General features: G+C 69.9%; 65 protein-coding genes and 1 pseudogene. 38 read left to right on the top strand and 28 right to left on the bottom strand.

Annotated features, from left to right (window positions below; all coding sequences use genetic code 11):
- Positions 1-148: 148 nt before the first annotated feature.
- Positions 149-2,179, bottom strand: a complete 2,031-nt coding sequence (locus tag AC07NG_RS21265) for a phytase (RefSeq protein WP_494596199.1) — start codon at positions 2,177-2,179, stop codon at positions 149-151.
- Positions 2,180-2,356: 177 nt separating this feature from the next.
- Here AC07NG_RS21265 and AC07NG_RS21270 point away from each other — a divergent pair, with 177 nt between their 5' ends.
- The 6 genes from AC07NG_RS21270 to AC07NG_RS21295 all read left to right on the top strand — a co-directional run bounded on the left by AC07NG_RS21270 (position 2,357) and on the right by AC07NG_RS21295 (position 12,602).
- Entirely contained in the window at positions 2,357-4,357 is a 2,001-nt protein-coding gene (locus AC07NG_RS21270) for a TonB-dependent receptor (RefSeq protein ID WP_494596200.1), read from the top strand.
- Positions 4,358-4,665: 308 nt separating this feature from the next.
- Complete coding sequence (locus AC07NG_RS21275; RefSeq protein WP_494596201.1) at positions 4,666-5,856, top strand: glycoside hydrolase family 27 protein; 1,191 nt, start codon at positions 4,666-4,668, stop codon at positions 5,854-5,856.
- 116 nt (positions 5,857-5,972) lie between these two features.
- Positions 5,973-6,896 carry an ROK family protein gene (locus tag AC07NG_RS21280; RefSeq protein WP_492856849.1) on the top strand — a complete coding sequence of 308 codons (924 nt, stop codon included), beginning with the start codon at positions 5,973-5,975 and terminating at the stop codon, positions 6,894-6,896.
- Positions 6,897-6,921: 25 nt separating this feature from the next.
- On the top strand, positions 6,922-8,403 hold the full coding sequence (locus AC07NG_RS21285; protein WP_494596202.1) for a carboxylesterase/lipase family protein: 1,482 nt from the start codon (positions 6,922-6,924) through the stop codon (positions 8,401-8,403).
- 51 nt (positions 8,404-8,454) lie between these two features.
- Positions 8,455-11,880: a glycosyl hydrolase 2 galactose-binding domain-containing protein gene (locus tag AC07NG_RS21290; RefSeq protein WP_494596203.1), complete on the top strand. Its 3,426-nt coding sequence runs from the start codon at positions 8,455-8,457 to the stop codon at positions 11,878-11,880.
- Complete coding sequence (locus AC07NG_RS21295) at positions 11,877-12,602, top strand: SGNH/GDSL hydrolase family protein (protein ID WP_494596205.1); 726 nt, start codon at positions 11,877-11,879, stop codon at positions 12,600-12,602. Before AC07NG_RS21290 ends, AC07NG_RS21295 begins: the two co-directional genes overlap by 4 nt.
- Here the strand turns inward: AC07NG_RS21295 and AC07NG_RS21300 are convergent.
- Both AC07NG_RS21300 and AC07NG_RS21305 read right to left on the bottom strand, forming a co-directional pair.
- Positions 12,599-12,907 carry a DUF1244 domain-containing protein gene (locus tag AC07NG_RS21300; protein ID WP_494596207.1) on the bottom strand — a complete coding sequence of 103 codons (309 nt, stop codon included), beginning with the start codon at positions 12,905-12,907 and terminating at the stop codon, positions 12,599-12,601. The genes AC07NG_RS21295 and AC07NG_RS21300 overlap by 4 nt on opposite strands.
- Positions 12,908-12,915: 8 nt before the next feature.
- On the bottom strand, positions 12,916-14,127 hold the full coding sequence (locus AC07NG_RS21305; RefSeq protein ID WP_494596208.1) for an ROK family transcriptional regulator: 1,212 nt from the start codon (positions 14,125-14,127) through the stop codon (positions 12,916-12,918).
- Positions 14,128-14,304: 177 nt separating this feature from the next.
- Between AC07NG_RS21305 and AC07NG_RS21310 the strand changes: the two genes are divergently transcribed.
- On the top strand, positions 14,305-15,294 hold the full coding sequence (locus AC07NG_RS21310; RefSeq protein WP_494596210.1) for a glycoside hydrolase family 5 protein: 990 nt from the start codon (positions 14,305-14,307) through the stop codon (positions 15,292-15,294).
- Here the strand turns inward: AC07NG_RS21310 and AC07NG_RS21315 are convergent.
- Complete coding sequence (locus AC07NG_RS21315; RefSeq protein ID WP_494596212.1) at positions 15,291-16,310, bottom strand: cupin-like domain-containing protein; 1,020 nt, start codon at positions 16,308-16,310, stop codon at positions 15,291-15,293. The two genes, AC07NG_RS21310 and AC07NG_RS21315, sit on opposite strands and share 4 nt — an antisense overlap.
- Positions 16,311-16,650: 340 nt before the next feature.
- Between AC07NG_RS21315 and AC07NG_RS21320 the strand changes: the two genes are divergently transcribed.
- From AC07NG_RS21320 to AC07NG_RS21340, 5 genes are all read left to right on the top strand, one after another.
- Positions 16,651-19,983, top strand: a complete 3,333-nt coding sequence (locus tag AC07NG_RS21320; RefSeq protein WP_494596214.1) for a TonB-dependent receptor — start codon at positions 16,651-16,653, stop codon at positions 19,981-19,983.
- A gap of 110 nt (positions 19,984-20,093) precedes the next feature.
- Positions 20,094-21,626 carry a tryptophan halogenase family protein gene (locus AC07NG_RS21325; protein ID WP_494596215.1) on the top strand — a complete coding sequence of 511 codons (1,533 nt, stop codon included), beginning with the start codon at positions 20,094-20,096 and terminating at the stop codon, positions 21,624-21,626.
- Entirely contained in the window at positions 21,623-23,131 is a 1,509-nt protein-coding gene (locus AC07NG_RS21330; protein WP_494596217.1) for a tryptophan 7-halogenase, read from the top strand. Before AC07NG_RS21325 ends, AC07NG_RS21330 begins: the two co-directional genes overlap by 4 nt.
- Positions 23,132-23,181: 50 nt before the next feature.
- Complete coding sequence (locus AC07NG_RS21335; RefSeq protein ID WP_494596283.1) at positions 23,182-24,657, top strand: tryptophan halogenase family protein; 1,476 nt, start codon at positions 23,182-23,184, stop codon at positions 24,655-24,657.
- 110 nt (positions 24,658-24,767) lie between these two features.
- Positions 24,768-26,417, top strand: a complete 1,650-nt coding sequence (locus AC07NG_RS21340; protein ID WP_494596218.1) for a GH35 family beta-galactosidase — start codon at positions 24,768-24,770, stop codon at positions 26,415-26,417.
- Positions 26,418-26,423: 6 nt separating this feature from the next.
- Here the strand turns inward: AC07NG_RS21340 and AC07NG_RS21345 are convergent, their stop codons facing one another.
- From AC07NG_RS21345 to AC07NG_RS21355, 3 genes are read right to left on the bottom strand one after another with little or no spacing between them, the layout of a single operon-like run.
- Positions 26,424-29,462, bottom strand: a complete 3,039-nt coding sequence (locus tag AC07NG_RS21345) for a TonB-dependent receptor (protein ID WP_494596220.1) — start codon at positions 29,460-29,462, stop codon at positions 26,424-26,426.
- Positions 29,459-30,382, bottom strand: a complete 924-nt coding sequence (locus AC07NG_RS21350; RefSeq protein WP_494596222.1) for a FecR family protein — start codon at positions 30,380-30,382, stop codon at positions 29,459-29,461. The genes AC07NG_RS21345 and AC07NG_RS21350 overlap by 4 nt, the downstream gene beginning before the upstream one ends.
- A complete protein-coding gene (locus tag AC07NG_RS21355; RefSeq protein ID WP_494596223.1) occupies positions 30,360-30,968 on the bottom strand; it encodes an RNA polymerase sigma factor in 609 nt (202 codons plus the stop codon). The genes AC07NG_RS21350 and AC07NG_RS21355 overlap by 23 nt, the downstream gene beginning before the upstream one ends.
- 298 nt (positions 30,969-31,266) lie before the next feature.
- On the opposite strand from AC07NG_RS21355, the gene AC07NG_RS21360 reads away from it, so the two are divergent.
- The 8 genes from AC07NG_RS21360 (at position 31,267) to AC07NG_RS21395 (ending at position 46,099) form a co-directional block, all read left to right on the top strand.
- Positions 31,267-31,611 (top strand): HU family DNA-binding protein, encoded by a 345-nt coding sequence (locus tag AC07NG_RS21360; protein WP_487291450.1) that lies wholly within the window; start codon positions 31,267-31,269, stop codon positions 31,609-31,611.
- On the top strand, positions 31,611-34,256 hold the full coding sequence (locus AC07NG_RS21365; protein WP_494596224.1) for a glycoside hydrolase family 3 C-terminal domain-containing protein: 2,646 nt from the start codon (positions 31,611-31,613) through the stop codon (positions 34,254-34,256). The genes AC07NG_RS21360 and AC07NG_RS21365 overlap by 1 nt, the downstream gene beginning before the upstream one ends.
- Positions 34,253-37,390, top strand: a complete 3,138-nt coding sequence (locus AC07NG_RS21370) for a sugar-binding domain-containing protein (RefSeq protein ID WP_494596226.1) — start codon at positions 34,253-34,255, stop codon at positions 37,388-37,390. Before AC07NG_RS21365 ends, AC07NG_RS21370 begins: the two co-directional genes overlap by 4 nt.
- 179 nt (positions 37,391-37,569) lie before the next feature.
- Complete coding sequence (locus AC07NG_RS21375; RefSeq protein WP_494596227.1) at positions 37,570-41,031, top strand: TonB-dependent receptor domain-containing protein; 3,462 nt, start codon at positions 37,570-37,572, stop codon at positions 41,029-41,031.
- A gap of 149 nt (positions 41,032-41,180) precedes the next feature.
- Positions 41,181-42,416: a pectate lyase family protein gene (locus AC07NG_RS21380; protein WP_494596228.1), complete on the top strand. Its 1,236-nt coding sequence runs from the start codon at positions 41,181-41,183 to the stop codon at positions 42,414-42,416.
- Between the two features lie 223 nt (positions 42,417-42,639).
- The gene (locus AC07NG_RS21385; protein ID WP_494596230.1) at positions 42,640-44,934 is read left to right on the top strand and encodes an acyl-CoA dehydrogenase; all 2,295 of its coding nucleotides are present in this window, start codon (positions 42,640-42,642) and stop codon (positions 44,932-44,934) included.
- A 99-nt stretch (positions 44,935-45,033) separates the two neighbouring features.
- On the top strand, positions 45,034-45,396 hold the full coding sequence (locus AC07NG_RS21390; protein WP_494596231.1) for a response regulator transcription factor: 363 nt from the start codon (positions 45,034-45,036) through the stop codon (positions 45,394-45,396).
- A gap of 55 nt (positions 45,397-45,451) precedes the next feature.
- Positions 45,452-46,099: a response regulator transcription factor gene (locus AC07NG_RS21395; protein WP_494596232.1), complete on the top strand. Its 648-nt coding sequence runs from the start codon at positions 45,452-45,454 to the stop codon at positions 46,097-46,099.
- 45 nt (positions 46,100-46,144) lie between these two features.
- On the opposite strand, the gene AC07NG_RS21400 is transcribed toward AC07NG_RS21395, so the two are convergent.
- On the bottom strand, positions 46,145-46,780 hold the full coding sequence (locus AC07NG_RS21400) for a hypothetical protein (RefSeq protein ID WP_494596233.1): 636 nt from the start codon (positions 46,778-46,780) through the stop codon (positions 46,145-46,147).
- A 41-nt stretch (positions 46,781-46,821) separates the two neighbouring features.
- Positions 46,822-48,354 (bottom strand): sensor histidine kinase, encoded by a 1,533-nt coding sequence (locus AC07NG_RS21405; protein ID WP_494596235.1) that lies wholly within the window; start codon positions 48,352-48,354, stop codon positions 46,822-46,824.
- 161 nt (positions 48,355-48,515) lie between these two features.
- On the opposite strand from AC07NG_RS21405, the gene AC07NG_RS21410 reads away from it, so the two are divergent.
- The 5 genes and pseudogenes from AC07NG_RS21410 to AC07NG_RS21430 all read left to right on the top strand — a co-directional run.
- Positions 48,516-49,100, top strand: coding sequence for a helix-turn-helix transcriptional regulator (locus AC07NG_RS21410; RefSeq protein WP_494596237.1), 585 nt, complete (start codon positions 48,516-48,518; stop codon positions 49,098-49,100).
- 219 nt (positions 49,101-49,319) lie between these two features.
- Positions 49,320-49,841 (top strand): Dps family protein, encoded by a 522-nt coding sequence (locus AC07NG_RS21415; RefSeq protein ID WP_492856874.1) that lies wholly within the window; start codon positions 49,320-49,322, stop codon positions 49,839-49,841.
- 63 nt (positions 49,842-49,904) lie between these two features.
- On the top strand, positions 49,905-50,051 hold the full coding sequence (locus AC07NG_RS21420; protein WP_492856875.1) for a hypothetical protein: 147 nt from the start codon (positions 49,905-49,907) through the stop codon (positions 50,049-50,051).
- A 23-nt stretch (positions 50,052-50,074) separates the two neighbouring features.
- On the top strand, positions 50,075-51,730 hold the full coding sequence (locus AC07NG_RS21425) for an FAD-dependent oxidoreductase (protein ID WP_494596239.1): 1,656 nt from the start codon (positions 50,075-50,077) through the stop codon (positions 51,728-51,730).
- An 18-nt stretch (positions 51,731-51,748) separates the two neighbouring features.
- Positions 51,749-51,878 (top strand): annotated as a pseudogene (locus tag AC07NG_RS21430) (hypothetical protein); the annotation flags it as partial.
- 25 nt (positions 51,879-51,903) lie between these two features.
- Here AC07NG_RS21430 and AC07NG_RS21435 read toward each other — a convergent pair.
- The 4 genes from AC07NG_RS21435 to AC07NG_RS21450 all read right to left on the bottom strand — a co-directional run bounded on the left by AC07NG_RS21435 (position 51,904) and on the right by AC07NG_RS21450 (position 56,957).
- The gene (locus AC07NG_RS21435) at positions 51,904-52,212 is read right to left on the bottom strand and encodes a UBP-type zinc finger domain-containing protein (RefSeq protein ID WP_494596240.1); all 309 of its coding nucleotides are present in this window, start codon (positions 52,210-52,212) and stop codon (positions 51,904-51,906) included.
- A gap of 143 nt (positions 52,213-52,355) precedes the next feature.
- Entirely contained in the window at positions 52,356-54,797 is a 2,442-nt protein-coding gene (locus AC07NG_RS21440) for a TonB-dependent receptor plug domain-containing protein (protein WP_494596241.1), read from the bottom strand.
- A gap of 100 nt (positions 54,798-54,897) precedes the next feature.
- A complete protein-coding gene (locus AC07NG_RS21445; protein ID WP_494596242.1) occupies positions 54,898-55,374 on the bottom strand; it encodes a Rid family hydrolase in 477 nt (158 codons plus the stop codon).
- Entirely contained in the window at positions 55,371-56,957 is a 1,587-nt protein-coding gene (locus AC07NG_RS21450; protein ID WP_494596243.1) for a flavin monoamine oxidase family protein, read from the bottom strand. Before AC07NG_RS21450 ends, AC07NG_RS21445 begins: the two co-directional genes overlap by 4 nt.
- A gap of 501 nt (positions 56,958-57,458) precedes the next feature.
- Between AC07NG_RS21450 and AC07NG_RS21455 the strand changes: the two genes are divergently transcribed.
- On the top strand, positions 57,459-58,775 hold the full coding sequence (locus tag AC07NG_RS21455; RefSeq protein WP_494596244.1) for an O-acetylhomoserine aminocarboxypropyltransferase/cysteine synthase family protein: 1,317 nt from the start codon (positions 57,459-57,461) through the stop codon (positions 58,773-58,775).
- Positions 58,776-58,858: 83 nt separating this feature from the next.
- Here the strand turns inward: AC07NG_RS21455 and AC07NG_RS21460 are convergent, their stop codons facing one another.
- The 12 genes from AC07NG_RS21460 to AC07NG_RS21515 form a co-directional block, all read right to left on the bottom strand.
- Complete coding sequence (locus AC07NG_RS21460) at positions 58,859-59,377, bottom strand: flavin reductase family protein (RefSeq protein ID WP_494596246.1); 519 nt, start codon at positions 59,375-59,377, stop codon at positions 58,859-58,861.
- Complete coding sequence (locus AC07NG_RS21465) at positions 59,377-60,483, bottom strand: LLM class flavin-dependent oxidoreductase (RefSeq protein ID WP_494596247.1); 1,107 nt, start codon at positions 60,481-60,483, stop codon at positions 59,377-59,379. Before AC07NG_RS21465 ends, AC07NG_RS21460 begins: the two co-directional genes overlap by 1 nt.
- Before the next feature lie 39 nt (positions 60,484-60,522).
- Positions 60,523-61,170, bottom strand: coding sequence for a glutathione S-transferase family protein (locus AC07NG_RS21470; RefSeq protein ID WP_110118923.1), 648 nt, complete (start codon positions 61,168-61,170; stop codon positions 60,523-60,525).
- A gap of 11 nt (positions 61,171-61,181) precedes the next feature.
- Complete coding sequence (locus AC07NG_RS21475; protein ID WP_494596249.1) at positions 61,182-62,762, bottom strand: rhodanese-like domain-containing protein; 1,581 nt, start codon at positions 62,760-62,762, stop codon at positions 61,182-61,184.
- Positions 62,759-63,373 (bottom strand): cysteine dioxygenase family protein, encoded by a 615-nt coding sequence (locus AC07NG_RS21480; RefSeq protein WP_494596250.1) that lies wholly within the window; start codon positions 63,371-63,373, stop codon positions 62,759-62,761. The genes AC07NG_RS21475 and AC07NG_RS21480 overlap by 4 nt, the downstream gene beginning before the upstream one ends.
- A gap of 4 nt (positions 63,374-63,377) precedes the next feature.
- The gene (locus AC07NG_RS21485) at positions 63,378-65,573 is read right to left on the bottom strand and encodes a TonB-dependent receptor (RefSeq protein ID WP_494596252.1); all 2,196 of its coding nucleotides are present in this window, start codon (positions 65,571-65,573) and stop codon (positions 63,378-63,380) included.
- A 132-nt stretch (positions 65,574-65,705) separates the two neighbouring features.
- Positions 65,706-66,719 (bottom strand): ABC transporter substrate-binding protein, encoded by a 1,014-nt coding sequence (locus AC07NG_RS21490; RefSeq protein WP_494596253.1) that lies wholly within the window; start codon positions 66,717-66,719, stop codon positions 65,706-65,708.
- A complete protein-coding gene (locus tag AC07NG_RS21495) occupies positions 66,719-67,561 on the bottom strand; it encodes a class II aldolase/adducin family protein (protein ID WP_494596255.1) in 843 nt (280 codons plus the stop codon). Before AC07NG_RS21495 ends, AC07NG_RS21490 begins: the two co-directional genes overlap by 1 nt.
- Positions 67,562-67,579: 18 nt before the next feature.
- Positions 67,580-68,530, bottom strand: coding sequence for a D-isomer specific 2-hydroxyacid dehydrogenase family protein (locus AC07NG_RS21500; protein ID WP_494596256.1), 951 nt, complete (start codon positions 68,528-68,530; stop codon positions 67,580-67,582).
- Entirely contained in the window at positions 68,527-69,702 is a 1,176-nt protein-coding gene (locus tag AC07NG_RS21505; RefSeq protein ID WP_494596257.1) for an acyl-CoA dehydrogenase family protein, read from the bottom strand. The genes AC07NG_RS21500 and AC07NG_RS21505 overlap by 4 nt, the downstream gene beginning before the upstream one ends.
- Complete coding sequence (locus AC07NG_RS21510; RefSeq protein ID WP_494596259.1) at positions 69,699-70,529, bottom strand: ABC transporter ATP-binding protein; 831 nt, start codon at positions 70,527-70,529, stop codon at positions 69,699-69,701. The genes AC07NG_RS21505 and AC07NG_RS21510 overlap by 4 nt, the downstream gene beginning before the upstream one ends.
- Complete coding sequence (locus tag AC07NG_RS21515) at positions 70,526-71,248, bottom strand: ABC transporter permease subunit (protein ID WP_492856891.1); 723 nt, start codon at positions 71,246-71,248, stop codon at positions 70,526-70,528. Before AC07NG_RS21515 ends, AC07NG_RS21510 begins: the two co-directional genes overlap by 4 nt.
- A gap of 239 nt (positions 71,249-71,487) precedes the next feature.
- Here AC07NG_RS21515 and AC07NG_RS21520 point away from each other — a divergent pair, with 239 nt between their 5' ends.
- Positions 71,488-72,324, top strand: a complete 837-nt coding sequence (locus tag AC07NG_RS21520; RefSeq protein WP_110118932.1) for a LysR substrate-binding domain-containing protein — start codon at positions 71,488-71,490, stop codon at positions 72,322-72,324.
- 130 nt (positions 72,325-72,454) lie between these two features.
- Entirely contained in the window at positions 72,455-72,766 is a 312-nt protein-coding gene (locus tag AC07NG_RS21525) for a hypothetical protein (protein ID WP_487291392.1), read from the top strand.
- A gap of 68 nt (positions 72,767-72,834) precedes the next feature.
- Here the strand turns inward: AC07NG_RS21525 and AC07NG_RS21530 are convergent, their stop codons facing one another.
- The gene (locus tag AC07NG_RS21530; protein ID WP_494596262.1) at positions 72,835-74,184 is read right to left on the bottom strand and encodes an FAD/NAD(P)-binding protein; all 1,350 of its coding nucleotides are present in this window, start codon (positions 74,182-74,184) and stop codon (positions 72,835-72,837) included.
- Between the two features lie 405 nt (positions 74,185-74,589).
- Here AC07NG_RS21530 and AC07NG_RS21535 point away from each other — a divergent pair, with 405 nt between their 5' ends.
- The 5 genes from AC07NG_RS21535 to AC07NG_RS21555 all read left to right on the top strand — a co-directional run bounded on the left by AC07NG_RS21535 (position 74,590) and on the right by AC07NG_RS21555 (position 81,590).
- Positions 74,590-77,229: a TonB-dependent receptor plug domain-containing protein gene (locus tag AC07NG_RS21535; RefSeq protein WP_494596264.1), complete on the top strand. Its 2,640-nt coding sequence runs from the start codon at positions 74,590-74,592 to the stop codon at positions 77,227-77,229.
- A 12-nt stretch (positions 77,230-77,241) separates the two neighbouring features.
- Complete coding sequence (locus tag AC07NG_RS21540) at positions 77,242-78,195, top strand: ABC transporter substrate-binding protein (protein ID WP_494596265.1); 954 nt, start codon at positions 77,242-77,244, stop codon at positions 78,193-78,195.
- A 28-nt stretch (positions 78,196-78,223) separates the two neighbouring features.
- On the top strand, positions 78,224-78,901 hold the full coding sequence (locus AC07NG_RS21545) for a peroxiredoxin-like family protein (protein ID WP_494596267.1): 678 nt from the start codon (positions 78,224-78,226) through the stop codon (positions 78,899-78,901).
- A 371-nt stretch (positions 78,902-79,272) separates the two neighbouring features.
- Entirely contained in the window at positions 79,273-80,169 is an 897-nt protein-coding gene (locus AC07NG_RS21550) for a TauD/TfdA dioxygenase family protein (protein ID WP_494596269.1), read from the top strand.
- 86 nt (positions 80,170-80,255) lie between these two features.
- Entirely contained in the window at positions 80,256-81,590 is a 1,335-nt protein-coding gene (locus AC07NG_RS21555; protein ID WP_494596271.1) for an LLM class flavin-dependent oxidoreductase, read from the top strand.
- A gap of 44 nt (positions 81,591-81,634) precedes the next feature.
- On the opposite strand, the gene AC07NG_RS21560 is transcribed toward AC07NG_RS21555, so the two are convergent.
- Complete coding sequence (locus AC07NG_RS21560) at positions 81,635-83,854, bottom strand: TonB-dependent receptor (protein ID WP_494596272.1); 2,220 nt, start codon at positions 83,852-83,854, stop codon at positions 81,635-81,637.
- Between the two features lie 219 nt (positions 83,855-84,073).
- Positions 84,074-85,609: a hypothetical protein gene (locus tag AC07NG_RS21565; protein ID WP_494596274.1), complete on the bottom strand. Its 1,536-nt coding sequence runs from the start codon at positions 85,607-85,609 to the stop codon at positions 84,074-84,076.
- A 239-nt stretch (positions 85,610-85,848) separates the two neighbouring features.
- On the opposite strand from AC07NG_RS21565, the gene AC07NG_RS21570 reads away from it, so the two are divergent.
- From AC07NG_RS21570 to AC07NG_RS21590, 5 genes are all read left to right on the top strand, one after another.
- Complete coding sequence (locus tag AC07NG_RS21570) at positions 85,849-86,007, top strand: hypothetical protein (RefSeq protein ID WP_158285873.1); 159 nt, start codon at positions 85,849-85,851, stop codon at positions 86,005-86,007.
- Positions 86,007-86,963 (top strand): LysR family transcriptional regulator, encoded by a 957-nt coding sequence (locus tag AC07NG_RS21575; protein WP_494596275.1) that lies wholly within the window; start codon positions 86,007-86,009, stop codon positions 86,961-86,963. Before AC07NG_RS21570 ends, AC07NG_RS21575 begins: the two co-directional genes overlap by 1 nt.
- 107 nt (positions 86,964-87,070) lie before the next feature.
- Positions 87,071-88,087: an SMP-30/gluconolactonase/LRE family protein gene (locus tag AC07NG_RS21580; protein WP_494596277.1), complete on the top strand. Its 1,017-nt coding sequence runs from the start codon at positions 87,071-87,073 to the stop codon at positions 88,085-88,087.
- A 7-nt stretch (positions 88,088-88,094) separates the two neighbouring features.
- Positions 88,095-89,033 carry an NAD-dependent epimerase/dehydratase family protein gene (locus tag AC07NG_RS21585; protein ID WP_494596279.1) on the top strand — a complete coding sequence of 313 codons (939 nt, stop codon included), beginning with the start codon at positions 88,095-88,097 and terminating at the stop codon, positions 89,031-89,033.
- Positions 89,030-89,356: a putative quinol monooxygenase gene (locus AC07NG_RS21590; RefSeq protein WP_494596281.1), complete on the top strand. Its 327-nt coding sequence runs from the start codon at positions 89,030-89,032 to the stop codon at positions 89,354-89,356. Before AC07NG_RS21585 ends, AC07NG_RS21590 begins: the two co-directional genes overlap by 4 nt.
- Positions 89,357-89,603: the final 247 nt, after the last annotated feature.

Below are 89,603 nucleotides of genomic sequence, written 5' to 3' on the forward strand. Positions count from 1 at the left end.
AGCGAAAGCGCGGGGACGAAGCGCCGTGCTTACCCCCTCAGTCGCTCCGCGACAGCTCCCCCAGAGGGGGAGCATCTGAAGCGCCAGGATCCTCCCCCTCTGGGGGAGGTGGCCCGGAGGGCCGGAGGGGGGCGGCCGAAGGCCGTTGCTACTTCAGCCCCAGCGCCCCGGCGATCGCCGACCACGGCACGAGCTTGAAGTTCTGGTGCTCGGGCGGGAAGACGTTGCGGCCGTCCTGGGCGACGAAGGCGCCGCCTTCCAGGCCCGCGCCCAGCGAGGCGCTGGTCACCTCCAGGCCGTCGGTCTCGGAGATCCCGTCGATGCCCTTGGCCCCGTCGGCCACGACCGAGAAGCTGCCGACATAGGCGTTGTCGCCCTCGCGGCGATAGACGGCGTAGCTGTCGTTGCCCTGGCTGGAGACGACGATGAAGCCCTTGCCGCCCGGCTGGGCGTAGATGCCGACGCCTTCCAGGTCGTCCTTCAGGGCCGGGTTGGCGGCCACGCGGTCGACGGCCTTGGGCGCGCGGTTGTCCGAGGGCTCGGCGCCCAGCCGCCACAGGGCGACGTCCTCTTCGGCCACGTAGAGCGCGCCGGTCTCGTCGTCGGCGACGCAGCCTTCGGTCTGGGTGTCGAACTTCACGTCGCGCACCTGAACGGCGCGGACCTTGCCGTTGGCTTGCGCGACCAGCTTCCACTGCCGCACCAGACCGTCGGGATCGCTGATGAAGACGTAGGTCGCACCCTTTTTGCCGCGGTACATGCAAAGCCCGTAGGGGTCCGAAAGCCCCGTGGCCTGCATGCCGTCGGCGACCGAGGTCAGCTGCCGGGTGGCCGGATCCAGCGTGTAGATGGCGATCGACTTGTGGGTGCGGTCGCTGGCCGTGACCAGGATCACATCCTTGCCGGCCAGCTTGAAGCCGGACCGCAGGTCGACATTGTTCATCTTGCCGTCGGCCAGGTACTGCAACGGCTTGCCGGTCAGATCGTAGACCAGCAGGCCGCCCTTTTTGTCGGTGGCGATGATGGCGCTCTTGGCCGGATCGGTCGGGTTGGCCCAGATGGCCGGATCGTCGGCGGCGTCGCCGTCATGGGCGACCGGCGTGGTCTCCATGGTCGGGCGGACCACGGCGAAGTCGGCCTTGGGCCTGGAGCCGGCCGCGTCGCCCGTGGCCAGCTTGAGCCCCGCGGCGACGTCGGCCCAGGACACGACCTTCATGTTCGCGCCCGACTTGCGGTCGTCGGCGACCAGCAGGGCGCCGGCCGGCAGGCGATCGCCCAGGGGGGCGCGCAGGGCGAACAGGCCCGAGGGGTTCTCGACGGCGTTCTGCTGGTCGGCCTGGATGCGGAACAGGCCCGTGAAGGCGTCGTCCTGGGAGCGATCGTAGACGGCGTAGTCGCCGGCCGTGGCGTTGGCTGCGACCAGGAAACGGGCGTTCTGCCCGCCGTCGACCAAGGCCAGGCCCGCCACCTCGCCGGCGATCTGGCCCAGGCGGTTGGCGTCGATCAGGGTGGGGACCGGATCGGATTCCGGATCGGCGGCGTAGCGCCAGATGCCGACCGCCTCCTGGGCGACGTAGAGGGCGCCGGTCACGTCGTCGGCGACGCAGTACTTGGCCTCGGACGACAGGTGCAGGCGGCGCACGATGCGGCCGTCCAGCTTGCCGTCGGCGGTGGGGAACAGCAGCCACTGGTCCATCTGGCCGGCCACGCCCAGGGTGAAGGCGTAGAGCGAGCGATCACGCGATCCGCGCCACAGGCAGACGCCTTCGCCGGCGTAGTCCAGGGTCAGCGGCTTGGCGTCGAGACTGGCGGCCTGGCCGGTGGCGAAGTCGTAGGCCGCTAGGCGCAGGCGGCCGCCCTTGCGGTCGAGCAGGGCGACCAGCGGCTTGCCCTCGTGCTCACGCACGTCGACGCCGTAGACCTCGCCGCCGGCGATCGCGCCGACCCGCTGGCCGTCCAGGCCATAGAGCTCCAGCCCGCCGCCTTCGCCGGTGGCGGCGATCAGGCTCTTCTCGGGCGCGGCCGGATTGCGCAGCAGGGCCACGCCGTTGGCGCCGCCTTCGGTGGTCGGGGCGGTCGAGACGGCCGGCGCAAAGGCCGGGGCCTCGGCGAGGGCGGATCCGGCGCCGAGCAGGAAGGCGAGCACGCCGACGGCGGCGCTGGCGCGAAGATGGGTCATTCCGTGGATCCCCCAGGGTCGTTCAGACGGATTGCGCGGCCAGCCCTGACCGGCGCGTGGCTTATGCGACGATTTCAAAACGGATTGATGACGCCGAAGTCCTTTCGCCGACACGGGCGTTTCTCCGCGCCGAGCGGCTATAGTCCGACCCGAGTCTTTCGCCGCCCTGGAGCCGCCATGTTCGACGCCCCCATCGAGGCGACACCCGTTTCCGAAGTCATCGTGACCGGCGCGCGCCTGCCGCCGTCGGCGGGGGAGGGGGCCTTCGCCATCTCGACCCTGGCCGACCCGGTCTGGGCCCGCTCGACCCGGCTCGACGAGCAACTGGCGCGGGCGCCGGGCGTCTCGCTGTTTCGGCGCACATCCAGCCTGGCGGCCAATCCGACGACCCAGGGGCTGTCGCTGCGGGCCATCGCCCCATCCGGGGCCGGGCGGGCGCTGGTCACCCTCGACGGCGTGCCGCAGAACGACCCGTTCGGCGGCTGGGTGATCTGGGGCGGCCTGCCGTCCGAGACGATCCAGGACGTCCGCATCGTCCGCGGCGCCGGCGCCCAGGCCTATGGCGCGGGCGCTCTGACCGGCGTCGTCGCCCTGACTGGTCGGGACGGCGGCGCCGAGGTGCTGGAGGCCAGCGCCGAGGCTGGCGGGCTCGGCTATCGCCGCGCGGCGCTCACCGCCGGGGCCGGCGGGATCCTGGCCAGCGTCTCGGCCGAGCGCTCCGACGGCTGGACCCCCGTCCGCGAGGGACGCGGCGCGGCCGATGAGCCCCTGGCCATGCAGGCCTGGTCGGCGGCCCTGCGCTACGACACGCGCCTGGCCGCTGGTCCGGCCCTGGCCGCCCGCGTCGCCGTCCATGACGAGAACCGCCGCTCGGGCCTGTTCGGCGCCGACGCCCGCTCGCGCGGCGCCCAGGCCAGCCTGACTCTCGCCCAGGCGCCGTCGCCGGACCGCAAGGGCTGGCGGCTGCAGGCCTGGACCCTGGTCAGCGACCTGCAGAACCGCTCGGTCGCGGTCGCGACCGGCCGCGCCTCGACGACCCCCGCCAACGACCAGTACGAGACGCCCGCCTACGGCTTCGGCTTCAACGCCGCCCTGCGCGGCGTGCGCGGTCCGCTGGAGTGGGAACTGGGCGCCGACGTCCGCGCCGCCGAGGGCGAGACCCACGAGCGCTTCCGCTACATGTCCGGCCAGTTCACCCGTCTGCGCGAGGCCGGCGGCCGCACCACCACGGCCGGCATCTACGCCGACGCCAGCTGGACCTCCGGACCCTGGCTGGCCACCGGCGACCTGCGTCTGGACCACTGGCGCGCCTCCGACGCCCGCCGCCGCGAGTTCGACGCCCAGACCGGCGCGGCCACCCTCGACGAGGCGCCGGCCGGCCGCAGCGCGACCACGCCCACCGGCCGCATCGGCCTGCGCCGCGATCTCGGCCCCGGCTTCCTGCGCGCCGCCGCCTATGCCGGCTTCCGTCCGCCCAGCCTCAACGAGCTGCACCGCCCGTTCCGGGTCGGCAACGACGTCACCGAGGCCAACGCCGCCCTCAAGCCCGAACGGCTCTACGGCGTCGAGGCCGGCGGCGGCGTCGAGGGGCGGGCGGGGAGCCTGACCGCCACCCTGTTCCTCAACCGCCTCGACGATCCTGTGGCCAATGTCACGATCGGGACGGGGCCGGCCACCTTCCCGACGGCCGGCTTCATCCCGGCCGGCGGCGTGCTGCGCCAGCGCCAGAACGTCGGCCGCATCGACGCGGTCGGGCTGGAGCTGGAAGGCCGCGCCAATCTCTCCGAACGCCTCGCCCTGACCGCCGCGCTGATGGCGACCCGGGCCGAGGTCGATGGCGGTTCGGACGCCCCGCAACTGAACGGCAAGCGCCCCGCCCAAGCCCCGCGCCTGGCGGCGTCGGCCGGTCTGGAGTGGAAGGCGGCCGAGCGCCTCGACCTCTTCCTCGCCGCCCGCCACGAGGGCGCGCGGTTCGACGACGACCTCAACACCCGTCGCCTGCAAGCCGCTACGACCCTGAACCTCTCGGCCCGCTACGCCGTCAGCGCCTCGACCCGCCTGGAGGTCGAGCTGCGCAACGCCCTGGACGCCGAGGTCGCCACCGGCCGCACCGGCGATGGGATCACCAGCTACGACGCGCCGCGCAGCCTGCGGGTGGGCGTCGTCTACGTTCGCTGAGAATGGTACCGCTAAAAACAAAAGCAAATTTATTTATTCTATTGACGCGCCCCGGCGGAACGTGATGACTTCGTTCCCAAGCGATCCGGACGCGGCCTCGACGCCGCTCCAGGATCCGGGAGGGAACCATGACTTTCAGGCGCAGCCCTGGCGCGTCCACGCGCAACCGATCTTCCCGCAGTAACGACTGAGGCCTTCGTCGCCTCGCGGTCCGCCGATCCACCCGCGCCTTTCCCATATTTCCTGCACGCGGGAGCCAAGGGATCGGCGGACCGTCTTCCTTCTTCTTTTCCTTTCCGCGTGAGCCCATGAAGCGCCTCGTCTCGACCCTGGCGGCCGCCTCCCTGCTGTTCGCCGCCGCGCCGGCCTTGGCCGACGATCCGCCGCCGCCGCTGCCCGACAACGGCCTGGCCCGCACCCCGCCGATGGGCTGGAACAGCTGGAACAGGTTCGGCTGCAATGTCGACGAGACCCTGATCAAGCGCATGGCCGACGCCATGGTCTCGTCGGGCATGAAGGACGCCGGCTATGACTACGTGGTCATCGACGACTGCTGGCACGGCGAGCGCGACGCGCGCGGCGACATCCAGCCCGATCCCAAGCGTTTCCCGAGCGGCATGAAGGCCCTGGGCGACTACATCCACGCCAAGGGCCTGAAGTTCGGCATCTATTCCGACGCCGGCCTGAAGACCTGCGCCGGCCGGCCCGGCAGCCGTGGCTACGAATACCAGGACGCCCGCCAGTACGCCGCCTGGGGCGTCGACTACCTGAAATACGACTGGTGCATGGCCGGTACGCAGGATGCGCCGTCGTCCTACTACATCATGTCGGCCGCGCTGCAGGCCACGGGCCGCGACATCGTCTTCTCGATCTGCGAGTGGGGAAATTCCAAGCCTTGGACCTGGGGTCCCCAGATCGGCAACCTCTGGCGCACCACCGGCGACATCTACGACGCCTGGGAGGGCGTGAAGGGCTACAGCCTGGGGATGCTCAACATCCTCGACAAGCAGGCCGAGCTTCATCCCTACGCCAAGCCCGGCCACTGGAACGACCCCGACATGCTCGAGGTCGGCAACGGCGGCATGACCACGCAGGAATACCGCGCGCATTTCAGCCTGTGGGCCATGCTGGCCGCGCCGCTGATCGCCGGCAACGACATCGGCCACATGGACGCCGACACCAAGGCGATCCTGACCAACAAGGAAGTCATCGCCGTCGACCAGGATCCGCTCGGCGTCCAGGCGCGGCGGGTGTCCAGGCAGGGCGACCTGGAGGTCTGGGCGCGGCCGCTGAAAGGCGGCGGCCGGGCGGTGGTGCTGCTCAATCGCGGCGCGGCGCCGGCGGAGGTGCGGGTGGACTGGTCGATGCTCGACTATCCTGCTACTCTGTCGGGCAGAGTTCGTGACCTGTGGGCGGGGAAGGACCTGGGCCCGCGCAAGGGCGGCTACGCGGCGCAGGTCGCGCCGCACGGCGTGGTCATGGTCACGGTCTCGCCGTGACCTTATGAATAAATAAAAAGCGTTTTTTAATTCTGGCGCACCCAGCGGACCCAGGGTAAGCCATCGGCGGATATGTGTCGGCGCGCAGTCGCCGAGCGTGCGACAGGGAGTATTGGGTGATCCAGCTCGGGATCGATTTCGGTGGAACCAAGATCGAGGCGACCGCCCTGTCGTCTGACGGTCGCGTGCTTTCGACCCTCCGCACTCCCACGCCCGGCGACTACGACAGCGCCCTGGCCGCCGTGCGCGACCTGGTGGCCCGCACCGAGCAGGCGGCCGGCGGCCGCGGCACGATCGGGGTCGGCGCCCCGGGCTCGGTGTCGCCGCGCACCGGCCTCGTGCGCAACGCCAACACCACCTATCTGAACGGCCGCCGATTCCGTGAGGACCTGGAGGCCGCGCTCGATCGTCAGGTGCGCCTGGCCAACGACGCCAACTGCCTGGCCCTGTCCGAAGCCACCGACGGCGCGGCCGCCGGGGCGCGGGTGACCTTCGCGGTGATCATCGGCACCGGCTGCGGCGGCGGCCTCGTCGTCGACGGCAAGCTGGTCGAGGGCGGCAACGGCGTCGGCGGCGAGTGGGGCCATGTCCCTCTGCCCTGGCCCAAGGCCGAGGAAAACCCCGGCCCGCAGTGCTGGTGCGGCCGTCATGGCTGCCTGGAGACCTGGATCTCGGGCACCGGCTTCCGCCGCGACTTCCGCGAGCACGGCGGCGCCGATCTCAGCGGCGCGGCCATCGTCGAGGCCGCCGCCGGCGGCGACCAGGTCGCCCAGGCCGCCCTCGACCGCTATCTCGATCGCCTGGCCCGCGGCCTGGCGGTGATCGCCGACATCGTCGATCCCGACGTCTTCGTGCTGGGCGGCGGCATGTCCAATGTCGACGTGCTGTACGAGCGTCTTCCGGGCCTGGTGGGACCGCACGTCTTCACCGACCGCTGGGAGAGCCGCATCGTCAAGGCGCGCTGGGGCGACTCCTCGGGCGTGCGCGGCGCGGCCCGGCTGTGGAACCAGGCCGACTGGTCCAGCGATGTCGCCGCCTGACGGCGCCAGGAGGAGGGATCGCCCGATGCGGACGCCCCGCCTCCTTTTCGCGGCGCTCCTGACAGCGCTGGCAACGCAGGCGGCCGCCGAGCCGGCGCGGGTCTCGACCAAATCCGGTGTCCTGGTCGGCGAGCAGCGCGTGGACGGAAGCACGGCCTTCCTCGGCGTTCCCTTCGCCAGCCCGCCGGTCGGCGATCTGCGCTGGAAAGCGCCGAGCCCGCTGCCAGCCTGGACCGGCGAACGCGCCGCCTTGAAGTCCGGTCCCGCCTGCCTCCAGACCTCGCGCGGCTGGAACGCCGTCGACGCCGCGCGGTCCAGCGAGGACTGCCTCTATCTCGACATCCGGATTCCGAAACACGCGGCCGGGGCGAAGCTGCCGGTCATGGTCTGGGTGCACGGCGGGGCCAACCACGCCGGCTCAGGCGCGGGCACGGTGGAGTCGAGCCTCGTCGACCAGGGCGTCATCCTGGTCAGCGTGCAGTACCGCCTGGGCGTCTTCGGCTTCCTGTCGCATCCGGGCCTGACCCGCGAGCAGGGCGGGGCCTCGGGCAACTACGCCCTGATGGACCTGATCGCGGCCCTGCGCTGGGTTCACGACAACGCCGCCGCGTTCGGCGGCGACCCCGGCAACGTCACCCTGTTCGGCCACTCGGCCGGCGGCCAGGACGTCGGCCTCGTCATGCTGGTGCCCCAGGCCCGGGGCCTGTTCGCGCGAGGGATCCTGCAAAGTGGCCCGCCGGGCTTCGGCTTCGCGCCGCGCAGTCTGAAACAGAACGAGGCGATCGGCCTGCAGTTGGCCAGGGGCGTCGGCGCGCGGTCGCTGGTGGATCTGCGCAAGACCTCGGGTTCAGAACTCCTCAAGGCCGCCGAAGACCTGAAGGCGCCGATCGACGACCAGGGCTTCATCTGGACCCAGGCGGTGATCGACGGCGCTGTGCTGTCCAAGGCGCCCGAGGCGCTGCTGGCCGATCCGGCCGTCAAGCCGATGATCGTCGGCTCCAGCGCCCGCGAGATCGCCCTGTTCGGCGGTGATCCTGTCCGCGCCAAGGCCTGGGTGGTCGAGACCTTCGGCGCGCGGGCGCCGCGGGTGCTGGCGGTCTACGGCCTCGACCGAGACCTGCCGCCGGCCGCCGATCCTTTGCGCGGCGACGCCGTGTTGCAATTGGCCACCGACCGCATGTTCCGCTGCCCGGCCGTCTCGGTCGCCGCCCTGCGCGCCAAGGCCGGCGGCAAGGTCTGGCGCTACGAGCTGGCCGTTCCGCCGCCGGGGCAGGCGGCCGTCGGCCATGGCTCGGAGCTGACCAATGTCTTCGACCGGCCCGCGCCGGGCCGCCCGCCGATGCAGGCCTATTGGGCCGCTTTCGCTCGGACGGGAGATCCCAACGCCGCCGGCCTGCGGCCCTGGCCGGCCGAGGACGGCGCGGCCCGCCGCCTCGTCTTCGCCCCCGACGGGCCGAGGGCGGAGCAGGGCGGCGAGCCTGCCTGCCGGTTCCTGACCCGGCCCTAGAACACCCAGCAACAAGCGGCGATCAAGCCGCGCGCGGAGGAGGAAACGGAAATGACGACCCGCTCGAAGTCCGTCTTGAAGCCTGGCCTGCTCGCCGGCTGCGCCCTGGCCCTGATGGCCTCGACCGCGCTCGCCCAATCCTGGGGCCCCTACAACGCCGACTTCCCGACCGGTGGCGACGGGTTGTCGCGTCCGCTGGCCGGCGCCAGCGAAGGCCAGACCCTGCCGGCCGGCGCGCCGTGGTCGCTGTCGGCCTGGGTCAAGGTCTCCGAGCCGCCGGTCGCCCCGGCCCTGGCCGCCGGGATCGGCGATCCGGCCAGCGGCCGCTTCCTGGCGGTCGGCCCGGACGGTTTCGCCGCCGTTGCGGCCGGCGCTCAGACGCGGGGCGGCGAGGCGCCCAGGCCCGGCGACTGGCGCTTCGTCGCCGCCGTCTCGGACGGCGCCAAGGTCACGCTCTATGTCGATGGCAAGCCGGCCGGGCAGGGGACCGCGCCCGCCGCCGCTACGCCTGCTGTCGTCGCCCTCGGTCCGCGCAAGGCGCCGGGCTTCGCGCCCTTCGCCGGCCAGGTGGCGGGCTTCCGCGCCGAGGCCAGGGCGCTGTCGACCGACGAGATCAAGGCGCTGGCCGCCGCCAGGCCCGATCCGTTGACCGTGTTTGAGACCGGCAGCCCGACCTGGCCCGTCCAGGTGCGCCAGATGTACGGCCAGGTCAGTCCGCAGGAGGCTTGGACCCGACCCCAGGGCAAGGGCGCGATCTCGGCCCCCGTCGCCAAGCCGCCCTATGCCGGTCCGGCGCTGGTCGAGGCCGGCCCCGGCGCCTGGACCCTCAAGCGCTGGAGCCTGGTCGAGGCGCCCAAGGTCGCCGAGGGCGGCGAGGCGATCACCTCTCCTGGTTTCGACGCCAAGGCCTGGTACGCCGCCACCGTGCCCGGCACGGTCCTGACCACCCTGGTCGATCGCGGCGTCTATCCCGATCCCGACTACGGCCTCAACAACACCGCCATCCCGGAGAGCCTGAACAAGCAGGCCTACTGGTACCGCACCACCTTCGACGCACCCGCCGCCACGGCCGGCAAGCGTCCGCGCCTGACCTTCAAGGGCGTCAACTACGCCGCCGAGGTGTGGCTTAACGGCGAAAAGCTGGGCGACATGAAGGGCGCCTTCGTGCGTGGCCGCTTCGACGTAACCGGCAAGCTGAAGCCGACCGGCAATGTGCTGGCCGTCAAGGTATCACCGCCGACCCATCCGGGTCTGGCGCACGAGGAGTCGTTGACCGCCGGGGTCGGCGAGAACGGCGGCATGATGGCCCTGGACGGTCCGACCTTCGTCGCCAGCGAGGGCTGGGACTGGATCCCCAGCGTCCGCGACCGCAACACCGGCCTGTGGCAGGACGTGGTGCTGGAAGCCTCCGGCGACGCGCGCCTGGGCGATCCGCAGGTGGTCACGACGCTGCCGAAAGCGGACAACAGCCTGGCCGAGATAGAGATCGTCGCGCCGGTCGAGAACCTGTCCGACCATCCCGTCCAGGCCACGGTCACGGCCGCCTTCGATGGCGTCCGGGTCAGCAAGACCGAGACGGTCGCACCCGGCGTATCCACCGTCCGCCTGACCCCCGCCGAGTTCCCGCAACTGGCCGTCGCCAATCCGAAACTCTGGTGGCCCAACGGTTATGGCGACCAGGCGCTGCACGACCTGACCCTGACCGCCACGGTCGACGGCCAGGCCTCGGACGAGAAGCGCCTGCGGTTCGGCATCCGCCAGATCACCTACGAACTGTCGCTGATGAACCCGTCGGGCCACCTGCGTCGCGTCGAGGTGGACTTCAGCAAGGCCCGGCAGCTCGGCCAGGACGTCACCGACGGCTCCCACGAGGGCATCCGCAAGGTGGTCGACGGCTGGGCGACCTCGCTGACCGCCCAGGGCGACGCCTCCGAAGCCGTCAAGGACGTGCCCGAGACGGGGCTGGCCCCGTACCTCGTGCTCAAGGTCAACGGCGTGAAGATCGCCGCGCGGGGCGGCAACTGGGGCACGGACGACTGGCGCAAGCGCATCGAGCGCGAGCGCCTCGAACCCTATTTCCGCCTGCACAAGGAGGCCGGCCTCAACACCATCCGCAACTGGGTGGGCCAGAACACCGAGGAGCCGTTCTACGACCTGGCCGACGAGTACGGCCTGCTGGTGCTCAACGATTTCTGGGCCTCGACCCAGGATTACCAGCTCGAGCCGCAAGACGTGCCGCTGTTCCTCAACAACGCCGCCGACGTCATCGCGCGCTATCGCAACCACCCCTCGATCGCCCTGTGGTTCGGCCGCAACGAGGGCGTGCCGCAGCCGATCCTCAACGAGGGGCTGGAGGCGCTGGTCCACGATCTGGACGGCACGCGCTGGTACACCGGCAGCTCCAACCGCGTGAACCTGCAGAACAGCGGCCCCTACAACTACCGTGAGCCCGAGACCTATTTCAGCGACCACGCCAAGGGCTTCTCGGTCGAGGTCGGCACGCCGTCGTTCCCGACCCTGGAAGCCTTCCAGGCCGCCGTGCCCGCGCCCGACCGCTGGCCGATCAGCGACACGTGGGCCTATCACGACTGGCACCCCACCGGGAACGGCGCGACCAGGACCTTCATCGACGCCATGGCCCGCAAGCTCGGCGCGCCGACCAGCCTCGAGGACTTCGAGCGCAAGGCCCAGTTGATGAACTACGAGACCCATCGGGCGATGTTCGAGGGCATGAACCAGGAGCTCTGGACCAAGTCGTCGGGCCGCCTGCTGTGGATGACCCAGCCCGCCTGGCCTTCGACGATGTGGCAGATCCTCAGCCACGACTACGACACCCACGGCGCCTTCTACGGAACCAAGGCGGCTTCGGAGCGCGTCCACACCCAGATGAGCCTGGCCGACCACGCCCTGGCGGTGGTCAACAACACGACCGCGCCAGTGGCGGGCGCGAGCTTGCGGACCCGGGTGCTCGACCTGTCGGGCAAGGTGCTGAGCGACCGGACCGACCCCGTCGACGCCGCCGCCAACGCGGTGACGCCCGGCCGCGCGCTCGACCTTGGCCTGAAAGCCGGCGAGGCGGCCGTGGTGCGCCTCGACCTGACCGCCGCCGACGGCGTCTTGCTGTCGCGCAACCTCTACTGGATCGGCCAGGACGACGCGGGTGAGCGGCGCCTCGCCGACATGCCGGCCCAGCCGGTGAGCCTGGCGGCCAAGGCAGGCAAGGCCGCGAACGGGGAGGGGCTGGTCGCCGTCACCCTGTCCAACACCGGCGAGGCTCCGGCCCTGAACGCCAAGCTGACCCTGGTGGACGTCAGGGGCGACCGGATCCTGCCGGCCTACTATTCCGACAACTACGTCTCGCTGCTGCCGGGCGAGACCCGCACGGTCGAGGTCCGCTTCCCGGCGAGCAAGGCCAAGGGAGCCAAGGTCGCCCTGCGCGGCTGGAACGTGAAGCCCCGCGTGGAGACCGTCCGATGAACCGCCGCCTGCTGCTCGCCGCCGGCCTTGCCTTGCCCGGTTTGGCCCTGGCTGGCGCCGCACTGGCCCAGACCCCGCCGAGCGAGGAGGAGGTCCGGCTCCACACCGACTGGCCGTGGCTGGGCCGCTACCGTGACGCCAATACGGCCGACGCGGCCCTGCCGGCCGAGCGGCGGCGCTGTGTGTTCATCGGCGACTCGATCACCCAGGGCTGGAAGGATGCGCGGCCCAGCTTCTTCGAGGCCAACGGCTTCATCGGACGCGGCATCGGCGGCCAGACGACGCCGCAGATGCTGCTGCGCTTCACGCCCGACGTCGTGGCCCTCAAGCCGACGGCGGTGCATATCCTGGCCGGGACCAACGACATCGCCGGCAACACCGGTCCTTTCGACCCCGTCGCGACGAGGAACAACCTCTCGGCCATGGTCGCCCTGGCCAAGGCGGCGGGGATCCGGGTGATCGTCGGCTCGATCACCCCGGCGGCGACCTATCCCTGGAAGCCGGCCCTGCATCCCGACGTCGAGATCCCGCGCCTCAACGCCTGGATCCGCGCCTTCGCCGCCGAGCAGGGCTGCGTGTTCGCCGACTACACGGCGGTGATGGACGACGGCCGCGCGGGCATGAAGCCGGGCCTGGCCTACGATCAGGTCCATCCGACGCAGGACGGCTACGGGGTGATGGAGCCCGTCGCCCTGGCGGCGGTGAAGGCGGCGCTGGGTTAGCCCTCGCCCCGCAGCCGCTTGTTCAGCGCAACGCTGGCTTCCATACGCGCCAGTTGCTCGGGCGTGGCCGGCGCCTGGTGCCTGGCCTTCCACTCCGACTGCGGCATGCCGTAGATCGCCTCGCGGGCCTGATCCTTGTCGAGCGACCCTTCCGAGGCCTCGTGCACCCAGTCGGCCAGGCAGTTGCGGCAGAAGCCGGCCAGGCCCATCAGGTCGACGTTCTGGGCGTCGGTGCGCAGGCGCAGATGCTCGACCAGCCGGCGGAAGGCGGCGGCGGCGAGGCGGTCGTCGATCTCTACGGACATCGGTGCTCTCAGGTCTTCTGCAGGGCCGCGCGCGAGGGCAGCAGGCGCTCGATGATCGGCAGGATGGCCGCGCCCATGGCCGGGGCGTCGGCCGCCAGGGCCGCGCGCTGCACAGGGGCCAACGACGGCACGCCGGGCACGGCGGCAAGCTTGGCGTTCAGGGCCTCGGCCAGGCGATCGACCAGGGTCTCGGGCAGGCGGCCGCCCACATAGACGGCCTGCGGGTTGATCAGGCAGCTGACGGCGACCATCGGTCCGGTCAGTAGGTCGGCGGCCAGGTCGATCCAGGCCTCGATCATCGCCTGGCCGTCGGCCGGCAGGGCCTCCAGCTCGCCCGGGGCGGTGATGACGACGCCGTTGTTTTCGAGGAACTGGGCCAGGGCCGACAGCGACACCGCTTCCTGCAACGTCGCCACGTCGATGCGCGGCGAGGTCACCGGCAGGAAGCCCAGCTCGCCGCTGCGCCCTTGCGCGCCCCGGAAATACTCGCCCTCGACCACCAGGCCGCCGCCCAGGCCCGAGGTCACCAGCACGTAGAAGAAGCTCGGCGCGTTCAGGCCGTGACCGAAGTGCAGCTCGCCCAGGGCCGCGGCGGCGGCGTCGTTCTCGACGGTGACCGGCAGGTCGTGGCGGCGCGACAGCAGCTCGCGCACGTCGGTGCTGTTCCAGGCCCCGTACTCGGCGGGGCGGTGGGGCAGGTCCACGCGGGCCATGTCGTCGGGCATGGCCACGCCCACGCCGATGATCCGCTCGGCCTGCACGCCCTCGGTCTTGAGGAAGGCGTTCCAGTTGGTCTCGAAGAACTCGACCACGGCGTCCGGCCCGGCGAAGGCCACTTCCCAGGTCGAGCGCGCCCGCACCTGGCCGGCGAAGTCCAGCAGCAGGATGGTGACGTGGTCGCGGTCGATGTTGAGGCCGATCGAGAAGCAGCCGTCCGGATTGACCGCCAGGGTCATGGCCGGCTGGCCCCGGCCGCCGTGCAGCTTGCCGGCCTCCAGGATCAGCCCGTCGTCGAGCAGGCGCTTGGTGATGTTGGTGATGGCCGGCACCGTCAGCCCGGTTAGGGCGGCGATCTCGGGCTTGGTCTTGGCCCCGCCGATGCGGATCGACTGCAGGGTGACGCGCTGATTGTAGTCGCCCGCCCGCTCCAGGTTCGTGCCCGACAGGCTGGGGCCGGCTTGCGAGGTCTTGCGGACGGGGCTTTTGGGCGACTGGCTCATCTGAGGTCTGGCTTAGCACCTGCGGGACGAATAACGAAACCGACTTGGCCGACAAGGCGGCGCCTGGGCGACCCTCCGGCGGGTGGCGGCAATAAGCAAAGTCCCTTTCTTTTATCCCTTGCGCCGGCGAAGCGCCATCGTCACGGTCCGGCCCAATCAATTGGGGGAGATGATCGGGTGAGGGCGAGGATCGCGCGATGGGCGGCGGCCGGAGCGGCGCTGGCGGTGATCTCGGCGGCGAGTCCGGCCCTGGCCGGTTTCTCCGTGCGCGACGGCAAGCTGGTCGACGCCTGCGGCGACGTCTTCACAGCGCGCGGCGTCAATCTTCCCCACGCCTGGCGGCCCAAAGCTACGAGCAAAGCGATCCGCGAGTCTGCGGCCCTGGGCTCCAACACGGTGCGGGTGGTGCTGAGCGACGGCACGCGTTGGCGGCGCACCTCGCCTTCGACCGTCCGCCGGATCATCGCCAAGGCCCGTCGCGCCGGTCAGGTCGTCATCCTCGAGGTCCACGACACCACCGGCTACGGCCTGGAGCCCAAGGCCGCCCATATCGGCTCGGCCGTGGCCTATTGGGTGAGCCTGGCCCCCGTGCTGCGCGGCCAGGAGGAATACGTCCTGGTCAATATCGGCAACGAGCCGACGGCCGGAACCACTACCGGGGTCCAGTGGCTGGAGGCCCACCGCACGGCGGTGATCGCCCTGCGCGCGGCTGGCCTGCGCCACGTTCTGGTGATCGACGCCCACGACTACGGCCAGGACCGCTCGGGGACCATGCGCGACAAGGCCGCCGAGCTCTTCGCCGCCGATCCGCTGAAGGCCCTCGTCTTCGACGTCCACATGTACGAGGCCTACGGGACGGGCGAGACCGTGCGGGCCTATCTCCAGGCCTTCGCCGACGCGCGCCTGCCGCTGATCGTCGGTGAGTTCGGCCCCGACCACCGGGGCGAGCCGGTCGACGAGGAGGCGATCTTCCGCCTGTTGAACGCCATGGGCGTCGGCTACCTGGCCTGGTCGTGGTCAGGCAACGCCCCCGAGGTCGCCGACCTCGACCTCGTCGAACGCTTCGACGGCCGCCGGCTGACGCCCTGGGGCGAGCGGTTCTTCCACGGTGCGAGCGGGGTCGGCGAGACGGCGCGCCGGTCGCGGGTGTTCGCGGGCTGCCGCTAACCCTTCTTGGCCGCCGCAGACTCGGCCAGCACGCGCGACAGGATGGTCAGCAGTTCGCGGCCGGCGATCTCGTCGAGGTCGCCCAGTATGCCGCGCGCCTCCACCGGCAGATGGTCGGCCGCGTCGCCTTCGGTGCGGAAGACGTAGTGGTCGAACATCGCCTTCCAGGCCTGGCGGTGGGCCGGGGGCAGGCCGCGCAGGGTCAGCATGGCGTGCATGAAGGCGTCGCGCGGCGCGCCCCGGCCCTGGTTGTGGGCGGGCCACCAGTAGTTCACCAGCATGTTGACCGGATCGAGCGAGCGCACGTGGTGCCACCACAGGTACGGCACGTAGATGGCGTCGCCGGCCTCGAGTTCGACGGTCTGGGCCGCCTCCAGCGCCTGGGCGAAGCGGGGGAAACGCTCCAGGTCCGGATTCTCGAACTCCACCAGGCTGATGGTCGCTCCGGCCGGCGTGCGCTCGAACGGCCCGATATAGAGGTTCTCGACCTGGTCGGGCGGGAACAGGGTGAAGCGGCGGCGGCCGGCGACGACGCAGGCGATGTTCTCGTACGGGTCGTTGTGAGCCGCGACGATGACCCGGTTGCCGATCCAAACCCGGGGTTCGATCTCGGGGCCCAGCAAGGGCAGGGGATTGGCCTCGGCGAAACCGGGCAGGGCGTTCCAGGTCGGCACTGACTGGGCGGCCAGGGCGTCCTGCTCGCCGCTGGCGGCGTACTGGGCCAGGAACGAGAAGGTCTTGCCCAGCCGCGCCCGGCCGCTGCGGAAGTTCATGTCGAACAGGTTGTCGCCGTAGAACAGCCGGCCGCTCGCTTCGGCTGGGGCGAAGACCGTGCCGACCGTCTGGCCGGAATCGAAGCGCGACAGGTAGTCGAACAGGGCGACATGGCCCTGGCGGCCGGCCTCGACCACCGGCCAGTGCGCGGCCAGGCCCCGGATGACCACCGGCTCGGCGGCGGCCGTCAGGGCCGCGAGCGCCTCCGGAGAGGCCGCGTTCGATTCGCGGATCTGTTTCACTGGCGAAGCCTCCCCCTCGAAGGTCGTCACCCTTCGGCGGGGCGTACGGAAGGCGGAATGTGTCTGTCAGGCAACAGCGGTTGGCAAGGCTCGCCGATTAAACAAAATAATTTTATAAAATGCTGGCGCGCGGACATTTGCTGCGGTTATGAAACGATAAGCGCCCGCGTTGAGACGGGCGCGACGGGAGGAAGCGCGACGCCGAGCATGCTTGGCCAAGGCTTCCCATACATCGGCGGCGAACGCCGTCATTGCCAAGGCGAAAGCCCTGGAAACTTGAGGGGACGCGCCCACGGCGCGACCTGGGAGGGGACGAGCTATGAGAACTACGCGAATCCGCATGGCCGGATGGATGGGCGGCGCTTCGGTCGCGGTGCTGCTGAGCGCGGCGCCGGCCCTGGCGCAGGAGACGGTGTCGACCGCTCCGACCGCATCCCAGGCCTCGCCTTCCGACACCGTCGAAGACAACGCTGTCGAGACCGTCATCGTCACCGGCCAGCGCGCGGCGCTGAAGTCGGCCCAGCAGATCAAGCGCGACGCCGACACCATCGTCGACTCCATCACCGCCAACGACATCGGCGCGTTCCCCGACAAGTCGGTCGCCGAGGCGCTGCAGCGCGTGCCCGGCATCACCGTCAACCGCTACGCCTCGACCAGCGACACCACCCACTTCTCGGCCGAGCCCTCGGGCGTCATCGTCCGCGGCCTGTCGCAGGTGCGTTCGGAGTTCAACGGCCGCGACACCTTCAGCGCCAACTCCTCGCGCGGCCTGTCCTGGGGCGACGTCTCGCCCGAACTGATGGGCGGCGTCGACACCTACAAGAACCAGACGGCCGAACTGATCGAAGGCGGCATCGCCGGCAGCATCAATCTGCGTACGCGTCTGCCTTTTGACAGCGCTGGCCGCACGATCGGCCTGACCACCTCGCTGAACTACGGCACCCTGTCCGAACAGCTGACGCCGGAAATCTCGGGCATCTACAGCAACCGCTGGGACACCGAGATCGGTGAGTTCGGCCTGATGGTGAACGGCTCGCATTCGGAGCTGAACACGATTTCCGAAAGCGCCCAGTACGGCCGCATGGGGGTCTTCGAGGACACCGCCGCCTATGGCGCGGGCAAGAAGTACATCCCGTCGTGGTACCGCCTGGCCCACACCGAGTTCGACCGCACCCGCAACGGGATCTCGGCGGCCGGCCAGTGGCAGGACAACGACCACAAGTTCCTGGCCACCGTCCAGTACAACAAGTCCAGCTACGAGAACATCTGGAACGAGCGCTCCGTCCAGGGCAGCGCCTTCAGCCTCTATGCTCAAGACCCGCGGATGGTGATCAGCAACGCCAGCAGCTGGCTGATGCCGGCGTCCGGCTCCAAGTTCACCTTCGACGACGAAGGCAACTTCGAAAGCGGCATCATGACCTCGCCGCTGGGCTGGGTCGGCAACCTCACCTCGGCCAGCCCCGACTGGGCCGGTTACCTGATCGGCCAGACCTCGGGCGGCCAGCCGATCATCAACCCCTGCTACGGCTGGTCCGGCTGTACGCCCGCCGACCAGCGCGGCGCGGAAGTCTCGACCGACACCCGCTACAACTACAACAGGCAGTCCACCCAGGACCTGTCGTTCAATCTGAAGTGGGAGGCCACCGACCGCCTGCGCTTCAACTTCGACGTCCAGAAGGTCGACGCCACCGTCCACAACTACGACGCCGACGTCGGCATGGTGGCCTATGGCAACCTGCAGCTGGACGCCACCGGCGATCATCCGACGATGACCATCCTGCCGGGCACCAACATCAACTACGCCGCCGGCGGCCTGGCCAATCCCAACGCCTGGCGCTTCAACAACGTCAACAACCACCTGGAAGACAGCGAAGGCGAGCAGCTGGCCCTGCGCTTCGACGCCAACTACGACCTCGGCGACGGCTGGCTGAACACGCTGAAGGTCGGCGCCCGCTATGCCGATCGCGAGCAGACCGTGCGCTGGAGCGCCTACAACTGGGGTGGCATCGCCAACGCCTGGGGCTGCGACAACCGCGGCGTCAACAGCACCGACTACCTCTGGTACAACGCCGACCGCACGGCCTCGGCCACCAACGTCAACGGCGACTGCGACGCGGCGACCGCCAACACCACGTTCAGCGGCTGGTCGCCGAACCTCACCGACGTGCGCAGCTTCAACAACATCTTCGACGGCAACGTCCTGAACTCGGGCCTGCTGACCTTCACCAGCATGGACGTGGTCAAGGACCTGGCCGCGCTGCAGAAGGCGTTCGGCTACGCCAACACCGGCGTCGGCTCGTCGAAGTGGAACGCGGTCTGCTACCGCGCCGGCGAGACCAACTGCTACCTCCCCGAGGAAATCGCCGACGTCGAGGAAAAGACCCAGGCCGTCTACGCCATGCTGAAGTTCGGCGGCGGCGACCACACGGTGTTCGGCTTCCCGGTCAGCGGCAATCTCGGCGTCCGCTATGTCGAGACCAAGAACACCAGCAACGGCGCGACGATCTACGCCGACATGTCGACGCTGACCTCGCAGACCTGCGGCACCAACTCGCCGCCGACCGATCCGATCACCGGCCTGCCGCTGAACATTCCCTATCTGCCCAAGACCATGGGCTGCTACGTCTCGGCCGACGACTTCAAGTTCGCCAGCGGCGGCGGCACGACCGGTTCGGCGAACGCCAAGCACCGCAATGTGCTGCCGAGCTTCAACCTGAAGGTCGATCTGAATGACGAATGGCAGGTTCGCCTGGCCATCTCGCGGGCCATGTCGCGTCCCGACATCGGCTACATGAAGAAGTACCTGAAGATCAGCGCGACCCTGCCGAGCACGACCAACCTCAGCGATCCGCTGTGGGTCAAGGACTCGGCCGGCACGATCACCGCCGCCAACGTCCAGTACACGGCCGACGCCTACAATCCGTACCTGAAGCCGATGACGGCCGACCAGATCGACATCAGCCTCGAGCACTACTTCTCGGAAGTCGGCTCGCTGACGGTCGCGCTCTTCTACAAGAAGTTCAACGACTACATCCAGTACGGCGGCTTCTACCAGGACGTCACCAACAACGGCGTGACCCGCTCGGTCTTCACCCGTGGCCCGATGAACGGCGACGGGGCCAAGATCCGCGGCGCGGAAGTGGCCTACCAGCGCTACTTCGACTTCCTGCCCGCGCCCTTCGACGGGCTGGGCATCCAGGCCAACTTCACCTACCTAGAGAACAAGGGCGTCAAGAACCAGAACCTGACCAACGCCTCGGGCAACGGCAGTTCCAACACCAGCGGCGGCGGCATCTCGCAGTCCGCCGGCGCCATCCGGGTGGACAGCCTCGAGGGCCTCTCGAAGTACTCCTACAACGTCGTGGGCATGTACGAGAAAGGCCGCTGGGCCCTGCGCGCCGCCTATAACTGGCGCTCCAAGTACCTGCTGACCGCCATGGACTGCTGCCTGCTCTATCCGATCTGGCAGGACGACGCCGGTTATCTTGACGCCTCGATCCGTTACCGGGCCACCGACAACCTGGAGATCAGCCTGCAGGGCAGCAACCTGCTGAACACCGAGTCGGTGCTCAAGCAGCAGGTCACCGACGCCGACGCCGGCGGCCTGCTGAAGGACAACGCTTGGAACCGTACGGACCAGCGTTACCTGCTGACCTTCCGCTTCAAGTACTAGCGGCGATCAAGGAGGGGCGGGCCTAAGGTCCGCCCCTTCGATTTTGCGAGACAAACGGCCTGGGGGCGGCGAACTTCAGGGCCGGTTCCTGGGGAGGAAGTCCGTCGATCATGGAAGCCAATACGCCTCTTGAGATCGTCATCGTCGGCGGCGGCACGGCCGGCTGGATGGTGGCGACCGCCCTGGTCAGCGGCCTGCGGCCGCATCAGGCCCGAGTTCGCCTGGTCGAGTCCGACGATATCGCCACCGTGGGGGTGGGCGAGGCCACCATCCCCGCCATGCGCGACTACAATCGCTTCGTCGGCATCGACGAGGTCGAGATGCTGCGGGCGACCAACGGCACCTTCAAGCTGGGCATCGAGTTCCTCGACTGGGGCTTCAAGGGCTCGAACTACCATCACCCCTTCGGCGTGCACGGCCAGTCGATCGGCGGCGCGGGCTTCCACCACCAGTGGAACAGGGCGCGGCTGGCTGGCCACGAGTTCGACATCGAGGACTTCTCCTACGCCATCGCCGCTTCGCGCGCCGACCGCTTCGAGTTTCCCAACCCGAACCCCGAGGCCATCGATTCCACCTACAGCTACGCCTACCATTTCGACGCCAGCCTCTATGCGAAGTTCCTGCGCAAGGTGGCCGAGAGCCGGGGCCTCAAGCGCACCGAGGGCAAGGTCGTCGATGTCACCCTGGACGGCGCCAGCGGTGACGTCGCCTCGATCACCCTGGCCTCGGGCGAGGTGATCAAGGGCGACTTCTTCGTCGACTGCACGGGCTTTCGCGGCCTGCTGATCGGCCAGACCCTCAACAGTCCGTTCGAGGACTGGACCCACTGGCTGCCCTGCGACCGGGCCTGGGCCGTGCCCTGCGCCCGCGCCGGCCGCTTCACGCCCTTCACCCGCTCGACCGCCCGCGAGGCCGGCTGGCAGTGGCGCATTCCGCTGCAGCACCGCACCGGCAACGGCTACGTCTATTCCAGCGCCCACATAAGCGACGACGAGGCCGCCGCCGTCCTGCTGGCCAATCTCGACGGCGAGGCGCTGGATGATCCGCGCCCCATCAAGTTCAAGGCCGGCCGCCGCACCGCCTCCTGGACCCGCAACGTCATGGCCGCGGGCCTGTCGAGCGGCTTCCTCGAGCCCCTGGAGTCGACCAGCATCTACCTGATCCAGATCGCGGTCATGAACCTGCTGAAGCTCTTCCCGGGCAAGCGGGTCGAGCCGGCCCTGGTCGAGGACTTCAACCGCCGGGTCGACATGGAATACGACCGGGTGCGCGACTTCCTCATCCTGCACTACCACGCCAACACCCGCACCGACGGGACGCTGTGGAAGCAGTGCCGCGAGATGCCGATCCCCGACAGCCTGCGCGAGAAGCTGGAACTGTTCCGCCATCGCGGCCATGCGCCCAACTATCGTGACGGCCTGTTCGCCATGCCCAGCTGGATCTCGGTGCTGCTGGGGCAGGGGGTGACGCCGCAGGGCTACGATCCGATGGCCGACAACGCGCCCCTGGCCCAGACCCTGGCCGAGCTGGAGCGCCAGCGCGCGGCCATCGCCCGCCGGGTTCCCGCCATGCCCAGCCACGCCGAGTTCATCGACCGCCACTGCGCCATCCCCGCCCGCGCCGCCGCGGAGGCCATGGCGTGAGCGGGCCGGTGAAGACCGCCGTCGTCGTCGGCCGGGGAACCACTCCGTGGCTCACGGCTCTGGCCCTGCGCCGCGCCTTCGGGGCCGGCGGGCTTTCCGTCCGCGTCGTCGAGACCGGACCGCCGACGCCCGGCCTGTCGCACGCCGGCGTGCCGGCCCTGGGCAATTTGCACCAGCTGCTGGGCCTGTCGGAGGCCGAGGTGGCGCGGCGCTGCGGCGCGGTTCCGTCGCTGGGCCAGAGGTTCGCGGGCTTCGCCGGCGACGGGACGGCCTTCCTGCACCCCTACGACACCCACGGCCAGTCGATCGACTATGTCGACTTCACCCACCACTGGGTGCTGGCCCGCCGGCGCGGCCTTCAGGCGGCGCTGGAGGACTTCTCGCTCGGGGCGGCCGCCGCCAAGCAGGGTCGGATCGTCGAGGGCGACGATCCCGGCCGGCTGTCGGTTCCCGGCGTCGGCCTGCACGTCGACGCCACGGCTTATGCGGCCTTGCTGCGCCACCACGCCCTGGCGGCCGGTGTCGCCGTCGAGCAGGGCGCGGTCGCCGAGATCGACCACACGGGCGACCTGATCGCCGCCGTCGTGCTGGAGACCGGGACGCGGGTCGCCGGCGACCTGTTCGTCGATGCCGGCGACGGCGCGCTGATCGGCCAGATGCCGGGGGCTGGGTTCGAGTCCTGGAGGGACTGGCTGCCCTTCGACCGCGTCCTGCCGCTGGCCGGGCGTCGCCTCAGCCCGGCGCCGGCCTTCGCCCATATCGAGGCCGTCGATGGCGGCTGGATCGGGCTTTATCCGCTGCTGGACCGCACGGCGGGTCTCGCCGTCTACGACTCCCGCACGACCGATGGCGAGGCCATGCTGCGCCGGGCCGAGGCCGTCTCTGCTCTGGGCTGGCGTGCCGGCGAGCCGCTGGCCCTGTCGCCCGGCGTCCAGACCCGTCCGTGGATCGGCAACTGCGTGGCCGTGGGCGAGGCGGCGGTCGTGCTCGATCCGTCCGACGCCGGGCCGCTCTACAGCCTGCAGGCGGCGATCTCGCATCTGGTGACGCTGTTCCCGGTCGACGCCGCCGGCGGGCCCGAGGCGGGCGCCTATAACGCCGCCGTGCGCGCTCACGCCGCCAGCCTGCGCGACTTCCAGGCCATGCACTACCGACTTGCCAAGCGCGTCGGCGCGCCGTGGGAGGCCGTCCGCGCGGTCGAACCGCCGGCCGACCTGGCCGCCAAGCTGCGCCTGTTTTCCGCCCGCGGCGTCGTGCCGGCCCGTGAAGACGAGGCCTTCCAGGCCGCCAACTGGGCCGCCTGCATGATCGGCCACGGCCTGATCCCTCAGGCCCACGATCCCCTGGCCGAGGGCGTCGCCGAGGCCGAACAGATCCAGGTCTTCCAGACCATCCTGCGCCGCATCGCTGTTGAGGTGGGCCAGATGCGCCCGCTGGAGGCCAGGCTCGCGGCCCTCGCGCCGCGTTCGGCCCCGGCCGCGCCAACGCCCCTGAGGTTCACGTGACCCAAGCTGTCCGCAACATCGTGGTCGTCGGCGGCGGCACCGCCGGCTGGATGACGGCCGCCGCGTTTTCCCAGGTCGTCGGCACGCAGCGCTATTCGATCACCCTGGTGGAGTCCGAGCAGATCGGCACAGTCGGAGTGGGCGAGGCGACCATCCCGATGATCCTGCTCTTCAACAAGGTGCTGGGTCTCGACGAGGACGTCTTCATCCGCGAGACCAACGCCACCTTCAAGCTGGGCATCGAGTTCGTCGACTGGCGCAAGCGCGGCCACAGCTACTTCCACCCGTTCGGCCTCTACGGCGCCGACATGGACGGCGTCGGCTTCCAGCACTTCTGGCTGCGCTGGGCCCGCGAGAGCGGCCAGACCGATCACAGCCTGTTCAACGCCGAGTCCCTGGCCGCCAAGGCCGGGCGGTTCCTGCGCGCCCCGCCGCAGAGTCTCGCGACCCTGCCCAAGATCAACTACGCCTTCCAGTTCGACGCGGCGCTCTACGCGGCCTTCCTGCGCCGCTACGCCGAGGCCCGGGGCGTGGTCCGCGTCGAGGGCAAGATCTCGGGCGTCGAGCGTGATGGGGAAAGCGGCCATGTCTCGCGTCTGGTGCTCGACGACGGCCGTACGGTCGAGGGCGACTTCTTCGTCGACTGCTCGGGCTTCCGGGGCCTGCTGATCGAGGAGACCCTCGGCGCCGGCTACGACGACTGGAGCCGCTGGCTGCCCTGCAACCGCGCCGCCGCCATGCCCTGCGCGCGGGCCGGCGAACTGACCCCCTATACCCGCGCCACAGCCCGCGAGGCCGGCTGGCAGTGGCGGATTCCGCTGCAGCACCGCACGGGCAACGGCTACGTGTTCAGCGACGCCTTCATCGCCGAAGACGAGGCCGTGCGCCTGCTGGGCGAGCGCCTGGACGGCGCGGCCCTCGCCGACGCCAAGGTGCTGAAGTTCACCGCCGGCCGCCGCCGTAAGAGCTGGATCGGCAACGTCCTGGCCATCGGCCTGTCGAGCGGCTTCCTGGAGCCGCTGGAGTCGACCAGCATCCACCTGGTCCAGGCCGCGATCGCCAAGCTGCTGGCCCTGTTCCCCAAGACCGGTTTCGACCCGTGGGTGGTCGACAAGTTCAATCGCGAGATGTCGCTGGAATACGAGCAGGTCCGCGACTTCATCATCGCCCACTACAAGGTCACCGAGCGCGACGACACCGAGTTCTGGCGCTGGTGCCAGGCCATGGTCCCGCCCGACAGCCTGATCCAGCGGCTGGAGGTGTTCCGCACCCGCGGCGAGGTGCTGGTCGGCCAGCAGGAGTTGTTCAAGGAGACCAACTGGTTCGCCATACTGGCGGGGCAGGGGCTGATCCCGGAAGACTACCACGCCGTCGCCGACACCATCTCGTCGGACGAACTGCGCCGGCGCGTTGGCATGATCCGCTCGGCGATCAACGAGCGGGTGGCCGGCATGCCGCCGCACGACCTCTATCTCGACAAGGCCGGCCTGCTGGGCGCGGCGGCGCGGGCCGCCGTTCCGGCCTAGCTGGATCGATTGGTCGGACCATTCTCGCGATTGGTATGACTTCTCGTTGACAAGCCGGCCTCCGTCGTCCGAATGCTAGCGGTAACAAAGGGCGTTGGCGGGAGGCTTGGGTGAGGGGCTTGAAGACCTGGTTCGGGGCGGGCGCGGCCGTCGTTTCGTTGCTGGCGGCCCAAATCGCCTCCGCCGAGATCCCCCGCCTCGAAAAGCACGGAACCAGCGCCCGTCTGGTCGTCGACGGCAAGCCGATGCTGGTGCTCGGCGGCGAGCTCGGCAACTCCAGCGCTTCCAGCCGCGCCTACATGGCCCGCCACTGGCCGCGCCTGAAGGCGATGAACCTCAACACCGTGCTCGCCCCCGTCTCCTGGGAACTGGTCGAGCCGAAGGAGGGCGCCTACGACTTCTCCAGCGTCAATGACCTGATCGCCGACGCCCGCGCCCAGGACATCAAGCTCGTCCTGCTGTGGTTCGGAGCCTGGAAGAACAGCATGTCGACCTACGTCCCGGCCTGGGTGAAGCGCGACCAGACCCGCTTCCCGCGCGTGCGGGCGCAGGACGGTTCGAGCGTCGAGATCCTGTCGGCCTTCTCCGACGACACCCGCAAGGCCGACGCCCGGGCTTACGCCGCCCTGCTGGCCCACATCAAGGCCGTCGACGCCGATCGAAACACCGTGCTGATGGTCCAGGTCGAGAACGAGATCGGCATGCTGCCCTCGGCCCGCGAACACGGCCCGGCCGCCGACAAGGCCTATGCCGGCGAGGTCCCCGCCGCCCTGATCCAGCGCCTGAAGACCGGCGGCGAGGCGGTCGAGCCTGAGCTGCGCGACCTATGGAAACGCAATGGGTCAAAGGAGAAGGGCGCCTGGGCCGCCGTCTTCGGCGCCGACGAGGCCGGGCAGGAGGTGTTCACCGCCTGGTCCTACGCCCGCTACACCGAGGCCGTCGCGGCCGCCGGCAAGGCGGCCTGGCCGCTGCCGATGTACGTCAACGCCGCCCTGAACCGCACTGGCAAGAAGCCCGGCGAATATCCCAGCGGCGGGCCGCTGCCGCACCTGCTCGACGTCTGGAAGACCGGCGCGCCGAGCCTGGATCTGCTGTCGCCCGACATCTACTTCCCGAACTTCAGCGACCTGGCCGCCCGCTTCGTGCGGGCCGACAACGCGCTCTTCATCCCCGAGGCCAACAACGCCAGCGCCCCGGAGACTCCGGCCAACGCCTTCTACGCCTTCGGAAACCTCGACGCCCTGGGCTTCTCGCCCTTCGCCATCGAGAGCGTCAACGCCGACGAGCAGAAGGCCATAACCGACGCCTACGCCGTCCTGCGCCAGCTGACGCCGGCCCTGCTGGCCGCCCAGGGCAAAGGGACGATGGCCGGCTTCAAGCCGCGCGTGCTGGAGGACGGGACGGTGCAGGATGCGCCCGTCAGCAAGGTGATGGGCGACTACCGCTTCGAGGTCGGCTTCATCGATCCCTGGACGTCCAAGGCCGCACAGAAGCCCGCGACCCACGGCGGGCTGATCATCCAGGTCGGCCCCGAGGACTATCTGATCGCCGGCCGGGGGATCGTCGTCACCTTCGCCGGGGCGGGGAAGGGGCCGCCGCTGGCCGGCATCGACCGCGCCGAGGAGGGCGTGTTCGACGACCAGGGCCGCTGGATCCCCGGCCGCCTGCTCAACGGCGACCAGACCCACCAGGGCCGCCACATCCGCCTGTCGCCCGACCAGTTCCAGATCCAGCGGGTGCGGTTTTACCGGTATCGGTAGGGGGCCTCACATCCGCCACCGCAACCCCACCCGCAGCTCCCGCCCCGTATCGTGCCGATAGGTCGGGATCAGCGTGCGGTCGCTGAACTGCCGCTGCGGCGCGCCGGTCAGGTTCGAGGCCTCGGCCGTCAGGGCCAGGCTCGGCGACAGCTCCAGCCGCGCTGCGGCATCCAGCGTGGTCAGCGGATCCACCCCGTCCACGTCGCCGCCGTTCGGGGCGGGGATGGTGGCGATGTAGCGGCCGCGATGGCTGACGGCGACCCGCGCCTCCAGGCCGGGTCGCTGGTAGGCCAGCGCCAGGTTGGCCGCCAGGCGCGGCGCGCCCAGGGCGTCCTGCATGTCCGCCCAGGCGCCGGTCTGGTCGAGCAGTCGCACCACCGTGCGGGTGTAGGCGCCCGCGCCCTGCAGCGTCCAATGCTCGCCGAGAGCGGCGCGGAACGAGGCCTCGGCCCCGGTCAGGCGCCCCGGTCCGGTGTTGATCGGCCGCGAGAACTGCCAGATCGGCAAGGTCGGCGAGCAGTCCAGCGCCGCCCCGCAGGCCGCCGCCGCCACGCTGTCTGGCAGACCGAACGGATTGGCGGCGAACGGCGCCGGCCGGGTCGTCGTCGACTGCACGGTGGTGGCGATGTTCTTCCGATAGACCGCCGCCGTGACCTGCAGGCCGGGCCTGGGCCGCCAGTCCACCGACAGGTCGAAGGCGTCGGCTCGGGTCGGGCGCAGGTTCGGATTACCTGACGAGGCCGTCTTGGCCCCGGTGGTCGACAGCCCCACGCCCGGCCGCAGGCTGATCAGGTCGGGCCGCACCATGACCCGCGCCGCGCCGAACCGGACCACGACGTCGGGCGCGGCGCTCCAGGCCAGGTTCATCGACGGCAAGGCCGACCAGTAGGCGTTCGACGCCGTCGTCCAGCGCAGGCCGGCGTCGGGCGCGACGTCCAGCCCGCCGGCCTCTATCCCGGTGCGCACCGCCCGCACCCCGGCCTCGCCCCAGACCCTTCGGCCGGCGTCGCGCGGCACGGCCAGTTGCAGATAGAGCGCGTCTGCCCGCTCGGTCACCGCGTAGTTCAGCGCCGCCACCGGGCCGGGGCCGGTCTGGTAGCAGGCCGCCGCCAGCGCCCGCGCCACGTCGAAGGCCAGCCATTGGCTGGGCGCGCCAGCGACGCCGAAGTCCACGCCTTGGCCGACCAGCAGGGCGTAGTCGGCCACCGACAGGCCCGAAAGGCCGCCGGGCAGCACGCTGTTGACGTTGCCGATGCCGCCGTCCGAGCGCATCCGCGCCGCCCCGACGGTGCGATAGGTCTTGGCCAGCACGCCCACGCGCCAGTCGATGGGGCCGGTGCGGTCCTCCAGGTCCATCGCCAGCGACCGGTAGCTGTTGTCCACCCAGTTGGGATCCGACCGGAACTCGCTGGCGGTCCAGGCGCCGGGGTTGGTCAGGGCCGCGTCGCCGAAGCTCAAGGCCGGCCGGTCGCCGTCGGAGAAGTCGTAGGCGAAGCCGTCGACGTCGAACTGCTCCAGATAGAGCGTCTGCTGCACCGGATTGCTGAAGTCCGAGCGGCTGAAGCCCAGCAGCACCCGACCCTCGACGCCCTCCCGGAAACGATGGCTGGCCGCCAGGGTGGTCTGACGAAAAACGGTGCTGAGCGCGTCACGGCGGGCCTCGGAGCGCACGTCCACCCCGTCGAAGCGGCCTGCGATCAGCACCGGCCTGCGGCCGCCATACATGACAATGTCGCCGCTAGTCACCGTCACGGCGTTGAGCCCGCAGCGCGGATCGGCCGGCGCGCCGCAGACCCCCGGTGTGCGGAAGGTGAAGCTCTCCAGCAGGTTCTCGCGCCGGTTCGAGCGCAGCTCGGCGTAGATCACGTCCAGGGCGATGCGCGTCGCGTCGCTGGGCCGCCACTCCAGCGAGCCGGTCAGGCCCAGGCGCTGCTGGTCGATCTCGACCAGCTCCAGGCGAGGGATCCTGGCGTGCAGGGCGGCGTTGACGGCGCCCAGGTCCAGCGGGGGCAGGGCGGCGCCGAAACCCGGTGCGACGGCGTCTCCCGTCTCCCACTGGCCGGCGCTCGCCCCGGCCTCCAGCGTCGAGCGTCCCGAATAGGCGGCCGAGACCAGCACGCCCAACCGGCCCGCGGTGTCGCGCGCCGAAAGCACCGCCGACACCCGTGGCCGCGCCCGGTCCGACAGGGTCTGGTAGCCGGCCTCGGCCGCCAGCATGGCGTGCCGCCTGGGCAGCTCCAGCGGCGAGCGGGTGCGCATGTCGACCGTCGCCCCCAGCGAGCCCTCGTCGAGGTCGGCCAAGGCGGTCTTCTGCAAGCGGACCTGCTTGAAGAGATCGGCGGCGAAGACGTTGTAGTCGAAGGCCCGGCCGCGGTTGGTGCCGCCGATGGCGTTGCTGGCCCCGAAGGTCGCCAGGGTCTCCATGCCGTTGACGCGCACCCGGGTGAAGCGGCCGCCGACCCCGCGCACGGCGATCTGGCGGGCCTCGCCGGCCTCCGGTCCCGCCGCCACGCCCGGAATCTGCCGCAGGGCGTCGGCCAGGCCCAGGGCGCCGGCGCCGCGCAGCTGCTCCTCCAGCAGCACGTCGACCTGGCCCGGCGCGTCGCGGGCTTCGTCCTGCGCCGGTTCGGCCAGCGGCCGGGCGACCACGCTGATCGCCGAGACGGTGATCAACTCTTCCATCTCGATCGACGATGGGGAAGGGCGAGGGACGGCGGGCGCGGTGACCACGACCTCGCTGCGCCGCCTCAGCGCCACGACCCCGCCCGTTGAGATGGTGAAGTCGAGGTCCGAGCCCGCCAGCAGGGTCCGCATCGCCTGATCCAGCGACATCGATCCGGAAAGGCCTGGCGCGCGCCGTCCGGCCGTGAGGGCGGCGGGGGCGGCGATCGGCGCGCCGGTCCTGGCCGACACCGCCAGCAGCGCCGTCGCCAGCGGCTGGGCCGGCTGGTCGAAGGAAAAGCGCCGCTCGGCTGGCGCTGAATAGGCCGGCGCAATCGCCAGTCCCGCGACCGCCAGCGCGCCGATCGCGGGCGCGATCCTCATTTTGTCGCGTCGATCGTGCGGCTTCCGTCGGCCGCGACCCGCACGCCGACCGGCAGGATCTCCGGCAGACTGGCGATGAAGCGGTCGGCCTGGTCGAGCTGGAAGCTGGCGGTGATCCGCAAGGCCGCTGCGCGCGGCGTCGCCCGCACCGCATGGCCACGCGCCGCCAGGTCGGCGACCACGTCGCCCAGCGGCGCGTCGGCATAGGCCAGGCGGCCGCTCCGCCAGGCCGCCGCCTCGGTGGGCGCGGCCAGCTTGCCGGTCTGCGCGCGACCGCCGTCGATCTGAACGTAGTCGCCGGCCCCCAGCCGCGCGACCTGTCGGCGTTCGCGGCCCTGGTAGACCGCGACCCGGCCTTCCTCGACCGCCACCCGCACCTGACCGCCGGCCCCGGCCCGGGTGTCGAAGCGGGTGCCCAGCACCTCGACCTCGGCGCCGCCGACCGCCACCTGGAACCGCCGACCGTCGGCCTTGCGCACCGCGAAGAACGCCTCGCCGCGCTCCAGCACATAGCCGCGATCGTTCCAGCGCGAGGCCTGGGCCAGTCGCGCGCCCGGCGCCAGCACCGCGGTGCTCCCGTCCTTCAGCGCCACCTGCCGAGCGGTGGTCCCGGCCTCGAACGGCGCGGGCGGCGGCGCCAGCACCAGGGCCGTGACCAGGCAGGCCGCCAGGGTCGCGCCGGCGGCGATCCAGCCGACCGGAACGCGGCGAGGGGAGGGCCTCTTCAGCGCCTGCACCTGGCCCAAGGCCAGCAGCAGCGCCTCGGCTTCCTCATAGGCGCGGACATGCTGCGGATCTGCGTCCAGCCAGGCGCGCAACTGCGCCGAGCGCTCCGGCGGGAACGGCTCGCCCAGCACCGCCAGGACCCAGGCCCGGGCCTCCCGCCCGATCGGCGAGTCAGGATCGACGGCTGCGTTCACGGGACAGGCCTCTATAGTCGATGACGCCGCGCGTCAGGGCGCGCTGGCAGACGGCGGCGGCTTCGTCGATGGTCTTGCGCACCAGCGCTTCGGAGACCCCCTCGCGGCGACCGATCTCGGCGAAGCTCAGCCCCTCGATGCGGTTGGCGGCCAGATAGCGGCGATGGCGTTCGGGCAGGCCGGCCACCACCTTTTCCAGCAGCTTCAGGTCGTCGCGGGCGATCAGGGTCCGTTCGACGTCCGGCGGCTCGTCCGGCTCCAGGGCCGCGGCGGAGACGTCGAGCAGGCGCGCCGTCCGCTGACGGCTGCGCCGGCCGTCGAGGGCCAGGTTGATGGCGACGCGGAACACGAAGGCGCGGGGGCTTTCCAGCGCCCGGTCCGACGGCCGCTCGCCCAGCTTCAGGAAGGCCTGCTGGGCAACATCTTCGGGATCGGGCGGACCGCCGCCGAAGCGCGCGCGCAGGAAGGCGCACAGGTCGCTCCAGTCCTGGGCGTAGGCGTGGCGGTAGGCCGACCGGTCTTTCCACAGCTCGGCGCCCCACAGCTCGGATTTGTCGCGAGCCTCTGGCCGCTCCGCCCTCGACACGGGGCCTCCCCAATCACCCGGTTCTGGCCGGTGGGCGGACGATGCTGGCGAATGTCCGCAGGATCAATGCGCGGCAAAAAATATGCACCCGCCGCGATTTTCTTGTGCGGATCGGCAAGGCGGAAACGTCGTTCGTGGTCAGGTGAAAACTTGCTGAAATTTCCCGCAATTATTTAAGTTACCGGTACCTTTTTCGCTTTTCGTCGTGATTGCGACATGCTTATTTCAATCGTGACACCGGTGGCTATCCGGGCGAGACGGCCGACAAAGGCCGCGATTGGGAAGGGGAGGCGGCGCCATGAACAGCTCTGCACGCGACTCGCAAGCGTCGCCGGACGGCCGCGCCGAGGCCGAAGCCCGGCCCGCCGAGGAGCCCGTCTTCGACATCGGCCGCGCGTTCCAGACAGATGTCGGCGACATGCTGACCCGCTCGCTGTGCCGCCAGATCCGCCAGGCCCTGCTCGAGGGCAAGGCCGTCGAACTGCCGGGCCTTGGCCGCTTTGAAATCCGCGACAAGCGCCGCTACGGCCTGGTCAATCCTTCCAGCGGCGCCCGCGCCGACCTGGGCGGCGAGCGCGCCGTCGTCTGGCGTCCCGACCGCAAGCTGCTGCGCGACCTGAATTCCTCCCGAGGCGATGTTTGATGCGTGTTTCCATTCCCGGCCATCGCTTCGGCCTCGTCTCCATGCTCGCCTTGGCGCTGGCCACGGCGCCCGCCGCGTTCGCCGCCGACGCCTTCCATGACGTAAGCCTCTCGCCCGAGACCCGCGCCGCCGACCTCGTCTCGCGCATGACGCTGGAGGAGAAGGCCGGCCAGCTGAAGCACGCCGCCCCGGCCATCCCGCGCCTGGGCGTCCCGGCCTACAACTGGTGGAGCGAGGGCCTGCACGGCGTCGCCCGGGCCGGCGAGGCCACGGTCTTCCCGCAGGCCATCGGCATGGCCGCGACCTGGGACGTCCCCCTGATCCACGACGTGGCCGACACCATCGCCACCGAGTTCCGCGCCAAATACCTCGACAAGCGCGGTCCCGACGGCGCGGTCGCCCAGTATCGCGGCCTGACCGTCTGGTCGCCCAACATCAACATCTTCCGCGATCCGCGCTGGGGCCGGGGCCAGGAGACCTGGGGCGAGGACCCGCACCTGACCGCCGCCTTTGGCGTCGCCTTCGTCCAGGGTCTGCAAGGCGACGATCCCGCCCACTACAAGACCGCCGCCACCGCCAAGCACTTCGCCGTGCACAGCGGTCCCGAGGCCGACCGCCACCACGACGACATCCATCCCAGCAAGCACGATCTGGCCGACACCTACCTGCCGGCCTTCGAGGCCCTGGTGAAGCAGGGCAAGGTCGAGGCCGTGATGTGCGCCTACAACGCCGTCGACGGCGTGCCCGCCTGCGCCAGCGATGTCCTGCTGAAGGACACCCTGCGCGGCAAGTGGGGCTTCAAGGGTCACGTCGTTTCCGACTGCGCCGCCATCGCCGACGTCTTCCTGCCGACCTCGCATTCGTACGTTAAGACCCCGGCGCAGGCCGTGGCCGTCAGCGTCAAGGCCGGCACCGACCTGATCTGCGCCGAGTTCGGGGCCGACAAGAGCGCCGATATCGGCCCGATCGTCGAGGCGGTGAAGACCGGGCTGATGAGCGAGGCCGAGCTCGACCAGGCCGTCCGCCGGCTGTTCATCGCCCGCATCAAGCTGGGGCTCTTCGATCCGCCGGCGACGGGGCCCTACGCCAGGATCACCTCGACGGACAACGACACCCCGGCCAACCGCGCCCTGTCGTTGAAGACGGCCCAGGCCTCGATGGTGCTGCTGAAGAACGACGGTCTGCTGCCGCTGAAGGCGGCGCCGAAGCGGATCGCCGTCATCGGCCCCAACGCCGACAGCCTCGACGCCCTGGTCGGCAACTACAACGGCACGCCGTCCAAGCCGGTGACCGTGCTGGCCGGCGTCCGCGCCCGCTATCCGGACGCCCAGGTCGCCTATGTCGAGGGGACGGGCCTGGTCGGCGCGCCGATGGCGACCCTGCCCAATGACGTCCTCTGCGCCGACGCCGCCTGCGCGGCCAAGGGCGTCAAGGTCGAGACCTTCCAGGGCCTCGCGCTGGCCGGCGAGGCCAAGGCCGACGCCGCCGCCAACGTCCAGGTCGCCTGGGGGCGTCCGCAACGGGAAAAGCGCCAGACCTCAACGCGTTGGAGCGGCTATCTCAAGCCCACCGAGACCGGCGTCCATCGCTTCACCCTGCGCGGCGAGGGAGGCTATCGGGTGATCGTCGACGGCAAGGTCGTGGTCGACGCCTGGAAGCGCCCGGCCGACGCCACGCCGGAGGGCGCCGTCGCCCTGACCGCCGGCCAGGCTCGCGCCATCACCGTCGAGGCCTGGCAGGACGGCGACCGCGGCGACCAGCGCCTGACCTGGAGCCGACCCAGCCAGGGCGCCGAAGCCGCGATCGCCGCGGCCAAGGACGCTGACCTCGTGCTGTTCGTCGGTGGCCTGACCGCCAAGCTGGAAGGCGAGGAGATGTCGGTCCGCGCCCCGGGCTTCGCCGGCGGCGACCGCACGCGCATCGACCTGCCGGCCCCGCAGGAGGCGCTGCTGGAAGGCCTGCAAGCCACCGGCAAGCCGGTCGTGCTGGTGCTGATGAACGGCTCGGCCATGGCCGTAAACTGGGCGGACGGGAAACTGCCGGCCATCGTCGAGGCCTGGTATCCGGGCGGCGAGGGTGGTCACGCCGTGGCGGGCCTCATAGCGGGCGACTTCAATCCCTCTGGCCGTCTGCCACTGACCTTCTACCGTTCGGCCGACCAGCTGCCGCCGTTCAAGGACTACGGCATGGCCGGGCGCACCTACCGCTACTTCGGCGGCGAGGCGCTCTATCCGTTCGGCCATGGCCTGAGCTTCACGACCTTCAAGTACGGCCAGCCGAAACTGGTCAGGACCGTCAAGGCCGGCGAGGGGCTGAAGGTCTCGGTGGACGTCACCAACGCGGGCCAGCGAGACGGCGACGAGGTGGCGCAGCTCTACGTCTCGCGCGGCGGCGCAGGCGCACCGGTGCGGTCGCTGAAGGGCTTCCAGCGCGTGGCCCTCAAGGCCGGCGAGACGAAGACCCTGACCTTCGATCTCGATCCCTCGGCCCTCAGCGTCGTCGATGCGGCGGGCGTGCGTTCGGTCGAGGCCGGCCCCGTCGACCTCTGGATCGGTGGCGGTCAGCCCGTTTCACGGCCAGGTCTCGCCAAGCCCGCCGGTGTCGCCGCCCGCCTCGACGTCTCCGGCCGCAAGGTGCTGCCGTGAGGCTCGACCGCCGTTCCTTCCTGGCCGTCGGCGGCGCGGGTCTCGCCGCGACGGGGATGGCCGCGCCCGCCTCGGCCGCCGACCTCCTGGCCGTGCCCGACGAGGGCTGGAGCCTGTGGATCGACCAGGCCGCGCCGTGGAAGGACGACGTGCTGCACCTGCCCAGCGCCGTCGATCTCGCCGCCCTGCCGGTCAACCCGCCGACCGGCGGCTGGACCGCGCTGAAGGCGCCCGACGCCATCACCGTCAGCCTGCCCACCACGGTCGAGGAGCACTTCTGGGGCAGGTTCGCCTCGCGCCCCTACGGCGCCGACGAATACCGCTACGCCGAGGACGACGACGTGCCCCGCTACGGCGCCTACAAGGGCGTCTCGTGGTGGTCGCGGTCGATCGACATTCCAGCCTCGGCCAAGGGCAAGCGCGTCTTGCTAAACCTACGCGGCGCGCGGCTGCGGGCCGAGGTGTTCCTGAACGAGCGGCTGGTCGGCTATTCGATCATGTCGGAGCTGCCGTTCGCCTGCGACCTGACGGCGGCGATGCAGCCGGGGCAGGCCAACCGCCTCTCCATCCGCATCACCAATCCCGGCGGCCGGTTCGACTGGCGCGACAGCACCACCATGGCCTGGGGCAAGGTCAAGCTCTTCGCCTCCCACGGCTTCGGCGGCCTCGATCGCGGCCTGACGCTGAGCGTCCATCCGCTGACGGCGCGCATCGACGACGCCTGGGTGCTGAACACGCCAGATCCTCGCACCGTCACGGCCTTCATGGACGTCGTGCTGGAAAAGCCCGTCGCGAGCCCGCAGGCCTTGCGCGCCAAGGCCTCGGCGACCCTCGTCGACGATCAGGGCGCGCCGGTCGCCGCCGACATCAAGCTGGAGAGTCTCGAAGCCCTGGAGGACGGCCGCCGCCTGCGCGTCCGCTTCTCAGTGACCGCGCCCAAGGCCGATCTCTGGGACCTCGACACGCCGCGCCTGCATCGCCTGCGCCTGTCCTGGGCCGAGACCAGGCGTGACATCGACACTCGCGAGGTCCGCTTCGGCTTCCGCTGGTTCGGCGTCGAGGGCGTGGGGACCAACGCCCTGCTGCGGCTGAACGGCCGCCGCATCCGGCTCTATTCGGCGATCTCCTGGGGCTATTGGGGCTTCAACGGCCTGTGGCCGACCAAGGACCTGGCCCGTCGCGAGGTCACCTCGGCCCGGACGCTGGGCCTCAACGCGCTGCATTTCCACCGCAACGTCGGCAAGCCCGAGGTCTTCCAGGCCATGGACGAGATGGGCCTGTTGCGGGTGATGGAGCCCGGCGGCGGCCGCCACGCCATCGGCCGCGACCTCAAGCCCGGCGAGGCCCTGTCGCCCGCCGACGCCTTCAGCCGCCAGTTCATGGTCGAGAAGTGCCAGGCCATGGTGCGCGCCTTCCGCTCGCACCCGTCGCTGGCCCACTACACCCTGCAGAACGAGATCGGCGCGAACCTGGCCAATCCCGACGTGCAGTTCGTGCTCAAGGCCATGCACGACCTCGACCCCAGCCGCGCGGTCATCCTCAACGACGGCTTCGTCAAGCGCGGCGCGGCCCAGGCGATGCACCTGCCCTATGACGACCACTACTACCGCTCGGACGTCGAGCAATGGGGCGGCTGGTGGGTCGAGCATCAGGGCGCCGGCGACCAGTGGTACGACCGATTCTACGCGGGCAAGGACGACTACATCCACCGCCAGACCGGCAAGCCGTTCATCGTCGAGTTCGGCGAGATGCAGGGCTGCGCCGTCGCCGACAACCACGTGGCCATGGTGGCCGAGATCCTGGCCAGGGGCGGCAAGAGCTACGACCTGGAGGACCACAAGGCGATCGTCGGGGCGACCAGCGCCTTTCTCGACCGCTGGGGCTTCCGCAAGGCCTTCCCGACCACCGAGGCCCTGTTCCTGTCGGTCGGCGCCAAGGCCTACGAGGCCTGGCGCAACTACCTGGAGAACATCCGCCTTGGCGAAACGGTCGATGTCGCCGCTATCTCCGGCTGGGAAAGCACGGCCATCGAGAACCACTCGGGCATCGTCGATGTGCTGCGCGGCTTCAAGGCCGATCCGGCCCTGATGAGCCAGAGCCTGCGGCCGGTTCTGGCCGTCGCCAAGCCCCGCAAGCTGGCCTATGTGCCGGGCGAGGCGGCAGAGCTGGACCTCTGGCTGTTCAATGACACCGGCAAGTCGGTGAGCGGCGACCTCGTGCTCAGCGTGATCGGTCCTGACGGCGCCGAACGGGCGGCGGGCCGCTGGCCGGTTCCCGCCCACGAGCCCGACCGCCTGTCGTGGCTGGTCGCCGAAAGCGTCCGCACCCCGGCCTTCGAGCGGGAAGGGCGGCATGTGATCCGACTGGTGCTGGCGGGTTCGGGCGAGGTGGTTTCCGACCGCGAGATCTGGGTCGCCGCACCGCACGGCGCGCCGCGCCGCAAGCTGAAGCTCGCCGTCTCCGGCGTCGCCAGGAGCCTGCGCGTCCAACTGGAGAAGCAGCCCGGCGTCGTGGTCGAGGATTTCAAGCCCGGCGTCCGCTACGACGGGATCGTCGCCTCGGGCCTGAAAGCCGAAGAGATCGTCCGTCGTCAGGTCGGCGAGCAGACCGGCCTCGAGGCCCAGCCCAAGAAGGGCGAGAAGGTCGAACTGGTGCTCGGCGAGCTGCCCGCCGACGTGCTGGCCGCCGTCGCCGCCGGAACCCCGCTGCTGGCCATGGTGCAGGAAGACGGCCTTGCCGAAGGCGTCGCGCGGCAGCTCGCCAGCCTTGGCCTCTTCACCTACGCCGGCCAGGTCGGCGGCCTGCGGGCCCCGTGGATGGGCAACTGGAACTATGTCCGGTCCCACCAGACCTTCGCCGGGATCCCCGCCGATCGCGCCATGAGCGTGCTGCACCAGGTCGAGGGCCAGCCGTCGAACGGCCTGATCGTGGACGGGGAGGGCGTCGAGGTGATTGCCGCCTACAGCCGCGACCACGACCGCCGCAATGGCGCGGCCAGCCTGATCGCCCGCAAGGGAGTGATGCGGGCGTTGGTCCACCGGCTTCCCGACATGGCCCCGCCCCTCCAGGCCCGTTGGCTCAGCAACGCCCTGGACTGGCTGGCCGCCGATCCGATCACGAGCCCAGGAGGGTGAGCGACGATGTCTAGTGCGTAGAGCCTGACCTGACGGCCGGTCCGCCGGCCGTCCGAGACCACACCAAGAGATCAGCAACGGCCTTCCCGCCGCCACGCCCCCTGGCGCGGCGAATGGGAGCGCTCGCGCCAAATCCGACGCGTCCAAGGGCGCGATCCATAATGGGAGGGAAAAGGGAAATGACTATTCAGAACAAGGTGATGTCGCGTCCGCGGCTGCTGGCCGGGGCTTCGCTGGCTGTGCTGCTGAGCCCCGCGTTCGCCATGGCCCAGGCGGCCGCGAAGCCGGCAGCCGACCAGCCGATCACCGACAACGCCGTCAGCGAGGTGGTCGTCACCGGCTATCGCGCCGCCCTGCGCAGCGCCATCGACACCAAGAAGAACTCCGACGTCATGCTCGACGCCATCAACGCCGAGGACATCGCTGACTTCCCCGACTCCAACCTCGCGGAGTCCCTCCAGCGCCTGCCGGGCATCTCGATCGACCGCGACAACGGCGAGGGCCGCACGATCAGCGTGCGCGGCCTGTCAGGCGACTTCAGCCGTGTACGGATCAACAACATGGAGGCCCTGTCGACCGGCGCGGCCAACGACTCCGGCGCCAGCCCCAACCGCTCGCGCGCCTTCGACTTCAACGCCTTCGCCTCGGAGCTGTTCAGCTCGGTGCGGGTGCGCAAGTCCTCGTCCGCCGAGGCCGACGAAGGTTCGCTGGGGGCCACGGTCGACCTGATCACCGGCCGGCCCTTCGACTACAAGAAGAGCGCCTTCGCCCTGTCGGCCGAGGACAGCTATTACGAGAACGGCAAGAAGCACAGCCCGCGTATCACGGGCCTGGTGTCCAACCGCTGGCTCGACGGCCGGGTGGGCCTGCTGCTGTCGGCCGCCTACGCCAAGCGCACCTCGGAGGACGACACCTACGCCCGGGGCGGCGGTTCGGCCGACTACACCTATCGCGGCTCGACCTGGACCGGCGACGAACTGCCCGGCCGCGCCGGCTTCGCCGCCCCCACCGGCACGGTGTTCACCGCCCTGATCCCGACCACCCTGACCGGGGCCGCGCTCGACGCCTACAAGGCCAATCCGGCCAACTACTACAATCCGATCGCCAATCCGGCCGCCTATGCGGAACTGACCGGCTCGGACCCCGCCGCCTACGCCAAGCTCTATCCCAACTGCGCCGCCGCGGCAGCCCAGTCGGTGGCGACCCTGACCCCCGTCTCGCCGGGCTGCAACGACAGCTTGATCCGCTTCCCGGCCTTGCCCTCGATCGCCCAGCGCGACGTCGAGACCGAGCGCCTGGGCCTGACCGGCTCGTTCCAGTTCGAGATCGGCCCGCGCACCAAGCTGTCGGTCGACGGCCTCTATTCGCGGTTCGAGAGCGTCAGCACCAACTACCAGCTCTCGCCGGTAGGGCTGAACCGCAACAACACCAACGCCAGCTACCAGTACGGGGCCAACACCCCCACCGCTACGGCCCGCGCCGGCAGCGCCATGACCGACGCCCAGCGCCGCGCCCTCTATCCCGGCGGCTGCACCTTCACGGCCGAGACCGACCTCAACCCCGGCCAGGACTGCGGCCAGCAGCTCTACGGTTCGACCCCGGTCAGCGGCTACGCCTACAGCTACAACCCCTACAATCTCGATCCCTACGAGTACTACACCAACCCGTCCTCGCCCGGTTACGCCGGCTCGGCCACGTCCCTGCCGTTCCGCGGCGACCTGATCGGCCGCCCGTCGGTCAAGCTGCTCGACGCCGAGGTGGTCGGCCAGAACGCCGAATATCTGAAGCTCGGAAACGTCGACTGGCGCTCGGGCGCCGACCGCGGCGCCTACACCACCGACTTCCGCCAGGTCTCGGCCGAGCTGACCCACGAGTTCAGCGACAAGCTCAAGGCCGTGGTCGCCTACGGCGCCTCGCGCTCGGAGAACAAGAACCAGGGCACCCTGGTCGAGTTCAACTACATGGACGCCCAGGAGGCCTTTATCTTCGACGAGCGGGGCGCCAAGGGCATGCCGCGCTTCGACGCCGGCTTCGACGCCGCCGACCCCACCAAGTGGGGCATCGTCAAGGGCTTCTCAGGGATGCGCAACTACACGCGCAACACCCTGAACACCTACAACGGCATCAAGGGCGACGTGACCTACGAGGTCGACGAGCACTGGACCCTGAAGTTCGGTGTCACCGGCCGCAAGTACGAGTTCTCGACCGACCAGTACGAGCGCAACAACGACCTCCTGAACCCCACCGAAAAGGAGGCCGGCGTCAGCGTCGCCTCGCTGGGCCAGGTCATCGAATTCGGCCAGGGCCTCGACGTGCCGGCCGGCTCGACGACCCGCTTCTTCGCCCCCAGCCTGGAAGCCTTCGACAAGGTCTTCGGCTTCACCTGCAACTGCATCAACAAGTACGGCGACTTCCGCATCACCCGGAAGCGCAACCGCTCGGCCTCGTTCGAGGTGGCCGAGAAGAACCTCGCCTACTACGCCCAGTTCGGCTTCAACTACGAGGTCTGGGGCGGCCGGCGCCTTTTCGGCAACATCGGCGTACGCCAGGCCGAGACCGAGGTGGAGTCGGTCGGCGAGACCACGGCCGGCCGCCGCATCACCGGCGAGAACAAGTACAGCGACACTCTGCCGTCCGGGAACCTGACCTGGGAGGCCTGGGACAACCTCTACATCCGCTTCGCCGCCGCCAAGGTCATGGCCCGTCCTCTGCTGGGCAACCTGTCGCCGGCCATCACCGGGGTCAGCATTCCGGGCGACGGCTCGGTCACCGGCGGCACGCTCACCGTCGGCAATCCCAAGCTCTCGCCGTTCCGCGGCAAGGCCTTCGACGTGGCGGCCGAATGGTACTTCGCCAAGGGCGGCCTGATCAGCCTGGGCTACTTCCGCAAGGACATCGACTCCTACCCGCAGACCGTCTTCTACGAGGCCCCGCTGTCGGCCTTCCTCGACGCCGACGCCATCGCCCAACTGCGGGCCCAGTTCCCCGGCGAGACCGGCGGCGATGTCTTCCGCCGGGCCTATATCGACGCCGACAACGTCATGCTGGCCCGCCAGGTCCGCGACGCGCCGGGCGGGGTGCTGCAGGGCTTCGAGTTCAGCTACCAGCAGGACTTCACCTTCCTGCCCTGGTACTTCAAGAACCTCGGCGTCCAGTTCAACGTCACCAAGCTCGACACCGAGCTGAAGTACATCCTGGATCCCGGCGCGGTGAACGCCACGACGGGCGCGGTGACCAAGGCCCCGGTCTACGGCACCGGCCCTTGGCTCGGCGCTTCGCCCAAGGGGGTCAACTTCACGGTCTATTACGAGACCAAGAAGTTCAACGCCCGCGTCTCCATGGCCCAGCGCGACGAGTACTACACCAAGTACCCGGTCGGGGCCGGCAACTGCGACCCGGGCCTGCAGGCCAACGGCTCGGCCTGCGACGGTCCGCTGATCAACGAGTTCGACGGGGCGAAATCGACGATGAACGTCGATTTCTCGATGCGCTACCAGCCGCTCAAGCAGGTCGCCATCACCTTCGAGGCGCTGAACATCACCGACGAGAAGTCCGAGCGCTTCACCTTCACCGACCCGGTGATCCTCTCCTACGGCGGCAGCGGCCCCAACTACCGGATCGGCGTTCGCTACAAGTACTAACGGCGCCTGAACCACTGGCCGTCCGCGCCCCTTCGCGCGGCGGCCGTCCCCTTCGGCTGTCCCCCCAGGGCTCGAAGGCGGCTTGGGCGGAGGACCTTTGCGGTCCTCCGCCGCTTCTTTTTCAGTTCGGGGAGAACGGGGCGATGACCATGCGCGACCTGACATCGATCGACCGCCGGACCCTGCTGGCCGCAGCGGGCGCCGGACTGCTGCTTCCCGCCACAGCCTGGGCCAAGGCGCCCGACCTTGCGTCCGCCGGCTGGGCCAGCGCCAAGGGCGGGGAGGGCGGCCGCGTCATCCGCGTCACCACCCTGGCGCCCGACGGCCCCGGCTCGTTCCGCGCCGCCGTCGAGGCGGCCGGCCCGCGCAAGGTGGTGTTCGACGTCGCCGGGGTCATCGACCTCGCCCGCAAGAGCATCCGCATACGCGAGCCCTTCCTCACCGTCGCCGGCGAGACCGCGCCGTCGCCGGGGATCACCTTCATCCGTGGTGGGATCCAGGTCGAAAGCCACGACGTCGTCCTGCGCCACCTGCGAGTCCGGGCCGGCCGCGACGGCGCCCCCGATCGCAGCGGCTGGGAGGTCGACGGCATCACCTGCTGGAAGGCCCACGACGTGGTCGTCGATCACTGCTCGATCGCCTGGGCCACCGACGAGAACCTCTCGGCCTCCGGCCCGCGCTTCGACGGCGGCGACACGGTGCGGGCCTGGCGGAACGGGACCTCCCGCCGGATCACCTTCAGCAACAACATCGTCGCCGAGGGCCTGTCCCACGCCAGTCATGTGAAGGGTGAGCACTCGAAGGGCACCCTGATCCACGACAACGCCACGGAGGTGCTGATCGTCGGAAACCTCTACGCCCACAATCTGGAGCGCAACCAGCTCTTCAAGGGCGCGGTCCACGCCGTCTCGGCCAACAACCTGGTCTACGACCCGGGGACGCGGGCCATGCACTACGCCCTCAACGCGCCGGAGTGGGAGGGGCGAGCCTGGCAGGTAGGCCAGCTGGCCCTGGTCGGCAATGTCGTCAAGGGCGGCGCCTCGACCCGGCCCGACCTGCCGTTCCTGATCGTCGAAGGCCAGGGCGACCTCGACCTCTACGCCCGCGACAACCATGCGACCTACGCCGACGGCCGCCCGATGCCGGAGCTGCGGGTGCTGCCGACGGCGCCTTTGCCGACGGTCCGCCGGCTGGCGCGACCGCCGCTATGGCCCAAGGGCTTCAAGCCTCTCCCGGCCGCCAAGGTAGAAGCGGCGGTTCTGGCCACGGCCGGCGCCAGGCCCTGGGACCGCGACGCCATCGACCTGCGCATCCTCCGCCAGGTGAAGACCGGAACCGGTCGCGTCATCGACGACGAGAAGGAAGTCGGCGGCTACCCCCACTGATCCCTCTCCCCTTGCGGGAGAGGGTGGCCTCCCGGAGGGAGGTCGGGTGAGGGGTCTCTCAGAACTCAACACCGCGTGCGGCGGTCAGGCCGGGTGAAACGCCCGAAGTCAGCGCGACCCCTCATCCGTCGGCCTTCGGCCGCCACCTTCTCCCGCAAGGGGAGAAGGATCGCTCGGGCTTCGAAACGCGTTTGACCCCCGACCAGTAACCAAGGCGGGCGTCATGACCAGCTTCTCCTCCCTGCGCCGGGATCTCCTCACCCGGCCGATCTTCCAGTGGGCGCAAGGCGTGATGCCGGCCCTGTCGCAGACCGAGCGCGACGCCATCGACGCGGGCGACACCTGGTGGGACGCGGCCCTGTTCACCGGCGATCCGGACTGGAACGAACTGCTGTCGTTCCCCAAGCCCCAGCTGCGCCCCGACGAGCAGGCCTTCATGGACGGGCCGGTCGAGCAGCTTTGCGCCATGCTCGACGACTGGACCATGACCTGGAAGACGCGCGATCTGCCGCCGCAGGTCTGGACCTTCCTGAAGGAGCAGAAGTTCTTCGGGATGATCATCCCCAAAGAATACGGCGGCCTCGGCTTTTCGGCCTTCGGCCACGCCGAGATCGTCCGCCGCATCGCCACCCGCTCGGTCTCGGCGGCGGTGACGACCATGGTGCCCAACTCTCTGGGGCCGGGCGAACTGATCCTGCGCTTCGGGACCAAGGCCCAGCAGGACCACTGGCTGCCCCGCCTGGCCGATGGCCGCGAGGTGCCCGCGTTCGGCCTGACCAGTCCCGAGGCCGGCTCCGACGCCGGGGCGATGATCGACGAGGGTGTGGTCTGCCGGGGAACCTGGGAAGGCCGCGAGGTGCTGGGCATCCGCCTCAACTGGCACAAGCGCTACATCACCCTGGGCCCCGTCTGCACGGTGCTGGGCCTGGCCTTCAAGCTGCGTGACCCCGACGGCTACCTCGGCGGCGACGAGGACGTCGGCATCACCTGCGCGCTCGTACCGACCACCACGCCCGGCGTCGAGATCGGCCGTCGCCACCTGCCGGCCTTCCAGACCTTCCAGAACGGTCCCAACTGGGGCAAGGACGTCTTCATTCCCATGGACCTGGTCATCGGCGGCGCCGAGCGGGCCGGGCAGGGGTGGAAGATGCTGATGACGGCGCTCGCGGCCGGGCGCGGCATCTCACTGCCGGCCCTGTCGGGCGCGGCGGCCGCCTTCAGCGCCCTGACCACCGGCGCCTACGCCCGGGTGCGCAGCCAGTTCAACGTGCCGATCGGCAAGTTCGAGGGCGTGCAGGAGCGCCTGGCCCGCATCGCGGGGAACGCCTACCTCGTCGACGGCGCGCGCCGCCTGACCTGCACGGGCCTGGATCTGGGCCACCATCCGTCGGTGATCTCGGCCCTGCTGAAGTCCGGCGCCACCGAGCGGATGCGGATCGTCGTCAACGACGCCATGGACGTGCATGGCGGCAAGGCGATCATCGAGGGGCCGCGCAACTACATGGGCGCCCAGTACCGCGCCGTGCCGGTCGGCATCACCGTCGAGGGCGCCAACATCCTGACCCGCAGCCTGATGGTGTTTGGCCAGGGCGCGATCCGTGCGCACCCCTACATGCTCGAAGAGATCCTGGCGATCGGCGAGCAGGATCTCGACCGGTTCGACGAGGCCTTCTGGAAGCACGTCGCCCACAGCCTTCGCAACGGCCTGCGCACGGTGGCCCGCAGCTGGAGCGGCGGCGCGCTCTCGCCGGTTCCCGACGCCGGCCGGGCGACCCGTTTCTACCGCCAGATGGGCCGCTACTCGGCCGCTTTCGCCCTGGCCTCCGACATCGCGCTGCTGACTCTGGGCGGCGACCTCAAGCGCCGCGAGATGTTGTCGGCGCGGCTGGGCGATATCCTGTCGGAGCTCTATTTCCTGTCCGGCGCCCTCAAGCGTTGGGAGGACGAGGGCCGCCAGGACGCCGACTTCCCGCTGCTGCACTGGTGCGCCGACACGGCCTTCGCCACCATCGAGCAGCGCTTCGACGAACTGTTCGCCAACCTGCCCAACCGCCTGGCCGGCTGGCTGCTGCGCGCCGCCATCCTGCCGTTCGGCGCCCGTCGTCGCGGGCCGTCGGACAACCTCACCCGCGCCTGCGCCGAGCTGCTGATCCACCCGTCCGAAACCCGCGACCGCCTGGTCGAGAACGTCTATGTCGGCGGCAAGGACGAGGCGGTGGGTCAGCTGATCGACGCCTTCGAGCGCGTGGTCGCCACCCAGCCGATCCACGACCGGCTGAAGGCCGCCAAGGTTCGCGACCGTCACCTCGCCTGGGAGCAGGGTCTGATCACCGCCGACGAAGCAGCCGCCCTCGACGCCGCCGACAAGGCCGTGGCCGAGGTCATCGCCGTCGACGACTTCGCCCACGACGGCCTGGCCGCGCCGGCGCCTGTCCGCAGCGACGCCGTTCCGCGTCCGCCGAGCCCGATCGACCGCGGCGAGCCGCGCAGCTTCGAGGCGCCCCAACCCAACATCTGAGCCCCGCGCCTAAACCACTGTATGGGTGTCGCCGCCAGGACGAGGGGGCTAAGGCTCGTTTGTCAGCGTCCAAGTTCCGGGCGTGCTTAGAGAAACGCCATGTCCCGCCGGCGCGCCATCGCCGTCATCGACGACGACGCCCTCGTCCGTTCCGGCCTGGCGCGGCTGATCCGCTCCTTCGGGCTGGAGGTCGGCGTCTTCGGCTCGGCGGCGAGTTTCCTGGCCTCCGGGCCGGAGAGCTGGGCCGTGGTCGTCACCGACATCCACATGCCCGAGATTTCGGGTCTCGACCTGCTGCGCCGCCTGCGGGGCAGCCATCCTGACCTGCCGGTGGTGGTGGTCACGGCCTTTCCGGACATGCGCGACCAGGCCCTGGCCGCCGGCGCCCGGGACTTTCTCGAAAAGCCCTGTGCGCCCGACCGGATCGAGGCCAGCTTGAAGACGATGCTCGACGAGGCCTGAGGCGGCGCTTGTCGGATAAGGGGGCGGGGGCCCCAGCTTAGCTTGGTGGAGGCGGATGGCCAAGGCGGAACGGCGGGCGGAAGAAGCGGTGCAGACCGTGGTGATCGTCGACGACAACGAGCTGTTCCGCGGCTCGATGGACAAGCTGTTCCGTTCGGTCGGCCTGCAGACGGCGCTCTACGCCTCGGCCCAGGCCCTACTGGACGCGCCGATGCCCGACAGCGCCTGCTGCATCCTCGTCGACGTGCGCATGCCCAAGATGAGCGGCCTGGATCTGCAAGAGGCGCTGGCCGCCCGCCGGGTGCGCGCGCCCGTCATCGTCATGACCGGCCATGCCGACGTGCCGATGACCGTGCGGGCCATGAAGGCCGGGGCGGTCGACTTCCTCGCCAAGCCCTTCCGCGACCAGGACGTCATCGACGCCGTCACCGCCGCCCTGGCCAAGGACGGAAAGCGCCGCGAACTGGCCCGTGACGTCGCCGAGGTGAAGGCCCGCTTTGATGGCCTGACCCCGCGCGAACAGCAGGTCATGACCCTGGTCACCGCCGGTCTGCTCAACAAGCAGGTCGCCGGCGAACTCGGCCTCCAAGAGATCACCGTCAAGCTCCACCGCGGCAGCCTGATGAAGAAGATGCAGGCCGGCTCCTTCGCGGAGCTGGTGCGGATGGCCGAGGCCCTGGAGAGGGATCGGGCGGCGGGGTAGGGGCCAGCGAGCCGCGTGGTTCTCATCTCAAATGGCGAATGTCGATCAACCCTGATCCGCCGCGACGGGATAGTCGATTTCCGCCAGATGGACCCGCAGCGCCCCGAAATCGATCTCCGGATTGAGCGCCGTCGCCAGCCCGGGCGTGATCGGCGTGCGCTGGTGAACCTGGGCGACCAGATCTGCGTCCACCTCGACCTCGTAATAGCTGCGCGCGAAGTCCAGATAGGTCGCCGGATCGCCGTTCAGCATGCCGAGCAGCCAGTAGGATCCGTCGTCACCTCCGAGCGACGGCAGGCTCGCGTAGCCCCAGGCTTCGTCATCGAAGGCGCGCCAGCAGCAGAAGGTCGCGTGATCGGGCGAGAAGGCGGGCTCGGCGACGCCGCTCGCGAAAGCGGGCGGCACGCGGCGGTAGAGGGCGTGCGGATCGTCCTGCGCCTCCCAGAGTTCGTGATCGAGGCCTTTGATGAAGGCCCCCGCCGCGTTGAACAGCACGAAGAGGTCGTCGCCCTGGCCGTTGCGGATCGAGCCCATGGCCTCGTCTGCGCCCCACCGGGAGTCGAAGGAGAAGTAACGATACTCCCACTCCGGGCAGAGGATCGCGTCGAGCGCGGCGAGCGCCTGCATCACCTCGCGCAGGCGAGCGGGCGGCGGCAGGCGGGAAAGGGCGTCGGTCGGCATGACCTCAAGCTATGCCGTGATCCGCGCGGACCACAATGCCTCTAACCCGTCGCCGGCAGCCGGATCTCGATCCGCGCCCCGGCGTCGCTCGGCAGGATCGCGATCCGCCCGTCGTGGGCGGCGACCGCCGAGTGGCAGATGGCCAGGCCCAGCCCCATGCCGCCGGACTTGGTCGTGTAGAAGGCGTCGAAGGCCCGTTCGGCCGCTTCCGGCGAGAAGCCCGGGCCGGTGTCGGCGATCTCGATCACCGCCTCGTCGCCTTCGCGGGCCGAGCGCACCGAAAGCCGCCGCACCGCGCCGCCGGCCATGGCCTGCACGCCGTTGAGCATCAGGTTGACCAGGGCCTGCTGCAGCACCACCCGGTCGCCGTGGACCACCGTCTCGCCGGCCTGAGCCTCAAGGACAAGTTCGACGCCGTGCTCGGCGACCTCGCGGGCCACGAACCGGGCCGAGGCGACCAGCAGGCCGTCCACGGGGAGGGCCTCCCGCTCGGCCGGAGCCTGGGCGATCAGGCCGCGGATGCCGCGCACCACCTCGGCGGCGTGGGCGGCGGCGGTCACCACGTCGGCGACGGCGTCCTTGGCCTCGTCGAGATCGGGCGTGTCGCGGTCGAGCCAGCGCTGGGCGGCGCCGGCGGCGTTGGATATCGCCGCCAGCGGCTGGTTGACCTCGTGGGCGATCGAGGCCGACAGCACCCCCAGGGTCGCCGCCCGCAGGGCGTGCTCCAGTTCGGCGCGGGCGCGGTCCAGCCGTTCCTGCAGTCGCCGGCGTTCGGTCAGGTTGACAATCGAGGCCTGCACCCGATCCAGCCCCCGGGCGTCGGCCGGGAAGTTCAGCGCCACGATCACCGGGATCAGCTCGCCGCTGCGGCTGCGCACCACCGTCTCGGTCTCGAAGCTGCGCCGGCCCTCGCCGAAGGCGACCAGGAACTGGGCGAAGGTCTGGTCGGTCTCGGGCAGCAGCTCGTCCAGCCGGTCGAAGAAGTCGGCCTTGTCGGTCACGCCCATCATGGTCAGGGCCGTGGCGTTGACGTCGGTGATACGGACGCTGGCCTTGATCTGGCGCACGAGCTCGGGATGGCGCGCCAGGTGGTCGGCCAGATCCGTCACGCCCTGGGCGCGGATGGCGTCGAGGGCGGCCTGCACCGGCCGGAAGTCATGCTCCCAGATCGACACCGCCAGGGTGTTGAAGATCGTTCTGTAGCGGGCCTCGCTGAGGCTCAGGGTCCGGCGGGCCTGCTGGTTGCGTCCGGTGAGGAAGGCCGCCACGCCCAGGGCCGCCAGGCTGACCAGCAGCCGCAGGGTGGGGGCGAGGTGCGGCGCACGGCCGTGGGCGACGGCGAAGCTGGTCGTGGCCAGGGCGGCGCAGGCCAGGGTTACGGCCCACAGCCGCCGGCCCGGCAGGTCCTCGCCGACCAGCAGCAGGACCAGGACGTAGAGCACCGCCACCGCGCTCGACAGCGGGGTGAAGGTGTCGACCACGAAGACCGCGGCGGCGATCGCGGCCGCCCCGCCCAGCCGTAGGCGGCGTCCGAACGGCGAGCTATCGGGCGAAGGGAAGGGCTGGGCGAGCATGGCAAACTTCATAGCCCGGCTTCCGCCTTCGCCGGGACCCCATACCAAGGTCTGGGGAGCGCCAACCAAGTCGGTACGCCCGGCCTACGTCCGTTCGGTGTCCCGATGTCATGGGGCGTCTCTAAGGTTGCGGTCATCAGAGGCGGCAGGAGGCCGGACCCATGTTGCGCACCATCGAGACCCAAACCGCCGGCCCGCCCGGCTCCGATGCGCTTCAGGCGATCTGGCTGCTGGAGCAGGCGAGGGCCGCCCTGGAGGGCGACCTCGGCTCGGCGCGGGCGATGCTCGACCGCCTGGCCGCGGTGCTGGCGCCTCCCGGCGAGGCGCGCAGCTTCCTGCCCCATTCCCCGGCCCGGGCCAGCGGTCCGGCCAGGGGCGGGCTCGCCGGCTGGCAGATCCGCGCCGTCGCCGCCCATGTCGAAGCCAATCTCGACGACAGCCTGCATGTCGAGACCCTGGCGGCCCTGGTCGGGCTCAGCGCCAGCTATTTCTGCCGGGCCTTCAAGGTCAGCACTGGCGAGACCCCGCACGCCTGGATCATGCGCTGCCGGCTGGAGCACGCCCAGGGCCTGATGCTGGAGACCGCCGAGAGCCTGGCCCACATCGCCGCCGTCTGCGGCCTGGCCGACCAGGCCCACCTGACGCGGCTCTTCCGCCGTCACACCGGCCAAACGCCCCATGCCTGGCGACGCGAGAACCGCCCGTGGAGCCGCGCCCTGGTCACGGGCTCGCTCAAGCGGGCCTGAGCCGAGGGGCGGAGCGTTCGGAGAGGATGGTTCGTGGCGCATGCGCCCTGCGTGAACAGGCCGCCGCGGGACGTCTTGTCGAAACCCAGCATCGCGGCGCCGTCAGCTCGAACCGTCCGAAAGAGCGCGGCCGTACAAGCCGGCGCCGTGCATCGCCAAGAGATCCTTCCCGTCCGGCGTCAGGATGTCGCCGACGATCCTTCCAGGAGACTGAAGACCATGGACATCGAAACCGCCCGCTCGCGCCGCCTGGCCCCGCTGACCACGCCCACGGGCCTGGGCGAGGCCGCCGCCAAGGACATCTCGGCCGCCCTGACCGCGCTGCTGGCCGACGTCTTCGCACTCTACATCAAGACCAAGAACTTCCATTGGCACGTCTCGGGTCCGCACTTCCGCGACTACCACCTGATGTTCGACGAGCAGGGCGACGAGCTCTACGCCATGACCGACCCGATCGCCGAGCGGGTGCGCAAGCTGGGCGGCACGACCCTGCGCTCGATCGGCCACATCGCCCGCAGCCAGCGCGTGCTCGACAACGACGCCGACTATGTGGAGCCGAACGACATGCTCGCCGAGCTGCGTGACGACAACGGCGCCCTGGCCGCCGCGATGCGCGCGGCCCACAGCGCCTGCGACGAACACGGCGACATCGCCACCGCCAGCCTGCTGGAGAACTGGATCGACGAGACCGAAAAGCGCGTCTGGTTCCTGTTCGAGGCCGGCCGCCGCGACCGCGCCTGATCCTGCCGCGACGCTTCCCGATCGCTCGGGGAGCGTCCTGGCCCTCGTTCGAGAGCTTCCGTCGTGACCGACATCCAGAAACTGGCCGTCAGCACGGCCGTCGCGGCCATGTTCGCCCTTGCGGCCTTCGTCGCGGTGATCCCCCATGGCCATCCGGCCGGTTCCGCCGTTTCCGTTCAAGACGCTGTCCAGGGACGTCCCCCGAACTAGAGCCTCGCCGCCAGGAAGCCCCCATGACCAAGCCGCTCGCCGCTGACGATCCCTACGCCCGCACCGCCCAGATCTTTCCGGTGTTGACGCCGGAGCAGACCGAGCGGCTGGCGGCCTACGGCGTCGAGGAAGTCATCGTCCCCGGCCAGGTGCTGTTCCGCCGCGGCGACCGCCGGGCCGACTTCTTCCTGGTGCTGGAAGGCAAGGTCGGCATCACCCGCACCGGCGAGGTCGGCGACGACGAGATCATCACCGTCCATGGTCCGGGCCAGTTCAGCGGCGAGCTCGACCAGGTCAGCGCCCGCGCCCTGCTGGTCGGGGCGGTGGTGGTGGCGCCCGGCCGGGTGGTGCGCGTCGCTCACAAGGACGTCGCCCACATGATGGCCGCCGAGCCCGACATCGGCGAGATCATCATGCGGGCCTTCATCCTGCGGCGGATGGGCTTCCTGCATCACGGCCAGGTCGGCATCGTGCTGATCGGCCGGCCCGACGATCCCGACACCCTGCGCATCGAGCGCTTCGCCGTGCGCAACGGCTATCCCCTGCGGCTTGTCGACGCCGACAACGATCCGGACGCGTCCAGCTGCCTTGGCCAGCACGGCCTGACCCTGGGCGACCTACCGGCGGTGGTCACGCCCGACCGGGTGGTGATGCTCAATCCCGAGACCACCGTCCTGGCCGACCGCCTGGGCATGACCGAGCGCTTCGACCCCGACCAGGTGTTCGACGTCGCCGTGGTCGGGGCCGGTCCGGCGGGCCTGTCGGCGGCGACCTACGCGGCCTCGGAGGGCCTCTCCACCGTGATCATCGAAGGCTTGGCGCCCGGCGGCCAGGCCGGGGCCAGTTCCAAGATCGAGAACTATCTGGGCTTCCCAACGGGGATCTCCGGCCAGGCCCTGGCCGGCCGCGCCCAGGTCCAGGCCCAGAAGTTCGGCGCCCGGCTGGCGGTGTCGCGCGCCGTGGTCGGCGTCGACTGCGAAAGCCATCCCTACCGGCTGAAGCTCGAGGACGGCCAGACCCTGCAGGCCCTGTCGGTGGTGATCGCCTCGGGCGCGCGCTACCGCAAGCTCGACGTGCCCGACTACGACCGCTTCGACGGCCAGGCGATCCACTATGCGGCCACGGCCATGGAGTCCGACCTCTGTCGCGGCCAGTCAGTCGTCGTGGTCGGCGGCGGCAATTCGGCGGGCCAGGCGGCGATGTTCCTGTCCCGCACGGTCGGCCACGTGCACATGCTGGTGCGCGGCGAGGGTCTGGCGGCGACGATGTCGGACTATCTGGTCCAGCGCATCGAAAGCTCGGCCCGCATCACCCTGCACCCGTTCAGCGAGGTCACCCGCCTGGAGGGCGATCGCACGCTGCGCCGCATCGGCTGGACCGACCGCAAGACGGGCGAAGAGACGGTCATCGACGCCGGCGCCCTGTTCGTGATGATCGGCGCCGAGCCCAACACCGACTGGCTGGCCGGCTGCTTCGACCTCGACCAGCAGGGCTTCGTCCTGACCGGCGAGAGCGGCGTCGCCGGCGCCCGCTCGGCCTATGAGACCGAAAAACTGGGCGTCTACGCCGTCGGAGACGTGCGCTCGGGCTCGATCAAGCGCGTCGCAGCCGGAGTGGGCGAGGGCTCGGTCGTGGTCTCGGCCATCCACCGGCACCTGGAGGAGGTGCGGGCGCGGTAGGGGCTCTACTTTTTCTCCCGTCATTCCCGCCCGTGTGGCGGGAAGCCCTCTATCCACCGCAAGGGCGGAAGAGGCGGACCGCTAAGCGGTCCGCTTGCATCTCACGTGTCAGCGGAACCATGGGTTCCCGCCACAAGGGCGGGAATGACGGGAGGAAAAGGAGACGTTCGTCGTCACCCCTCCACCCACCGCTTGATCGGGCGGGGATGCGGCGTCTTGTACTCGGAAAGATCGAACGACACCTCGTCGACATAGCACCAGCCCCAGCCTTCGGGCGGGTCGTAGCCTTCGATGATCGGGTGGCCGGTCGCCTTGAAGTGGCCGGTGGCGTGCTTGCCGGGCGACTGATCGCAGCAGCCGACGTGTCCGCAGGCGCGGCACAGGCGCAGATGCACCCACCAGCCGCCGGTCTTGAGGCACTCCTCGCAGCCGTCGGCGCTGGGCGTGACGACGACGATGGTCGAAAGGTGCGAGCAGCTCATCGGATCGGCCTTTGCGGCGAAGGGGGCGTGTCCGCCACCATGCACCCAAGGCCGGGCGCGCGCTTGCGCGATGTCGCTGCGTCTTGCTTCAGGCGATCCGGATGCTCTCCCTGGGCGCTTTCACGCCCAGGGAGGCGTCAGCGTCAGAAGTCGTAGGTGACGCGGGCGTAGTAGTAGCCGCCGTTGATCCCGAATGGCGAGAAGCTGGGATATTTCGCCACCCCCGGGTTGCCGGCCGCGACCGAGGCGGCGGTGCCGGCGGCGTTCAGTTCCTCGGGATGGACGTCGAACAGGTTGTTGGCCCCCAGCGCCACCTTCAGCCCGTCGGTGACGCGATAGGACAGTTCCAGGTCGGTGATCAGGTGCGACTTGATCTCGTCCTTGAAGTAGGTCCCGTTGACGTTGGTGTAGGCCCAGGCCTTGCCGTACAGGGTGTTGACCAGGTTCACCGTCCAGCGGTCGTTCGTGTAGACCGCCGAAAGGTTGGCCTTGTAGCGCGGCGAGGCGTGCTCGAGGGACGCGATGGCCGCCTTGTCGTAGAGCACCGATCCGCCCAGGCCCGAGGGCGGGGCCGCGATGCGGGTGACCTTGGTCTGGTTGACGTTGACGCCCAGGGTCCAGTCGATCTTCCCGAACTCGCCCAGGTCGGTCCAGGTGGTGGCCAGGGCCTCGACGCCGCGGGTGCGGGTGTCCAGGCCGTTGGAGAACAGGTTGATGCCGGTGGTGCCGACCAACGGATCCAGCACGTTGCCGTTGGCGGCGATGGCGTTGGTGATGGCCGCGTTGACCACCGTCCCGCTGATCTTGCCGTAGAGCGCGCCGCTGCCGACGATGCGGTCCTCGATCTCGATCTGGTAGGCGTCGATGGTCAGCGACACGCGGGGCAGGGGCTCGGCGACGATGCCGACGCTGAGGTTGGTCGACTTCTCCGGATCCAGGCCATCGACGCCCAGCAGCTTGGCCCCGGCCGATCCCGGCGCCAGCTGCACGAAGGCGGTGGTCGGCGATACGTTGGTGGCCGAGTAGTAGAGCTCGGCCAGGGTCGGCGCCCGGAAACCGGTGCTGACCGTGCCGCGCACCGCAAAGGTCGGGGTGAAGTCGTAGCGGCCGGTCAGCTTGGCGATGTCGGCCGAGCCGAAGTCGCTGAACTTCTCGTGGCGCACGGCGAAGTCGAGCTTCAGGTTCTCGACCGGCGAGACGGCGAGGTCGGCATAGGCCGCCCAGCTGTCGCGATCGTGCTCGCCGGCGTCGGTCAGGGCAAAGCCCGGATAGGACTGCGAGCCGGACTTGTAGCGCGAGGCATAGTCGCCGGCCTTGATCTCGTAGGTCTCGTTGCGCTGCTCCAGCCCCAGGGCCAGCGTCAGCGGCGAGGCCCAGCCGACCTCGAACTCGCGGCTGAGGTCCAGGTTGTTGGTCCACTGGCTGAAGATGAAGTCGCCGGCGTGGAAGTCGGTCGGAGTCGCGCCGGTGTCGGTATAGAGCTGGATGTTGGCCGAGTTGCGCACCCGCACCTCGTGGTCGTCGCGGCCGTAGGTGCTGGACAGGTCATAGCGCCAGCCGCCGAACACCTCGCCCTTGATCCCGCCGGTCAGGGCGCCGTCTTTTTCCAGCGTTTCCAGGCGCGGGCTGAAGCCCTTGGGGTAGACGGCCGGCAGGCGGTTGGGCAGGCGATAGTTCTCGTAGGCCGTGGCCTTCTTCACGCCGTAGGTGCCAAAGGCGTAGACCTCGACCGCCTCGCTGGCTTTCCACCCGGCCGAGGCCGTGCCGACGTTCAGCTGGTAGCGGGCGTCGCCGGCGATCTGGTTCACGTACGGATAGCCCGACAGGGCCGAAGGCCAGGTGGGATTGGCGCTCACCGCCGAGGTCGAGGTCACCCGCGCGTCGGGATTGCCGCTGAAACTGAAGTCGTGGAAGCGGTTCTCCAGCGTCACGTTCACATAGGCGCCCGGCGCCGGCGCGAAGCCGGCGTTGGCCGACAGGCTGTAGGTCTCGCCGTCGTTCTTGTAGTAGGCGCCGCCGGTGGCCGAGGCGCCGCCGCCGTGGTCGGCGTCCTTGAGGATGATGTTGATCACACCGGCGATGGCGTCGGTGCCGTACTGGGCCGCCGCGCCGTCGGTCAGCACCTCGATGCGGGCGATCGAGGCGGTCGGGATGAAGTTCAGGTCGGCCCCCGCCGAGCCCTGATAGGCGCCCGCCAGCACGGCGAGGTTGGCGGTGCCGTGGCGGCGCTTGCCGTTGATCAGCACCAGAGTGTGGTTCGCGCTCAGCCCCCGCAGGCGCGCCGACAGGGTCAGGTTGGCCGCGTCGCCGCCGAAGGCCTGGGCGGTGAACGACGGCACCAGGTTGCTGAGCGCCAGGCGCAGGTCGGGCTGGCCGGTGCGGGCCAGGGCGTCCTCGGCGATCACCTGCACGGGCGCGGGGCTGTCGACCGCGCGGACGCCGGTCTGGCGCGTGCCGGTGACGATCACGCCCTCGACCGAGGCTGCGTCGGGCGCGGGTTCCGGCGCCACGGGATCGGCGAAGGCCGTCCCCCAGACCGCCAGCGATAGGGCGAGCGCCGACGCGCCCAGAATTTGGGTTTTCATCTTATCCCCCGATGAAAGTTTCAGATTGTTGGGAAAGGTGCGCGGTCGGCCGGGAAAGCGGCCCCCGTCGCGCGGCGGGTGCTGTTACGTCGCGGGTCCCTTAGCGGACCTTGGCGGCGACGAATTCGATCTCGACCAGGGCGCCGGGCAGCACTAGTCCCGCCACCTTCACCGTGCTGCGCGCGGGTTTGTTGGGCTGGGCGGTGGTTCCGAAGGCCTCGCTCCAGGCCTTGTTGAGGCCGGGAAAATCGATCTCTCCGCCCTTGGCCGGGTCGCCGACCAGGAAGACGGTGGCCTTGACCACGTCGCCGTGGCCCAGGCCCTCGGCCTTCAGCGCGGCCTCCAGCTTCGAGAGCACCGAGCGGGTCTGGGCCTCGGTGTCGCCGGGCTTGGCCTTGTCGGCGATGGTCGGCAGGGCGCCGCTCAGGAAGACGAGTTCGGTTCCGGCCGGCACTGCCACCGACGGGGTGATGGCGATCGCGCCCGACGACGGCGCGCGGCGGATCTCGGCGGCCCCGGCGGCGCCCGCCGCGAAGGCGGCGGTCAGAACAAGGGCGAAGGCGAGCTTGCGGATCATGGATGGGTCTCCGTTCGGGAAAGGGTGAGCCCGTCGGCGCGGACGCGCTGGGCGATCAGGCCGACCGTGCGGCGAGCGGCGGCGACGCCGCCCTCCTGCCAGCTGGGCAGCTGCGAAAGATGAGCGCCGGACAGGAAGATCCGGCCCTGGGGCTGGTTGAGCAGGCGATAGGCGGCCGGGTCGTTGCCGTCGCCTTCCCAGTGGATCCACGGGCCGAGGTTGAAGGCCTGGCGGTTCCAGTCGATCACCAGCGGCGCGGTCGGCTCGCGGCCCTTGCCGGGGTGCAGCTTGTCGATCGCCGCGCGGGTCAGGGCCACCTGCTCGTCGAAGCTGCGGGCCTGGAAGGCGCGGGCGGGCGCGCCGACCGTATAGGCGCCGACCAACAGGCCGCGCGGCTGGTGGAAGCCGGCGCTGGGATACCAGACCAGGGTGGTCTCGCCGCCGACGAACGACAGCCCGCCATAGATCTGCTCGGCCTCCCAGAAGCGCGGGGAGTCGAAGGCCACCTTGGTGGCGTTGTCGTACCTGGCGCCGGCGATGGCGGCGGTGACATCGGCCGGAAGATCGGTGACGATCCTGGCCAGGATCGGCAGCGGCACGGTGACCACCAGATAGTCGGCGGTCAGCTTGCGGGCCGCGCCGCTCTTGCGGTCGCGGATCGCCACCTCGGCGATCTTCGGCGTCTGGCGGAAGGCCGTGACCTCGGCGCCCAGCAGCACCGGGCCTTTCAGCGCCTTGTGCAAAGCCTTGGGGATGGCGTCCATGCCGCCGGTTGGCTCCAGCATGGTCGCCTGCATGAGGATGTTCTCCTCGAAGAGGGCGTAGGGCAGGGCCTCGTCCGACAGCAGGTCGCGCAGGGGCAGGGGCGGGCGGGCCACGCCCCGCTGGTCGGCCGCGCCGGGCGTGGTGACGTAGCCCGAGCGCTCCGAGCCCTTGTAGGCGCCGCCAGCGTCGAGGTCGCCATAGGTCTTCAGGAAGGCCAGCAGCCGTTCCTTGTCCGGCGCGGTCAGCTCCTGGTCCAGGCCGCCGCCGCGCGTCGCCTTGGCCAGCAGTTCGGACAGCCCGCCGCGCAGGTCGTTGATCGCCTGGCGCTGCTGCACCGGCTTGCCGCCGAACGAGGCGTCCGATTGCAGCAGGCTGCTGCGGCTGGAATTGACCTCCACCTCCAGCGGCACGCCCAGGGTCTTGGCGTAGGACAGCACGCCCTGGTGATGGCTGGGCAGGCGGGCGGGGCCGGCGTTGAAATAGAGGCCTTGCGAGAAGCCGGCGGTCTGGCTGGGACGATCGATGGTCTCGACGCGGTCGCCGCCACGGATCGTCCAGTTGCGGCCGCCGACCCGTTCGCGGGCCTCGACGACGGTCACCGCAAAGCCGGCGCGTTCCAGTTCATAGGCCGCGACCAGGCCCGCGATCCCGGCGCCGAGCACGACGACCGAGCGGCCCTTGCCGAAGTCGCGCGGCAGGTCCGGCGCCTCCTGGGCGAAGGCCGTGGATGTCAGGCCCAGGCCCTGGAGCGCCGCATAGCCGGCGGCGAAACCGCCCAGGGAGAACGCGCGGGTGATGAACGAACGACGACTGACCAAGACCGGAAACGCCCCTGAATGAACCTCCCCTAAAAGCGGCCGCCGCCGAAGCGGCGGCCATGAGTGAACGCGGGGAAGTCGCCAAAGAAGGAAGCGTCGGCTTGCGTCGCTCCCAAGGCCATTGCTGGGCGCCGGCTACCGCTCTCGGTATTCAGAAAAACTACAGCGGCTTGTCGTTGTTCTCCCGGCCAATCCTCACAAGTATCGTTCGCTGTTGATTTTTATGACTTATCGAATTGTCTCGATGATAAGTTTTCGTCGCGTTTCGGCTTATGAGTAATTGCGTTCGTTCTATTGCGATCGGTGATGTTTGGCGGGGCTCATCCGGCGTGTTGAGCCCCGCTTGAGCATCAAGGCGTGTTTGGCGCGGCCGCAACCTTCGGTGAGAGTTTTTCTGCCCGCGCGGCGAGATTATCGGCCGTGCGGACGGCGCGGAGGCGGGCTTAGGTTTTCGTCATCGCCGTTTTCGCCATCGACGTGAAAAAGCTTCAGGAGAAGCCGATGTCCGACCGCAAGCCGCACCCCGAAACCCTGGCCCTGCACGCGGGCTGGCGGGCCGATCCGACCACCGGCGCGGTGGCTCCGCCAATCTACCAGACCACGTCCTACCAGTTTCAGAGCGCTGACCACGCGGCCGACCTGTTCGCCCTGCGCCAGTTGGGCAACATCTATACCCGCATCGGCAACCCGACGATCGACATCCTCGAGCAGCGCCTGGCCGCGCTCGAAGGCGGGGCCGCCGCTCTGGCGGTGTCGTCCGGCCAGGCGGCCTCGGCCTTCGCCATCCAGAACCTGGCCCGGGCCGGCGACAACATCGTCAGCTCGACCGACCTCTACGGCGGCACCTGGAACCTGTTCGCCAACACCCTGCGCGATCAGGGGATCGAGGTCCGTTTCGTCGATCCGGAGGATCCCGAGGCCTTCGCCCGCGCCACCGACGAGCGCACGCGGGCCTACTACGCCGAGACCCTGCCCAATCCGAAGCTGACCGTCTTCCCGATCGCCGAGGTCGCCGCCATCGGCCGCAAGCTGGGCGTGCCGCTGATCGTCGATAATACCGCCGCGCCCTTGTTGGCCCGGCCGCTGGAGCATGGCGCGGCCATCGTCGTCTATTCGACCACCAAGTACATCGGCGGCCACGGCACCTCGATCGGCGGCGTGATCATCGACGGCGGCAATTTCGACTGGCAGGCCCATCCCGAGCGCCAGCCGACGCTCAACACCCCCGACCCCAGCTATCATGGCGCGGTCTGGAGCGAGGCGGCCAAGCCGCTGGGGCCGATCGCCTACATCCTGCGGGCCCGCACCGTGCTGCTGCGCGACCTGGGTTCTGCCCTGTCGCCGTTCAACGCCTTCCAGATCCTGCAGGGGCTGGAGACCCTGCCGCTGCGCATCGCCCGCCATTCGCAGAACGCCCAGGCGGTCGCCGACCATCTGGCCAACCATCCCGACGTCATCCGGGTGATCCACCCCTCGGCCCAGGACGGCCTGCGCCGCCAGCGCGCCGACCGCTATCTCTCCGGCGGTTACGGCGGCCTGGTCGGCTTCGAGCTGGCCGGCGGGCGCGAGGCCGGGCGGCGGTTCATCGACGGTCTGAAGCTGTTCTACCACGTGGCCAATATCGGCGACGCGCGGAGCCTCGCCATCCATCCCGCCTCGACCACCCACTCCCAGCTCAGCGCCGAGGACCAGGCCGCCACCGGCGTCTCCGACGGCTATGTGCGGCTGTCGGTGGGCCTGGAGCACATCGACGACATCCTGGCCGACCTCGACCAGGCCCTGGCTTCGGCCCAGGAGCTGCCCGCCGCGGCGGAGTGATCCATCGCACATTAAGAAGCCCCGCCAGGCGGATCGCCCGGCGGGGCTTTTTTGTATTCAAAACAGTGGATTGGGCGGGAATTCTAACCTGCCTCGGCTCCGCCCAGCGACGCCAGTCCCCGGTTCCACGCCACCAGGGGCGCGGCCGGCGAGAAGGCGAAGCGTTCGGCCTCGACGATGAAGACCGAGTGGCTGCCGGTGTCGATCACCGCATCGACGAAGCAGTCGGCCCTCGCGATGCCGCCCCGGAAGGCGGGCGGCGCGCCCGGTTGCAGCCGCCAGCGCTCCGGCGCGAACCGCTCGGCCGCCCGCGACCCGCTGGCGAAGCGCAGGGCCTCTTCCTTGTCGTCCGCCGCCAGCAGCGACACCGACAGAGCGGGGCGGCGGAGGAGGGCGTCGTGACACCCCGCCTCCTTGCGCACGCAGAACAGGAAGCGCGGCGGCTCGACGGACAGCCCAGTGATCGAGCTGACCAGCAGGCCGCGCGGCGCCTGCCCGTCCCAGCAGGAGACGATGGCGACGCCGCTCGCGAGGTGCGCCAGCACGTCCGTGAAAGTGGCAGGCGGGGCCTCCCCCGCCGCCGCGGCGTCGTAGCGGGCCATCAGCTGGCCGCCGCCGCCGGTTGGGCCTCGAGCTGGGCTTCGCGCTCGGCCACCAGCCTGCGCACCAGCGGCAGCAGGTCGCGGCCGTAGGCGATGGCGTCCTCCACCGGATCGAAGCCGCGGATCAGGAAGGTGGTGACGCCCAAGTCGTAGTAGTCGAGCAGGGCCTCGGCCACCTGCTGCGGCGTGCCCACCAGGCCCGTGGAGTTGCCGGCCGCGCCGGTGACGGCGGCCACGCCCGTCCACAGCCGCTTGTCGAGACGCGACCCTTGCGCGGCCGCGTCCAGCAGGCGCTGCGAGCCGGCGTTGGGCGGGCGGTGGCCGCTGGTCGGCAGGCCGGCGGCCTCGCGGATGGCCTTGGCCTTGGCCACGATCTCGTCGGCGCGGGCCCAGGCGGCCTCTTCGGTGTCGGCGATGATCGGACGCAGCGACAGCGAGAACTTCACCTGGCGGCCGTGCTTGGCGGCGGCGTGGCGCACGCGGGCGATGGTCTCGGCGACCTGGGCCTGGGTCTCGCCCCACAGGGCGAAGATGTCGGCGTGCTTGCCGGCCACCGGAATCGCCGCTTCCGACGAGCCGCCGAAATAGACCGGGATCTGGGGTGCGCGCAGCGGCTTCACCGCGCCGAAGCCTTGGTCGACCTGATAGTACTCGCCCTTGTAGTCGAACGGCTTTTCGCTGGTCCATTCGGCGCGAACGATGTCGAGATACTCGCTGGTGCGGGCGTAGCGCTCGTCCTTGGTCAGGTGGTCGCCGTCCTTGGCCAGTTCCTCGTCCGAGCCGCCGGTGATGATGTGCACCGCCACCCGGCCGCCGGTGAAGTGGTCCAGCGTCGCCAGTTGCCGCGCCGCCAGGGTCGGGGCGGTGAAGCCCGGCCGGTGGGCGATCATGAACTTCAGGGTCTTGGTCACCGAAGCCGCGTGCGCCACCACCAGCTGGCTTTCCGGGCCGGTCGAGTGGAAGGCGACCAGGGCGCGGTCGAAACCGCCCTCGTCATGGGCGCGGGCGATCTTCTCGACATAGTCGACGTCGATGACCGGGCCGGCCGGCGGGTGGATTTCCGAGACGTTCTGGGTGTGGATGATACCGATGAATTCGACGCTCATGGGGGATGCTCCTGAGGGTTCGAGAAAAGCGAAGTGAGGTCAGATGGCGTGGGTGGTCGCCTGGGCCGTCTCCTTGCGCAGCGCGCGGACGACGGACGGGCGGGCGAAGGCGCGGGCGGCCTTGGCGCTCCAGGCGGGATAGGCGGAAAGGTCGATCTGCCGGCGCTCGCCCCAGCGCCAGATCACCAGGGCGTAGGCGTCGACGGCGCTGAAGTGATCGCCCAGCAGCCAGGGACCCGGCGCCTGGGCCAGGCGCTCGATGTCGGCCAGGGTGCGCGCGAAGCGGGCCTCGCCGGGCGTGGCCAGGGCGGCCTTCACCGCCTCGTCGTCGGCGTAGCGCTCGGGCCGGGCGATCTGGGCGAAGGCCACGTGCACCGTGCTGGCGAACCAGCTCATCACCTCGTAGGCGTGGGCCAGCTTCAGCGGCTCCAGCAGCGGCAAGAGCTCGCTGTGCGGGTAGCGGTGGGCCAGGTAGGTCAGGATGGCCAGCACCTCGGTGACCGGCTCGCCGTCTACCGCCAGGGTAGGCACCCGGCCCTTGGGATTGACCTTCAGGTAGTCGGGCTTGCGCTGGTCGCCGGCGGCGAGGTCCAGGCGCTGGACCTCGTAGGCGACGCCGATCTCCTCCAGGGCCACGAGCGGGGCCAGGGATGAGCTGCCAGGAGCGATATAGAGGGTCAGGGGCATGGGGCTGGACCTCAGATCACGAAGAAGCCGTGCGACCCGTCGCGGGCCAGCTGGTCGACCAGGCCGAACTCCCAGTCCAGATAGGCCTGCATGGCTTCGGCGGCGTTGTCGGTGCCCTCGTAGGGGCGCTTGTAGACGTCGGTCGGGTCGCTGGCGGCGCGGGCCAGGCCCGTCTCCAGCGCGCGGCCGGCGGCGACCCAGGCGGCCGTGCCGCCGTCGAGCACCCGCACCGGCTGGTCGGCGATGTCCTCCAGCTCCGGCGCGGCCAGGCGGGCCAGCACGCCGTCGGGCGAGGTCAGGACGATCGGCTTGCCTTCCGGCACGCGCTCCAGGGCCTCGGCCAGCTGGGCGCGGATGGCGAACCAGGCGCCGGGCACGTGGCCCTTGCGGTGGGCGGGACTGGGCGCGAGGTCCAGCACCACGACGGCCTCGTTGGCCAGGGCTTCGGAGAGGGCGCGGGGCAGGATGGTCTCGACTACCGGCAGGTGCGGGGGTTCCGAAGGCTTCCAGGCGCCGGTGGCCAGCTCGCCCTCGAAGCCGTCCTCCAGCACGTAGGTCTCCCAGCCCAGCTGGGCCAGCCACGAGGCGGTCATGTCGGCGCGCGGACCCAGGTCGTCGGCCAGCACGATGCGGCCGCCGCGCACGGGGGCGAAGACGTCGGTCTCCTGCACCAGCTGGCCGCCGGGCGCGCTGCGGAAGCCGGGCAGGTGGCCCTTGGCGTATTCGTCGGGCGTGCGCACGTCGAAGCGATAGAGGGTGCGCTTGCGGTCGGTGGCGAGGTCAGCAAGCCCCTCGGCGTCGATCCTGCGGACCCCGGCGCGATAGGCCACGTCGCGCGCCTTGGCGCGGGCCTCTTCCAGGGTCTGGGTCGAGACGTCGGGGAACTTGCGGCTCTGGCCGTGCTCCAGGCTCTGCTGGGCCAGGGTCCAGCCGATCGTGCCGTTGCGCAGGGCGAAGACGGGGTTGGGCACGCCGGCGTTGACCAGCGACTGGGCGCCGATCAGGCTGCGGGTGCGGCCCGCGCAGTTGACGATGATCGTGGTGGCGGGATCCGGCGCCAGCTCCCTGGCGCGCAGCACCAGCTCGGCCCCCGGCGTGCTCACCCCGCCCGGGATGCTCATCACCGCGTATTCCTCGAACCGGCGGGCGTCGAGGATCACCTGGTCGGCCTTGGCGTCGATGCGGGCCTGCACCTCCTGGGCGGGCAGGGACGGGGTGTGGCGCCGCGCCTCGACCAGTTCGCCGAACGCCTTGCTGTAGGAATTGACGTCCTGGAAGAGCTCGTAACCGGCCTCGGTCCAGCCCTGCAACCCGCCCTTCAGCGCCTGGACGTTGGTGTAGCCCAGCGCCGCCAGCCGCTTGCCGGCCGGCGAGACCAGGCCCTCGCCGTTGTCGTAGAGCACGATCCGCGTCTCCTTGCGGGGCACGCGGTCGAGGATCTCGACCTCCAGCCGGCTGAGCGGCAGCTGCGAGGCGAACAGCGGGTGGGCCTTGGCGAAGGGATCTTCCTCGCGCAGGTCCAGAAGGGCGATCTCGCGGCGGGCGATCAGGTCCTGGCGGACTTCGCGGGGCGTGACGACGGGCAGGGTCATGGCGCGGCCTCGGCGGGGACCGGCTTGGAGCGGTCCCACAGGTTTGGAAGGGTGTCGTTGGAGTAGCCGGAGACGAAGGGCTTGCTCCGTCCGTCGGCGTCGTAGGTCGAGCGGCGCACCGCCCCGATATTGGCCCCGTAGACGTGGATGCTGATCGAGGGCCTGTCGTCGAAGGCGTTGGTGACCCGGTGCACGTCGCCGACCGTCGGAGACACGGCCTCGACCTCGCCGTGCTCCAGCCGGTGGACCGGCCCGTGCGGAACCAGGGCGGCGCCGTCGCGGTGATAGGCTTGCGACAGCTCGGCCCCGCGCAGCACGCCCACCAGGCCCCAGACCGTGTGGTCGTGGACCGGCGTCGCCTGGCCCGGCCCCCAGACGAAGCTGACCACGCTGAACCGCTCGCGGCTGTCGCAATGCAGCAGGTACTGCTGATAGCGGGCCGGGTTCGGCACGGCGTAGGCGTCCGGCAGCCAGTCGTCCGTGGCGATCAGGGCGGCCAGCAGGCCGCCCCCCTCGCGCAGGATCTCCGCCTCCTCGCCCGTGCGGTCGAGCAGGGCGCCGAGGTCTCCGACGAAGCTGGCCAGGCGGGTGAGGTTGGGCGCGCCGGTCATCGGATCACAGCGCGTACTTCAGCGTGACCAGCCAGGTCCGCGGATCGGGATAGTTCTTGTAATAGACCCCGGTGGCCGGCGTGTAGGTCGAGGTCACCGGCTTGTCGCTGTCGAGCAGGTTGCGGCCCGACAGCTGCACGGCCCACTGCGGGTTGGGCGCGGTCCAGGTGATCGTGCCGTTGAGGAAGCCCTGGGCCGGCGCCTCGTCCTGCGGCCGTTGCAGGGCGCTGAAATAGGTCTTGGTCTGCCACTGGGCGTTCAGGTTGGCGCGGATGGAGCCTGGGACTTCGACTGGAACGTCCCAGGTCACGCCGCCCGACACGCTCCAGCGCGGCGAGTTCAGCAGGCGATGGCCGTCGGCGTTCACGCCCACGCCGCCGGCGTTCTTGTAGGTGTCGTAGACCGCGTACAGCCAGCCGACCGAGCCTTGCAGGCTCAGGCGTTCGGTGGCGCGCACGTCGGTCTCCAGTTCGACGCCGTAGGTGTGGGCCTCGCCGGCGTTGCCGCGGATCGAATTGCCCGGATAGGCCGGGTCGCTGTAGCTGACCTGCAGGTTTTCGTAGTCGTTGTAGAAGGCCGCCAGGTTCACCCGCGCCCGGCGGTCGAACAACTCGGTCTTCAGGCCGGTCTCGTAGGTGTTGACGTCTTCCGGCGCGAACGGGCGGGTGGCCAGGTCCAGGCGCGTGGCCCGGTTATCGAAGCCGCCCGACTTGAAGCCCTTGGAATAGGTCGCGTACTGCAGGACGGCCGGCGTCCACTGGTACTGCACCGACAGCTTCGGCGTGATCGCCGAGAAGGTCTTGTCGGCGGTTCCGGCGATCGACTGGCCGGTGACTTGGCCGGCCAGGTTCAGCACCTTGTTGTCGAAGGTGAATTCCTTCTCCTCGTTGGTCCAGCGCAGGCCGCCGGTGACGCTGAGGCGGTCGGTCACCGCATAGGTCGCCTCGCCGAACAGGGCGTAGGCGTCGGTGTTGGTGATGTTGTGGGCGCGGGCGAAGCCGTAGTTGCTGGGCGTCGTAACCGGATCGGTGACCGTGGCGGTCCGGCGGCTGTAGCCGTCGCGCTGCACAAAGAACCGCTCATGCAGGTAGAACAGGCCGCTGGTGAAGGTCAGCTTGCCGAAGTCGCCGTTCAGCTGGATTTCCTGGGTGGCGTACTGGTCGTTGTAGTGGATCAGGTTCTTCTGGATCAGCGCCGCCTGGCCGTCGTTGTCGTAATAGACCGGGTTCAGGTTGAAGCCGCCGTAGGCCGTGATCGACTTCAGCTTCAGATGGTCGCTCAGCGCGTACTGGACGCGGATCGAGCCGCTGATCTGGTCGAGGTCCTGCTTGGGCTCGACCTCGGAATAGGAGCGGCGGTTGTTGAATTCGCCGTTCGGCTGGGTGACCGGCACGTAGCTGCGGCTGTCGCTGCGGTCGCGCAGGGCGTTCAGCGTGAACAGCACGTCCAGCTTCTCGGTCGGCGTCCAGCGCAGCTTGGCGCGGTAGGCGTCGAGATCGATGCGGTTGACGTCGTGGTTCAGCGTCGGGTCGAAGGTCACCCCGTCGCGCTTGTGGTGGATGTAGGAGAAGCTGCCCGAAAGCTTGTCGTCGACGATCGGCCCCTCGACCAGGGCGCGCACGTCGACGGCGCCATAGCTGCCCAGGCCCACCTCGGCCTTGGCGCGGAACGCCTCGCCCGGATCGCGGGTGATGATGCGCAGGGCGCCGGCGCTGGAGTTGCGGCCGTACAGCGTGCCCTGCGGCCCGCGCAGCACCTCGATGCGCTCAAGGTCGTTGAACTCGACCATCGAGCCGATCTGGCGCGGGATGTAGACGTCGTCGACATAGACGGCCAGCACCGGCTCCTGGATCGGATCGGCCTCGCCGACGCCGCGCAGGGCGTAGGTCTGGGTGGTGTGGCTGATGGTGACGCGGCTGATGCTGAAGTTCGGGATCTGGCCCGACAGGTCGCGGATGCTGTCGACCTTGCGGTCGGCCAGCACCTGGGAGCCGAAGGCCGAGATGGCGATCGCGGTCTTCTGCAGGTCGGTGGCGCGGCGCTCGGCGGTGACGATCACCTGCTCGACGGCGGGGGAGGCCGCATCGTCAGCATTGGTGGTCGGCGCCGGCTCGGCGGCCAAGGCTCCGCCGGCCCAGGCTCCGCTAGCGAAGACGAGGCCGGAAGTGAAGGCGAGAAGTTGAAGCTTGAAGGTTCGCACGATTTTATCCCCGACTTGTTCGGTGGGGATTTGCCGTCGCGCCGCCTCTCATCTCAACGAATATAAAATGATCGAGCGGATAGCTCTGCTCATATCGTCCGAGGTCATCGGATATATTTGCAGAACTCGACATTACTTGAGGAGCGATGAGAGCCGGTCATCCCACAGCGGCCGCACGTCGACGGCTCCGGGAATGATCTTGGCGGCGGCGAAGGTGTCGGCCACGGCCTGCTCGGAAGCGATGGCCGCCTCGCTGATCGGCTGCAGGATGTAGGGCGAGGAGCGCTCCTTGAACTCCTGGGCGTAGTAGGCCGCCTTGACCCCCGTCGCCTGTTCCCGCACCCGCGCCCAGCGCTCGCCGTCGGCGTTGATCCAGTCGAAAACCTTCTTGTAGCGGCTGACATAGTCGCCGATGGCCTGCAGCCGCAGCGGATCGTCCAGCGCCTCCTTGGCGGCGGTGATCAGGTAGTTGCCCGACAGGATGCCCAGCGCCGTGCGCAGCACCCGCGCCCCGGCCTCGCGCGCCTGGTAGACGATGACGCCGTAGATCACCCAGGCGTCCAGAGCGCCGCTCTGGAAGGCGGCCAGGCCGTCCTGCGGGCTCAGCGCCACCGGCTGGATGTCGCTCCAGCCAAGGCCCGCCTCCTGCAGCAGGCGCAGCAGGATGTAGTGCGAGGTCGTGGCCTTCACATAGCCGATGCGCTTGCCCTTCAGGTCCTTGAAGTCCCGGGCCGGCGAGCCCTTGGGGACCAGCAGCACCTGGTTGTTCACGTCGCCCTTCAGCACGCCGACGATGCGCACCTGGTTGCCCGGCTGGGCGGCGACGAAGATCGGCGGGATCTCGCTCATGCCGCCGAAGTCCAGCGCCCGGGCGTTGATCGCCTCGGCGATCAGGTTGCCGCCGGCGAACTGGGTGCGGGCCAGCTTGTAGGGCGGGGCGGCGATGCCGGCCTCGCCGAAGAAGCTCTCGGGATTGCCGCGATAGGTGGCGACCCTGAGCGTCAGGTCGGCCAGCGAGCCGGTCTTGTCGCCGCCCTTGGGCGAGCAGGCCGCCAGGTTGACGGTGGTGAGGCCGGCCAGCGACAGGCCCGCGATCGAAAGGCCGCCCGACATCAGGTCGCGGCGGGACAGGGAGATGCCGGTCATCAGTCGAACAGGTCCGGCTCTTCTTCGGTGACGATGTCCCAGTAGGGCTGGAACGACCACAGGCCGCCCAGTTCGGTGCCGACCTGGCCGGCGGTGTGCTTGGCCACCTCCGGCGACATCGGCTTGGTCGGGCCGGCGGCCTCGGCCAGCAACTGGGCCTGGCAGGCGTTTTCGAGCGCGAGGTAGCGCCAGACGGCGGCCTCCACCGACTGGCCGACGGTGAGGATCCCGTGGTTCTGCAGGATCACCGCCTTCTTCGGCCCCAGCGCCTTGGCGATCTTCTGGCCCTCGCTGGTGTCCAGCACCACGCCCGAGAATTCCTCGAACAGGGCGTGGTCGTCATAGAAGGCCGCCGAGTCCTGGGTCAGCGGATCCAGCAGCCGCCCCAGCGCCGACCAGACCTTGCCGTACAGCGAGTGCGAGTGGGCCGCGGCGATTACGTCGGGCCGGGCCTCGTGCAGCTGCGAGTGGATGGCGAAGGCCGCGCGGTTCAGGCGGGCGGGGGCCTTGGCCGGCGGCTGCACGATCTCGCCGGCGTGGCTGACCAGCATCAGGTCCGAAACCTTGATGCGCGAGAAGTGCACGCCCAGCGGATTGACCCAGAAGTGGTCGGTCAGCTCGGGATCGCGGGCGGTGATGTGCCCGGCGCCGCCCATGTCGAAGCCGTAGCGGCCGAACAGCCGATAGCCGGCGGCTAGGCGCTGCTTGCGATAGAGCCGTTCCAGCTCGATCGTCGGCTGCTGCGGGATCTCCCTGGAGCCGAACGGCGGCAGCACGCTCTCGATCTTGGCGGGATGCGGGCCGGAAGCGGTGAAGCTGCGGGCGGCGGGGATCGCGGTCATCGCGAAGGGTCCTTGTTGTCAGTAGCCGCGCGACAGGTCGACGACGTCGGCCAGGGGCGCGCCGGCGCGGAAGCGGGCGAGGTTCTGGGCGAAGCTGGTCGCCAGGTTGATGCGGGTGTCGGGCGTGTGCACCGAGGTGTGCGGCGAGAGCCGAACCTTCGGATGGCCGTAGAACGGGTGGCCGTCGGTCAGGGGCTCGGGGAAGGTCACGTCCAGGCTGGCGCGCGAGACGCGGCCGTCCTCCAGCGCCGCCAGCAGGGCGTCGTCGTCGATCAGCGCCCCGCGGGCGATGTTGATCAGGTGCAGGCCGGGCTTGGCGGCGGCCAGCACCTCGCGGCCGATCAGGCGCTCGGTTTCCGGCGTCGCCGGGGCGGCCAGCACCACGTGATCGCTGCGGGCGAACAGGGTCTTCAGGTCCGCCACGCGCTCGACGCCAGCGACGGGGATCGGCTTGTCCGAGCGGCGGGTGGCGATGACGTTCAGGCCCAGGGCCTGGGCGCGCGGGGCCAGGGCCTCGCCGATAGCGCCGAAGCCCACCAGGCCCAGGGTCGTGCCCGAGATCAGCTTCAGCGGCTGCGGCGCCCAGCGCTCGGCCTTGTCGATCCAGATCTCCGGCAGGCGCTTGGCCTCGGCCAGGATCGCCGTCAGGGCGAACTCGGCCAGGGCGACGGCGGAAGAGCCGCGCGCCGAGGTCACCACGGGGCCGTCGAACAGCCAGTCCGGATAGAAGTCGATGCCCACCGACACCAGCTGCACCCAGCGCACGTCGAACGGCCAGCCGGGCGGCGCCTTGGCCGGCAGCACGCCGCCGGCCTTGCGGAACGGCGCGGCCACCAGGACCTTGGCATCCTGCGGCAGGGGCGTGGTCAGGCCCGGCGGGACCGGCACGATCTCGGCGTCGGCCGCGTGCTGGGCGAAGACGGTATTGAACACCTCGGGCAGCTGGCTGGCGACGACGAGACGGCTCATTGCGCCGCCTCGCGGCCCGCGAAGGCCAGCTTGCCGGCCCCCGTCAGCACCACGTCGGCCTGGGGCGTGTGCACCCGGCCGCACAGCACGTCGCGGTGATGGCGCTCCAGCGGATTGGCGCGGGTCAGGCCGGGGTTGCCGGTCAGCTTCAGGGCCTTCTCGACCACGGTGATGGCGTTCTCGGTGACCAGGTGCTTGACCAGACCGCTCTCACTGGCGGCCGTGTCGCCTCGCGCGGCGCTGTCCAGCAGCACGCGATTGGCGAAGAGCAGGGCGTCGATCTCGCCCAGGGCTTCCTGGAAGCGGGGCAGGGTGGAGAGGCTGGCGCCCAGATTGGCCGGCTTGCGGGCGATCAGGAAGTCGGCCAGCCAGTCGCGAGCGGCGCGCGCCACGGAATCGTAGATCGCCGCCGTCAGCACCGATGACCAGGTTCCGAACACCGGCGAATAGGGCGGCGGGGCGCCCGGGGGCTGCGGATCCAGGGCGTGGTCCAGCGGAACCAGCACGTCCTCGAAGATCACGTCGTGGCTGGCGCTGGCGCGCAGGCCCAGGTGATCCCAGGTCTCCTCGATGATCACGCCGGGGCTGTCGGCGCGCACCAGCCAGCCGCCGACCAGGGGTTCTGCGTCATCGCTGCGGGCCCAGACCACGAACCAGGTCAGGGCCGTCGAGCCGGTGGAGTAGATCTTGCGGCCGCTGATCCGCCAGCCTTCCGGCGTGCGGCGGGCGATGGTGGCCGGCAGGCCGCCGCGGGCCGGCGTGCCGAGATCGGGCTCGACCCGCAGGGCGTTGATCAGGGCGCCGTTGGCGACGGCGTCGCCGATCACCTTCTGCTTCAGGTGCTCGGGCCAGCCGGAGCGACCCTCGACCGAGGCATGGAACAGATACTGCATCACCAGCACGAGAGCCGTGGCCGGCTCGCCTCGGGCGACGGCGGAGATCACCTTCAGGGCGGTCGGCAGGTCGCTTTCGAGGCCGCCCAGACGCGCCGGGGCGGTCAGGGCCAGCAGGCCTGCTTCGTGCAGGGCCTTGAAGTTGGCGAACGGAAAGCTGGCTTCGCGATCGTGCTGACCAGCGGTGGCGGCGAAGGCCTTCGTCAGGCCCGGCAGCACCGCGTCCAGGTCGGGCAGGTGGGGCGAGGGCTCCAGACGGCGAGCGGCGGCTGTGCTCACTGGACCGTCTCGCCGGTCGGGAAGGCGATCAGGGCGCCTTCGTGAGAGGCGGGCGCCTCGACGCCGAGGTGGGCGAGCAGGCGGCGGCGGATGGCCTGGAAGCGCACGTCCGGCGCGCGCGGACGCTCCAGCGTGATCTTTTCCTCGGCGGCGATCCGGCCCTTGTTCAGCACCAGCACGCGGTCGGCCAGCGAGATGGCCTCGTCCACGTCGTGGGTGACCAGCAGGACGGCGGGCTTGTGCTCGTTCCAGAGGTTCAGAACGAGGTCGTGCATCTTCAGCCGGGTCAGGGCGTCGAGGGCCGCGAACGGCTCGTCGAGCAGCAGCAGACCCGGCTCGCGTACGAGGGCGCGGGCCAGGGCCGTGCGCTGGGCCTCGCCGCCGGAGAGGGTGGAGGGCCACGCGTCGAGGCGATGGCCGAGGCCGACCTCCTTCAGCGCCGCCTCGGCGCGGGCCCGGACATCTCTGTCTTTCAAGCCCAGCGCCACGTTGCGCCAGACCTTCTTCCACGGCAGCAGACGGGCGTCCTGGAACACTACGGCGCGCGTGCTCGGCGTCGTGACGTCCTGGTCGCCGACAGGGTCGAGCCCGGCCAGGGTGCGCAGCAGGGTGGTCTTGCCCGAGCCGCTGGCGCCCAGCAGGGCGACGAATTCGCCCGGAGCGATCGAGAGGTCCAGGCCGTCGATGACCCGGTTCTCGCCGAACTGGCGGACGAAGCCGTTCAGTTTCACGGCGGGGGCGATTGACGGAGCCGCCGAGGGGGCGGAGGCCGGGGCGGCGGCGGTGTCGAAAGCGCGGCGGCGGATGCGCGGCTGGACCATGGTCATTGCTCCACGAGGCTGGGGCGCCAGGCCAGAGCGCGGCGCTCCAGCGTGCGAACGAGGGCGTCGGCGCCAAGGCCGAGCAGGGCGTAGACGAGCAGGCAGACGACGATGATGTCGGTGCGCATGAAGTCGCGGGCGTTGTTGATCAGGTGGCCAAGGCCGGCCTGGGCGTTGATCTGCTCGGCCACCACCAGCACCAGCACCGAGACGCCCAGGGCGTAGCGCAGGCCGACGAAGAACGAGGGCAGGGCGCCGGGCAGGATCACCTCGCGCACCAGGCTCCAGCCCGACAGGCCGAAGCTGCGGGCGGCCTCGACCAGCCGCACGTCGATGCCGCGCACCCCGGCGAAGAGGTTCAGGTAGATCGGGAAGGTCGTGGCCACGGCGATCAGGGCGATCTTCGGCGTCTCGCCGATGCCGAACCAGACGATGAACAGCGGGGTCAGGGCCAGGGACGGGATGGTCCGCTTGATCTGCATCAGCGGGTCGACGACGGTCTCGCCCCAGCGCGACAGGCCGGCCAGCAGGCCCAGACTCACGGCGACGGCCAGGGCGATCGCCAGGCCGGCGGCGGCGCGGGCCAGCGACACCAGCAGGTTGGCGGGAAGCTCGCCCGAGACCGTCAGCGCCCAGAAGGTTTCAGCCACCGTCGAGGGCGCGGCCAGCACGCGTTCGGGGATCACGCCGAAGCGCGAACCCAACTCCCACAAGGCCAGAAGCACGACCGGAGATAGCCACCGCGCACGGGAGAGGCGAGGCCATCGCCACCCCTTGGGGAATGGTCTCGCTAGAGAAATTCTATCGGCGATCGCCAAAGACATCGGGTCGCTTCCATCGCTGTGACCGTTGCGGCGTGGGCGCCGTTGCTTCACAGAGATGGACGCTTAATTCCTACTCGATCAATAGACTTATCCTCAGGGGTCTTATTAGAGTTCCTCAACGGGGTCAGACGGGACGCCAGATGCCGACCAACCTTCCGACCGAACTTCTCCGCAGCTTCGTGGCCATCGTCGACAGCGGGTCGATGCTGCGCGCCACCGAGCGTGTCTTCGTCACCCAGTCGGCCCTCAGCCTGCAGATGAAGCGGCTGGAGGAGACCGTGCTGACGCCGCTGTTCCACCGCGAGGGACGGCGCTTGTCGCTGACCCCGGCCGGCCAGACCCTGCTGGGCCACGCCCGCGACATCCTCGCCCTCAACGACCGCGCCGTGGTCGCCCTGACCGGCGACGCCCTGGCCGGGCCCGCGCGGGTGGGGCTGGTGCAGGACTTCGCCGAGACCCTGCTGTCGGGCGTCCTGGCCCGTTTCGCCCAGCTCAATCCCGACACCCAGCTGCAGGTGCGGGTGGCCGGCTCGCCGGAACTGCTGGAACTGCTGCGCAGCGATCGCCTGGACGTCATCCTCTGCATGGGCGCCTACGACGACCCGGCCGCCGCCCGCACCGTGCCGATGGTCTGGCACGGCGAGCCCGACCTCGCCCAGCAGGAGGTGCTGCCGCTGGCGATCCTGGAGGCCCCGTGCCGGTTCCGTGACGCGGCCCTGGCGGCGCTGGAGCGGGAAGGGCGCTCGTATCGCGTGGCCCTGGAGACGCCGAGCCTCTCGGCCCTGCGCGCCGCGGTCCAATCGGGTCTGGCGGTGACCTGCCGCACCAGCCTGTTCCGCCCCGAGGCCCAGCCCATCGCCGAGGGGGCTTTACCGAGCCTGCCGAAAGTGGCCTATGTTCGTCGGACCGGTCCAGCGCCGCACCCGTCGATCGCCAAGCTCTCGGAGCTGATCCACACGGCGGCCCTGGAGCTCTGAGACGCTTTCCGAAAGCCTCGGGCGCACATTAATCATTTTCAGAAAAGATTAACCGCGAACCTTGGTTCTTCGTTAGCGGCCTCCTGCGAAAACCCTCCCATCAAGTTTTCGCCAGGAGGGATGGGCGGCTATGAAATTCTCGATCGCTTTCGCAGCGGCTATGGCCGGCAGCTTCTTCGTCGCTTCGGCTGCTTCGGCCGCCGGTGGTTTCGAAGACCAGATGGGCCGTTGCCTGCAGCAATTCGCCAACACCAAGGACGCCGCTCAGGTGATGCTCGAGTGCACCGCCGACGCCGGCAAGCTCTCGGGCTGCAAGGTCGTCGACAACAGCGCGGCCGGCAAGGGCTTCGACAAGGCGGCCATGTGCATCGCCGAGAAGCTGCCGATGGGCGCCAAGACCGGCACCGTGAAGGTTCCGTTCCGCTTCCCGGGCGGCGCGTAAGCGTCTTACCGCTCGAAGCGTGAAAACACCCCCGTCGGTCCGCCGGCGGGGGTTTTTCGTATTTGGGCTCAGCGCGTCGCCGCCAGCACCGCCGTCGCGACCTGCGCCGCCTGGCTGCGGATGTCGGGCACGGCGTTGATCTCCCACCAGGCGCCGCGCGTCACCGGGCCGACCGCGAACAGGCTGGCCGCCGCCGCGCCCGAAACGTCGAGCAGGCGGTTGTCGGCGTCGACGTCGAGACCCAGCCGCATCGGATCGGGACGCGCCAGGCCCCGACGGATCAGGTCGAGGACCAGCGGATCGCGCGAACGGGTCACGTCGCCGGTCGGGCCGGTGGCGTTGATCACCGCGCTGACGACGAACGGCTGGGCGTCCATCTCGCCGCGCGGCCGCCAGGCGCCTTCGACGCGGCCGTCGGCTCGCTCGGCCAGGCGCACGATCTTGCCGGCGGCGACCTTCAGGCGGCGGGACTGGCGCAGATTGGCCACCCGGGACGCCACCTCGGGCGACAGACGATGGCGGTGCACGTCCCAGAACGGCCGCGCGTGGCGCAGGAAGGCCTGCTTGCGCGCCACGCTCCAGCCGCGCCACAAGTCCTGCGTCGCCGGCCGCAGGGCGTCGACCGCCGTCCGCCAGCCGTGCACGGCCGCCGTCCGCTTCAGCCATTCCAGGGCCGCGTGCGGGCTGAGGTCGGGGGAGGGCGGCAGTGGCGGATGTTCGGGCGGCTCGCCCTCGTGCTCGCGCGGCGTCAGGCCCCGTCGTGACAGGGCGATGATCGAACGGCCGGGCATGGCGTCTTCCAGGCTCAGCGCCACGTCGATCATGGTCAGGCCCGTGCCGAGCAGCAGCACCGGCCCCTGCGGCAGGGCCTTCGGATCCCAGCGCCAGGGATCGGCGACATAGGCGCTCGAGGCGGCCAGGGCCTCGTCGACGCCGGACGGCCGGCAGGGCGGCGGATTGCCCAGGGCCAGGACCACGGCGTTGGCCAGGATCGGCCGGCCCATGGCCGTCGTCAGTCGCCAGCCGTCGCCGCCCGGCTCCAGTCCGACCACCTCGTCGGGCGCGACGATCAGCCGGCCCGCGGCTTCCGGCCCGGCGACCGCGTCGGCCAGCAGGCCCTGCAGATAGCGGCCGTAGTCGCCGCGCGTGGCGAAGTCGCCGGCCCCGACCTCCAGCCCCTGGCCGCGCAGCCAGGCGGTGAAGTCGCCCGGCCGGTCCGGCCAGGCGCTCATGTTGCCGGCCCGCACGTTCAGCCGATGGCTGGGATTATGCGTGGCGTAGGCCGCGCCCAGGCCCACGGGGCTGCGCCGCTCCAGCAGGACGACCCGCGCGCCCGCGCCGTCCCGCAACAGGTGCAGGGCGGTCATGACGCCGCTGAAGCCGGCGCCGACCACGGCGATCACGGGACGCGATGTCATCGGGATAAAACTCTACAAGATTGATGGAGTTTTGTTTCGGCGATCCTCAAGCGTCGCGCAAGGGCGCTGTCGAGCCCCGCTGATGGTTTCGTCCGGCGCCGCTGAAACATCGCGACAACCCCGGCGACTATGTGTTCCGCAAATGCCGATTATTGCGTATCGCGATATATAAATCTCTGAATTCTTTCGGAGAAATACTCGTTCGCCGGGTTTGGGCGCGCTCGCCATGTTCGCCTCCGCCGACCGCCTCGTGTCGGCGAGATGGAGGTTCCCCATGAGCGTCGTCCTCGACCAGCGCCGCCCGTCCGTCGGCCCGGTCCTCGCCTGACGTCCGCCGGACCGCCCACGACCTTCTTCTCTTCAAGACCATGCAACGACGCGGATCACCGCGCGGGGGATAGCTTTTTGACTCGTGTTTCCCAGATCCTGGTTTCCCAGACCCCGGTTTCCAAGACCGTCACACGCTCTGCCTTCGCCGGCCTGCTGCTGGCCTGCGCCTCGGGCGCGGCCCTGGCCGCCGAACCCATTCCTACGGTCGACGCGCCCGACGCCGCGGTCGATTCCGTGGACGGCGTCGTCGTCACCGGCGTGCGCGGCGTGCGCCGCACCGTCGCCGACAGCCCCGCACCGATCGACGTCATCTCGTCCGAGCAGCTCACCGCCACCGGCAAGGTCGGCCTGAAGGAGGTGCTCAACACCCTGATACCGTCGTTCAACCTGCCGGGCGTCAACGGCGGCGGCACCTCGTGGACGGTGCGGGCCATCACCCTGCGCGGCCTCAACGGCGACCAGGCCCTGTTCCTGGTCAACGGCAAGCGCCGCCACACCACCTCGCTGATCAACAACCTGGCCCGCGTTGGTCGCGGCGGCGTGCCGGTCGACCTCGATCTGATCCCCGCCAGCGCCATCGAGCGCATCGAGGTGCTGCGCGACGGCGCCTCGGCCCAGTACGGCTCGGACGCCATCGCCGGGGTCGTCAACATCATCCTCAAGAAGGGGACCGAAGGCGGCGAGTTCTCCTACACCGGCGGCCAGAACTATCTGGGCGACGGCGACACCCGCGCCGCCAGCCTGACCTGGGCCCGCCCGCTGGGCGAGGACGGCGGTTTCCTGCAGCTGGCGATCAACTGGAAGAACAACGAGGCCGCCTCGCGCGCCGTGCCGTCCCGCGCCCAGTACCTCTACCAGCCCACCGTCACCACCACGGGCGGCGTGACCACCGTCACCCCCGACGCCCGCGACGCCACCGCCGACCGCTACTACTGGGGCGCCAGCTACGGCCCGGGCGAGGAAGACATCATCGCCACGGCCTACAACGCCGAACTGCCCTGGCGCGACCTGACGCTCTATTCCAGCGGCACGGTCAGCCACCGCGCGTCGAAGAAGGTCACCGGCAGCTTCCTGCCCAACCTGGCCCCGGTCACCGGCGTCACCGCTGGCCGTCCGCTGAACCGCAACTCGCTGCCCGAGGTCTATCCCAACGGCTTCAACGCCCTGCGGCGGATCTTCGAGCTCGACTGGCAGACCAGCTTCGGCGCGCGCGGCGAAAAGGCCGGCTGGTCGTGGGACGCCTCGACCACCTTCGCCCAGGACCACGCCCAGCTCGACGGCGAGAACACGCTCAACGCCACCCTCGGCCCCGACAGCCCGACCTATTTCCACCTGTCGACCCACCAGTTCCAGCAGTGGACCAACAACCTCGACGTCACGCGGGAGTTCGCGGGGATCCTGCCGCATCCGCTGCAGGTGTCGTGGGGCCTTGAGCACCGCTACGAGCACTTCCTGATCGAGGCCGGCGACGAGGCCTCCTACATCGTCGGCGACTACGTCATCCCCGCCGGCCAGCCCTTCGCCGGCCTGCGCCCTAACCCGGGCCTGTCGTCCTACGCCGGCACCGCGCCGGAAGACGCCGGCTCGACCTCGCGCCACGCCTACGCCGTCTACGCCGACCTCGGGACCGATCTGACGGAAAACTGGTACGTCGGCGCCGCGCTCCGCCACGAGCGCTACACCGGCGATGTCGGCGAGACGACCAGCGGCAAGCTGACCACCCGCTGGGAGTTCCTGCCCGGCTACGCCCTGCGCGCCACGGTCAGCAACGGCTTCCGCGCCCCGTCGCTGGGCCAGAGCATCTTCGCCACCTCGACCATCTCCGGCAGCCTGTGCCCAGCCGCGCCCAACAACACCTTCCGCGGCGGCGTCTGCACGCCCGGCGAATACCTGACCTATCCGACCAAGGTGCTGCGCACCGACAGCGCCGAGGCCAAGGCCCTGGGCGCGACGCCGCTGAAGCCCGAGACCTCGACCAACTACAGCTTCGGGATCACCGCCGAGCCCCTGGCCCGCCTGCGCCTGACGCTGGACGCCTACCAGATCGACATCGACGACCGCATCGTCGACACCAGCAACCTCGACCTGTCGGTGACCCAGCTGCAGTCGCAGTCGGCGCTGGTCGGCCTGCTGGCCCGCTTCCCGCAGGGCCTGACGGCGACCTACTACACCAACGCCGTCTCGACCCGGACGACGGGCGTCGACTTCGTGGCCGAGTACGGCCTCGACCTGGGCTCGGTCGGCAAGCTGAACCTCAACGCCGCCTACGCCTTCAACAAGACCAAGGTCCGCGACGTCATCGAGACCCCGGCCATCCTCAAGGCGGTCAACCCCAGCCTGGTGCTGTTCGACCGCCAGAAGATCTCGGACCTGACCCGCGGCACGCCGCGCGAGAAGATCGTGCTGGGCGCGGTCTGGAGCCGCCAGACGGTGAGCGCCAGCCTGCGGACCACCCGCTACGGCGAGTATACCGAGGCCGGCACCTCGGCGAGCCTCGACCGCACCTACAGCCCCAAATGGGTCGCCGACCTCGACATCGCCTGGGATGTGCGGCCGACCACCAACATCGCCATCGGGGCCAACAATCTGTTCGACCAGCACCCCGACAAGATCGGCATCGTCAACGCCGACCAGGGCACGCTGCAGTTCGGCATCTTCTCGCCCTTCGGCATCACCGGCGGCTACTACTACGTCCGCCTGACCCAGCGTTTCTAAGGGGAGGGCGCGATGCAAAGACGCCAACTCATCATCGGCCTCGGCGCGATCGTCGGTCTCTCGTCGGGGCTGGCGGCCTGCGGCAAGGGCGATGCGGCCGCGCCGCTCAAGGTCGGCAGCCAGCGCGGCGGCACCAAGGCCGTGCTGATCGCCTCGGGCGCGCTCGAAGGCGTGCCGTACAAGATCGAATGGAGCGAGTTCCCCGCCGCCCAGCCCCTGCTCGAGGCCTTGGGCGCGGGGGCAGTGGACCTGGGCGAGGCCGGCGACGCGCCGTTCCTGTTCGCCTACGCCAGCGGGGCCAAGATCAAGGCCGTCCAGGCCGCCCGCAGCGGCGGCGGGGCGACCGCCATCCTGGTCCCCAAGGACTCGCCGATCCGCGCGCCCTCCGACCTGAAGGGTAAGAAGATCGCCACGGGGCGCGGCTCCATCGGCCACTACCTGCTGCTGCGGGTGGTCGAGCAGGCCGGCCTGAAGCCGTCCGACATCTCGCTGGTCTTCCTCAGCCCGGGCGACGCCAAGGCCGCCTTCACCGCCGGCTCGATCGACGCCTGGGTGACCTGGGGCTCCTACGTCGCCCTGGCCCGCCTGCACGACAGCGCCCGGATCCTGGTCGACGGCCAGGGGATCCTGCTCGGCGCGGGCTACGAGGCCGCCAGCCTCAAGGCGATCGAGACCAAGCGGCCGCAGATCGACGACTTCCTGCGCCGCCTGGCCAGGGCGCGACGCTGGGCGATCGACAATCCCGACGCCTTCGCCGCCGTGCTGTCCAAGGAGACGGGCCTGTCGCTGGACGTGGCCCAGTACACCGTCCGCTACTACCGCTTCGCCCCCGTGCCGATCGACGACGGCTCGGTGGCCGAGGCCCGGGCCGTGCTCGACCACTTCCGCGGCGCCGGGGCGATCACCTCGACCCTCGATCCGGCCGCCGCCTTCGACCGCTCGTTCAATGGAACGGTCGCCGGATGAGCCCCACACACCACAAAGGGAGGATTTCATGAGCCATCAGACCCTGCGCGAGCGCCTGGCCGCTCTGCATGCCGAACGCGTCCGCACCTGGGAGCCGGCCGCGCTGAAGATCAACATCGACCAGCGCGCCCGGCTGGTCGAGGCGGCCGACCCCGACGCCTGGGTCAAGGTCGGCGACAAGGTCGCCCCCTTCGTCCTGAAGGACGTCGAGGGCGGCGACCTGACCCTGGAAGGCCTGACCGCCAAGGGACCGGCGGTGCTGATTTTCTTCCGCTTCGCCGGCTGCCCGGCCTGCAACATCGCCTTGCCCTACTATGAAGAGACCCTGGCCCCGGCCCTGAAGGCGATCGGCGCGACCCTGGTCGCCGTCAGCCCGCAGGTTCCCGAGCGCCTCGTCGAAATCCGCACGCGCCATGGCCTCGGCTACAAGGTCGCCGCCGACCTCGGCAACGAACTCGGCCGCCGGTTTGGGATCCTCTACACCGCCGACCAGGCCAGCCAGGACGCCCAGCGCGCCAAGGGAACCTTCATAGGCGACGTCACCGGCACGGGCGCCTGGGAGCTGCCGCAGCCGGCCGTGGTGGTCGTCGACCGCGCCGGCGTCGTCCGCTTCGCCGACGTCAGCCCCGACTGGCTGGCCCGCACCGAAGCCGACCCCATCATCGCCGCCGTCCGCGCCCTGACCCCGGCTCCGGCGGTGGTGTGAGGCTAAAGATCCTCCCCCTCTGGGGGAGGTGGCCCAAAGGGCCGGAGGGGGGCCGTTTTCAGCTTCCGCAGCGCCGGCCTTCCTCCCGCAAAATCCCCGCGAAAGCGGAACAACTGATCCCTCTCCCCTTGCGGGAGAGGGTGGCCTGCGAAGCAGGTCGGGTGAGGGGTCTCTCAAAACTGAAAGCCGCGTGCAGCGGTTAGACCGGGCGGCAGCGTCAGATGTCTGAGAGACCCCTCATCCGTCGGCCTTCGGCCGCCACCTTCTCCCGCAAGGGGAGAAGGACTCGCTCGCACTTGAGCCCCGCCAATTCCCATGTCTACAGTAGGATAACGTCGTTCTCGAAGCGGCGATGTCCGTGGGAGGACGCCATGAACGCCTTGACCCCGATCTCAGCGGGCGATGCGCCAGACTATGCCGGCCTCACGGTCACCCCCGCCGGGCCGGTGCTGGGCGCCGAGATCTCCGGGCTCGACCTGACCCAGCCCCTGGAGCCCGAGATCGTCGCGGCGATCCGCGCGGCCCTGCTGCGCCACAAGGTGGTGTTCTTCCGCGACCAGGACATCAGCCACGAGGACCACGTTCGCTTTGGCCGCTATTTCGGCGACCTGGAGGGCCATCCGGTCACCGCCCACGTGCCGGGCTTTCCCGAGATCCTGCACATCGAGGCGGCCGACGGCATGAAGCTGCGCGAGGCCATCGTCCCGATCGTGCGGGCGGCCAACAAGTGGCACACCGACGTCACCTTCCGTCCCGCGCCGTCGATGGGCGGGGTCCTGCGCGCCCGCACCCTGCCGCCGTCGGGCGGCGACACCCTGTTCGCCGACACCGCCGCCATCTACGCCGACCTGCCCCAGCCGCTGAAGGACAGGCTGGCGGGCCTGCAGGCCGAGCACGACATCCTGCAGAGCTACGGCTACCGCATCGACGAGGCCAAGCGGCAGGAACTGCGCGCGGCCTATCCGCCCCAAACCCATCCGGTGGTGCGCACCCATCCCGAGACCGGGCAGGCGCATCTCTTCGTCAACAAGGTCTTCACGACGCGGATCCTCGGCCTGCCCGAGGACGAGGCCGCCGCCCTGCTGGCCGAACTGCTCGACCGCGTGAAGTCGCCCGAATACCAGGTCCGCTTCCGCTGGAGCCCGAACGCCATCGTCTTTTGGGACAACCGCGCCACCCAGCACTACGCGGTGCTCGACTACTGGCCGGTGGAGCGCGTCGTCGAGCGGGTGACGATCAAGGGCGACGTTCCATATTTCCAAGCCTGATCAGGGGCTTGAGACCATCTCGTTGGATCGCGGGCAGGGGGCTTCGTAAGCAGGTTCCGTCACTTTCAGCCAACGGAACGGCCCCGATGTCCCAGCCCCGTCAACTCAAGCTCGGCTTCATCCTGCACGGGGTCGGTCCCGGCTGGGGCGACTGGCGCCACCCGGACGCCCATCCCGGCGCCAGCACCGACTTTTCGTTCTACAAGCGTCAGGCCCAGGTCGCCGAGGCCGGCAAGTTCGACTTCCTGTTCGTCGCCGACAGCGTCTACATCACCGAGAAGTCCAGCCCGCACTACCTCAACCGCTTCGAGCCGCTGACCATCCTGTCGGCCCTGGCCGGCGCCACCGACAACATCGGCCTCGTGGGCACCCTGACGGTCAGCTACAGTGAGCCGTTCAATGTCGCCCGCCAGTTCTCCTCGCTCGACCACATCAGCGGGGGCCGCGCCGGCTGGAACGTCGTCACCTCCTGGCTCGAAGGCAGCGCCGCCAACTACAGCCGCGAGAAGCACTACGCCCACGACGTCCGCTACCGCCTGGCCGGCGAGTATCTCGACGTCGTCCAGGGCCTCTGGGACAGCTGGGAGGACGACGCCCTGACCTTCGACAAGGCCGGCGGCGAGTTCTTCGATCCCAAGAAGCTCCATACCCTCGACCACAAGGGCGAGTTCTTCTCGGTGAAGGGGCCGCTGAACATCAGCCGCTCGCCCCAGGGCCAGCCGGTGATCTTCCAGGCCGGCGCCTCGGAGGACGGCAAGGCCTTCGCCGCCAAGCGCGCCGACGCCATCTTCGTCTCGCACGAGGACCTCGACGCCGCCCAGGCCTACTACAAGGACATCAAGGCCCGCGCCGCCGGCTACGGCCGCGATCCGGACCAACTGCACGTCCTGCCCGCCGCCCGTCCGGTGGTCGGCAAGACGGCGGAGGAGGCCGAGGCGCTCTACAAGGAGCTGACCGAACTGGTTTCGCTCGACAACGCGCTCTCCATGCTGGCCCGGCCGTTCAACGAGTACGATTTCAGCCAGCACGATCCCGACGGCCCGTTCCCGCTGGAGGCCGCCGAGTTCGGGGCCAATTCCAACCAGAGCTCGGTCACCCGCATCGTCGCCGCCGTGAAGGCCGACAACCTCACCCTGCGCGAGACGGCCCTGCGCTTCGCCACGCCGCGCGGCCACTTCGTCGGCGCGCCCGAACAGGTCGCCGACAGCCTGCAGGCCTGGTTCGAAGGCCGCGCCTCCGACGGCTTCGTGCTGTTCGAGAGCCTGCCGGGCCAGCTGGAGGCCTTCGTCGAACTGGTGGTGCCGATCCTCCAGGCGCGCGGCCTGTTCCGCACCGACTACGAAGGGACGACCTTCCGCGAGAGCCTGGGGATCGACGTTCCCGCCAACCGCTACGCCGCGACCCTCGCCGCCGCCGAATAACGACACGAACGCCGGGAGGGACATCCGCCCCTCCCGGCAGACCGTCAGAAGCGGTAGCCGATCTCGACGCCGAAGGTGCGCGGCGGCTCGAAGGTGCCCAGCACCGGCGTGGTCAGCAGCGGATTGCTGGTCACGGCCGTGGCGATCAGGGTCTCGTCGGTAAGGTTGCGGCCGTAGGCCGTCACCGTCCAGTCGCCGGCCGGCCGGGCCCAGGTGACGAAGGCGTTCAGCTTGTTTTGGGCGTCCTGTGAGAGGACGTCACGGTTGAACTGGTTGAAATAGACCTTGCCGACCCAGATCGACTCCGCCCGGAAGGTCCAGTCGCCGAAGCCCGTCGGCAGGCCGTACTGCACCGCCAGGGTGGCCGAATAGGGCGGGGCCTGGGCGATGCGGTTGCCCGCCAGGTTCAGCACGCCGAGATAGCTGCGCGACGGGTCCGAGGTCTGGAACTGCGTGTACTCCGAGTGCAGCAGCGCGCCGTTCAGGTCGATGCGCAGGTTCTGCGTCGCCAGCAGGCTCGACTCCAGCTCGATCCCGCGGATCTCGGCCTTGGCGGCGTTCTCGAAGAAGGTGCCGGTGGCCAGCACCTTCTGAACCTGCAGGTTGCTGTAGTCGTAGAAGAAGGCCGACAGGTTGGTGCGCAGGCGGCGGTCGAACCACTCGGCCTTCAGCCCCGCCTCATAGTCCTTGAGCTTCTCCGGCTGGTAGGGGCTGGCGACGCTTCCCACCGAATAGCCGCCGCCCTTGAAGCCCTCGGCATAGGTCGCATAGGCCTTCACGTCCGGGGTGAAGGCGTATTCCAGCGTCACCCGCGGCGTCAGCGACGACCACGAATTGCGTTGCAGCTTGGTCGGGGTCGGGAACTGGTTGGGCGGCAGGCCAGGATAGTCGGTGGCCAGATTGACCACCGAATATTCGTCCAGGGCCTTCCTGTCCTTGCTCCAGCGCAGGCCGACGATCAGCGACAGCTTGTCGGTCGCCCGCCAGGTCGCCTGGCCGAAGGCGGCGTAGGACGTCGTCTTCTGCAGGCCGCCGAAGGCCGCGCCGATCGCCGGCGTCATCGCCCCGCCGACCAGCGCCCGCGACATCGGCGAGAAGCCGTTCACCCCGTTGATGTCTTCGGAGAAGTAGTAGGCCCCGACCAGCCAGTCGAACCGCTCGCCCTTGCCCGACAGCCGCAGCTCCTGGCTCAGCTGGCTGGAGATCTCGCGGTTATAGAGGTTGGCCAGCAGCAGGGTGGTGTTGTCGGCGTCGCTGAGGAACTGGGTCTTGCTCTCGCGATAGCCGGTCACCGACGACAGGGTCGCCGGGCCCAGCGTCCAGTCCAGCTGGTTGCCGAAGCCCCAGACCTTGCGGCGGTTGTGGGTGTCGGTGTCGTTGTTGGTGTCGCGGGCGTTGGGCGCGGTGGTCCCGCCTAGGCGGAAGGCGAGGGGAGCCAGGGTCGGATTGCCCTGGGCCAGGTAGTGGTAGTGATAGTTGGCGTCGTCGGCCGTGTAGTAGTCGAGCGAGGCGACGTTCCTGAAGTCGTCGTTGGGCTCGATCAGCAGCTTCACCCGCGCGGCGGCGGTGTGCTCGTCGTCGACATCGTTGCCGGTGTGGATGTTGCGGCCGTAGCCGTCGCGATCGACCTTCTGCACGGCCAGCCTCAGGCTGACGGCTTCGCTCAGCGGCGCGCTGACCGCGCCCTCGGCCCGCACCAGATTGTAGTTGCCCAGCGCCACGCGGGCGTAGCCGCCGAAGTCCTTCTCCGGATCCTGGGTGATGACGTTCACCGCCCCGCCGGTGGCGTTGCGGCCATAGAGCGTGCCCTGCGGCCCGCGCACCACCTCCACCCGCGCCACGTCGAAGAAGGTGCCCAGCGCGATGGTCGGACGGCTGAGATAGACCCCGTCCAGGTGATAGGCGACGCGCCCCTCGCTGCCCGGCGTGGTGGTGTCCAGGCCCACGCCCCGGATGGCGATGCGGGCGATGCCGACTGCTCGGCCGAAACTGACGTTGGGGATCGACGAGGCCAGGGCCTCGATACTGTTGATCTGGCGCTTTTGCAGGTCCGCCGCGCCGATGGCCGAGACCGCCAGCGGTGCGTCCTGGATAGCCACCTCCGAGCGCTCGGCCGTGACGATGATGTCGTCCAGCTGGACGGGCTGGTCGTCGGCGGCGGATGGCTTGGCGGTCTGGGCCATCAGCGGACTGGCCGACATGAGGGCGAGGGCGGTCGTCGAGGCGAGCAGCAGCGCTCGCCCCTGGCCGGTGCAGGGTCGCATTTCGATTGTTCCTCCCGATGGCGCCGTCGATCCGGCGCTCCTTGGGCTTCGTTCCAGTTCGCCCGAGGGGCGGCATGGCGAGCTTGCGGCGACGCTAACTCGACGCACGGCGTTCTGTGAAAGCCGTAGGGAGAATACCTGCTATCGGCGGGGCCAAACGAAGACGGCGGCGGCCCCGTCTGGGACCGCCGCCGCCAGTCGTCATGCCTGAAAAAGCGATCAGGGCTTCAGGGCCAGCCGGTAGGTCGCCATGCCTTCCTCGAAGATGTAGCCGTCGATGGTCTCGACCCACCAGACGAGGTCGACCATCGGCTTGCCGTCCTTGACGTACTTGCCGACCACTTCCGACTTCACGATCGCCACGTCCTGGGTCAGGCCGTGGGTGTTGACGTAACGGCCCTTCATCGACGGCACGCGGTCTAGGAAGTGCTCGGCCAGCGGGTCGGAGGGGACGGGGTCGCCGACATCGGCCATGCCGCGCGGGTCCATGATGGTCCAGCGGATGTTCTCCAGCCACGCCCGGTCGCCGGCCCAGTTGGTCAGGTGGCGGATGGCCAGGTCCCGGCCCAGATAGTTGACCAGCGGCGCGCGCTTGGCGCCTTCCTTGTGGATGTTGGTGGTGTCGATGCCGCCGTCCAGCGTTGGGGCGCCGGGGATCACCGGGCTGGGCGGCGGGACGGGCACGTAGTCGGCGCGGCTCTGCAGGCGCCAGATGCCGTCCTTCTCGCCCCGGATCAGGCCCTTGGCCAGCTTGGGATCCATGATCTCGCGCTTGAGGGTGCGGCTGCCGCCCGCGCCCATGCCCCACGGCGGGATCGGCGCGACCGAGACCTCGATCGGCCCGTCCAGCGTCCAGGCCGGCTTGTCGCCCACCTTGACGTCGTCCCAGTAGAGCGGCTCGGCGCCGCGACGGGTCTCCTTGGACCAGACGTCCTTGATGAACGCCCAGTCCTGGTCGGTGTAGACGTGGGCCGGCCGCCTGAACCAGTCGGGGGCCTGCCAGATCACCGGGAACGAGCGGTCCTTCGGCTCCTTGCCCGGCTTGGCCACCTTCACGTTCTCGGTGACGCGGAAGATCACGTCGCTGACCTTGACGCCCTTCTGGTTGAAGACCTCGCCCTTGGTCTGGATGACGATGTTGCGGGTGATCGAGCCTTGCGGCGGCGTCAGGTCCAGCACCGTCCGCTCGTTCATCACGAGATACAGCGTGTCGCCCGGATAGATCGGGGCCAGGTTGGTGACGCTGTGGTTCAGCTCGCTGACCAGCAGCTTGTCGCGCGCGCCGGGCGGCCACGGCGCCATGTAGCTGTCGTCGTGCGCGCCGAAGGTCGGATAGGCCAGGATGTCCTCGTAGCCCAGCGAGCGCGCATAGGCCGCGTCGTTGCGCAGCGCGCTGTCGGGGTCGTACTTCTTTGCGTTGTAGCGGACCCAGTCCTCGGTGACCTTGATCACGGGACCCAGGCCCGGGGTGTCCTTGGGCAGGGTTCCGGCGACCAGCGCCTTGACGTCGATAGGGCCGCGATCCTTCAGGGCCTGGTTGTCGGCGAAGTACTTGGCGACCAGCGGAGCCTCGCGGTCGGTATAGACCCCCGGATGCAGCAGTCGGTAGTCGTCGGCGGTCAGCTGCGCGGCGGGCGGCGCGTCGACCCTCGCCAGCGCCGCGACGGGCGCTGTCGAGATCGCCAGCAGGGCCGCCCCGGCCAGCAGGATATGGGTCAGAGCGCGCGGAACGCGGCGCAGCGAAGCGGAAGCCATCCTGTTGTTTCCCCTCTTGTCGTTGTCAGGCTGGAGCGAACCTGCGCGAAGGGCGTGGGCGCCGGCAAAGCCATTTGGCCGATAGCTCGCCGCCGCGCGGCTGATCGATGTTACGGCGCGGCAAAGGCTATCGGTCGCGCCGATAGCTGAAATCCGTTCTTTCGATTTGGGCGATGGAGGGGGTATCGATAGCGTCGATACCAAAGCTGGCGACAGACCGGCCTAGGGAGGAACATCATATGGCGCAGTTCATCTGGCGCGCCCTGGCCATGCTGGCCGCGCCCGTTCCCGCGACGGACACAGCGTCCGTATCCGCGATGATCTATCCGATCGCCTACGACCACTGGTTCGTGCCGGTGCGCTTCAGTCCCGAAGCCAGCGAAGACGAGGCGGCCTGATGCGTTTCGAGCGGCTCGACCTCAACCTTCTCGTGGCCCTGGACGCCCTGCTGGACGAGCGCAACGTCTCGGCCGCCGCCGAGCGCCTGTGCCTGTCCCAGTCGGCGATGAGCGGCGCGCTGGGGCGTCTTCGCGACTTCTTCGGCGACGAACTGCTGGTCAACACCGGCCGCAAGATGGTGCTGACCCCGCGCGGCGAGGCCCTGGCCGAACCGGTGCGCGGCGTGCTGCTGCAGATCAAGTCGACCATCACCACCAAGCCGAGCTTCGATCCGGCCACCTCCGACCGCAAGTTCACCGTCACGGCCTCGGACTACGCCCTGGCGGTGATGCTGTCGGGCGCTCTGCAGGCGATCTCGCAGCAGGCGCCGGACATCACCGTCGAGCTCGTCCAGCTCGATGACCGGCCGGGCGAGCACCTGGAGCGTCGCGAGATCGATCTGCTGATCACCCTCGATCACGCGCTGAGCGAGAACCATCCCAAGAGTCGGTTCTTCGAGGACGACTACGTGGTCGTCGCCTGGAGCGGAAACACCGAGATCAAGGAAAAGCTCGACCGCACGCTCTACTTCGGTCTCGGCCACGTGTCGGTGCAGTTCGGCAAGGCCCGCCTGCCGGCCTTCGAGGAATACTTCCTCCAGACCCAGCAGGTGCGTCGCCGGATCGAGATCGTCGCGCCGTCGTTCACGGCCGTGCCGGGCCTGGTGGTCGGCACCAACCGCATCGCCACGGTGCAGCGGCGCCTCGCCGAACAGGCCGCCAAGCACCTGCCGCTGGTGATCCACGAGTCGCCGGTCGACATCCCGCCGATCCGCCAGTCGATCCAGTGGCACCGTTCCAGCAGCCAGGACCTGGCCCTGCGCTGGCTGATCGAGCAGCTCAAGCGCTACGCCGGCCATCCGTCGCTGGAGCGTCCGGCCTTGGCGCTACCCGAGGACGAGATCGCCGGCGCCTGAGCGCGCCGCGCCGATAGGACCTATCCACACAAACGCCGAGCCGTCCGCAACGGCGCGCCTATGCTCGCGCCGTCCGCGGCCTTGCGCCCAAGCTTCAGGAGTTCGCCTTGCGTCCCGACAACCCCCTTCGCGACTGGCGCGTCGATCGCGCCGCCATCGGCTTCGTCGGCAAGGACCTGCAACGGCCCGAATGCATCCTGGCCGAACGCGACGGGACCCTGTGGTCGGCCGACGCCCGCGGCGGGGTGGTGCGCATCGATCCCGACGGCGCCCAGACCATCGTCTCCCAGGCGCAGCCCGAGGAGCTGGGCGGCGGCTCGTTCGAGGAGCGGTTCGTCAACACCCAGGGCTCGCTGCCCAACGGCCTGACCTTCGATGCGAACGGCGATTTCCTGATCGCCAACTTCGGAACCGACCGCCTGGAGCGGATGACCCGAGACGGCAAGAGCAGCGTCATCCTCGACAACATCGAGGGCCGGCCGCTGGGCAAGGCCAACTTCGTCACCCGCGACAGCAAGGGTCGGCTGTGGCTGACCGTGACGACCCAGATGGTGCCCTGGACCCGTCACGTCGAGACCATGAGCACCGACGGCTATATCGCCCTGATCGACGAGCGTGGCGTGCGCATCGTCGCCGACGGCCTGTGCGGGACCAACGAGCTGCGCTTCGACCCGAAGGAGGAGTGGCTTTATGTCGCCGAGACCACGGCCCGCAAGATCACCCGCTTCAAGGTCGAGGCCGACGGCGAACTGAGCCATCGCGAGACCTTCGGCCCCAGCAATGTCGGCGGCTTCTGCGACGGCGTCGCCTTCGACGCCTACGGCAATCTCTGGAGCACCCTGATCATGGCCGATCGCCTGATCGCCATCACGCCGGAGGGCGATCTCGTCACCTTGCTCGACGACGGCGATCCGGTTGGCACGGCGGCGCTCGACAAGGCCTGGGAGGAGGGGCGGGTGACGCCCGAACTGATGGCCGGCGCGACCGGGACCCTGGCGCCCTGGATGGCCAGCCTGACCTTCGGTGGCCACGACCTGAAGACGGTCTATCTGGGCTCCCTGCGCGGCTCGACCATCCCGTTTTTCCGCAGCCCGGTCGCGGGCCAGCCGCTGATCTACTGGTGAGGGCGGCATGAAAGCGATCATCACCGGGGCCGGCGGCTTCGTCGGCCAGGAACTCGTCAGGCAGCTGCGGGCCCACGGCCGCTTCGACCGCCTCGTCCTGCTCGACGCGCGGCTGCCGCCCGGCCTCGCCGGCCCGAACGCCGAACTGGTCGAGGGCGACCTTGCCGATCCGTCCATCCGCGCCCGGGCGACAGGGCAGGGGGCGGACGTCCTCTTCCACCTGGCCGGGGTCATGGGCGGCACGGCCGAGCAGGACCCGGCCCTGTCGCGGCGGATCAATCTCGACGCCACCCTCGACCTGATCGAGGCCGTGGCGGCGCACGGCAACGTCCCCCGGGTGGTCTTCACCAGCACTATCGCCGTGTTCGGCGCGCCCTTGCCCGACCAGGTCGACGACGACACCCCGCTGTCGCCGGCCATGACCTACGGCGCCCACAAGCTGATGGTCGAGATCGCCCTGGCCGACCTGACCCGGCGCGGCGCGCTCGACGCCGTCAGCGTGCGCCTGCCGGGGATCCTCGCCCGACCCCTCGGCCCCAGCGGCATGAAGTCGGCTTTCATGAGCGAGGTGTTCCACGCCCTGGCCGCCGGCAAGCCGTTCACGGTTCCGGTGTCGCGCGAGGCGACGATCTGGGCGATGTCGGTCGAGCGCTGCGCGGCCAACCTCGTCCACGCCGCCGGCCTGGACGGCGCGGTGATGCCGACCACCCGGGCGGTGACCCTGCCGGCCCTGCGCCTGGTCTTCGGCGAGATGGTCGACGCCATCGTCGCCCGCACCGGGGCCGATCCGGGGCTGGTGACCTATGTTCCCGACGCGCCCCTGGAAGCCCAGTTCGGCCGCCTGCCGCCGCTGACCGCCGCCGCCGCTCAGGCCGCCGGCTTCGCCCACGACGGCTCGACCGAGGCCTTCGTCGCCGCCGCCCTGCGCGGGATCGGCGCGCCATGAGCCTCGTTGCGATCCAGGCGGCCTTCGCGCCGCTGCCCGGCCAGGAGGCGCAAGTCGAGACGGTGCTGCGGCGCATGGTCGGCTTCACCCGGGCCGAGCCCGGTTGCCGCCGCTACGACCTCTTCCGCACCGAGGCCGGCTTCCTGCTGCACGAGGTCTATGACGATCAGGCCGCGCTGGAGGCCCATCGGGCGGCCGGCTATTTCGCCGATTACCGGCGCGACATCGTCCCGCTGCTGGCCTGGCCGATCACGGTGACCGCCCTGGCGCCGCTCGACGCCGCGGCGGGAAACGCCGGTGTCGATGGGGTCTTCGGCGGCTGACGGCGGGGGCGATACCTGTCCACGATAAAGACGTTTTGCCGCCGGCTCCGGCGGGTCCTACCAGCATCGTCAACGGCTTGGCCGACCAAGAGAACTAGGACGAGGAACACGCCATGGCGAAGTGGTTGAAGAGCGGTGCGGACGCGGGCGTTGTGGCGGCGGCGGACCGCGCGGTGCGCGAGACGGTGGAGGGGATCCTCGCCGACGTGGCGGCGCGGGGCGATGCGGCGGTGCGCGAGCTGTCGGC

Source organism: Caulobacter sp. GW821-FHT10C03, assembly GCF_059415485.1.

What these genes read in the sequence shown, in the direction of transcription:
- AC07NG_RS21265 (WP_494596199.1), bottom strand. Translation starts at nt 2,179, where the DNA reads ATGACCCATCTTCGCGCCAGCGCCGCCGTCGGCGTGCTCGCCTTCCTG.
- AC07NG_RS21270 (WP_494596200.1), top strand. Translation starts at nt 2,357, where the DNA reads ATGTTCGACGCCCCCATCGAGGCGACACCCGTTTCCGAAGTCATCGTG.
- AC07NG_RS21275 (WP_494596201.1), top strand. Translation starts at nt 4,666, where the DNA reads ATGAAGCGCCTCGTCTCGACCCTGGCGGCCGCCTCCCTGCTGTTCGCC.
- AC07NG_RS21285 (WP_494596202.1), top strand. Translation starts at nt 6,922, where the DNA reads ATGCGGACGCCCCGCCTCCTTTTCGCGGCGCTCCTGACAGCGCTGGCA.
- AC07NG_RS21290 (WP_494596203.1), top strand. Translation starts at nt 8,455, where the DNA reads ATGACGACCCGCTCGAAGTCCGTCTTGAAGCCTGGCCTGCTCGCCGGC.
- AC07NG_RS21295 (WP_494596205.1), top strand. Translation starts at nt 11,877, where the DNA reads ATGAACCGCCGCCTGCTGCTCGCCGCCGGCCTTGCCTTGCCCGGTTTG.
- AC07NG_RS21300 (WP_494596207.1), bottom strand. Translation starts at nt 12,907, where the DNA reads ATGTCCGTAGAGATCGACGACCGCCTCGCCGCCGCCGCCTTCCGCCGG.
- AC07NG_RS21305 (WP_494596208.1), bottom strand. Translation starts at nt 14,127, where the DNA reads ATGAGCCAGTCGCCCAAAAGCCCCGTCCGCAAGACCTCGCAAGCCGGC.
- AC07NG_RS21320 (WP_494596214.1), top strand. Translation starts at nt 16,651, where the DNA reads ATGGCCGGATGGATGGGCGGCGCTTCGGTCGCGGTGCTGCTGAGCGCG.
- AC07NG_RS21325 (WP_494596215.1), top strand. Translation starts at nt 20,094, where the DNA reads ATGGAAGCCAATACGCCTCTTGAGATCGTCATCGTCGGCGGCGGCACG.
- AC07NG_RS21335 (WP_494596283.1), top strand. Translation starts at nt 23,182, where the DNA reads ATGACGGCCGCCGCGTTTTCCCAGGTCGTCGGCACGCAGCGCTATTCG.
- AC07NG_RS21345 (WP_494596220.1), bottom strand. Translation starts at nt 29,462, where the DNA reads ATGAGGATCGCGCCCGCGATCGGCGCGCTGGCGGTCGCGGGACTGGCG.
- AC07NG_RS21360 (WP_487291450.1), top strand. Translation starts at nt 31,267, where the DNA reads ATGAACAGCTCTGCACGCGACTCGCAAGCGTCGCCGGACGGCCGCGCC.
- AC07NG_RS21365 (WP_494596224.1), top strand. Translation starts at nt 31,611, where the DNA reads ATGCGTGTTTCCATTCCCGGCCATCGCTTCGGCCTCGTCTCCATGCTC.
- AC07NG_RS21375 (WP_494596227.1), top strand. Translation starts at nt 37,570, where the DNA reads ATGACTATTCAGAACAAGGTGATGTCGCGTCCGCGGCTGCTGGCCGGG.
- AC07NG_RS21380 (WP_494596228.1), top strand. Translation starts at nt 41,181, where the DNA reads ATGCGCGACCTGACATCGATCGACCGCCGGACCCTGCTGGCCGCAGCG.
- AC07NG_RS21385 (WP_494596230.1), top strand. Translation starts at nt 42,640, where the DNA reads ATGACCAGCTTCTCCTCCCTGCGCCGGGATCTCCTCACCCGGCCGATC.
- AC07NG_RS21390 (WP_494596231.1), top strand. Translation starts at nt 45,034, where the DNA reads ATGTCCCGCCGGCGCGCCATCGCCGTCATCGACGACGACGCCCTCGTC.
- AC07NG_RS21395 (WP_494596232.1), top strand. Translation starts at nt 45,452, where the DNA reads ATGGCCAAGGCGGAACGGCGGGCGGAAGAAGCGGTGCAGACCGTGGTG.
- AC07NG_RS21400 (WP_494596233.1), bottom strand. Translation starts at nt 46,780, where the DNA reads ATGCCGACCGACGCCCTTTCCCGCCTGCCGCCGCCCGCTCGCCTGCGC.
- AC07NG_RS21405 (WP_494596235.1), bottom strand. Translation starts at nt 48,354, where the DNA reads ATGCTCGCCCAGCCCTTCCCTTCGCCCGATAGCTCGCCGTTCGGACGC.
- AC07NG_RS21410 (WP_494596237.1), top strand. Translation starts at nt 48,516, where the DNA reads ATGTTGCGCACCATCGAGACCCAAACCGCCGGCCCGCCCGGCTCCGAT.
- AC07NG_RS21415 (WP_492856874.1), top strand. Translation starts at nt 49,320, where the DNA reads ATGGACATCGAAACCGCCCGCTCGCGCCGCCTGGCCCCGCTGACCACG.
- AC07NG_RS21425 (WP_494596239.1), top strand. Translation starts at nt 50,075, where the DNA reads ATGACCAAGCCGCTCGCCGCTGACGATCCCTACGCCCGCACCGCCCAG.
- AC07NG_RS21435 (WP_494596240.1), bottom strand. Translation starts at nt 52,212, where the DNA reads ATGAGCTGCTCGCACCTTTCGACCATCGTCGTCGTCACGCCCAGCGCC.
- AC07NG_RS21440 (WP_494596241.1), bottom strand. Translation starts at nt 54,797, where the DNA reads ATGAAAACCCAAATTCTGGGCGCGTCGGCGCTCGCCCTATCGCTGGCG.
- AC07NG_RS21445 (WP_494596242.1), bottom strand. Translation starts at nt 55,374, where the DNA reads ATGATCCGCAAGCTCGCCTTCGCCCTTGTTCTGACCGCCGCCTTCGCG.
- AC07NG_RS21455 (WP_494596244.1), top strand. Translation starts at nt 57,459, where the DNA reads ATGTCCGACCGCAAGCCGCACCCCGAAACCCTGGCCCTGCACGCGGGC.
- AC07NG_RS21460 (WP_494596246.1), bottom strand. Translation starts at nt 59,377, where the DNA reads ATGGCCCGCTACGACGCCGCGGCGGCGGGGGAGGCCCCGCCTGCCACT.
- AC07NG_RS21465 (WP_494596247.1), bottom strand. Translation starts at nt 60,483, where the DNA reads ATGAGCGTCGAATTCATCGGTATCATCCACACCCAGAACGTCTCGGAA.
- AC07NG_RS21470 (WP_110118923.1), bottom strand. Translation starts at nt 61,170, where the DNA reads ATGCCCCTGACCCTCTATATCGCTCCTGGCAGCTCATCCCTGGCCCCG.
- AC07NG_RS21475 (WP_494596249.1), bottom strand. Translation starts at nt 62,762, where the DNA reads ATGACCCTGCCCGTCGTCACGCCCCGCGAAGTCCGCCAGGACCTGATC.
- AC07NG_RS21480 (WP_494596250.1), bottom strand. Translation starts at nt 63,373, where the DNA reads ATGACCGGCGCGCCCAACCTCACCCGCCTGGCCAGCTTCGTCGGAGAC.
- AC07NG_RS21490 (WP_494596253.1), bottom strand. Translation starts at nt 66,719, where the DNA reads ATGACCGGCATCTCCCTGTCCCGCCGCGACCTGATGTCGGGCGGCCTT.
- AC07NG_RS21495 (WP_494596255.1), bottom strand. Translation starts at nt 67,561, where the DNA reads ATGACCGCGATCCCCGCCGCCCGCAGCTTCACCGCTTCCGGCCCGCAT.
- AC07NG_RS21500 (WP_494596256.1), bottom strand. Translation starts at nt 68,530, where the DNA reads ATGAGCCGTCTCGTCGTCGCCAGCCAGCTGCCCGAGGTGTTCAATACC.
- AC07NG_RS21510 (WP_494596259.1), bottom strand. Translation starts at nt 70,529, where the DNA reads ATGACCATGGTCCAGCCGCGCATCCGCCGCCGCGCTTTCGACACCGCC.
- AC07NG_RS21520 (WP_110118932.1), top strand. Translation starts at nt 71,488, where the DNA reads ATGCCGACCAACCTTCCGACCGAACTTCTCCGCAGCTTCGTGGCCATC.
- AC07NG_RS21525 (WP_487291392.1), top strand. Translation starts at nt 72,455, where the DNA reads ATGAAATTCTCGATCGCTTTCGCAGCGGCTATGGCCGGCAGCTTCTTC.
- AC07NG_RS21530 (WP_494596262.1), bottom strand. Translation starts at nt 74,184, where the DNA reads ATGACATCGCGTCCCGTGATCGCCGTGGTCGGCGCCGGCTTCAGCGGC.
- AC07NG_RS21540 (WP_494596265.1), top strand. Translation starts at nt 77,242, where the DNA reads ATGCAAAGACGCCAACTCATCATCGGCCTCGGCGCGATCGTCGGTCTC.
- AC07NG_RS21545 (WP_494596267.1), top strand. Translation starts at nt 78,224, where the DNA reads ATGAGCCATCAGACCCTGCGCGAGCGCCTGGCCGCTCTGCATGCCGAA.
- AC07NG_RS21550 (WP_494596269.1), top strand. Translation starts at nt 79,273, where the DNA reads ATGAACGCCTTGACCCCGATCTCAGCGGGCGATGCGCCAGACTATGCC.
- AC07NG_RS21555 (WP_494596271.1), top strand. Translation starts at nt 80,256, where the DNA reads ATGTCCCAGCCCCGTCAACTCAAGCTCGGCTTCATCCTGCACGGGGTC.
- AC07NG_RS21560 (WP_494596272.1), bottom strand. Translation starts at nt 83,854, where the DNA reads ATGCGACCCTGCACCGGCCAGGGGCGAGCGCTGCTGCTCGCCTCGACG.
- AC07NG_RS21565 (WP_494596274.1), bottom strand. Translation starts at nt 85,609, where the DNA reads ATGGCTTCCGCTTCGCTGCGCCGCGTTCCGCGCGCTCTGACCCATATC.
- AC07NG_RS21570 (WP_158285873.1), top strand. Translation starts at nt 85,849, where the DNA reads ATGGCGCAGTTCATCTGGCGCGCCCTGGCCATGCTGGCCGCGCCCGTT.
- AC07NG_RS21575 (WP_494596275.1), top strand. Translation starts at nt 86,007, where the DNA reads ATGCGTTTCGAGCGGCTCGACCTCAACCTTCTCGTGGCCCTGGACGCC.
- AC07NG_RS21585 (WP_494596279.1), top strand. Translation starts at nt 88,095, where the DNA reads ATGAAAGCGATCATCACCGGGGCCGGCGGCTTCGTCGGCCAGGAACTC.
- AC07NG_RS21590 (WP_494596281.1), top strand. Translation starts at nt 89,030, where the DNA reads ATGAGCCTCGTTGCGATCCAGGCGGCCTTCGCGCCGCTGCCCGGCCAG.